General features: G+C 66.0%; 99 protein-coding genes, 1 other RNA gene, 2 pseudogenes and 1 riboswitch (1 of these 103 cut by a window edge). Of the genes and pseudogenes, 38 read left to right on the forward strand and 64 right to left on the reverse strand.

Annotated elements, in window-relative coordinates:
- Positions 1–87: 87 nt before the first annotated feature.
- The 11 genes and pseudogenes from ASD94_RS24335 to ASD94_RS19785 form a co-directional block, all read right to left on the reverse strand.
- Positions 88–357: pseudogene (locus ASD94_RS24335) on the reverse strand (electron transfer flavoprotein subunit beta/FixA family protein); the annotation flags it as partial.
- Between the two features lie 236 nt (positions 358–593).
- A pseudogene (locus ASD94_RS19740) lies at positions 594–1,047 on the reverse strand (electron transfer flavoprotein subunit beta/FixA family protein); the annotation flags it as partial.
- Between the two features lie 156 nt (positions 1,048–1,203).
- Positions 1,204–2,769, reverse strand: coding sequence for a class I adenylate-forming enzyme family protein (locus tag ASD94_RS19745; protein ID WP_056646652.1), 1,566 nt, complete (start codon positions 2,767–2,769; stop codon positions 1,204–1,206).
- A gap of 8 nt (positions 2,770–2,777) precedes the next feature.
- Complete coding sequence (locus ASD94_RS19750; protein ID WP_056646654.1) at positions 2,778–3,791, reverse strand: tripartite tricarboxylate transporter substrate binding protein; 1,014 nt, start codon at positions 3,789–3,791, stop codon at positions 2,778–2,780.
- 183 nt (positions 3,792–3,974) lie between these two features.
- Positions 3,975–4,973 (reverse strand): tripartite tricarboxylate transporter substrate binding protein, encoded by a 999-nt coding sequence (locus ASD94_RS19755; protein WP_056646657.1) that lies wholly within the window; start codon positions 4,971–4,973, stop codon positions 3,975–3,977.
- Positions 4,974–4,988: 15 nt separating this feature from the next.
- Positions 4,989–6,245, reverse strand: a complete 1,257-nt coding sequence (locus ASD94_RS19760; protein ID WP_056646660.1) for a CaiB/BaiF CoA-transferase family protein — start codon at positions 6,243–6,245, stop codon at positions 4,989–4,991.
- Positions 6,242–7,078, reverse strand: a complete 837-nt coding sequence (locus ASD94_RS19765) for an oxepin-CoA hydrolase, alternative type (RefSeq protein ID WP_056646663.1) — start codon at positions 7,076–7,078, stop codon at positions 6,242–6,244. Before ASD94_RS19765 ends, ASD94_RS19760 begins: the two co-directional genes overlap by 4 nt.
- 4 nt (positions 7,079–7,082) lie before the next feature.
- Positions 7,083–8,216, reverse strand: a complete 1,134-nt coding sequence (locus tag ASD94_RS19770; protein ID WP_056646665.1) for an acyl-CoA dehydrogenase family protein — start codon at positions 8,214–8,216, stop codon at positions 7,083–7,085.
- 10 nt (positions 8,217–8,226) lie between these two features.
- Complete coding sequence (locus tag ASD94_RS19775) at positions 8,227–9,423, reverse strand: acyl-CoA dehydrogenase family protein (protein ID WP_056646668.1); 1,197 nt, start codon at positions 9,421–9,423, stop codon at positions 8,227–8,229.
- A gap of 43 nt (positions 9,424–9,466) precedes the next feature.
- A complete protein-coding gene (locus tag ASD94_RS19780) occupies positions 9,467–10,642 on the reverse strand; it encodes an acetyl-CoA C-acyltransferase (RefSeq protein WP_056646671.1) in 1,176 nt (391 codons plus the stop codon).
- A 103-nt stretch (positions 10,643–10,745) separates the two neighbouring features.
- Entirely contained in the window at positions 10,746–12,872 is a 2,127-nt protein-coding gene (locus ASD94_RS19785; protein WP_056646672.1) for a 3-hydroxyacyl-CoA dehydrogenase NAD-binding domain-containing protein, read from the reverse strand.
- Positions 12,873–13,025: 153 nt separating this feature from the next.
- Here ASD94_RS19785 and ASD94_RS19790 point away from each other — a divergent pair, with 153 nt between their 5' ends.
- On the forward strand, positions 13,026–13,955 hold the full coding sequence (locus tag ASD94_RS19790) for a LysR family transcriptional regulator (RefSeq protein WP_056646675.1): 930 nt from the start codon (positions 13,026–13,028) through the stop codon (positions 13,953–13,955).
- 140 nt (positions 13,956–14,095) lie between these two features.
- Here the strand turns inward: ASD94_RS19790 and ASD94_RS19795 are convergent, their stop codons facing one another.
- The 8 genes from ASD94_RS19795 to ASD94_RS19830 all read right to left on the reverse strand — a co-directional run bounded on the left by ASD94_RS19795 (position 14,096) and on the right by ASD94_RS19830 (position 24,250).
- Positions 14,096–15,109: an ABC transporter ATP-binding protein gene (locus ASD94_RS19795; protein ID WP_056646678.1), complete on the reverse strand. Its 1,014-nt coding sequence runs from the start codon at positions 15,107–15,109 to the stop codon at positions 14,096–14,098.
- Positions 15,106–16,092, reverse strand: coding sequence for an ABC transporter ATP-binding protein (locus tag ASD94_RS19800; protein ID WP_056647608.1), 987 nt, complete (start codon positions 16,090–16,092; stop codon positions 15,106–15,108). Before ASD94_RS19800 ends, ASD94_RS19795 begins: the two co-directional genes overlap by 4 nt.
- A gap of 29 nt (positions 16,093–16,121) precedes the next feature.
- A complete protein-coding gene (locus tag ASD94_RS19805) occupies positions 16,122–17,033 on the reverse strand; it encodes an ABC transporter permease (protein WP_015012586.1) in 912 nt (303 codons plus the stop codon).
- Between the two features lie 122 nt (positions 17,034–17,155).
- Entirely contained in the window at positions 17,156–18,739 is a 1,584-nt protein-coding gene (locus tag ASD94_RS19810; protein ID WP_056646680.1) for an ABC transporter substrate-binding protein, read from the reverse strand.
- A gap of 111 nt (positions 18,740–18,850) precedes the next feature.
- A complete protein-coding gene (locus tag ASD94_RS19815) occupies positions 18,851–20,068 on the reverse strand; it encodes a M20 aminoacylase family protein (protein WP_056646682.1) in 1,218 nt (405 codons plus the stop codon).
- Entirely contained in the window at positions 20,068–21,048 is a 981-nt protein-coding gene (locus tag ASD94_RS19820; RefSeq protein ID WP_056647611.1) for an ABC transporter permease, read from the reverse strand. The genes ASD94_RS19815 and ASD94_RS19820 overlap by 1 nt, the downstream gene beginning before the upstream one ends.
- 137 nt (positions 21,049–21,185) lie before the next feature.
- Entirely contained in the window at positions 21,186–22,769 is a 1,584-nt protein-coding gene (locus ASD94_RS19825) for an ABC transporter substrate-binding protein (protein WP_056646684.1), read from the reverse strand.
- 434 nt (positions 22,770–23,203) lie between these two features.
- A complete protein-coding gene (locus ASD94_RS19830) occupies positions 23,204–24,250 on the reverse strand; it encodes a porin (RefSeq protein WP_056646686.1) in 1,047 nt (348 codons plus the stop codon).
- A 315-nt stretch (positions 24,251–24,565) separates the two neighbouring features.
- Here ASD94_RS19830 and coq7 point away from each other — a divergent pair, with 315 nt between their 5' ends.
- A complete protein-coding gene (gene coq7, locus ASD94_RS19835) occupies positions 24,566–25,183 on the forward strand; it encodes a 2-polyprenyl-3-methyl-6-methoxy-1,4-benzoquinone monooxygenase (RefSeq protein ID WP_056646690.1) in 618 nt (205 codons plus the stop codon).
- Between the two features lie 93 nt (positions 25,184–25,276).
- Here the strand turns inward: coq7 and ASD94_RS19840 are convergent, their stop codons facing one another.
- On the reverse strand, positions 25,277–25,726 hold the full coding sequence (locus tag ASD94_RS19840) for an OsmC family protein (RefSeq protein ID WP_056646693.1): 450 nt from the start codon (positions 25,724–25,726) through the stop codon (positions 25,277–25,279).
- 377 nt (positions 25,727–26,103) lie between these two features.
- Here ASD94_RS19840 and ilvA point away from each other — a divergent pair, with 377 nt between their 5' ends.
- The 3 genes from ilvA to ASD94_RS19855 all read left to right on the forward strand — a co-directional run bounded on the left by ilvA (position 26,104) and on the right by ASD94_RS19855 (position 29,140).
- On the forward strand, positions 26,104–27,663 hold the full coding sequence (ilvA, locus tag ASD94_RS19845) for a threonine ammonia-lyase, biosynthetic (RefSeq protein ID WP_056059153.1): 1,560 nt from the start codon (positions 26,104–26,106) through the stop codon (positions 27,661–27,663).
- An 80-nt stretch (positions 27,664–27,743) separates the two neighbouring features.
- Complete coding sequence (gene cobS, locus ASD94_RS19850; protein WP_056646697.1) at positions 27,744–28,550, forward strand: adenosylcobinamide-GDP ribazoletransferase; 807 nt, start codon at positions 27,744–27,746, stop codon at positions 28,548–28,550.
- On the forward strand, positions 28,547–29,140 hold the full coding sequence (locus ASD94_RS19855; protein WP_056646700.1) for a histidine phosphatase family protein: 594 nt from the start codon (positions 28,547–28,549) through the stop codon (positions 29,138–29,140). The genes cobS and ASD94_RS19855 overlap by 4 nt, the downstream gene beginning before the upstream one ends.
- 31 nt (positions 29,141–29,171) lie before the next feature.
- Here ASD94_RS19855 and ASD94_RS19860 read toward each other — a convergent pair whose 3' ends face one another.
- Positions 29,172–29,621 (reverse strand): type II secretion system protein N, encoded by a 450-nt coding sequence (locus ASD94_RS19860; RefSeq protein WP_056646703.1) that lies wholly within the window; start codon positions 29,619–29,621, stop codon positions 29,172–29,174.
- Positions 29,622–29,669: 48 nt separating this feature from the next.
- Between ASD94_RS19860 and gspG the strand changes: the two genes are divergently transcribed.
- From gspG to ASD94_RS19910, 10 genes are all read left to right on the forward strand, one after another.
- A complete protein-coding gene (gene gspG, locus ASD94_RS19865) occupies positions 29,670–30,134 on the forward strand; it encodes a type II secretion system major pseudopilin GspG (RefSeq protein ID WP_043565124.1) in 465 nt (154 codons plus the stop codon).
- 28 nt (positions 30,135–30,162) lie between these two features.
- A complete protein-coding gene (locus ASD94_RS19870) occupies positions 30,163–30,678 on the forward strand; it encodes a prepilin-type N-terminal cleavage/methylation domain-containing protein (RefSeq protein ID WP_056646706.1) in 516 nt (171 codons plus the stop codon).
- A complete protein-coding gene (gene gspI / locus ASD94_RS19875) occupies positions 30,675–31,049 on the forward strand; it encodes a type II secretion system minor pseudopilin GspI (protein WP_082576954.1) in 375 nt (124 codons plus the stop codon). The genes ASD94_RS19870 and gspI overlap by 4 nt, the downstream gene beginning before the upstream one ends.
- Positions 31,050–31,153: 104 nt before the next feature.
- Positions 31,154–31,810, forward strand: coding sequence for a type II secretion system protein J (locus tag ASD94_RS19880; RefSeq protein ID WP_056646709.1), 657 nt, complete (start codon positions 31,154–31,156; stop codon positions 31,808–31,810).
- A gap of 98 nt (positions 31,811–31,908) precedes the next feature.
- The gene (gspK, locus tag ASD94_RS19885; RefSeq protein WP_255357457.1) at positions 31,909–32,886 is read left to right on the forward strand and encodes a type II secretion system minor pseudopilin GspK; all 978 of its coding nucleotides are present in this window, start codon (positions 31,909–31,911) and stop codon (positions 32,884–32,886) included.
- Positions 32,887–32,981: 95 nt separating this feature from the next.
- A complete protein-coding gene (gspL, locus tag ASD94_RS19890; RefSeq protein ID WP_056646716.1) occupies positions 32,982–34,268 on the forward strand; it encodes a type II secretion system protein GspL in 1,287 nt (428 codons plus the stop codon).
- A complete protein-coding gene (gene gspM, locus ASD94_RS19895) occupies positions 34,265–34,819 on the forward strand; it encodes a type II secretion system protein GspM (protein WP_056646718.1) in 555 nt (184 codons plus the stop codon). The genes gspL and gspM overlap by 4 nt, the downstream gene beginning before the upstream one ends.
- Before the next feature lie 41 nt (positions 34,820–34,860).
- Complete coding sequence (gspN, locus tag ASD94_RS19900) at positions 34,861–35,673, forward strand: type II secretion system protein N (protein WP_056647618.1); 813 nt, start codon at positions 34,861–34,863, stop codon at positions 35,671–35,673.
- A 4-nt stretch (positions 35,674–35,677) separates the two neighbouring features.
- On the forward strand, positions 35,678–37,960 hold the full coding sequence (gene gspD / locus ASD94_RS19905; protein WP_056646721.1) for a type II secretion system secretin GspD: 2,283 nt from the start codon (positions 35,678–35,680) through the stop codon (positions 37,958–37,960).
- A 21-nt stretch (positions 37,961–37,981) separates the two neighbouring features.
- On the forward strand, positions 37,982–39,370 hold the full coding sequence (locus tag ASD94_RS19910; protein ID WP_056646724.1) for a GspE/PulE family protein: 1,389 nt from the start codon (positions 37,982–37,984) through the stop codon (positions 39,368–39,370).
- Between the two features lie 66 nt (positions 39,371–39,436).
- Here the strand turns inward: ASD94_RS19910 and ASD94_RS19915 are convergent, their stop codons facing one another.
- From ASD94_RS19915 to lpxC, 4 genes are all read right to left on the reverse strand, one after another.
- Positions 39,437–41,086 carry a methyl-accepting chemotaxis protein gene (locus ASD94_RS19915; RefSeq protein ID WP_056646726.1) on the reverse strand — a complete coding sequence of 550 codons (1,650 nt, stop codon included), beginning with the start codon at positions 41,084–41,086 and terminating at the stop codon, positions 39,437–39,439.
- A gap of 196 nt (positions 41,087–41,282) precedes the next feature.
- Complete coding sequence (gene thiC / locus ASD94_RS19920) at positions 41,283–43,187, reverse strand: phosphomethylpyrimidine synthase ThiC (RefSeq protein ID WP_235510716.1); 1,905 nt, start codon at positions 43,185–43,187, stop codon at positions 41,283–41,285.
- Between the two features lie 114 nt (positions 43,188–43,301).
- Positions 43,302–43,425, reverse strand: a riboswitch (TPP riboswitch).
- A gap of 51 nt (positions 43,426–43,476) precedes the next feature.
- A complete protein-coding gene (locus ASD94_RS23895) occupies positions 43,477–43,653 on the reverse strand; it encodes a hypothetical protein (protein ID WP_200954261.1) in 177 nt (58 codons plus the stop codon).
- A gap of 12 nt (positions 43,654–43,665) precedes the next feature.
- On the reverse strand, positions 43,666–44,589 hold the full coding sequence (gene lpxC / locus ASD94_RS19925) for a UDP-3-O-acyl-N-acetylglucosamine deacetylase (RefSeq protein WP_056646728.1): 924 nt from the start codon (positions 44,587–44,589) through the stop codon (positions 43,666–43,668).
- Between the two features lie 195 nt (positions 44,590–44,784).
- Here lpxC and ASD94_RS19930 point away from each other — a divergent pair, with 195 nt between their 5' ends.
- Complete coding sequence (locus ASD94_RS19930; RefSeq protein ID WP_056646730.1) at positions 44,785–46,566, forward strand: methyl-accepting chemotaxis protein; 1,782 nt, start codon at positions 44,785–44,787, stop codon at positions 46,564–46,566.
- Positions 46,567–46,708: 142 nt separating this feature from the next.
- On the opposite strand, the gene ftsZ is transcribed toward ASD94_RS19930, so the two are convergent.
- From ftsZ to ASD94_RS20035, 21 genes are all read right to left on the reverse strand, one after another.
- On the reverse strand, positions 46,709–47,950 hold the full coding sequence (ftsZ, locus tag ASD94_RS19935; RefSeq protein ID WP_056646732.1) for a cell division protein FtsZ: 1,242 nt from the start codon (positions 47,948–47,950) through the stop codon (positions 46,709–46,711).
- A 151-nt stretch (positions 47,951–48,101) separates the two neighbouring features.
- Positions 48,102–49,331, reverse strand: a complete 1,230-nt coding sequence (ftsA, locus tag ASD94_RS19940; RefSeq protein WP_015012559.1) for a cell division protein FtsA — start codon at positions 49,329–49,331, stop codon at positions 48,102–48,104.
- Positions 49,332–49,432: 101 nt separating this feature from the next.
- Positions 49,433–50,239: a cell division protein FtsQ/DivIB gene (locus ASD94_RS19945; protein ID WP_056646735.1), complete on the reverse strand. Its 807-nt coding sequence runs from the start codon at positions 50,237–50,239 to the stop codon at positions 49,433–49,435.
- Entirely contained in the window at positions 50,239–51,228 is a 990-nt protein-coding gene (locus ASD94_RS19950; RefSeq protein WP_056646738.1) for a D-alanine--D-alanine ligase, read from the reverse strand. Before ASD94_RS19950 ends, ASD94_RS19945 begins: the two co-directional genes overlap by 1 nt.
- On the reverse strand, positions 51,225–52,658 hold the full coding sequence (gene murC / locus ASD94_RS19955) for a UDP-N-acetylmuramate--L-alanine ligase (protein ID WP_056646741.1): 1,434 nt from the start codon (positions 52,656–52,658) through the stop codon (positions 51,225–51,227). Before murC ends, ASD94_RS19950 begins: the two co-directional genes overlap by 4 nt.
- Positions 52,655–53,725 carry an undecaprenyldiphospho-muramoylpentapeptide beta-N-acetylglucosaminyltransferase gene (gene murG / locus ASD94_RS19960; RefSeq protein ID WP_056646744.1) on the reverse strand — a complete coding sequence of 357 codons (1,071 nt, stop codon included), beginning with the start codon at positions 53,723–53,725 and terminating at the stop codon, positions 52,655–52,657. The genes murC and murG overlap by 4 nt, the downstream gene beginning before the upstream one ends.
- Positions 53,722–54,996 (reverse strand): putative lipid II flippase FtsW, encoded by a 1,275-nt coding sequence (gene ftsW, locus ASD94_RS19965; RefSeq protein WP_056646746.1) that lies wholly within the window; start codon positions 54,994–54,996, stop codon positions 53,722–53,724. The genes murG and ftsW overlap by 4 nt, the downstream gene beginning before the upstream one ends.
- The gene (gene murD / locus ASD94_RS19970) at positions 54,993–56,966 is read right to left on the reverse strand and encodes a UDP-N-acetylmuramoyl-L-alanine--D-glutamate ligase (protein WP_235510717.1); all 1,974 of its coding nucleotides are present in this window, start codon (positions 56,964–56,966) and stop codon (positions 54,993–54,995) included. The genes ftsW and murD overlap by 4 nt, the downstream gene beginning before the upstream one ends.
- Positions 56,963–58,141: a phospho-N-acetylmuramoyl-pentapeptide-transferase gene (gene mraY / locus ASD94_RS19975; RefSeq protein ID WP_056646752.1), complete on the reverse strand. Its 1,179-nt coding sequence runs from the start codon at positions 58,139–58,141 to the stop codon at positions 56,963–56,965. The genes murD and mraY overlap by 4 nt, the downstream gene beginning before the upstream one ends.
- Positions 58,142–58,180: 39 nt before the next feature.
- Complete coding sequence (gene murF / locus ASD94_RS19980) at positions 58,181–59,656, reverse strand: UDP-N-acetylmuramoyl-tripeptide--D-alanyl-D-alanine ligase (RefSeq protein WP_056646755.1); 1,476 nt, start codon at positions 59,654–59,656, stop codon at positions 58,181–58,183.
- Entirely contained in the window at positions 59,647–61,164 is a 1,518-nt protein-coding gene (locus ASD94_RS19985; RefSeq protein WP_056646758.1) for a UDP-N-acetylmuramoyl-L-alanyl-D-glutamate--2,6-diaminopimelate ligase, read from the reverse strand. Before ASD94_RS19985 ends, murF begins: the two co-directional genes overlap by 10 nt.
- Positions 61,161–62,906, reverse strand: a complete 1,746-nt coding sequence (locus tag ASD94_RS19990) for a penicillin-binding protein 2 (protein WP_056646759.1) — start codon at positions 62,904–62,906, stop codon at positions 61,161–61,163. The genes ASD94_RS19985 and ASD94_RS19990 overlap by 4 nt, the downstream gene beginning before the upstream one ends.
- On the reverse strand, positions 62,903–63,223 hold the full coding sequence (gene ftsL / locus ASD94_RS19995) for a cell division protein FtsL (protein ID WP_056646760.1): 321 nt from the start codon (positions 63,221–63,223) through the stop codon (positions 62,903–62,905). The genes ASD94_RS19990 and ftsL overlap by 4 nt, the downstream gene beginning before the upstream one ends.
- 1 nt (position 63,224) lies before the next feature.
- The gene (rsmH, locus tag ASD94_RS20000; protein ID WP_056646762.1) at positions 63,225–64,151 is read right to left on the reverse strand and encodes a 16S rRNA (cytosine(1402)-N(4))-methyltransferase RsmH; all 927 of its coding nucleotides are present in this window, start codon (positions 64,149–64,151) and stop codon (positions 63,225–63,227) included.
- An 8-nt stretch (positions 64,152–64,159) separates the two neighbouring features.
- Positions 64,160–64,588 (reverse strand): division/cell wall cluster transcriptional repressor MraZ, encoded by a 429-nt coding sequence (gene mraZ, locus ASD94_RS20005; RefSeq protein WP_015012546.1) that lies wholly within the window; start codon positions 64,586–64,588, stop codon positions 64,160–64,162.
- A 251-nt stretch (positions 64,589–64,839) separates the two neighbouring features.
- A complete protein-coding gene (gene hslU, locus ASD94_RS20010; protein ID WP_056646765.1) occupies positions 64,840–66,165 on the reverse strand; it encodes an ATP-dependent protease ATPase subunit HslU in 1,326 nt (441 codons plus the stop codon).
- Positions 66,166–66,297: 132 nt separating this feature from the next.
- The gene (gene hslV / locus ASD94_RS20015) at positions 66,298–66,864 is read right to left on the reverse strand and encodes an ATP-dependent protease subunit HslV (RefSeq protein ID WP_056646768.1); all 567 of its coding nucleotides are present in this window, start codon (positions 66,862–66,864) and stop codon (positions 66,298–66,300) included.
- 163 nt (positions 66,865–67,027) lie between these two features.
- Positions 67,028–68,767, reverse strand: coding sequence for an STAS domain-containing protein (locus tag ASD94_RS20020; RefSeq protein WP_056646770.1), 1,740 nt, complete (start codon positions 68,765–68,767; stop codon positions 67,028–67,030).
- A 47-nt stretch (positions 68,768–68,814) separates the two neighbouring features.
- The gene (gene dksA / locus ASD94_RS20025) at positions 68,815–69,615 is read right to left on the reverse strand and encodes an RNA polymerase-binding protein DksA (RefSeq protein ID WP_082576956.1); all 801 of its coding nucleotides are present in this window, start codon (positions 69,613–69,615) and stop codon (positions 68,815–68,817) included.
- A 177-nt stretch (positions 69,616–69,792) separates the two neighbouring features.
- Positions 69,793–70,854 (reverse strand): GTP-binding protein, encoded by a 1,062-nt coding sequence (locus tag ASD94_RS20030; protein ID WP_056646773.1) that lies wholly within the window; start codon positions 70,852–70,854, stop codon positions 69,793–69,795.
- Positions 70,855–70,966: 112 nt separating this feature from the next.
- The gene (locus ASD94_RS20035; RefSeq protein ID WP_056646774.1) at positions 70,967–72,202 is read right to left on the reverse strand and encodes a class I SAM-dependent rRNA methyltransferase; all 1,236 of its coding nucleotides are present in this window, start codon (positions 72,200–72,202) and stop codon (positions 70,967–70,969) included.
- 243 nt (positions 72,203–72,445) lie between these two features.
- On the opposite strand from ASD94_RS20035, the gene ASD94_RS20040 reads away from it, so the two are divergent.
- Positions 72,446–72,973, forward strand: coding sequence for a chemotaxis protein CheW (locus ASD94_RS20040; protein WP_082576957.1), 528 nt, complete (start codon positions 72,446–72,448; stop codon positions 72,971–72,973).
- A gap of 59 nt (positions 72,974–73,032) precedes the next feature.
- Entirely contained in the window at positions 73,033–73,167 is a 135-nt protein-coding gene (locus ASD94_RS24195; RefSeq protein ID WP_255357458.1) for a hypothetical protein, read from the forward strand.
- A 58-nt stretch (positions 73,168–73,225) separates the two neighbouring features.
- Here the strand turns inward: ASD94_RS24195 and lepB are convergent, their stop codons facing one another.
- From lepB to dapF, 4 genes are all read right to left on the reverse strand, one after another.
- Complete coding sequence (lepB, locus tag ASD94_RS20045) at positions 73,226–73,894, reverse strand: signal peptidase I (RefSeq protein WP_056646777.1); 669 nt, start codon at positions 73,892–73,894, stop codon at positions 73,226–73,228.
- 120 nt (positions 73,895–74,014) lie between these two features.
- Positions 74,015–74,983, reverse strand: a complete 969-nt coding sequence (locus tag ASD94_RS20050) for a tyrosine recombinase XerC (protein WP_056646780.1) — start codon at positions 74,981–74,983, stop codon at positions 74,015–74,017.
- Between the two features lie 55 nt (positions 74,984–75,038).
- The gene (locus ASD94_RS20055) at positions 75,039–75,728 is read right to left on the reverse strand and encodes a DUF484 family protein (RefSeq protein WP_056646782.1); all 690 of its coding nucleotides are present in this window, start codon (positions 75,726–75,728) and stop codon (positions 75,039–75,041) included.
- The gene (gene dapF, locus ASD94_RS20060) at positions 75,725–76,606 is read right to left on the reverse strand and encodes a diaminopimelate epimerase (protein ID WP_056646785.1); all 882 of its coding nucleotides are present in this window, start codon (positions 76,604–76,606) and stop codon (positions 75,725–75,727) included. The genes ASD94_RS20055 and dapF overlap by 4 nt, the downstream gene beginning before the upstream one ends.
- Before the next feature lie 124 nt (positions 76,607–76,730).
- Between dapF and ASD94_RS20065 the strand changes: the two genes are divergently transcribed.
- From ASD94_RS20065 to ASD94_RS20085, 5 genes are all read left to right on the forward strand, one after another.
- Positions 76,731–77,435, forward strand: coding sequence for a glutathione S-transferase N-terminal domain-containing protein (locus ASD94_RS20065; protein WP_056646787.1), 705 nt, complete (start codon positions 76,731–76,733; stop codon positions 77,433–77,435).
- A 119-nt stretch (positions 77,436–77,554) separates the two neighbouring features.
- Positions 77,555–79,252 (forward strand): MBL fold metallo-hydrolase, encoded by a 1,698-nt coding sequence (locus ASD94_RS20070; RefSeq protein ID WP_056646791.1) that lies wholly within the window; start codon positions 77,555–77,557, stop codon positions 79,250–79,252.
- Positions 79,253–79,285: 33 nt separating this feature from the next.
- Positions 79,286–80,080 carry an rRNA pseudouridine synthase gene (locus ASD94_RS20075; RefSeq protein WP_056646793.1) on the forward strand — a complete coding sequence of 265 codons (795 nt, stop codon included), beginning with the start codon at positions 79,286–79,288 and terminating at the stop codon, positions 80,078–80,080.
- 170 nt (positions 80,081–80,250) lie between these two features.
- Positions 80,251–81,516, forward strand: coding sequence for a YjgN family protein (locus ASD94_RS20080; RefSeq protein ID WP_056646795.1), 1,266 nt, complete (start codon positions 80,251–80,253; stop codon positions 81,514–81,516).
- A gap of 2 nt (positions 81,517–81,518) precedes the next feature.
- Positions 81,519–82,739: a M48 family metallopeptidase gene (locus tag ASD94_RS20085; protein WP_056646797.1), complete on the forward strand. Its 1,221-nt coding sequence runs from the start codon at positions 81,519–81,521 to the stop codon at positions 82,737–82,739.
- Between the two features lie 66 nt (positions 82,740–82,805).
- On the opposite strand, the gene rnpB is transcribed toward ASD94_RS20085, so the two are convergent.
- Positions 82,806–83,145, reverse strand: an RNA gene (gene rnpB / locus ASD94_RS21610) — RNase P RNA component class A.
- Positions 83,146–83,393: 248 nt separating this feature from the next.
- Between rnpB and cysK the strand changes: the two genes are divergently transcribed.
- The 5 genes from cysK to ASD94_RS20110 all read left to right on the forward strand — a co-directional run bounded on the left by cysK (position 83,394) and on the right by ASD94_RS20110 (position 89,501).
- A complete protein-coding gene (gene cysK, locus ASD94_RS20090; RefSeq protein ID WP_056646800.1) occupies positions 83,394–84,311 on the forward strand; it encodes a cysteine synthase A in 918 nt (305 codons plus the stop codon).
- 188 nt (positions 84,312–84,499) lie between these two features.
- A complete protein-coding gene (locus ASD94_RS20095) occupies positions 84,500–85,273 on the forward strand; it encodes an endonuclease/exonuclease/phosphatase family protein (protein WP_056646803.1) in 774 nt (257 codons plus the stop codon).
- Positions 85,270–86,508 carry a cardiolipin synthase ClsB gene (clsB, locus tag ASD94_RS20100; RefSeq protein ID WP_056646806.1) on the forward strand — a complete coding sequence of 413 codons (1,239 nt, stop codon included), beginning with the start codon at positions 85,270–85,272 and terminating at the stop codon, positions 86,506–86,508. The genes ASD94_RS20095 and clsB overlap by 4 nt, the downstream gene beginning before the upstream one ends.
- 17 nt (positions 86,509–86,525) lie before the next feature.
- Entirely contained in the window at positions 86,526–87,581 is a 1,056-nt protein-coding gene (locus ASD94_RS20105; protein ID WP_056646809.1) for a lysylphosphatidylglycerol synthase domain-containing protein, read from the forward strand.
- 201 nt (positions 87,582–87,782) lie between these two features.
- On the forward strand, positions 87,783–89,501 hold the full coding sequence (locus ASD94_RS20110) for an NAD(P)/FAD-dependent oxidoreductase (RefSeq protein WP_056646812.1): 1,719 nt from the start codon (positions 87,783–87,785) through the stop codon (positions 89,499–89,501).
- 34 nt (positions 89,502–89,535) lie between these two features.
- On the opposite strand, the gene ASD94_RS20115 is transcribed toward ASD94_RS20110, so the two are convergent.
- A complete protein-coding gene (locus tag ASD94_RS20115) occupies positions 89,536–90,879 on the reverse strand; it encodes an amidohydrolase (RefSeq protein WP_056646815.1) in 1,344 nt (447 codons plus the stop codon).
- Positions 90,880–91,002: 123 nt separating this feature from the next.
- On the opposite strand from ASD94_RS20115, the gene ASD94_RS20120 reads away from it, so the two are divergent.
- Positions 91,003–92,070: a GlxA family transcriptional regulator gene (locus tag ASD94_RS20120; protein WP_056647627.1), complete on the forward strand. Its 1,068-nt coding sequence runs from the start codon at positions 91,003–91,005 to the stop codon at positions 92,068–92,070.
- Between the two features lie 173 nt (positions 92,071–92,243).
- Positions 92,244–93,764, forward strand: a complete 1,521-nt coding sequence (locus ASD94_RS20125; RefSeq protein WP_056647630.1) for a DASS family sodium-coupled anion symporter — start codon at positions 92,244–92,246, stop codon at positions 93,762–93,764.
- 9 nt (positions 93,765–93,773) lie between these two features.
- Here the strand turns inward: ASD94_RS20125 and ASD94_RS20130 are convergent, their stop codons facing one another.
- The 6 genes from ASD94_RS20130 to ASD94_RS20155 all read right to left on the reverse strand — a co-directional run bounded on the left by ASD94_RS20130 (position 93,774) and on the right by ASD94_RS20155 (position 100,800).
- Positions 93,774–95,357, reverse strand: coding sequence for a methyl-accepting chemotaxis protein (locus tag ASD94_RS20130; protein WP_056646817.1), 1,584 nt, complete (start codon positions 95,355–95,357; stop codon positions 93,774–93,776).
- Between the two features lie 224 nt (positions 95,358–95,581).
- Positions 95,582–96,460, reverse strand: a complete 879-nt coding sequence (gene htpX / locus ASD94_RS20135; RefSeq protein WP_056646820.1) for a protease HtpX — start codon at positions 96,458–96,460, stop codon at positions 95,582–95,584.
- A 183-nt stretch (positions 96,461–96,643) separates the two neighbouring features.
- Positions 96,644–97,417, reverse strand: a complete 774-nt coding sequence (locus ASD94_RS20140; protein WP_056646823.1) for a DUF3025 domain-containing protein — start codon at positions 97,415–97,417, stop codon at positions 96,644–96,646.
- Complete coding sequence (pyrC, locus tag ASD94_RS20145; protein WP_056646826.1) at positions 97,402–98,442, reverse strand: dihydroorotase; 1,041 nt, start codon at positions 98,440–98,442, stop codon at positions 97,402–97,404. Before pyrC ends, ASD94_RS20140 begins: the two co-directional genes overlap by 16 nt.
- A 130-nt stretch (positions 98,443–98,572) precedes the next feature.
- Entirely contained in the window at positions 98,573–99,562 is a 990-nt protein-coding gene (locus ASD94_RS20150; protein WP_056646829.1) for a tripartite tricarboxylate transporter substrate binding protein, read from the reverse strand.
- A 56-nt stretch (positions 99,563–99,618) separates the two neighbouring features.
- Positions 99,619–100,800: a M20 family metallopeptidase gene (locus tag ASD94_RS20155; RefSeq protein ID WP_056646832.1), complete on the reverse strand. Its 1,182-nt coding sequence runs from the start codon at positions 100,798–100,800 to the stop codon at positions 99,619–99,621.
- A gap of 99 nt (positions 100,801–100,899) precedes the next feature.
- Here ASD94_RS20155 and ASD94_RS20160 point away from each other — a divergent pair, with 99 nt between their 5' ends.
- Positions 100,900–101,820 carry a MurR/RpiR family transcriptional regulator gene (locus ASD94_RS20160; protein ID WP_056646835.1) on the forward strand — a complete coding sequence of 307 codons (921 nt, stop codon included), beginning with the start codon at positions 100,900–100,902 and terminating at the stop codon, positions 101,818–101,820.
- Between the two features lie 107 nt (positions 101,821–101,927).
- Here the strand turns inward: ASD94_RS20160 and ASD94_RS20165 are convergent, their stop codons facing one another.
- The 6 genes from ASD94_RS20165 to ASD94_RS20190 form a co-directional block, all read right to left on the reverse strand.
- Entirely contained in the window at positions 101,928–102,665 is a 738-nt protein-coding gene (locus ASD94_RS20165) for an amino acid ABC transporter ATP-binding protein (protein WP_015012504.1), read from the reverse strand.
- Between the two features lie 40 nt (positions 102,666–102,705).
- Positions 102,706–103,371, reverse strand: coding sequence for an amino acid ABC transporter permease (locus ASD94_RS20170; RefSeq protein ID WP_056647632.1), 666 nt, complete (start codon positions 103,369–103,371; stop codon positions 102,706–102,708).
- A gap of 1 nt (position 103,372) precedes the next feature.
- Positions 103,373–104,131, reverse strand: coding sequence for an amino acid ABC transporter permease (locus ASD94_RS20175; RefSeq protein ID WP_056646838.1), 759 nt, complete (start codon positions 104,129–104,131; stop codon positions 103,373–103,375).
- Between the two features lie 108 nt (positions 104,132–104,239).
- A complete protein-coding gene (locus tag ASD94_RS20180; RefSeq protein ID WP_056646841.1) occupies positions 104,240–105,139 on the reverse strand; it encodes an amino acid ABC transporter substrate-binding protein in 900 nt (299 codons plus the stop codon).
- Between the two features lie 116 nt (positions 105,140–105,255).
- Entirely contained in the window at positions 105,256–106,152 is an 897-nt protein-coding gene (locus ASD94_RS20185; RefSeq protein WP_056646844.1) for an amino acid ABC transporter substrate-binding protein, read from the reverse strand.
- Positions 106,153–106,333: 181 nt separating this feature from the next.
- Positions 106,334–107,266: a LysR family transcriptional regulator gene (locus ASD94_RS20190; RefSeq protein WP_056646846.1), complete on the reverse strand. Its 933-nt coding sequence runs from the start codon at positions 107,264–107,266 to the stop codon at positions 106,334–106,336.
- A gap of 218 nt (positions 107,267–107,484) precedes the next feature.
- Between ASD94_RS20190 and ASD94_RS20195 the strand changes: the two genes are divergently transcribed.
- From ASD94_RS20195 to dld, 7 genes are all read left to right on the forward strand, one after another.
- Positions 107,485–108,048 (forward strand): TRAP transporter small permease, encoded by a 564-nt coding sequence (locus ASD94_RS20195; RefSeq protein ID WP_056646848.1) that lies wholly within the window; start codon positions 107,485–107,487, stop codon positions 108,046–108,048.
- Positions 108,045–109,343 carry a TRAP transporter large permease gene (locus ASD94_RS20200; protein ID WP_056646849.1) on the forward strand — a complete coding sequence of 433 codons (1,299 nt, stop codon included), beginning with the start codon at positions 108,045–108,047 and terminating at the stop codon, positions 109,341–109,343. Before ASD94_RS20195 ends, ASD94_RS20200 begins: the two co-directional genes overlap by 4 nt.
- 79 nt (positions 109,344–109,422) lie before the next feature.
- Positions 109,423–110,457: a DctP family TRAP transporter solute-binding subunit gene (locus ASD94_RS20205; RefSeq protein ID WP_056646852.1), complete on the forward strand. Its 1,035-nt coding sequence runs from the start codon at positions 109,423–109,425 to the stop codon at positions 110,455–110,457.
- A gap of 505 nt (positions 110,458–110,962) precedes the next feature.
- A complete protein-coding gene (gene lldP, locus ASD94_RS20210; RefSeq protein WP_056646855.1) occupies positions 110,963–112,654 on the forward strand; it encodes an L-lactate permease in 1,692 nt (563 codons plus the stop codon).
- Positions 112,655–112,676: 22 nt separating this feature from the next.
- On the forward strand, positions 112,677–113,456 hold the full coding sequence (gene lldR / locus ASD94_RS20215) for a transcriptional regulator LldR (protein ID WP_056646857.1): 780 nt from the start codon (positions 112,677–112,679) through the stop codon (positions 113,454–113,456).
- A complete protein-coding gene (lldD, locus tag ASD94_RS20220; RefSeq protein WP_056646860.1) occupies positions 113,453–114,592 on the forward strand; it encodes an FMN-dependent L-lactate dehydrogenase LldD in 1,140 nt (379 codons plus the stop codon). Before lldR ends, lldD begins: the two co-directional genes overlap by 4 nt.
- Positions 114,589–114,658 carry the start of a D-lactate dehydrogenase gene (dld, locus tag ASD94_RS20225; protein WP_056646863.1) on the forward strand. 1,694 nt of this gene lie beyond the right edge of the window, so 70 of the gene's 1,764 nt are visible here — the first part of the coding sequence; its start codon is at positions 114,589–114,591; its stop codon lies off the right edge, out of view. Before lldD ends, dld begins: the two co-directional genes overlap by 4 nt.

Consider the following 114,658-nt stretch of genomic DNA (forward strand, 5'->3'; position numbering starts at 1 on the left):
GCCGCAGGCCACTGCGGCCGTGACGGTGTTCAGCGTGGCGCCCTTGATGGACGCGTTGTTGTGTTCAGCAATAACGAGTACCGACATTTAGATCACCTTCGCTTCGTTCTTGAGTTTCTCGACCAGGGCGGCCACRTCSGCCACCTTGAYGCCTGCGCCGCGYTTGGCGGGTTCGGTCACCTTGAGGGTCTTCAGGCGCGGGGTCACGTCCACGCCGAGGTCTTCGGGCTTGACGGTGTCCAGCTGCTTCTTCTTGGCCTTCATGATGTTGGGCAAGGTGACGTAGCGGGGTTCGTTCAGGCGCAGGTCGGTGGTGATGACGGCGGGCAGTGTCAGGGCCAGGGTTTCCAGGCCGCCGTCGACTTCGCGGGTCACGCTGACCTTGTCGGCAGCCAGTTCGACCTTGTTGGCGAACGTGGCCTGGGGCAGGTCGGCCAGGGCCGCCAGCATCTGGCCGGTCTGGTTGGCGTCGTCGTCGATGGCTTGCTTGCCCAGGATGATGAGACCGGGCTGCTCTTTGTCCACCAGGGCCTTCAAGAGCTTGGCCACGGCCAGGGGCTGCAGTTCGGCATCGGTCTCCGGGTTTCCAGGCCGCCGTCGACTTCGCGGGTCACGCTGACCTTGTCGGCAGCCAGTTCGACCTTGTTGGCGAACGTGGCCTGGGGCAGGTCGGCCAGGGCCGCCAGCATCTGGCCGGTCTGGTTGGCGTCGTCGTCGATGGCTTGTTTGCCCAGGATCACTAGGCCCGGTTGTTCTTTGTCCACCAGGGCCTTCAAGAGCTTGGCCACAGCCAGAGGCTGCAGTTCGGCATCGGTCTCGACCAGGATGGCGCGGTCGGCGCCGATGGCCATGGCAGTGCGCAGGGTTTCCTGGCATTGGGCYACGCCGCAGGAAACAGCGATGACTTCGGTCACCAGGCCTTTTTCTTTCAGGCGCACGGCCTCTTCRACGGCGATTTCGTCAAAGGGGTTCATGCTCATCTTCACGTTGGCGATGTCCACACCCGTGTTGTCCGACTTCACGCGGACCTTCACGTTGTAGTCCACCNGATTTCGTCAAAGGGGTTCATGCTCATCTTCACGTTGGCGATGTCCACACCCGTGTTGTCCGACTTCACGCGGACCTTCACGTTGTAGTCCACCACGCGTTTCACGGGAACGAGGATCTTCATGGTTGGGTCTTTCTGAAAAAACAGGAAATCAATCAGTGCGACAGCGTGCGGTGCAGGTCGCGCAGCTCGCGCTTGAGCACCTTGCCGATGGCGCTGCGCGGCAGCTCGTCGATGAAATGCAGTGCGGCCAGCCGCTGTGTTTTGCCCGCCCGGGCGTTGTACCAACCCATGATCTGGGCGGCGTCTTCGGTGGCGCCCGGTCGGCGGCACACAAAGGCCACTGGCGTCTCGCCCCACTGTTCAGAGGGCACGCCGGTCACGGCCACGTCCTCCACGGCGGGGTGCTTGCGCAGCTCGGCTTCGAGGTCGCTGGGGTAGATGTTGAAGCCGCCGCTGATGACCATGTCCTTGCGGCGGTCCAGCAGGGTCAGAAATCCCTGCGCGTCAAACCGGCCCACGTCGCCTGTGCGGATGAAGCGCTTGCCGGTGGCGTCAAACCACTCGGCCTCGCGCGTCTTGTCGGGTTGCCGGTGGTAGCCGGTCATCATGCCGGGCGAGTGGCCCACCACCTCGCCGGTGGTACCGGGCGGCAACTCGTTTCCTTCTTCATCGATCAGGCGGATGTCACTGGTGGAGGCCGGCTGGCCCACGGTGTGCAGCTTGTCCGGGTGCTCGTGCGCCGCCAGGATGCAGGTGCCGCCCCCTTCGGTCATGCCGTAGAACTCGTACAGCGCGCCCGGCCAGCGCGCCAGGATGTCGGCCTTCAGCTCGGCGCGGAATGGCGCGCTGGTGCAGAACTTGGCGCGAAAGGACGACAGGTCGAACTCACCAAACTGCGGCAGCGCCATGATGCGCTGGTACTGCACCGGCACCAGCATCGAATGCGTGGCGCGGATCTGCTGCGCGGTCTGCAGGTAACGCAGTGCATCGAACTTTGGCATCAGCCGCACGCTGCCGCCCCAGCACAGGCCGGGGAAGAACGACACCAGCGTGGTGTTGGAATACAGCGGCGTCGCCAGCAGCGTGACGCTGTCTGGGCCGTAGCCCTGCGCCAGGCCGCGCACCAGATGCGCCCAGCGCATGCCGTGCGATTGCACGATGCCCTTGGGGTTGCCGGTGGTGCCAGAGGAATAAATGATGTTGAACGGGTGCTCGGGGCCCACGTCCACCGGCTGCGGCACCGCGCCTTCAGGGGCAAGCCACTCGATCCACGGCGTGCCCGCACCCGCGTCGTCCAGCGCCACGAGCGGCAGCGCACCGGCGCCTTCTATCACGGCAGGCGGTACCGCCGCCCTGCCCTGCGCATCGGCAAACAGCAGGCGCGCCTGCGCATCGCCCAGCATGGACGCCATGGCCTCAGGCGTGACGGACGGCGCCAGCGGTGCCACCACCACACCTGCACGCAGGGCGCCCAGGTACGCAGCGGCATAACGCACCGACGACGCGGCACACACGGCCACCACATCGCCCGACTGCAGGCCGGCCTGCTGCAACGATGCGGCCACGCGGTCCACCAGGGCATCGAGCGCGGCCCAGCCCAGCGCAGAGTCGTCATCGGCCAAGGCATTGGCCTGCGGGCGCTGCTGCGCGTTGTCACGCAGCAGATCGGAGACCCGGCGGAACGGGGGAAAAGGGGCAGAAGCAGTGGTGTTGGTCATGGCCCAACTTACTCGAACGTGATGCCCTTGTCGCGGATCACCTGGCCCCACTTGGCGTAATCGCCACGCACGCGCTTGGCCATCTGGTCCGGGCCCTGGTAGTTGGCGATGGCACCGGCGTTGAGCAGCTTGTCCTGCACTTCCTTGTCGGCCAGGATGGCCTTGACTTCGGTGCTGATGCGATCGACCACCTCCTTGGGCGTACCGGGCGGGGCCATCAGGCCGCCCCACGACACGGCATCAAAGCCCTTGAAGCCCTGCTCGGCAATGGTGGGCACATTGGGGATAACGCCCACGCGCTGCGGCGAACCCACCGCAATCGCACGCAGCTTGCCCGTCTGGATATGGGGCAGCGCCGCCACGAGGTCGGCATACATCATGGGCACCTGGCCGCCCAGCGTGTCGGTGATGGCGGGCACACCGCCCTTGTAGGGCACATGCTCCATCTCAAATTGGCCCAACTGCTTGAGCAGCTCCATGCTCAGGTGGCCAAAGCTGCCCACACCCGACGAGGTGTAGTTGAGCTGCCCCGGCCGCGCCTTGGCGTGGGTGATGAGCTTTTGCAGATCAGTCACGGTGGGCATCTGCGCCGGGTTGACCACTACCACGATGGGCAGGTCGTACACCGTGGCCACGGAGACGAAATCCTTGGTGGTGTCGTAGCCCGCCTTTCTGTACAGGTGCGGCGCCAGCAGCGTGGGCGTGGCCAGCATCATGAGCGTGTAGCCGTCGCCAGGGGTCTTGGCGATCTGCTGCGCGGCAATCGAGCCCGACGCACCCGCTCGGTTCTCCACCACCACGGGCTGCTTCAGGCGCTCGGCCAGCTTCTGGCCGACGATGCGCGAGGCCGTGTCGGTGGGGCCGCCCGCCGGGAAGGGCACCACGAGCTTGATCATCTTGTTGGGCCAGGCCTGGGCGTGTACCGGGGCAGTGCCCAGCAGGCCCATGGCCGACACTGCAGCAGCGGCGAACAGCACGGCGCGACGCGAAAACGCAGCGGGGAAAAGGGATGGTTTGTTCATGGCGAAAACGTCTTGTCTTTCAGGGGTCCTTAGCGCTGCGTAGGCCCACACCGTCCGAAACTGGCGAGGCCGAAGCGAGAGCAGCCGCGCAAGGGCCGCCCTGCCGCGCTGGCTGCGTCCCCGTGCCCGCATGGCGCAGCCGTGTGAGAGCGGGGGGAAGCCGCGCAGCGGCTCAGGGGGGTGTTAATCGAGCTTCGCGCCAGAGACCTTCACCACCCGCTCCCACACCGGTGCGTCCTTCTTGAACTGCGCGTTGAACTGCTCGGGGCTGCTACCCACGGGAATGAAGCCCATCTGCTGGATGCGCTCGCGCACCTCGGGCATCGCGATCACGGCCTGCAGCTCGGCGCCGAGCCGGGCCACCACTTCGGGCGGCGTCTTGGCAGGTGCGCTCATGCCCACCCAGCCCGTCACCTGGAAGACCTCGTCCTTGATACCCTGCTCGGCCATAGTGGCCACTTTGGGCAGTGCGTCCATGCGCTGCGCGCCGGTCACGGCCAGTGGCTTGAGACGGCCCGATTCGATGTACGGCCGGGCCGACTGCAGGCTGGCAAACGCCATCTGGAACTGCCCGCCCACAAGGTCCTGCAGCATGGGGGCCTCGCCCTTGTAGGCCACATGGTTCATGTCGGCCTTGTGCTTGTCGGACAGCCATGCACCCGCCAGGTGAGCGTACGAACCCATGCCCCACGAGCCATAGGCGATCTTGCCCTTGTTGCGGTCGATGTAGGCCATCAGTTCCGACGCGTTGTTGACCGGCAGCTGCGGGTTGACCAGCAGCACCACCGGCGCCAGCGCGATCTGCGTGATGAGGGCCTGGTCCTTTTGCGGCTGGTAAGGCAGACGGTCGTACAGGAACTGGTTGATGAGCATAGTGGTGCCCAGGGACACCAGCAGGGTGTAGCCGTCGGCCGGCGACTTGAGCGCCTGGTCGGTGCCAGTCACCCCGCCGGCTCCGCCGCGGTTGTCCACCAGCACAGGCTGGCCCAGACGGGCCGAGAGCTTCTCGCCCAGCGTGCGGGCGGTAATGTCCGTGGCGCCGCCCGCCTGGTACGGCACGATCAGCTTGATGGGCTTGGCAGGCCAAGCCTGCGCATGGGCTGCCGACATCATGCCGGGGACAGCCAAGGGGGCCAGGGCAGCCACGGTGGCCAGGATGGCGCGGCGGGAAAGGGATCGCATGGGGGGAGTCTCCTGTCAATGTTGTTGTGGGTCGGGCAGCGTGAGCACGCCCTTGTCGCGCAGGGCCTGCAGCTCGGCCTCGGGCAGTTGCAGCAGCTGCCGCAGCACCTCGCGCGTGGCGGCGCCCAGGGTGGGCGGTGCGTTGCGGATGGGCAAGCGCTGGCCGTCCAGCCGATAAGGCGGCGCGAATACATGCGTGGTGCCCGCTACGGGGTGGGGCATTTCCTGCAGCAGGCCGCCGCGGCGCGTGCGCTCGCTGGTCAGCGCCTCATGCAGGCCGGCCACGCGGCCGCAAGGGATGCCCGCAGCGGTCAGGCGTTCGAGCAGCACATCACGCGGGAAGCTGGCAATCAACGCCTTCATCTCCGGCAGCAGGGTCAGTCGATTGCGGGCACGTTCGACGTTGGTGGCAAAACGGGGGTCTTCCACGATATCCGGGCGCATCACCACCTGGCGGCAGAACTTGTCGAACTGGCTGTTGTTGCCCACGGCGATGATGAGCGGACCATCCTGCGCCTCGAACATGCCGTAGGGCACGATGGACGGGTGGGCGTTGCCGTAGCGCTGCGGGTCGTGGCCCAGCAGCATGGCGTCCAGGCCGTAGTAGCCGGTAATCATCAGGCCGCAGTCGTACAGCGCCATCTCGATGTGGCGGCCCTGGCCGGTGCGTTCCCGGCGGAACAGCGCGGCCAGCACAGCCTGCGCGGCGTACATGCCGGTCATCATGTCCACCACGGCCACGCCGAACTTCAGGGGCGGCTGGCTGGCCTCACCGTTGATGGCCATCAGCCCCGCCTCGCCCTGGATCACCAGGTCGTAGCCGGGGCGCTTGGCCTCGGGGCCGGAGCTGTCGTAGCCCGCCACCGAGCAGTAGATGAGGTCGGGTTTGATGGCCTTGAGCTGCTCGTAGCCCAGGCCCAGCTTCTCGGCGCCGCCGGTCTTGAAGTTCTGGACCACCACGTCGCACTGCGGCAGCAGGTCGCGGATGATCTTCACGCCTTCGGGCGTCTGCAAATCCACCGTGATGGACCGCTTGTTGCGGTTCATGCTGTTGTAGTAGGTGGTCTCGGTCTTGCCGATGCGCATGCCCCAGTCACGGGTGTCGTCACCCCGGCCGGGGTGTTCCACCTTGATCACGTCGGCACCAAAGTCGGCCAGCACCTGGCCGCACAGCGGCCCGGCAAACACGCGCGAAAGGTCGAGTACGCGCACGCCTTCGAGCGGGAAGTCCATGCCCTCGGGCAATGCGGGTGTGGGGGTTGTGGAGGTCATTGCGTAGTGTCTTGTGTACCCGCGCCAGCGGCATTGACCTGGCGCAGGCGGGCGAAATCGGCCGGTCGTTTTTCCAGAAACGCACCAATGCCTTCGCGGGATTCTTCGGTGGCTTGCGACTGCACCATGAGCTGTGCTTCTAGCTCCAGCTGGCCGTCCAGAGGCTGGGCATAGGCACTGCGGCACAGCGCCTTGATGCGGCCCATGGCCAGGTCCGGCCCGACGGCCACCTGCGCGGCCAATGCCAATGCCTGCGTCAGCGCCTCACCCGGTTCTGCCAGTCGGTTGACCGGGCCCAGTGCATGCAGCCGCTCGCCCGAAATGCGTTCGCCGGTGAGGCACAGCTCGGTCAGCACCTGGCGCGACACGAACTCGGCCAGGAAGGCCGTGGCGCCGCCATCGGGCGTGAGGCCCACCTTCACATAAGCCACCGAGAACACGGCATTGCGCGCAGCCACCAGCATGTCGCAGGCCAGCGCCAGCGACAGGCCCGCACCGGCCGCTGCGCCCTCCACCGCCGCAATCACCGGCTTGCGGCAAGCGCGCACGGTGCGGATCAGGTCATGCAGGCCTTCGAGCTTGGCGCGGCGCTCTTCAATGGGCAGCTCGCGGCGCTTGGCCAGCTGGCGCAAGTCACCGCCCGCACAAAAGTGCCCGCCTTCGCCGGTGAGCACGATGGCACCCACGGTGGGGTCGGCCTCGGCCTGCGCCAATGCCTCGGTCAGCGCCGCGTAGAACGCGGGCGACAGCGCATTGCGCGCCGCGGGGTTGTTGTTGGAGAGCACGAGCACCGCGCCCTCGCGGCGTTGCAGCAGAGGCAGTGGCTGCTCCATGGCTTCAGCTCCGGCCCAGCGCGATGAAGCGCGCCAGGTGGTGGTCTTCGTCGCCAAACTGGTGGTCCACCATGACGAGGCGCTTGGCGTAGTGCGACAGCGGCAGCTCCCATGTCATGCCAATGCCGCCGTGCAGTTGGATGCTTTCCTCAGCCACCAGCGCGCCGATGCGGCCCATGGTGACCTTGGCGGCCGACAGCGCGCGCTCGCGCTCGGTGCGGTCGGTGCTGTCCATCGCGGCCGCTGCGTTGATGACGGCAGAGCGCGCCTGCTCCACTTCCAGCAGCAGGTCGGCCATGCGGTGCTGCAAGGCCTGAAAGCTGCCGATGGGCACACCAAACTGCTTGCGCGTTTGCAGGTATTCCAGCGTGTGCTTCTTGGCCACATCCATGGCGCCCAGCGCCTCCGCGCACACGGCCAGAATGCCCCAGCCTACCGCGTGCTCCAGCGTCGCGTAGCCCTGCCCTTCTGCGCCCAGCAAAGCCCCTGCGCTCACCTGCACGTTCTGCAAACTGACTTCGGCCACGCGGCCACCGTCGATGCGGCCCATGCCACGGCGGCTCAGGCCTGCGGCATCAGTGGGCACCAGGAACAGCGAGATGCCGTTTTCATCGTCCACAGCGCCCGAGGTACGGGCGCTGACCAGCAGCCACTGCGCCTGGTCGCCATGCAGCACCACGGCCTTGTGGCCGGTGAGTTGCCAGCCATCGCCATGGCGCACTGCGCGGGTGGTCACGCGGTTCAGGGCGTAGTGCGCGCCGGGCTCTTCGTGCGCCAGCGCGGCGACGGTGCTGCCGTCGATGAAGCTGGCGATGTGTTCCTTTTGCGCCGCGCTGCCCGCCTGGCCCAGCGCCCGGCCCACCACCAGCGCGCTGACAAAGGGCTCCACCACCAGGCCGCCGCCCAGGGCTTCAAACACCACGGCCACATCAAAGCCTGCGCCGCCAAAGCCGCCATCGGCTTCGGGGAAGAGCGCGCCAATCGCGCCCAGCTCGGCAAAGCGAGCCCACAGCGCAGGGTCCGTGCCGGTGTCGCCGTAGGCAATGTGGTTGCGCGTTTCGATGCCGTACTGCTCGGCCACGAAGCGGGTCAGGGTGTCCGCCAGCATGCGGCGGTCTTCGGTATGTTCAAAGTTCATCGCGGCAACCTCACAGGCCGAGAATCATCTTGGAGATGATGTTCTTCTGGATTTCATTGGAGCCGCCAAAGATCGACAGCTTGCGGTAGTTGAAGTAGTTGGCCGCAGCCGTGGCCGCCTCTTTCGGCCCCACGGGTTCATCGGCATAGCCTTCGTACTGCGCTTCTTCGATGAACGGCAGCGCGTAAGGCCCCACCGCGCGGCGGATGAGCGAGAGGATCTCCTGGCGGATTTCGGTGCCACGGATCTTGAGCATGGAGCTTTCCGCCCCCGGCACGCCGCCACCGGCCACGGCAGCAATCACGCGCAGGTTGGTGGTCTTCATGTTCTCCAGGTCAATCTCGACCTGGGCCATGCGGGCGGCAAACAGCGGGTCCTGGTCCAGCGTCTGGCCGTTCTTCATCACCTTGGCGGCCACCACCTTCAGCTTGGCCAGTGCGGCAATGCAAAAGCCCACGCCTGCGATGCCGGTGCGCTCGTAGGTCAGCAGGTACTTGGCGTACGTCCAGCCCTTGTTTTCCTCGCCCACCAGGTTTTCCACGGGCACCTTCACATCGGTGAAAAACACTTCGTTGACTTCCTTGTCGCCATCGAGCGTGCGGATGGGGCGCAGTTCCACGCCGGGCGATTTCATGTCCACCAGCAAGAAGCTGATGCCCGACTGCGCCTTGGCTTCGCGGTCGGTGCGCACCAGGCAGAAGATCATGTTGGCGTGCTGGCCCTGGGTGGTCCAGGTCTTCTGGCCGTTGACGATGTAGTGGTCGCCTTGGCGTACTGCCGTGGTCTTGACCGAAGCCAGATCCGAGCCCGCACCGGGTTCGGAGTAGCCCTGGCACCACCAGTCCTCACCACTCAGGATGCGGGGCAGCCAGTATTTTTTCTGCGCCTCGTTGCCAAACTTGATGAGCACCGGGCCCAGCATGTTCACGCCAAAGGGCACGATGCGCGGGCCACCGGCCAGGGCGCACTCGGTGTCGAAGATGAACTTCTCGACCGCGCCCCAGCCTGGGCCGCCGTAGGCCTGGGGCCAGTGGTTGGCCAGCCAGCCGCGCTCGTTGAGGATGGCGTGCCACTCATCCTGGTCGGCCTTGGACAGGCGCTGCCCGGCCTTGACCTTGGTGGCGATGCGTGCGGGCAGCTTGTCTTTCAAGAAAGCCTGCACCTCGGCGCGAAAGGCTTCTTCTTGGGGGGTGAAATTCAGGTCCATATCGGGTCGCTTGCAGTTCAGAGTTCGGTGGTGTGGCGCAAGGTCAGAAAATTTCGAAGAGGCCTGCAGCGCCCATGCCACCGGCAATGCACATCGTCACCACGCCGTACTTGGCCTTGCGGCGGCGGCCTTCGAGCAGCAGGTGGCCCACCAGGCGCGCACCGGTCATGCCAAAGGGGTGGCCAATGGCAATCGCCCCGCCGTTCACGTTCAGACGCTCGGAGGGAATGCCCAGGCGGCGCTGGCAGTACAGGGCCTGCGAGGCAAAGGCCTCGTTCATCTCCCACAGGTCAATGTCTTGCACCGTGAGGCCGTGGCGTGCCAGCAGCTTGGGCACGGCAAACACGGGGCCGATGCCCATTTCGTCGGGCTCGCAACCGGCCACGGCAAAACCACGGAAGGCACCCAGGGGCTGCAGGCCACGGCGCTCGGCCTCCTTGGCTTCCATCAGCACGCAGGCGCTGGAGCCGTCGGACAGTTGCGAGGCATTGCCTGCGGTGATGAACTGGCCGGGGCCCTTCACGGGCTCCAGCTTGGCCAGGCCCTCCAGCGTGGTGTTGGCACGGTTGCAGTTGTCGTGCGTGGCGGTCACTTCGCGGTAGGTGACCTCGCCGGTCTCCTTGTTCTTTTCCATCATGCGTGCGGCGCAGGGCACGATCTCGTCGGCAAACACCCCCGCCTGCTGTGCGGCGGCGGTGCGCTGCTGGCTTTGCAGCGAGAAGGCGTCCTGGTCTTCGCGGCTAATGCCGTAGCGGTGGGCCACGATGTCGGCCGTGTCGATCATGGCCATGAAGAGGTCGGGCTTGTGCTCTTGCAGCCAGGGGTCGATGTCTGCCGGGTTGCCTGCGCGGATGGCCGAGATGCTCTCTACCCCGCCCGCCACCATGGCAGGTACGCCTTCGGCCACGATGCGGCCCGCCGCAATCGCCACGGACTGCAGGCCCGACGCGCAAAACCGGCTGGCCACCATGCCCGCCACCGACAGGGGCAGACCCGCGCGCAGCGCCGTCTGGCGGCCAATGTTCTTGCCGGTGATGCCCTCGGGGTAGCCGCAGCCCATCACCAGGTCTTCAATCAGCTCGGGGTCGATGCCCGAGCGCTCCACGGCCGCCTTGACGGAATACGCGGCCAGCTGCGGGCCGGGCGTGGCGTTGAATTCGCCCCGGTGCGACTTGGTCAGCGGGGTGCGGGCGGTGGAAACGATGACGGCTTCACGCATGATTTGCTCCTTATTTGATAGCTTTTTGCGCTTATTGATCAAGCGCCAGAGGCCAAAATGATTTGAATTCGATGGATCCTAAAAATCGCGGCGAGAGGCGAGGTCAGCTCTTTTCAGCCTGGTTCAGGCTGTCAAAGTTGCGCCCTTCCCGCACCAGCTTTTCCAGCAAGGGCGAGGGCTTCCAGAACAGCGGGTCTTCCTTGGCGAACTCGCGGATGTCGGCCAGCACCTTGGGGAGCCCCGTCATGTCGGCCCACTTCATCGGGCCGCCCCGGTGGCGCGGAAAGCCGTAGCCCGCCACAAAGGTCACGTCCACATCCAGCGGGCGCAGGGCAATGCCTTCGTGCACCACATTGGCCCCTTCGTTGGCCATGGCGGCCATGTAGCGGCGCATGATCTCGTCGGCGGTGAAGCTGCGGGGCGTCACGCCCTTCTTGGCGCGCTCGGCCTCCACAATGGCCAGCACTTCAGGGTCGGGCTGGCCCACGCGGGCGCCATCGGGGTAGAGGTAAAAACCGCGCCCCGTCTTCTGGCCAAACCAGCCGCGCTCGCAGATGCGGTCGGCAATTTCCACGTAGCGGGCCTGGGGGTCGCGCGTCGCAGCGCGGCGCTTGCGGGTGGCCCAGCCAATGTCGCCACCGGCCAGGTCCGTCACCTGGAAGGGGCCCATGGCAAAGCCAAATCCGCGCACGGCGGCGTCGATCTCATACGGGCTGGCACCGTCTTCCAGCAGGTAGTCGGCGGCCTGCTTGTACACGGCCAGAATGCGGTTGCCGATGAAGCCGTCGCACACACCGGCGCGCACAGGCACCTTTTTCAGCTTGCGGGCCAGCTCAAACGCCTTGGACACCACATCGGGCGCCACCTTGGCGGGCACCACGATCTCCAGCAGCTTCATGATGTTGGCGGGGCTGAAGAAGTGCAGGCCGATCACGTCCTGCGGGCGGCGGGTGGCAGCGGCAATGGCGTCGATGTCGAGGTACGACGTGTTGGTGGCCAGCACGGCACCGGGCTTGCACACGCCGTCCAACTCGCGGAACACGGCTTTCTTGACCTCGATGTCTTCAAACACGGCCTCGATCACGAGGTCCACCTGGGCGATGTCGGCATAGCTGGTGCTGCCGCTGTACCGCGCCATCACGGCGGCCTTCGCGGCATCGGTCATGCGGCCTTTGGCCACCAGGCCGTTGTAGACCTTCTCGACATTGGCGCGGCCCCGGGCAATGGACTCGGCGTCGCGCTCGATCATGGTCACGGGCAGGCCCGCATCCAGCGCCGCCACGGCAATGCCCGCGCCCATGGTGCCACCACCGATGACGGCAATGCTGCCCACGGGGCGTGGCTGCGCGGCCTGTGCCTCAGGCACCTTGACCACTTCGCGCTCGGCAAAAAAGGCGTGGATGAGCCCGGCGCGTTGTGGGCTGTCCAGGCATTCCATGAACAGGGCGCGCTCGCGGGCCATGCCTTCATCAAACGGCAGTTGCAGCGCAGCCTGCACGCATTCGATGATCTTGAGGGGCGAGAACAGGCCGCGCGACTTTTTGGCGGTCTCGGTCTTCTGTGCTTCCAGCCAGGCCAGCGCGGCTTGTGGCTCGGCAATGGCGAGGTCACGCGTGCGGCGCACGGGAGCGTTGGCCGCCAGCAGTTCGTGCACATAGGCCAGGCCTGCGGCCAGCGGGTCGGTGCCTTCCACCAGTTTGTCGACCAGACCTGCCTGCAGCGCGGCCTGTGCCTTGAGGGGCTGACCACTGAGCATGAGGGTAGTGGCGGCCTGCACGCCCATCAGGCGCGGGGCGCGCTGCGTACCGCCCGAGCCGGGCAACAGGCCCAGGTTTACCTCGGGCAGGCCCAGCGTGGCAGCGGGCAAGGCCAACCGGTAGTGGGCCGACAAGGCCACCTCCAGCCCACCGCCCAGGGCCGCACCGTGCAGCACGGCCACCACGGGCTTGTTCAGGTTTTCGATGGCGCGGCAGGCCTCGGGCAGGATGGGCGCAACCGGTGGCTTGCCGAATTCGCGGATGTCCGCCCCGGCAATGAAGGCCTTGCCCGCGCCCACCAGCAGCACGGCGGCCACGTTGATGTCGGCCTGCGCCTGCTGCATGGCGGCCAAAAGGCCCTGGCGCACGGCGGCGCCCAGGGCATTGACGGGCGGGTTGTCGATGGTGACGACCAGAACATCGCCATGCAGCGCGGTCGTAACAACGGAAGATGCGGCAGCGGCGGCGTGCATACGGGGAAGTCTCCTGGTCAATGGCTGTGCCTGTTGATGACGGGGTGATTGTTGATGGGTGAAGTAATCTTGACAATTACATAGCCCATTGACAGACTGTCAAAGTTCTTTTGACAAACTGCAGCAAACGAGCGTTCACGCGCCGCCCCACCTATGGAACTCACCTCCCTCACCGTGCTGGTCGATATCCTCGATGCCGGCAACCTGAGCCAGGCCGCGCGCAACCTGAAGATGACGCGGGCCAACGTGAGCTACCACCTGCACCAGTTGGAAAAATCGGTGGGCGTGCAGCTGGTGCGCCGCACCACGCGCCGGGTAGAGCCCACCGAGGTGGGGCTGCGCCTGTATGCCCATGGCCGCGCCATTCAGAACGAAATGCTGGCTGCGCGCGAGACCATTGCCACGCTGGGCCAGGGCCTGCAGGGCCGCGTGGGCCTGAGCGTGCCCAGTGGTTACGGGCAGATGGTGATGTCAGACTGGCTGATCGACTTCAAGCGGCTGTACCCTGGCATCGTGCTGGATGTACGCTTTGAAAACCGGGTGGACGACCTCATCCGTGACGAGGTGGACATCGCCATCCGCGTGATGCCCGAGCCCCCGCCCACGCTGGTGGCGCGCGACCTGGGCAGCGTGCGCTACATCGCCTGCGCATCGCGTGGATACGCCCAGGCGCATGGGCTACCCCAGGACTTCGAGGCTCTGCAGGCTGCGCCGGTGATCACCGCAGGGGTGGTGGGCAAGCAACTGCGCCTGCGCGGGTACCGGGGTGACCAGCGCCAGGAAGCCTTGCTGGAGCCCACCATCATTTCGGAGCACTTTCCGTTTCTGCGCCAGGGCATCCTGGCAGGGCTGGGCGTGGGGCTGGTACCGGATTACGTGGTGCAGGACGCCGTGTCCAGCGGGGAAGTGCTGACCACGCTCGACGACTGGCGGCTGAGCATTTTTGGCACCCAGATGTTCATGCTCTACATGCCCAACCGCCACCAGACCCGAGCGGTGCGCACCTGCATTGACTACCTGCTGGGGCGGGCTCTGCCCGCCGCCGAGCCAGGCGCGTCAGCGGCGGCCGGATCAGCGCCTTGATCGACTCCCAATGCAAAAACGGGCGCAGGTGCTAGTTAATCATGCGTCAATAGCTATATTTTTCATAGCAAATGACATCCACCTGCACCTGTGTCCCGCACAGCGGGTGACTTGGCCGCACGCCGGTGCGGCGCGGGACGTCAGATCCGCCCTTCCTCCACCGCATGGCACGCAATGCGGATGCCGCCGATGCTTTGGAGCTTGGGGCGCTCGGTGCGGCAACGGTCGTTGACATGCGGGCAGCGGGGGTTGAACGCGCAGCCGGGCGGCGGGTTCAGCGGGTTGGGCACCTCGCCCTGTACCGGTGTGCGCGCCTTGCCGGTGTCGTGCATCTTGGGGATGGCATCGAGCAGCATGCGCGTGTAGGGGTGGCGCGGCGTGTCGAACAGCGTGTGCTTGTCGGCCAGCTCCACCAGGCGGCCCAGGTACATCACGCCCACCTGGTCGCTCACGTGGCGCACCACGGCCAGGTTGTGGCTGATGAACAGGTAGGTGAGCTGCCGCTCGCGCTGCAGGTCCTTCATGATGTTGAGCACCTGCGCCTGCACCGACACGTCGAGCGCGCTGGTGGGCTCGTCGCAGACCAGGAACTCGGGCTCCGTGGCCAGGGCACGCGCAATGGAGATGCGCTGGCGCTGGCCGCCGGAGAACTGGTGCGGGTACTTGACCATGTCGAGCGGCGATAGGCCCACCGACTGCAGCAGTTCGCCCACACGCTGCTTGAGCTCTGCCTTGTCGGTGATGAGTCCATGCTCCTTGAGCGGCTCACCGATGATGTCCTCCACCAGCCAGCGAGGGTTCAGACTCGCGTACGGGTCCTGGAAGATCATCTGGATGCGGCGGCGCATGGCCTTGGCATCGTTGCCCTTGAAGGCCGCGTGCGCATCCTGGTTGTCGAACGTGAGACCGCCACGGGTGGGCTCGTACAGGCCCACCAGCAAGCGGGCCACGGTGCTCTTGCCGCAGCCGGACTCGCCCACCAGGGCCAGCGTCTTGCCCTTTTCGATCTCGAAGCTCACGCCGTCCACCGCGTGCAGCAGGGTGCGGGGCTTGCGCTCGATCACACGGTTGAGCCACGGGGCAGAGACGTCAAAGGTCTTGGCCAGGTCATGCGCCTGCACCAGGGCCTTACTTTTCGTTGCGGCGGCGCTCATGCGGTCACCTCGGCGCGGGTCGTGGCACCGGCGTGCAGCCAGCAGGCAGCGCGGGTAGCGCCGGCATCCATCAGGTCGGGGCGGTCGGTCATGCAGCGGTCAAAAGTCTTGGGGCAGCGGGGGTTGTAGGCACAGCCCTTGGGGATGGCGTTGAGTCGCGGCATGGCGCCGTCGATCTGGTTGAGGCGCTCGCGGTCCTGCTCCATGTCGGGGATGGAGGCCATCAACCCAGCGGTGTAGGGGTGGGATGGCTGGTTGATCACGTCATGCACCGGGCCGATCTCGGCCACGCGGCCGGCGTACAGCACGGCCACGCGGTCGCAGGTCTCGGCGATCACGCCCATGTCGTGGGTGATCAGCATCACGGCCGCACCACGCGATTTGCAGATGTTTTTCAGCAGCGTGATGATTTGCGCCTGGATGGACACATCGAGCGCCGTGGTGGGCTCGTCGGCCACGATGAGCTTGGGCTCGGCGGCCAGGGCCAGGGCGATCACCACGCGCTGGCGCATGCCGCCCGAGAACTGGTGGGGGTAGTGGTCGATGCGCTCTTCGGCCGCCGGGATGCCGGTGTCCTTGAGCAGCTGGATCGCACGCTGGCGTGCCTCGGCAGCGTTGACCGGCAGGTGGGCGAGGATGGTCTCGGTGAGCTGGCGGCCCACGGTGTACAGCGGGTTCAGCGAGGTCAGCGGGTCTTGAAAGATCGCACCGATGCGGCGGCCCCGGATGTGGCGCATTTCCTCGTTGCTGAGGTTGTCGATGCGCTGGCCTTCCAGCAGGATCTGGCCCGAGGCCACACGGCCTGGCGGCTCCAGCAGGCCGATGATGGCCGCGCCGGTGAGCGACTTGCCGGCGCCGGACTCTCCCACCACGCCCAGGATCTCGCCGGGTGCGATGGAAAAGGAAATGTCGTCCAGAGCGCGCAGGGTACCGCGGCGGCCTGGGAATTCGACAACGAGGTTTTTGACTTCGAGAAGGCTCATGGAAATATCGCTTTTCTTCTTGTTCTTGTTCAACGCAGGCGGGGGTTGAGCGCGTCGCGCAGCCAGTCACCCAGCAGGTTCACGGACAAAGCAATCAGCACCAGCATGGCGCCAGGGAAGACGGTGATCCACCATTCGCCCGAGAACAGGTAATCGTTGCCGATGCGGATCAGCGTGCCCAGCGAAGGCGAAGTGGGCGGTGCACCCACGCCCAGGAAGGACAGCGTAGCCTCCGTGATGATGGCCGTGGCCACCTGGATGGTGGCCAGCACCAGGACGGGCCCCATCACGTTGGGCAGCACGTGCTTGCGCATAATGCGCAGCGGCGAGACGCCCGTCACACGGGCGGCCTGCACGTATTCCTTGTTGCGCTCCACCAGCGTGGAGCCGCGCACCGTGCGGGCATATTGCACCCAGCCGGTGAGGGAGATGGACAGGATCAGCACGCCAAACGCCAGTGATTCGTGCGCATTGGGGAACAGCGCACGGCCCACGCCGGCAATCAACAGCGCGACCAGAATGGCAGGAAAAGACAGCATCACGTCGCACAAGCGCATGAGCACGGCGTCCACCCAGCCGCCTCGAAAGCCTGCCAGCAGGCCGAACGCCACACCCACCACCACGGACAGCACCACCGAGGCGATGCCCACCACGAGGGAAATGCGCGCGCCGTAGATCAGGGCAGACAGGATGTCGCGGCCCTGGTCGTCGGTGCCCAGGGGGTATTTCATGGAGCCCATTTCGCTCCATGCCGGAGGCAGCCGCGCATCGCTCAGCTCCAGCGTGGTCAGGTCAAACGGGTTGTGGGGTGCCACCCATCCGGCAAACACCGAACAGAACAGGCAAATCAGCGCAATGGCGGCGGCCAGCATGGCGACCGGCGATGTGCGGAAGCTGTAGCCAACGTCGCTGTCAAACCAGCGGGCAAGGGTAGTTTTCATTGTGGGAAACCAGTCAACAGGCAACAACACGCGCAGCGGGTAGCCGCGGGTGTTGTTGCGGGCTTGAATCAGCCAGTGGCTTTGTTGTTGTCGTCGTATCGATCAGTCGGGAACGCGCGGGCTTACTTGCTCACGGTGATCCACTTGAACGGCATGTAGTTGTCGGCCATCTGCACGAGCTTGACCTTCTTGCTCACGCCCCAGGCCAGTGCCTGCTGGTGCAACGGCAGGTGACCCACGTCGGCGGTGTGCACGTCAAAGGCTTCCTTGATCATGGCGTCGCGCTTGGGCTTGTCGGTCTCGACCAGGATCTTCTTGGTCAGCTCGTCCAGCTTGGGGTTGCAATACGCACCCAGGTTGAACTGGCCCGCGCCGGTCTTATCGTCCGGGCAGATCATCAGCGCATTGAGGGCGTTGTGCGAGTCGTACGTGGTAGGCGTCCAGCCCAGCATGTAGAAGCTGGTGTCACGACGCAGCACCTTGGGGAAGTACGTGCCCTTGGTTTCAGCCGCAAGGTTGATCTTGACGTTGATGCGCGACAGGTTGGCAGCCACCGTCTGGCAGATGCGGCCGTCGTTCACATAACGGTCGTTGGGGCAGTTCATGGTGACTTCAAAGCCGTTGGGGTAGCCGGCTTCGACCATGAGCTTCTTGGCGGCCTCGACGTCGTAAGGCAGGCGCTTGACCTCTGGCTGGAAGCCGTTGATGCCAGGGCCCACCATCAGTGCGGATGGATTGGACGCGCCACGCATCACAGTCTTCTTGATGCCTTCGATGTCGATGGCCTGGTAGAAGGCCTGGCGCACACGCTTATCCTTGAAGGGGTTCTTGCCCTTGACGTTGGAGTACAGCAACTCATCGCGCTTCTGGTCCATGCCCAGGAAGATGGTGCGCAGCTCGGGGCCGGTGATGGCGCGGGCGTTGGCGCTGTTGTTGACGCGCTCGATGTCCTGCACAGGCACGGGCTCCATCACGTCCACTTCGCCGGACAGCAGGGCCGCCACGCGCGTGGCGTCATTGCCAATCGGGGTGAACACCACCTCGGTGGCGTTGCCTTCGATCTTGCCCCAGTAGGCGCCGTTGCGCACGAACACGGAGCGTACGTTGGGCTGGCGTTCACGCAGGCGGTAGGGTCCGGTGCCGTTGGCGCGGAACGACGCAGCGTTCTCAATGCCCTTGCGGCGGTCCACGGGGGTGACAGCCTGGTTGGTCTCACACCACTTCTTGCTCATCATGTAGGAGGTGGTGATCACGTCTGGCAGGATGGGCTGGGGGGCCATGGTGTCGATCTCGACCGTGTGGTCGTCGATCTTGCGCACCTGCTTGATGTCGCTGTTGGTGGCCTTCATGTCGGAGCCGTCGCCCTTCATGCGGGTGAAGCTGAACACCACATCGTCGGCCGTGAACGGCGTGCCGTCATGGAACTGCACACCCTTGCGCAGTTCGAAGCGCCACACGGTCGGGGCAATCTGCTTCCAGCTGGTGGCCAGCGCGGGCGCCAGGCTCAGGTCCTTGTTGCGGCCCACCAGGGGTTCGTACACGTTGCTGGTCACGCTCAATTGCAGCGACTCGTTGAGCGAGTGCGGGTCCATCGACAGGGCATCGCCCTGGTTGGCGATGCGCACGGTCTGGGCCTGGGCTACCAGACTCGCGGCAGTCAACGCAGCGAAGAGAGCGGTCACAACGACTTTTTTCTGGAATTTCATGGAAATCTCCTGGTAGTGAAAGGGTGGAATGGAAGGGTACGAAGACTTCCGGTGGGTGAACAGCGTGTTTGCGCGAAGAGACAAGGGCAGCAACAAGGGCCTGGCATCCGGTCAGACTGCCGGCAAGGGCATGGCCTGCTCGATCAGGCTGGCGTGCAGCGCAGCTCCCAGCGGCAGGATGTCGTCGTTGAAATCGTAGCGGCTGTTGTGCAGCGCACTGCCACTGGACCCTGTGCCCTGGCCAATGCGCAGGTAAGCACCTGGTTTGTTCTGCAGCATGAAAGAGAAGTCTTCTGCGCCCATGCTGGGCTCCAGGTCGCGCACCACATGGTCGGCACCCAGCAGCGACTCGGCCACGTCGCCCGCAAAGATCGCTTCGCTTTCGCTGTTGATGGTGGCGGGGTAGATGCGTTCGTAGTGCACGGTGGCGGTGGCCCCGAAGCCCAGCGCAATGGCGCTGCATAGCTCCTTGAGGCGCTTCTCGACCATCTCCTGCACCTGCGGATCAAAGGTGCGCACGGTGCCGACCAGCGTGGCCGTGCCTGGCAGCACGCTGAACGCCCCCAGATCGCCTGCCTGCATCGCGCACAGGCTGACCACCGCACTGTCGATGGGCCGGACATTGCGCGACACGATGCTCTGCGCCGCAGTGATGATGTGGGCCGCGACCAGCACCACGTCCACCGTCTGGTAGGCATGCGCGCCGTGGCCGCCACGCCCGGTGATTTCAACCGTGAAGCGGTCGGCAGCGGCCATCATGGGCCCGGCATTGATGCCCACCGTGCCGGGCTTCATCGCCGGCCAGTTATGCATGGCAAAGATGGACTGCACCGGAAACCGGTCAAACAGCCCGTCTTCCATCATCACGCGGGCACCGGCAAAACCTTCTTCGCCCGGCTGGAACACCAGCACGGCGGTGCCGTCGAAGTTGCGCGTCTCCGCCATGTAGCGCGCAGCGCCAATCAGCATGGCGGTGTGGCCGTCGTGGCCGCAGCCGTGCATGAGGCCCTGCTTGCAGGATTTCCAGGCGAAGTCGTTGTGCTCGGTCAGCGGCAGGGCGTCCATGTCGGCACGCAGGCCTACCATGCTGCCGCTGGCCGTGCTGCGCCCCCGAATGACGCCCACCACACCCGTGCGCCCGATGCCGTCGTGGATCTCATCCACACCGCAGAGCTTCAACGCTTCCTTGACGCGTTTGCTGGTATAGATCTCTTCGAAGCCCAGCTCGGGATGGGCGTGCAGGTCACGCCGCAGTGCCGTCAACTCGGGGTGGTATTGAGCGATGTGCGCGAAGGCGCGACCACCAGCTTTCAAACGAGGGCCTTGCATCAGTGGCCTCCTGCCTTGCCCACGCGCAGGCGCGGATCAACCGCGAAGTACAGCAGGTCCACCACCAGGTTGATGACCACGAAGATCAGTGCGATCAGGCACAGGTAAGCAGCCATGACGGGGATGTCGGCAAACGTGACGGCCTGGATGAACAGCAGGCCCATGCCCGGCCACTGGAACACGGTCTCGGTGATGATGGCAAACGCGATCAGACCACCCAGTTGCAAGCCGGTAATGGTCAGCACGGGCACCAGCGTGTTCTTGAGGGCGTGGCCGAAATGGATGGCACGGTTGGAGAGGCCGCGTGCCCGGGCGAACTTGATGTAGTCGGTGCGCAGCACCTCCAGCATTTCAGCCCGCACCAGACGCATGATCAGCGTGAGCTGGAAGATGGCCAGCGTGATCGCAGGCAGGATGATGTGGTGCCAGCCCTTGGCCTTGAGCAAGCCGGTGCTCCACCAGCCCAGTTGCACCACTTCGCCGCGGCCGAAGCTGGGGAACCAGCCCAGGTGCACGGCAAACACCAGGATCAGCAAGATGCCGATCAGGAAAGTGGGCAGGGACACGCCCAGCAGCGAAAGGGTCATGAACAGCTGGCTGGTGAAGGTGCCGCGCTTGAGGGCGGCATACACGCCCATCGGCACCCCAATCACCAGCGCGAGCAGGGCCGCAACGAGGGCTAGCTCCAGCGTGGCCGGGAAGCGCTCGGCAATCAGGCGCGACACCTTGGCACCCTGGCGCAGGCTCAAGCCAAACTCCCCTTGCGCCGCATTCACGAGGAAGTGCCAGAACTGTACGAAGAAAGATTTGTCCAGGCCGAGGGCACTGCGCAGCTCGCGGATCTGCTCCGGAGTGGCATCCTGGCCCAGCAGGAACACCACGGGATCCCCCACGTACTGGAACAGCATGAAGGAGATGAAGGCCACCGTGACCATGACAATCACAGCCTGTATCAGGCGGCGCAATATAAAGGCAAGCATCAGAGAGTCGAGTGAGTGTTCGATGGAGGTGCCGTCGCCACTTTTGGTGACCGAGGCACGGCGGGTCAATACATCGTCAGATATACCAAAGAAAGCAAGGGCCGCATGGCCCTTGCTTTCAGTCCGTCAAGAATAAATCAGTTCACCTTGACTGTGCGCATGTCCACGCGGTTATCGGCACGGTGCACCAGTTCGATGTTCTTCTTCATGGCCCAAGGGATCACCTGGTCATGTAGAGGGATGTGGGACACAGTATCGTTGGACAATTGCAGCGCCTCGGTCAGCATGCGCGCCCGCACAGGCGCATCGGTCTCGGCCTTGATGCGGTCCACCAGATAATCCATGCGCTGGTTGCTGTAACGGCCCACGTTGTAGTTGCCGTCGCCCCCCTGGCCCACACTACGCACCAGCGATTGCAGGCTGTACAACCCGTCGAACGTAGGTACGCCCCAGCCCAGCATGTAGATGCTGGCTTCGTAGCGCTGGATCATCGGGAAGTAGTTGACCAGGGGCAGCGTGCGCAGCTTGGCCTTCACGCCCACGCGCGCCCACATGGCTGTGACGGCCTGGCAGATTGCTTCGTCATTGATGTAGCGGTTGTTGGGGCAGGCGAAGTCCACCTCAAATCCATCAGGGTAACCGGCCTCGGCGAGCAGCTTCTTGGAGGCATCCACGCTGTACGGGAAGCGCTTGCCCACCGCCTCGGTATAGCCAGCCACCTGCGGCGCCACGATGGTGCCCGTGGGCTTGCCCAGGCCACGCATGATGTTGCGCGAGATGGTCTCGGCATCAATCGCCTGGTAGAGCGCCTTGCGTACACGCACATCCTTGAGCGGGTTCTTGCCCTTGATGTTCGAGCCCGGCAGCTCTTCACGGAACTGGTCCATGCCCAGGAAAATGGTGCGGTTTTCCACACCGTCAATCACCTTCAGGTCAGAGCTGGCGCGCAGTCGGCCCAAGTCCTGGGGAGACGGGTCGAGCACCAGGTCCACTTCGCCCGACAGCAGCGCCGCGATGCGCGTGGCGGCGGACTTGATGGGGGTGTAGACGATCTCGGTCACGTTGCCGTCCATCTTGCCCCACCAGTTGGGGTTGCGCTTGAACACCATCTTCACATCGGGCTGCCACGACTCAAGGGTGTAGGGACCTGTGCCCATGGCATTGCGGTGGGCAAAGTTTTCGTCGGTGCCCTTGATGTCTTTGGGCTCGACGGACTTGTTCTTCTCCGCCCAGGCCTTGCTCATGATGCGCAGCTCAGTCATCTGACGCAGCAGCACCGGATTGGGCGACGACAGCATGACGTCGAAGTTTTGCGCATCCACTTTCACTACCTTGCTGATGCCCTGCACATAAGGCGTGAAATTGGATGTTTTGGCCATGGCCCGCTGGATGGAGTACACGGCGTCATCCGTGGTCAGGGGCGAACCATCGTGGAACTTGACGCCCTGGCGCAGCGTAAAACGCACCTGCGTGGGGCTGATTTCCTTCCAAGCCGTTGCCAGCACGGGCTCCACATCAAACGTCTTGCTGTTGTAGTACACCAGGCTCTCGTACACGTTGGCATGAAGGCCGTTTTGCAACGCATTGTTCTGGGAGTGAATGTCCCACGTCGAAATTTCCCCCTGACTGGCCCACTTGAAGGGCTTGGCCTGCAGTGATGGCGCAAACAGCAGTGCGGCAGCAGCAGCAGCCACCGACAAAAGACTGTAGTTGAGTTTCATGGAACCCTCTTGATTAAAAGTTTTACTATGCAGTAAAGGTTGCGCTATAGCCAACGGGAAATCCCTGAATCCCCGATGCGATAAAGGGCCTATAGCCCCCAAAGCCAACTCAGTAATGCAAGGATGGTGCCAAGCCTTCGATATGGCTTTGTTCCGCCTCCCTGTAACCCTCCAATCAGAGTGCTCCGTCCCGAGCGGTCGCGCCACTCTCAGCGCCCATTGATACAGGCTCTGACCGCACCACGCCTGGTGGGAAACACCCTTTTGCAGTATTCATCACCCATAACCGGACGTGAAGCCGGGGCTTGCCAGCAAAATTTGCGACAGGAGCCACCAGAAACCCACAACAACGTCAGAGCCAATAAAAAAAGCCGCCCGGAGGCGGCTTTTTTTGAGCTTGAATATCGGCAGCTGGCTGACGCCAGCCGTCAATATTAGAAGCTGTGACGGATACCGAAGTCGTAGCCGTTGGAGTTGTCGTTCACACCGGTCACAGCGCCGTTCAGAGCTTGTGCAGCGCCGTTCTTGTTGTTCACGTGAGCGTACGTTGCGTACAGAGCAGTGCGCTTGGACAGGTTGTGGACATAGCCCAGAGCCAGCTTGTTCGTACGGGGATCAGCACCAACGGTGTCGATCTTGTAGGTGGAGTAGGACAGACGAACTTCGCCAGCGCCCACGGGGATCAGACCACCGATCAGGAAGCCCTTGCCGTCGTTGCCACCGCTGATCTTGTCTTGGTTGTAGTGAGCCATGATCTTGGCCATGCCCAGATCATACTGACCACCCAGGTTCACGGCCTTGATGTTGCCGGTCAGGAACTTGGTTTCGGAGAAAGCGATAGCGGCGTTGATGGGGCCGTTAGCGTAACCAGCGCGCAGTGCCAGGCCGTTGCCGTCCTTCTTGTTGGCAGCGTTGCTGTTGTTCTCACCCATGTAGTACTGGGCTTGGCCGTAGAAACCACCCAGGTTGCCAGGCAGGAAGTAGCCGATGGAGTTCGAAGCGCGGATGGTGGTAGGGCCACCCAGGCTGGAGTTCAGGGTTTGGGTGGTGCCCACGCCGTTCGTGCCGAACGGATCGAACACGGTCAGGTTCCAGAATTGGGGGGTGTAGTCACGGCCCAGACGCACTTCACCGAAGCCGCCGTTCAGGCTAACCGTCGAACGACGGTTGAAAGTCAGGCCGCCGCCAGTGCTGGTAGCTGCTTGGTTGTTGGTGTTGGTAACGCCGCCGGTGCCGTTGTCGTTGTTCAGACCAGCTTCGAGCCAGAACGAAGCGGACATGCCGCCACCCAGGTCTTCAACGCCGCGGAAACCCAGACGGCTGCTGTTGTAGCCGGAGTTCGTCAGTTGCGACTTGTTAGAGACGCTGCCGGAACCGTAAGCGTAGGTTGCGTCAACCACGCCGAACAGGGTCACGGAAGATTGAGCCATTGCAGCGCCGGAAGCAGCCAGCACAGCCAGGGCAATCAGGGATTTTTTCATTGCGAGTTACTCCAAGGTTAAACATCGGGCTCCGGTACGGGGGGTCTATGGTGAAAACACCTGCACAGTCCCGCCGGTTTCCCGGGCCAACCTCCTGGTGGGGAAGTTGCTCTTATTGCACCAGACCCGGCCGGGTTTCGCAAAGGAATTCACCCACAATCGCCCCGAAAGGGGAAATTCGTTGCAGTGTTGCAACATTTCAGTGCGCACGGGCAGAATCACGATTGCTGCATGCAACTCCTGTGCCTTGCCTTGTGGTTTTTTGTATCCAGGTGCAATTTGTGTTTCGACGCCATTGCCATTCGAGAGCTTTCCATGGACGCTTTTTTGACTGCCGCAGACAACGCGCTGCGCACACTGTTTGCCCAACCGCGCGCTTCCGAACAGACACCGGCCCATGGCGTGCCCGAGGCATCGCTGGACCCTGCGCAGAAAAAGCTGGCGGGGGCTCTGATGCGAGTGAACCATGTGGGGGAAGTGTGCGCACAGGCGCTCTACAGCGCGCAGGCGGCCGTCACCCGCGACCCTGCCCTGCGGGACCACCTGCAGGCAGCAGCGCGCGAAGAAACCGACCACCTGGCCTGGACACAACAGCGCCTGGACGCGCTGGGCGCGCGCCCCAGTCTGCTCAACCCTCTGTGGTTCGCAGGGGCTTTTGCACTGGGGCTGGTAGCCGCCAAGGTCAGTGACCGAGCCAACCTGGGGTTTGTGGTGGAAACAGAAACCCAGGTGGCCGCGCACCTGCAGAGCCATCTCGACCGGCTTCCCGAGCAGGATCAGGCCTCAAGGGCCGTGGTCGCCCGGATGAAGCAAGACGAAGAGCGGCACGCAGACCAAGCCCGCGCCGCCGGCGCGTTGGAATTGCCCGCCCCGGTGCGCCTGGCCATGAAAGGCGCCGCCAAGGTCATGACCACCACGGCGCACTATCTTTGAACCCCCAGCTGGTTCACGCGGGCAGCAGGTGCACCAAAAACATACGCACAACTACCCGCTCAGTCTGGCAATCCAGACCATCCCACGACTTCGTCAGGCCTCCAGCACCTCGTAGCCGGTGGTGATGTCGGCCGTCTTGCCCAGCATGATGCTGGCCGAGCAGTACTTGTCATGGCTCATGGCAATCGCGCGCTCCACGGCGGCTGGAGGGATGCCCTTGCCCGTGACGGTGAAGTGCATGTGGATCTTGGTGAACACCTTGGGGTCGGTCTCTGCGCGTTCCGTCGTCAACTTGACGCTGCAGCCGCGCACGTCATGGCGGCCGCGCTTGAGGATCAGCACCACGTCATAGGCGGTGCAACCGCCCGTGCCTGCCAGCACGGTCTCCATGGGCCGGGGCGCCAGGTTCTGGCCGCCATTGGCAGGGTTGGCGGCATCGGGAGCGCCGTCCATGGTCAAAACATGGCCGCTGCCGGTTTCGGCCACAAAACCCATGCCGGAGCGGGTCCCCGTCCCGCCGGTCCAACTGACTGTGCATTCCATTTATGTTTCTCCTGTGTGACACGTGGTTTTTTTCGCACGGAAAACCGAAACGAAAAGAATTTGATGCGAATTTTGCTGCATCGCAACAAGACTCGCGCTAAACTTCGCCCATGCGCTGCCGCTTTCGAACAGAAAGGAACCGGCAGGCGGCAAGAAGCCTGGAATCCGGCACTTGCCTCGCACCGATTGTCTCCTCCATCTCCTCAAAGGATGGATTAGCCCCAGGCCTCACGGCCCGGGGCTTTTTTTTGCCCGCTCGCCCTGCGCCGCAACAGGCAGCCCGCCCAGAGGCCTCGGCCCCGCCCCAGGGCGACGCCCTATGATGTGGGCCCCCGCCCGCCGCCCTGCGCCGGTGGGGCTCTCCTCCTGCACCTGCCATGACCCAGCACCTCACCCCCGCCGACTACCTCAAGAAAATCCTGACCGCCCGCGTGTACGACGTGGCGGTGGAGTCGGCGCTGGAGCCCGCCAAGAACCTCAGCCGCCGCCTGCACAACAAAGTGCTCCTCAAACGCGAGGACCAGCAGCCCGTGTTCAGCTTCAAGCTGCGGGGCGCCTATAACAAGATGGCGCACCTCACGCCCGAGCAGCTGCAGCGCGGCGTGATCTGCGCATCGGCGGGCAACCACGCCCAGGGCGTGGCCATGAGCGCCCACCGGCTGGGCACCCGTGCCGTGATCGTGATGCCCACCACCACGCCGCAGCTCAAGATCGACGCCGTGAAGACGCTCGGTGGCGAGGTCGTGCTGTTTGGCGAGAGCTATTCCGACGCCTACGGCCATTCCGTCCAACTGGAGAAAGAACAGGGCCTGACCTTCGTGCACCCGTTCGACGACCCGGACGTGATCGCTGGCCAGGGCACCATCGCCATGGAGATCCTGCGCCAGCTGCAAAGCCTGGGCAGCAACCAGCTCGATGCCGTGTTCGTGGCCATTGGCGGCGGCGGCCTCATCTCGGGCGTGGCCAACTACATCAAGGCCGTGCGGCCCGAGATCAAAGTGATCGGCGTGCAGATGAACGATTCGGACGCCATGATCCAGTCGGTGCAGGCGCACGAGCGCGTGACGCTGGCCGACGTGGGCCTGTTCTCCGACGGCACGGCCGTGAAGCTGGTGGGCGAGGAAACCTTCCGCGTGGCACAGGGCCTGGTGGATGACTACATCACGGTCGATACCGACGCCGTCTGCGCCGCCATCAAGGACATCTTTGTGGACACGCGCAGCATCGTGGAGCCCGCTGGCGCGCTGGCGGTGGCGGCCATCAAACAATATGTCGCCAAGAACAAGACCAAGGGCGAGACCTACGCCGCCATCCTTTGCGGCGCCAACATGAACTTCGACCGGCTGCGCTTTGTGGCCGAGCGCGCCGAGGTGGGCGAGGAGCGCGAGGCGCTGCTCGCCGTCACCATCCCCGAAGAGCGCGGCAGTTTCCGCCGGTTCTGCGAGGTGGTGGGCGGCCTGCCCGGCGGCCCGCGCAACGTGACCGAGTTCAACTACCGCATCAGCGACGCCGCCCGGGCCCACGTGTTTGTGGGGCTGACCACCAACGGCAAGGGTGAATCGGAAAAGATCGCCAAGAACTTCAACCGCCACGGCTTCGAGGCGCTGGACCTGACCCACGACGAACTGGCCAAGGAACACCTGCGCCACCTGGTGGGCGGGCACTCGGCCCTGGCCCAGGACGAGCGCCTGATGCGCTTCACCTTCCCCGAGCGGCCCGGCGCGCTGCTCAAATTTTTGAGCCTGATGCAGCCGACCTGGAACATCAGCCTGTTCCACTACCGCAACCAGGGCGCGGACTACGGCCGCATCCTCGTGGGCATGCAGGTGCCGCCCGAAGACAAGGCCGCCTTCGACGCCTTCCTGGCCACGCTGGGCTACCCCTATGTGGAAGAAACACTGAATCCGGCCTACCGCCTGTTCCTGCGCTCCAAATAATGCCCAAAGTGACTGCAAGCGCTAGTTGAACATGCCCTAGCAGCTATCAAAACAGAAGCATCAAGCCCCCACTGCACACCATGCAAGCCCTGCGCCACTACCTGCTGGCCGTGCAGTTCTTCACCCGCATCCCCGTCACCGGGCGGCTGGCGAACTGGGTGGGCTACAGCCCGGCCATGCTGCGGGCCAGCGCGGCGCACTTTCCGGGCATTGGCTGGCTGGCGGCGCTGCTGTCTGCGGCCGTGTACGCCGCGCTGCACTGGGCGATGGCGCCCAACCCGCTGGCCCCGGCCGTGGCAGCGGTGTTCTGCACCATCGCCACGGTGCTGATGACGGGCGGTTTCCATGAAGACGGCCTGGCCGACGTGGCCGATGGCCTGGGCGGCAGCTACAACCGCGAACGCGCGCTGGACATCATGAAGGACTCGCGCATCGGCGCCTTCGGGGCCATGGCGCTGGTGCTGGCTTTGCTGGCCAAGCTCAGCCTGCTGGCGCTGCTGGGGGCGCACAGCCTGCTGGCCGCCCTGGCCGCGCTGGTGGGCGCGCATGTGCTGTCGCGCTTTTGGCCCCTGCTCATCGTGCGCAGCCTGCCGCATGTGGGCGACACGGCGCGCTCCAAAAGCAAGCCGCTGGCCGATCAAATCTCCGGCCAGGCACTGGTTGCGGCGCTTTTATGGTGTTTTCCGCCCCTGGCGCTCGTCGGATATGCCCAGACAGCTCTTTTTTTGGTAGCACCCATCGCTCTCAGCGCGCTCTGCGCGGCCTGGATGGCGCGCTGGTTTGCCCGGCGACTGCAAGGCTTCACCGGCGACTGCCTGGGCGCCACGCAGCAGGTTAGCGAGATCGGGTTCTACCTGGGCGCGGCCATCGCACTGCGATGGCTATGACGCCCTCTCCCGCCGCCGCCAGCAGCCGCCTGTGGCTGGTGCGCCATGCGGCCCCGCTGGTTGCCCCGGGCACCTGCTACGGCGCTTTGGACGTGCGCGCCGACACGCAGGCCACCCGCGCTGCGGCAGAGCGACTGTCAACGGCACTACCTCCCGGAGTTCGCGTGGCGCATTCCACGCTACAAAGATGTGAGCTGCTGGCGCATGATTTACAGGCGCTCAGACCCGATTTGACCTTCACCCCTGACGCCAGACTGCGCGAGATGGACTTCGGCCGCTGGGAGGGGAAAACCTGGGACGCCATCGGCAAAAGTGCCATCGATGCCTGGGTGGCCGGGTTCGCCACTCACGCACCCGGCGGGGGCGAAAGCCTGGCCCACATGCTGCACCGCGTGGCGGCCGCCCTGCAAACCGCCCGGGAGTGGCGCACCGATCAGGGAGCGAAGGATATGGTGTGGATCACCCACGCCGGGGTGGCACGCTGCGTGGCCTGGTTGCAGGAGCGTGGCGAAAGCGCACTGCCCCGCTCGGAGGACTGGCCGGTGGCGGCGCCGGGCTGGGGGGAATGGGAAATCAGGGAGCTGGCCTGACGCCACGTGCTGCAGCTCAACGAAAAGAGCGTCAGTTTTTCAGCGGCATGTCCAGCGTCACCGTGGCAGGCCCGCCCATGCTGGCCCCCAGTTGGGCCTGGCGGGGGCCCAGGGCCTGCAGCACCAGCCCCTCATCCACGGCAGCGCCCACGCGGAAGGGCTTGGCGGGCTTGCCGTCCACGGCAATCAAGGCGGCTCCGCCGCCGCTGCTGCGCCCCGACAGAACGCCGATCAGCGTGAACCGGCTTGCGGTGGGCGCCACCGGTGCTGCCACGCCAGGGGCGGCAGGTGCCGCACCCAGCAAACGCGCCAGCGCCTGCGCATCCATGGCCACGGGGGCAGGCGCTACGGCCGGCGCGGTGGATGCGGACGAAGGCGCCGACAGGCGCAGCCCCCAATAGACCACACTGGCACCGGCTGCTGCCCAGAGCACCAGAGTCCCCAGGCGGACGCCCCATTTGCTGTACGTATTGGTCACCATGCGCGGATTATGATTCACGCGATTCGACCATCCGAGAGACCGCCAGCAGTGAACACTTCTTTCTCCCTCCTCGTGCGCTCCGCCCCGCGCCGCGTTGCCAAGTCCGTGGCCCGTGGTTTCACCCTCATCGAACTGATGGTGGTTCTGGTGATCATCGGCGTGCTGGCCGCGCTGATCGTGCCCAACGTGCTCGAGCGTGCCGACGATGCCCGCGTGACGGCCGCCCGCACCGACATCACCAACATCATGCAGGCGCTCAAGCTCTACCGCCTGGACAACCAGCGCTACCCCACGGCCGAACAGGGCCTGCAAGCCCTGGTCATCAAGCCCACCGCGGGCCCCGTGCCAGGCAACTGGAAGCTGTACCTCGAAAAGCTGCCCAACGACCCCTGGGGCCGCCCTTACCAATACCTCAACCCCGGCATCAAGGGCGAGATCGACGTGATGTCGTTCGGCGCCGATGGCCAGTCGGGCGGCGAAGGCAAGGACGCCGATATTGGCAGCTGGCAGTGACCACTCATTGCCAAGGTGCCCCAGCCCCATGAACCGGGCGCGCACCCAGCGAGGGACGCCGTGGAACTGGCTTTGCCAGGCCACTGGCGTCTTCTCCCCCGGAAGAAGCCGCGCTGCAGCTCAACGGGGCTTCACCCTCCTGGAGCTGCTGGTGGTCATCAGCATCATGGCGCTGGCCACGGCGGGCGTGGGGCTGGCGATGCGCGATGGCGGGCAGACGCAGCTGGAGCGGGAGGCCGCGCGGCTGGCGGCGCTGCTTGAATCCGCACGCGCCCAGTCGCGCGCTGGGGGCATCCCAGTGCGCTGGCGTGCGCTGCCGGGCGGCTTCCGTTTTGAAGGGCTGCCGCGCAGCGCGCAGGCCGCTCTGCCCAACCAGTGGCTGGACCCCGGCACCGTGGTGCGCGGACCGGCGGTGCTGCAACTGGGCCCCGAGCCCCTGATCGGACCGCAGCAGGTGCTGATCACCCACCAGTCCTCCCCCGACCGTACCCTGCGCATTGCCACAGATGGTGTGCGCCCGTTTTCCGTGGACGCGGTGCAGTGAGGACGCGCCGCCCTTTCATCGGCCATCGGGGCTTCACGCTGGTGGAAGTGCTGGTGGCGCTGGCCATCGTGGCCATTGCCCTCATGGCGGGGCTGCAGGCCACGACGGCACTCACGCGCAACGCCCTGCGGCAGTCCGACATCGTGCTCGCGCAGCTGTGCGCGGAGAACGAACTGGTCAAGGCCCGGCTCTCGCGCCAGATGCCCAGCGTGGGAGACAGCAGCCTGACCTGCGAGCAGGCCGGGCGCCAGCTGCAGGTGGTGACCATCGTGCGGCCCACACCCAACCCGAGTTTTCGGCGCATCGATGCGCAAGTGCTGGATGGAGACAACTCCATCCTGCGCCTCTCCACCATCATTGGAAGGTATTGATGCCCCCCCTGAGTCGCTTCGCGCCTTTCCCCCGTGAGGGGGACGCACCCGGTGGCCTGGCAGAGCCAGTTCCACGGGTGCGCTGGCCTCGCGTCGCGCCAGTTTTGAAGGTCCCGCGCGGCTTCACACTCATCGAGCTGCTGGTCGCCATCAGCGTGATGGCGTTGATTGCCATCCTGAGCTGGCGTGGGCTCGATGGCATGGTGCGGGCGCAAGAGTCCACGCGCCAGCGGGCGGACGAGATGCTGGTGCTGCAGGCCGCGCTGGGCCAGTGGGGGACGGACCTGGACGCCCTGGTGTCCATCGCCAACACCACGCCGCTGGACTGGGATGGCCAGGTACTGCGCCTCACCCGCCGCAGCAGCGCCGTGCCCGACGAGGGTGCGCTGGTGGTGGCCTGGACCCGCCGCAACAACAACCAGGGCGTGGGCCAGTGGCTGCGCTGGCAGTCGCCGCCAGTGCGCACCCGTGCTGACTGGCGGCAGGCCTGGGAGCAGGCCGCCCAGTGGGCGCGCACGCCGGGCGACGCCGAGCGGCGCTACGAGGTGACGCTGCTGCCGCTGGATAACTGGCAAATCTTTTACTACCGAGGCGGCGCATGGTCCAACCCACAGTCGAGCACGGGCACCCCGACGGGCGACAGCACCTCGGCCATCCCGGACGGCATTCGTTTGCAGATCACCCTGCCCCCGGGCCAGGCGCTGACGGGCCAGCTCACGCGTGACTGGGTCAACCCCGTGCTGGGCGGAGGCAGATCGTGAGTACCCCCCTGAGCGGCTGCGCCGCATCCCCTCAGGGGGACACCACCCGTTGCCTGGCAAAGCCAGCTCCACGGTGGCACTCGCTGTGGCAGCGCCCATTGCACAGGCACAGGACGCACGGCGCCGCCCTGCTCGCCGCCATGCTCACCGTCACGCTGGTCGCCACCTTTGCGGCCGCCGCGATGTGGCAGCAGTGGCGCGCGGTGGAGGTCGAGACGGCCGAGCGCGGCCGCGTGCAGTCCGCGTGGATCTTGATCGGCGCGCTCGACTGGTCGCGGCTGATCCTGCGCGAGGATGGGCGCTCCGGCGGGGCCGACCACTTGGCCGAGCCCTGGGCCATCCCCTTGCAGGAGGCCCGCCTGTCCACCTTCCTCGCGGCCGACAAGAACGTGGCACAGGTGGACGACGCCAGCACCGACACCACCGAGGCCTTCCTCTCGGGCCAGATCACCGACCTGCAGGGCCGCCTGAACATCACCAACCTCGCAGAAGGTGGGCAGGTGCAGGCCGTGGCCCTGCGGCAGTTCACCCGGCTGTTCGAGCGCCTGGGCCTGCCCGGCCAGCAGCTGAGCACCCTCATCGACGGCCTGCGCCGCGCGCAGGCGGGTGCAGGCACCGACAGCGGCTCCGCCCCCCTGCTGCCCCCCAGCGTGACCCAGCTGGGATGGCTGGGCCTGACCCCGGCCACGGTGGCGGTGCTCGCCCCCCATGTGACGCTGCTGCCCGTGCGCACCCCGGTCAACCTGAACACCGCCGACATCAACGTGCTCATGGCCGCCATCGACGGGCTGGACAGCGCCACGGCCCAGAAGATCGTGCAGACCCGCGAGGCGCGGCACTTCCGCACCCTCAGCGACGTGCGCGACCTGGTGGGCGCCAGCATCGACATCAACGAAAGCGCCCATGCCGTGGCTTCGTCGTACTTTGAAGTGCGGGGCCGCCTGCGCCTGGGCGATGCGATGGTGGACGAGCGCTCTTTGGTGCGCAAACAGGGCATCGACGTGACCACGCTGTGGCGCGAGCGCGGGGCCTTCGACCGGGAAACCACGCAAACCCTGCCCGGAGCGCAGCGCTGAGAACCTATTCTGAGGCACAACAACCCTCAACACCGCACCACCCACACCGCCGCCGTGTCACGCCCGCCCCCTAAAATGGCCCGCAAAACCCGCCCATGAGCACCCTGATCCTTTTCCTGCCGCCGGCACGCCCGGGCCCCGCCTCCGAGTACGCCTATACGCTCACGGCAGACGGCCATTCCGCCCTCCAGCACGCCACCGCACCCGCTGCGCTGCTGCCCGAGCCCACCCGCCCCGGCGGCGAGGTCGTGGCCGTGGTGTCTGCACGGGCCCTGTCGTGGCAGCGCGTGACCATTCCGGCCGGTGTGCCGCTGGGTGCCGGCCAGCAGACGCCCCGGCTGCGCTCGGTGCTCGAAGGCCTGCTCGAAGACCGCGTGCTGGACGATGCCAGCCAACTGCACTTTGCGCTGCAGCCCGGCGCACAAACTCGCGCGCAGGCCGGCGAGCCGGTGTGGGTGGCCGTGTGCGACCGCGCCTGGCTGCGCGAACACCTGCAGGCGCTCGAAGCCGCAGGCCGCCGCGTGGCCCGCGTGGTGCCCGAATTTGCGCCCGGCCCCACAGCCACCGGCCAGCCCGAACTGTGCGCCCTGGGCACGCCCGAAGAGGCCTACGTGGTGCTCACCGGCCACGGTGCCGACCAGGGCGTGGCCGTGCTGCCGCTGACCCCCATGGCCCTGACGCTGGCGCGTACCGGCTTGCCGGCCGCCGAGGCTGGCGACGACCAGGCCCTCATGGTCCGCGCCGAGCCCGCCGTGGCTGCGCTGGCCGAACGCACCCTGGGCCAGCAAGGCCCACGCATTGCCCTGCACACCACCAGCCAGCGCGCACTCGATGCCGCCCGTGGCGACTGGGACCTGGCGCAGTTCGACCTGTCCAGCACCAGCAGCACCCGCGCGCTGCGCAAGGTGGGCATCGCGCTGAGCGCGGCGCTGCACGCCCCGCAGTGGCGTGCCGCCCGCTGGGGCGCAGGCGTGCTGGTGGTGGCGCACCTGGTGGGGCTCAACGCCTGGGCCTGGCAAGAACGGCAGGCACTGACCGCCAAGCAGGCCAGCGTGCGCAACACCCTGACCCAGACCTTTCCCAAAGTGCAGGTGGTCGTCGATGCGCCGGTGCAAATGGAGCGCGAACTCGCCCAGCTGCGGCAGGCCGCCGGTAGCGTGTCGGCGCGCGACCTGGAGCCCCTGCTGGCAGCGGCCGGTGCGGCCTTGCCCGATGGCCGCCTGCCCAGCAGCATCGAATACACGCCCGGCGAGCTGCGCCTGCGTGGCGTGACGCTGGCGCCCGATGAAGAATCTGTGGTGTCTGGCCGCCTGCAAGCCGCCGGGTACCGTGCCCGCATGGACGATGGCAGCCTGTTGCTGCGCACCGAGGTGAGCCCATGACCCAAACCTCCGCCCTCCAGGACCGCTGGAAAGCCCTGGCGCCCCGCGAGCAGAACCTGGTGCTGGCCGCCGGCACGGTGGTGGCGCTGGCCCTGCTGTGGTGGGTGGCCGTCGCCCCCGCACTCGGCACCTTGCGCGCCGCGCCCGCACGGCACGCCGCACTCGACGCCCAGCTGCAGCGCATGCAAAGCCTGCAGGCCGAGGCCCAGCAGCTGCAGGCCACACCCGCCACCAGCCCCGGCGATGCCGTGGGCGCGCTGCGCACCGCCCTCACGCAGCGCTTGGGCAACACGGCCCAGCTCAACGTGGCGGGCGACCGCGCCACGGTCACGCTCAAAGGCGCATCGGCCGACGCGCTGGCCCAGTGGCTGGCCCAGGCCCGCAGCAACGCCCACGCCACGCCGCTCGAAGCGCGCCTGACCCGCAGCGCTGCTCCTGCTGCTGCGGCGCCGGCCGGCAATGCACCCGTCACCCTGGGCAGCGCACCCGTGGCCATGCCCCGGTGGGATGGCACCGTGGTGCTGGCCCTGCCTGCCGCACCGGCCCGCTGACCCGCTGCCCCGTCACCGCCCTGAACGACACCCTCCCCACCGTGGCCCGCAACCTCCGTCCGACACGCCCTGCCCCCCGCTCCGTCCCCCGCACGGCGTGGGGCTGGGCATGGGCCGGCGTGCTGGCCGGCGTGCTGCCCGCCGTGGTGGCCTTTGCGCCAGCGCACTGGCTGGCCGGCGGCGTGGCCCGTGCCACCCAAGGGCAGTTGCTGTTGCTGCAGCCACGCGGCACGGTATGGACCGGATCGGCCCAACTGGTGTTGACCGGCGGCCAGGCCAGCAAAGACAGCGCCGCCCTGCCCGGCCGGGTGGACTGGCAGCTGCGCCCCACCTGGAGCGGGCTGCGCGCCCGGCTGCAAGCGGGCTGCTGCACGGCGGAGCCCCTGCAGGCCCAGGTGCACCTGCGCTGGGCCGGCCCCCAAATCACCCTGGCCGACGGCCAGAGCCAGTGGCCCGCCGCCTTGCTGGCGGGCCTCGGCACCCCCTGGAACACGCTGCAGCCGCAGGGCCAGCTGGCGCTGCAGACCCGCGCACTGGCCGTGCAATGGGCCGCTGGCCGCATGGTGCTGTCGGGCCAGGCCCAGCTGGATGCGAGGGCCATGTCCTCGCGCCTGTCCACCCTGCGCCCCATGGGCAGCTACCGGCTGGTGCTGCAGGGCGGCGAGGTGCCCACGCTCGCCCTCAGCACGCTCGACGGGGCCTTGCAACTGAGCGGCATCGGCCAGTGGGTGGGCAACCGCCTGCGCTTTGCGGGCGAGGCCAGTGCCGCCCCCGAGCGGGAGGCCGCACTGTCCAATCTTCTGAACATCATCGGACGGCGCAATGGCGCGCGCTCCATCATCACCGTGGGTTGAATCTATGACTTTCCTGTTTGCTCCACGCCTGCGCTTTACTCTCAAAACAATAGCTGCCAGCACAATACTTGCCTGCGCTAGCGGCCAGATTGGCGCCCAAACGGCGGTGGACACCCGCACCGGCAGCGTGCGCCCCAGCGAACCCGTCACGCTCAACTTTGCCAACGCTGAGATCGAAGCCGTGGCCCGCACCATGGCCACCATCACTGGCCGCAACGTGGTGGTGGACCCGCGCGTGAAAGGCCAGCTCAACCTGGTGACCGAGCGCGCGGTGACACCCGCCGCCGCGTTCCAGCAGTTCCTGGCCGCGCTGCGGCTGCAAGGCTTCACGGTGGTGGAGGCGGCCGGCCTGTACAAGGTGGTGCCCGAGGCCGACGCCAAGCTGCAGGGCGGCAGCGTGAGCGTGGTGCAGGGCAACGCGGGCAGCGCACCCGGCGGTGGGCAGATCGTCACGCAGATCTTCAAGCTCAACTTCGAGAACGCGGCCAATCTGGTGCCGGTGCTGCGCCCGCTGATCAGCCCCAACAACACCATCAACGTGAACCCCGGCAACAACTCGCTGGTGATCACCGACTACGCCGACAACCTGCAGCGCCTGGCGCGCATCGTGGCAGCCATGGATGTGTCCAACGCCAGCGATGTGGAAGTGATTCCGCTCAAGAACGCCATTGCCAGCGACCTGGCACCGCTGGTGTCGCGCCTGATCGACGGCGGCAGCACCAACGGGGGCGCCGCCGCTGCGGCCGCACCCGGCCAGGCCGACACCGCGTTCAAGACCACCCTGATTGCCGAGCCGCGCAGCAACTCGCTGATCCTGCGCGCCGCCAACCCGGCCCGCGTGGCCCAGGTGCGCGCCCTGGTGGCCCAGCTGGACCAGGCGCCCGCGCCCGGCAGCAGCGCCGCCAGCGGCAACATCCATGTGGTCTACCTCAAGAACGCCGACGCCACCAAGCTGGCCACCACCCTGCGTGCCGCCATGGCGGCCATGGGCGGCAGCAATGGCGGAGCGGCCAGCGGCGGTGGCGGTGCCAGCTCGCCGGCACCCAGCACGGGGCTGAGCACCGGCGGCATGCTATCCACCAATGGCAGCTCGTCCGGCAGCAGCAGTAGCACCGGAGGTCTGGGCTCCAGCACCAGCGCCATGGGCACCAGCAGCACCAACAACAACCAGCCCTCCACCGGCGGGCAGATCCAGGCCGACCCCACCACCAACTCGCTCATCATCACGGCGCCCGAGCCGCTGTACCGCCAGCTGCGCGACGTGATCGACAAGCTCGACGGCCGCCGCGCGCAGGTGCTGGTCGAGAGCCTGATCGTCGAGGTCTCTGCCAACAAGGTGGCCGAGTTCGGCATCCAGTGGCAGGGCATTCTGGGCAAGAACGGAGATGGCACTGTGGGCGTGATTGGTACCAACTCCGGCGCTGCCGGTGCCAACATCTTGAACGTGACAGCCGCCCTGGCCTCGGGCTCCACCACCTCCATCGCTTCAGCGGCCAGCTCGCTGGGCAAGGGGTTGAATCTGGCGCTCGCACCGCGCATCAACGGCCAGTACTACCTGGGCGCGCTGGCCAACTTCCTGCAGAACAGCGGCGATGCCAACGTGCTCTCCACCCCCAACCTGATGACGCTGGACAACGAAGAGGCGCGCATCATCATCGGCAACAACGTGCCCTTCGTGACCGGCTCGTACGCCAACAGCACGGGCAGCAGCACGGTGAACCCGTTCACCACGGTGGAGCGCAAGGACGTGGGCCTGATGCTCAAGGTGCGCCCGCAGATCAGCGAGAACGGCACCGTGAAGATGGCCATCTATCAGGAGGTCTCCAAGATCGACACCGCCACGCTGAGCAACGCCAACGGTCCCACCACCAGCAAGCGCTCCATCGAGTCGAACGTGGTGGTGGACGACGGCAGCATCATCGTGATCGGTGGCCTGCTGGAAGACAGCTACTCGCAAGGCCAGGACAAGGTGCCGGTGATGGGTGACATCCCGGTGCTGGGCAATCTGTTCCGCAGCGAGAACCGCACCCGCAACAAGACCAACCTGATGGTGTTCCTGCGCCCCATTGTGGTGCGTGACAACGCCACCAGCGACGCGCTCATGATGGACCGATACGAGGCCATCCGCGCGCTGCAGCAGACCACGCAGCCAGCGCCCAGCGTGGTGATGAAGTCGGTGTCCGGCGCGCCCATCCTGCCCGCGCTGCCACAGCGCGCAGAGCCCGGCGCAGCCACTGTGCCTGCGCAGCCGCTGGCCCCGCTGCCCGCCGAGACTTCGCCACGCTGAAGAAGAGAAGAGCCGCCACCCATGCGCCACCCCCTGCCCTACGCCTTTGCCCGCACCGCCCAGCTGCTGCTGGAGGACGACGGCCACCAGCTGGTGCTGTGGCACGGCCCCAGCCCCGACGCGGGCGCGCTGTCCGAAGTGCTGCGCAAGCACCCGGTGCAGCAGCTGCTGCCGCTAGATGCCCCGGCCCTGGCCCAGCGCATCAGCGCGGCCTATTCGCACAGCGAATCGAGCGCCGCCACCGTGGTGAGCGAGGTCGAAAGCGATGCCGACCTCTCGCGCATGATGCAGGAGCTGCCCGCCGTCGAGGACTTGCTGGAATCCGCCGGCGACGCGCCCATCATCCGCATGCTCAACGCCCTGCTCACGCAGGCCGCACGCGACGGCGCGAGCGACATCCACATCGAGCCCTACGAGCGGCATTCGAGCGTGCGCTTTCGGGTGGACGGCACGCTGCGCGAAGTGGTGCAGCCCAACCGCGCACTGCATGCCGCCCTGATCTCGCGCCTGAAGATCATGGCCGACCTGGACATCAGCGAAAAACGCCTGCCGCAGGACGGCCGCATCAGCCTGCGCCTGGGCACCCGCGCCATCGACGTGCGCGTGTCCACCCTGCCCAGTGCCCATGGCGAACGCGCGGTGCTGCGCCTGCTGGACAAGAGCGAAAGCAAGCTGAGCCTGGAAGCCGTGGGCATGCAGGGCGACACCTTGCACCGCTTCGAGGGCCTGATCGGCCAGCCGCACGGCATCATCCTGGTGACCGGCCCCACGGGCTCAGGCAAGACCACCACGCTGTACGCGGCGCTGGGCCGGCTCGATGCCACGCGCAACAACATCATGACGGTGGAAGACCCCATCGAGTACGAGCTGCCGGGCGTGGGCCAGACACAGGTGAACAGCAAGATCGAGCTGACCTTCGCCAAAGCCCTGCGCGCCATCCTGCGGCAGGACCCGGACATCATCATGATTGGTGAAATCCGCGACTTCGAGACCGCGCAGATCGCCATCCAGGCGTCGCTGACGGGCCATCTGGTGCTGGCCACGCTGCACACCAACGATGCCGCCAGCGCCGTGACGCGCCTGACGGACATGGGCGTGGAGCCGTTTCTGCTGTCGTCATCCCTGCTGGGGGTGCTGGCGCAGCGCCTGGTGCGCAAGTTCTGCAGCCACTGCCACGGCAGCGGCTGCGAGCACTGCGGCCAGACCGGCTACACCGGCCGCACCGGCGTGTTCGAGCTGCTGGTGACCACGGACGCGATCCGCGCGCAAATCCACGCCCAGGCGTCAGAGGCCGACATCCGCGCCGCCGCCATGGCCGATGGCATGGCACTGATGCGAGAGGATGGCGAACGCCTGATTGCCGCCGGCATCACGAGCCGCGAAGAAGTGCTGCGGGTGACGCGGGACTGATTTGCTATACATCTGATAGCTGCTAGCGCATGAAGCACTAGCGCTACCAGCCAAAAACACCTGAAATTACCGGATCTGCAACGCAGGTCGGCGCGCCACCTGGGCGACGGCGGGTGCTGCGGCAACGGGGGTGTTGAACGTGGCCGAGGGCGATGCGCCATCCTGCAGCTTGAACTGGCTGACGGCGCTGTTGAGGTGGTGGGCCTGCTCACGCAGCGACTCGGACGCTGCGGTAGATTCCTCCACCAGCGCCGCGTTCTGCTGCGTCATCTGGTCCAGCTGGGTGACCGACTGGCTGATCTGGCCGATGTTGTCGCTCTGCTCGGCCGACGAGGCGGTGATCTCCGCAATGATGTCGGACACGCGCCGCACGCTGCTCACGATCTCCGTCATGGTCTGGCCGGCCTGGCTCACCAGACGCGAGCCGTCCTCCACCCGCTCCACCGACGAACCGATCAGGCCCTTGATCTCCTTGGCGGCCTCGGCGCTGCGCTGCGCGAGGTTGCGCACCTCGCTGGCCACCACGGCAAAGCCGCGGCCCTGCTCACCGGCACGGGCGGCTTCCACTGCAGCGTTGAGCGCCAGGATGTTGGTCTGGAACGCAATCGAATCGATCACGCCCGTGATGTCGGCAATCTTGCGCGAGCTGGTGGTGATCTGGTCCATGGTGGTCACCACCTGCGACACCACGGCCCCGCCGCGTGCGGCCACCTCGGCGGCGGTCGACGCGAAGTCGCTGGCCTGGCGCGAGGACTGTGCACTTTGCTGCACGGTGCTGGTCAGCACTTCCATCGACGAGGCCGTCTCTTCCAGGTTGGCCGCCGTCTGCTCGGTGCGGTGGCTCAGGTCGTGGTTGCCGCTGGCGATCTCGGAGCTGGCGGTGGAGATGTTGCCCGCCGCGTCCTGCACCTGGCGCACCAGGTCACGCAACGCGTCCTGCATGCGGCCCATGGCGCCCACCAGCTGGCCCACTTCGTCCTGGTTCATGGCCGCCACATCGCGCGACAGGTCGCCGCTGGCAATGCGTTCGGCCAGCTCCTGCGCCTGCCCGAGGGACTTGGTGATGGAGCGCACGCTGAAGAACGTGAGCGGAATCAGCACCGCCAGCGCCAGCACCAGGCCCACACCGATCAGCGCGGCCATGGTGGAGGTGCGCGATTCAACGCCCGCACGGGCCTCGTCCATCTGTGCGCGCGCGGCGGCGGCCAGGCTGGAGAACAGCTTGTCGGTGGCCTCCATGTGGACCTTCAGGCGGTCGGCATAGGCGCCGCCGCCCGCGCCATCAAGCTGCGCCCGCTCGATCTGCTCGAAGATGGGCGAGATGCCGGTTTCGTAGGCCTTGATCTCGGCCAGCGACTTGTCGATGGACTCGACAAACGCCGCATCGCCCGACTGCACCTGGCGCACATCGGACAGGCTCTTGCGCAACGCAGCCAGTGTCTTGGCCCAGGTCTCGCGCAAGGCGGACACCTCGACCGAGTTGTTGAAGTTGATGATGATGTCTTTCTCGGTCCGGCGCAGGTCACCCAGGGTGGTGCGCAGTTCGGACATGTCGGTCAGGGTCTGCACGCGCTCCGAGAACAGCACCTGCAGCGTGCCGCGCGTGCGGTCGAGGGCCACATAACCCATGGCTCCAATGACGACCAGAAGGATCAGGGAAAAGACGGTTCCGAAATAGAGACGCGTGCGGATCGAGAAGCGGCCGAGAGCGTTCATTGCTCTTCCTTACATTTTTTAACAGACAGTCCAGCATAGCAAATTTGGTGCCACACACACCCCCTACCTTCTGGGCCGGGGGTGGGCGGGACTATATGCCGGGCCGGGCCGTCCGCCGCACAGGGTAAGCACGGCCCCGAGGCCCGGTTGCAGGGAATCCTCGGGGCCAGTAGCTGCGCTTATTGCGCCGCCGCCATCACACGGGCTTGAGCGGGATGTACAGCTCGCCCCCGCCCTGCTGGAACTCCGCCGCCTTGGTCTGCATGCCCTGGGCCAGGGCTTCGGCCTCGGCCACGCCCTTTTGCGCCGCGAAGTCGCGCACTTCCTGCGTGATCTTCATCGAGCAGAACTTGGGGCCGCACATCGAGCAGAAATGCGCCACCTTGGCCGAGTCCTTGGGCAGGGTCTCGTCGTGGTATTCCTTGGCCGTCTCGGGGTCCAGGCCCAGGTTGAACTGGTCCTGCCAGCGGAAGTCGAAGCGCGCCTGGCTCAACGCATCGTCGCGCGAGCGGGCACCCGGGTGGCCCTTGGCCACATCGGCCGCGTGGGCCGCGATCTTGTACGCAATGATCCCCTGCTTCACGTCGTCACGGTCGGGCAGGCCCAGGTGCTCCTTGGGCGTCACGTAGCACAGCATGGCCGTGCCCATCCAGCCGATCATGGCGGCGCCGATGGCGCTGGCGATGTGGTCGTACCCGGGCGCGATGTCGATGGTCAACGGCCCCAGGGTGTAGAACGGCGCTTCGTGGCAGGTCTTGAGCTGCTCGGTCATGTTGGCCTGGATCATGTGCATGGGCACATGGCCGGGGCCTTCGATCATGGTCTGCACGTCGTGCTTCCACGCCACCTGAGTCAGTTCGCCCAGCGTGTGCAGCTCGGCAAACTGCGCTTCGTCATTGGCGTCCGATGCGCAGCCGGGCCGCAGGCCATCGCCCAGGCTGAACGACACGTCGTACGCCTTCATGATGTCGCAGATGTCTTCGAAGTGCTCGTGCAGGAAGCTCTCGCGGTGGTGCGCCATGCACCACTTGGCCATGATGGAGCCGCCGCGCGAGACGATGCCGGTGCGGCGCTGCGCCGTGAGGTGGATGTAGGCCAGGCGCACGCCGGCGTGGATGGTGAAGTAGTCCACGCCCTGCTCGGCCTGCTCGATCAGCGTGTCGCGGAAGATTTCCCAGGTCAGGTCCTCGGCAATGCCGCCCACCTTTTCCAACGCTTGGTAGATCGGCACCGTGCCGATGGGCACAGGCGAGTTGCGCACTATCCAGTCGCGCGTGGTGTGGATGTTCTTGCCAGTGGACAGGTCCATCACGTTGTCGGCACCCCAGCGGATCGCCCACACCAGCTTTTCAACCTCTTCTTCAATGCTGGACGTGACGGCCGAGTTGCCGATGTTGGCGTTGATCTTGACCAGGAAGTTGCGGCCAATCGCCATCGGTTCCACCTCGGGGTGGTTGATGTTGGCCGGAATGATGGCGCGGCCCCGGGCCACTTCGTCGCGCACGAATTCGGGCGTGATGATGCGCGGGATGCTGGCGCCCATGGGGTTGCCCATCAGGCGCTGCTCACGGCCTGCATCGGCCATGTACTGGGCCATCCACTCGCGCTTGCCGTTTTCACGGATGGCCACGTACTCCATCTCGGGCGTGATGATGCCCTTCTTGGCGTAGTGCATCTGCGTGACGTTGGCACCACTTTTAGCGCGCAGGGGCTTGCGCTGCAGCGCGGCAGCTTCAGCGCGCAATTGGGCGAGGCGGGTGGCGTCTTCGCTCTTTTGCCCATCGTCCAACGCCACGGGCGCGCGGCCTTCGTAGTGCTCCACGTCGCCACGGCCGGTGATCCAGCCGCCGCGCACGCTGGCCAGGCCTTGGCGCACATCGATCACCGCGTTGGGGTCGGTGTACGGGCCCGAGGTGTCATACACGCTGACCAGCTCGCCGTTGGTGAGCGCAATATCGCGTACGGGCACGCGCAGGTCGGCGTGCAGCTGGCCGGGGATATAGGCCTTGCGCGATGCGGGAAAGGGTTCGCGGGTGCGTGCGAGCAGCTCGGCGAATTTCTCGGGGGCAGCCAGTTGGGCGTGGGGATCGGGGGCGTTCATGGGCAGGTCTCCTGGTTCCGGTGGCGGTGGGGTCTGCTCCGGAATGGACCTGTGCGCCCCCCAGGTGCTGCGGCGCCTGGGGCATGGCGTGCCCACAGGGACTGCGGGCACGGGGACAAGGAGGTCGGCTCTTCTTCCGCCGGTATGAACCGGATCAAGTTCGTCGGGTTCGCAAGCTCGCCCGAATTCCTTCAGGACCCTTGCATCTCAGCGCATCAGCACACCCCGGAGCAGGCGCGAGTATAGGGCAGAGGAAAACCGGGGCTGCAGAGCCCCTTGCATCAGCGCATCAGGCCAGGCGACCGATGAGGAGCACTGCAAAGAAGAAAACGGCGGCAATCACCGTCCACTTGAGGATGACGAGCCCCAGGCGCTTGTAGCGCGGCTGGCCGGTGCCGGCATAAAACGCAAACGACACGGCCGCTGCCAGAAGCAGCAGCATGGCCAGCCAGCGAAAGATCAACATGGCGGGCGGGCCTTACCAGGCGCGCGCGGGCTGCGCAAAGCCGGGGGGGGCGTGGCGTTCGTCTTCGAACGTGACCACTTCCCAGGCATCGCGCTGGGCCAGCAGCTCGCGCAGCAGCAAGTTGTTCATGGCATGGCCCGAGCGGAAGGCGCTGTAGGCGGCCAGCAGCGGCTTGCCGATGAGGTACAGGTCGCCCATGGCATCCAGGATCTTGTGCTTCACGAACTCGTCGTCGTAGCGCAGGCCGTCGCTGTTGAGCACCTTGTAGTCGTCCATGACGATGGCGTTGTCCAGTCCGCCGCCCAGCGCCAGGCCGTTGGAGCGCATCATTTCGACATCGCGGGTGAAGCCAAAGGTGCGCGCGCGAGCAATGTCGCGGCTGTAGTTGCCTTGCCCCAGGTCAAACTCCACGCGCTGGCCGGTGGAGTCCACGGCCGGGTGGTCAAAGTCGATTTCAAAACTGAGCTTGTAGCCGTGGTACGGCGTGAGGCGCGCCCACTTGGCGTTGGCGCCTTCGCCCTCGCGCACCTCCACGGGGCGGGTGACGCGGATGAAGCGCTTGGGCGCGTTCTGCAGCTCCACCCCGGCGCTCTGCAGCAGGAACACGAACGAGGCCGAAGACCCGTCGAGGATGGGGACCTCTTCGGCCGTGATGTCCACATAGAGGTTGTCGATACCCAGCCCCGCACAGGCCGACATCAGATGCTCCACGGTGTGCACCTTGGCATTGCCCACCGCGATGGTGGACGCCAACCGCGTATCCGTCACCGCCTCGGCACGGATGGGAATGTCCACCGGCTGCGGCAGGTCCACCCGCCGGAACACGATGCCCGTGTCCGGCTGCGCGGGCCGCAGGGTCAACTCGACCCGCTGGCCGCTGTGCAAACCCACACCTACGGCGCGGGTCAGGGTCTTGAGGGTGCGTTGCTGGAGCATCTGCGCATTTTAGTTTCTGCGGCACTGCCCCGCACACGCAGAGGTCTTGTCGCTTCTCAAAGCAATGCGTACGTAGAGCTACCGCCGCGTTTTCACCTACTGTGCAGGCCCCATGCTTCGCCGCACAATTTGCAGTCTGAGGGCCTTGAAAATACACAACATGAACTCACTACACCCGCCCCACAGGAGACTCCCATGAGCAAACTCAGTTTCAAGATGAAGGTCATGCTCATGATCGGCACCGCGCTCACGGCGCTGCTGATCATGGCCATCCTGTCCCTCCTCCAGGAGCGGCGGCTGATCACCGAGTCCCGCAAGGACTTGCTGACCACCGCCGTACAGTCCGCCCACAGCATCGTGGTCGGCTACCAGGCCAAGGCCGCCAGCGGCGCCATGTCGGTAGAAGACGCGCAGAAAGCCGCCAAGGATGCCTTGCGCATTGCCCGGTACGGCGGGCCCGAGGGCAAGACCGAATACTTCTACATCTGGACCACGGAGGGCGTGGGCGTGATGCACCCCTTCAAGACCGAGTGGGACGGGCAGGACATGCTCGGCAAGGTCAAGGACGGCTCGGGCGTGGACATCATCGGCTTGCTGGTCAACGGCATGCGCAGCAGCAAGGATGGCAAGGCCTTTGTGCCCACCATGTTTGCGCGCCCCGGTCAGCAGACGCCCGTGCCCAAGCTGCAGTACATCGTCAAGGTGGAGGGCTGGAACTGGATGGTCGGCTCCGGGCTGTATACGGATGACGTGGATGCCATGCTGCGCCAGGCCCTGTGGTCGAGCCTGGCACTGGTGCTGGCGGTATTTGTGGCGGTGGGGGTGATCGGCCTGCTGGTGTCGCGCTCGGTGTTGCGCCAGATTGGCGGCGAGCCCACCCATGCCATTTCCATCATGTCGGAGGTGGCCGAAGGCAACTTGGACGCGCAGATCCCGGCCGCCCCGCCGGGCTCCATGCTCGACGGCCTGGCCCACATGGTGACCTCGCTGCGCAAGCTGGTGACCGAAGTGCGCTCGGCCACCGACAGCATCGCCACCGCGTCCAGCGAGATCGCCCAGGGCAACAACGACCTGGCCCACCGCACCGAAGACACGGCCAGCAACCTGCAGACCACGGCCAGCAGCATGGAGGAGCTGACCAGCACCGTGAAGCAGACCTCCGACTCCGCGCAGACCGCCAACCAGATGGCCACGTCCGCCGCCGAGGTGGCCGCGCGCGGGGGCGAGGTGGTGTCGCAGGTGGTGTCCACCATGCAGGACATCAACGCCAGCAGCAAGAAGATCAGCGACATCATTGGCGTCATCGACGGCATCGCGTTCCAGACCAACATCCTCGCGCTCAACGCCGCCGTGGAAGCCGCCCGCGCTGGAGAGCAGGGCCGGGGCTTTGCCGTGGTGGCGGGCGAGGTGCGCAGCCTGGCGCAGCGCAGCGCCGAGGCCGCCAAGGAGATCAAGTCGCTGATCGGCGCGTCGGTCGAAAAGGTCGAATCCGGAACGGCCCTGGTGGGCAATGCGGGCGCCACCATGACCGAGATCGTGGCCAGTGTGCAGCGCGTGACCGACATCATTGGCGAGATCCGTGCGGCCACGTCCGAACAGAGCCAGGGCATTGCACAGGTCAACACTGCCATGAACCAGCTGGACCAGATGACGCAGCAGAACTCAGCGCTGGTGGAAGAATCCACGGCCGCCGCCGACAGCCTGCGCGAGCAGGCCATGAAGCTCACCCAGGTGGTGGCGCTGTTCCGAGTGAACGGCAGCACCTCGGCGCCCGCCCCGACCAGCCGACCCGCGCCAACCCGGCGTCCGGCTGCGGCTCCTGCGGTGCGTGCGGCAGCGCCCCGCCCTGCCCTGGCCAAAGCGCCAGCAGCCTCTCGCCCTGCTGCGCCTTCACCGGCCCCAGCGGCGGCATTGCCCCCCAAAGCCAGCAGCCCCAAGCCTGCGGCAGACAACAACGACGATTGGGAATCTTTCTGATCGCTGAGAGGCCTGGGGCCACCCAGGCATGAGCGCGCGCTGAATCACGCCAACCCAGAAAAAAAGTCCTGCCAGCTTGCGCTGGCAGGACTTTTTTCTTGCAGCCCCGGGAAGAGGCGGCGAGATCCGATCAGCCGGGCTGTCAGTCGGCCTGTTTGCGCAGGAAGGCGGGGATCTCCAGATCATCCATGCCGCCCGACGACAGGGCATCCACGCGGGCTGCCGCCTGCGTGCGGTTGGTGCGCCACACGCTGGGCACCGACATGCTGCCGTAGTCAGCCTGTGTGCTGCCTGCATGGCCACCTTGCACGCCCACCGCGCCACCCAGGGTACCAACGCCTGCAACAGGCATCTGGTAGGCCATGTTGTCCGTGCCCGTGCGCAAGCCACCCTGCACCACGGAGATGGGCTGGCGGCGTGCGTTGGCACGCGACAGGCCTGTGGCCACCACGGTCACGCGGATCTCGTCGCCCAGGCTTTCGTCGTAGGCGGCACCGAAGATCACATGCGCATCGGTCGACGCGTAGGCGTTGATGGTGTTCATGGCCTGGCGCGACTCGGACAGCTTGAGGCTGCCCTTGCTGGCCGTGACCAGCACCAGCACCCCCTTGGCGCCCGACAGGTCGATGCCTTCGAGCAGCGGGCAGGCAATGGCCTGCTCGGCAGCGATGCGCGCGCGGTCCGGGCCGCTGGCGGTGGCCGTACCCATCATGGCCTTGCCGGGCTCGCCCATCACGGTGCGCACGTCTTCAAAGTCCACGTTCACCTGGCCGTACTCGTTGATGATCTCGGCAATGCCGCCCACGGCGTTCTTAAGCACGTCGTTGGCATGGGCAAAGGCCTCGTCCTGGGTGATGTCGTCGCCCAGCACGTCCAGCAGCTTTTCGTTGAGCACCACGATCAGCGAGTCCACGTTGGCTTCCAGCTCGGCCAGGCCATCGTCGGCATTCTTCATGCGGCGACCGCCTTCCCAATCGAAGGGCTTGGTGACCACGCCCACCGTCAGGATGCCCATTTCCTTGGCCACGCGCGCGATCACGGGTGCCGCGCCAGTGCCCGTGCCGCCGCCCATGCCGGCCGTGATGAACAGCATGTGTGCGCCAGCGATGGCCTCGCGGATATCTTCCGCCGCCGCCTCTGCAGCATCGCGCGCCTTCTCTGGCTTGCCGCCTGCTCCCAGGCCGCTGTTGCCGAGCTGGATGACGCGGTGCGCCGAGCTGCGCGTGAGCGCCTGCGCATCGGTGTTGGCGCTGACAAACTCCACACCCTGCACACTGCGGGCAATCATGTGCTCGACGGCATTGCTGCCGCCGCCGCCCACACCGATCACCTTGATCTGGGTGCCCTGGTTGAATTCTTCGGCTTCGATCATTTCGATGGTCATCTTGGAGCTCCTGGTTCTAAATTCGTATGCAATTGCCAATTGAGAGATGGGATCATTTTTCTTGTAGGGCGTGGCGGTCCTGTACATCGCCATCGCTCGCGCGGTACTTGGTGAGGGCTCCCACGCGCTAGCCACAGGGGGTATTTCATGGTCAGAAATTCCCCACGATGAAATCCTTGAAGCGCCCGAATGCGGTCTTCATCGACCCGCTCTTCTGGGCCACCTTGAAGCCGCGCAGGCGCGCCAGTCGGGCCTCTTCCAGCAAGCCCATGACGGTGGCCGCACGGGGCTGGGCCACCATGTCCGCCAGCGCGCTCGAATACTTGGGGATGCCGCGCCGCACGGGCTTGAGGAAGATGTCTTCGCCCAGCTCGATCATCCCGGGCATCACCGAGCTGCCGCCCGTGAGCACGATGCCCGAGGACAGCACTTCTTCGTAGCCCGACTCGCGCACCACCTGCTGCACGAGCGAGAAGATTTCTTCGACACGCGGCTCGATCACACCGGCCAGCGCCTGCTTGCTCAGCATGCGCGGGCTGCGGTCGCCCAGGCCGGGCACTTCCACCTGCGCCTCGGGGTCCGCCAGCAGCTGCTTGGCGTAGCCGCTTTCCACCTTGATGTCTTCGGCGTCCTTCGTAGGGGTGCGCAGCGCCATCGCGATGTCGCTGGTGATGAGGTCGCCCGCAATCGGAATCACCGCTGTGTGGCGGATGGCACCGCCGGTGAAGATGGCCACGTCGGTCGTGCCTGCGCCGATGTCCACCACCACCACGCCCAGCTCGCGCTCGTCGTCGGTCAGCACCGCCTGGCTGCTGGCGAGCGGGTTCAGCATGAGCTGCTCGACCTCCAGGCCGCAGCGGCGCACGCACTTGATGATGTTCTCGGCGGCGCTTTGCGCGCCGGTCACGATATGGATCTTGGCCTCGAGGCGGATGCCGCTCATGCCGATGGGCTCCTTCACGTCCTGCCCGTCGATCACGAATTCCTGCGGCTCCACCAGCAACAGGCGCTGGTCGCTGCTGATGTTGATGGCCTTGGCCGTCTCCACCACGCGCGCCACGTCGGCCGAGGTGACTTCCTTGTCCTTCACGGCCACCATGCCGCTGGAGTTCAGCCCGCGGATATGGCTGCCCGTGATGCCGGTGTACACGCGCTGGATCTTGCAGTCCGCCATCAGCTCGGCTTCTTTCAAGGCCTGCTGAATGCTCTGGACCGTGGCGTCGATGTTGACCACCACGCCGCGCTTGAGACCGTTGCTCGGGGCCACGCCCAAGCCTGCGAGCTTGAGCTCGCCATTGGGCAGAACCTCGGCCACCACGGCCATGACCTTGGCGGTGCCAATGTCCAGCCCCACGACGACATCTTTGTATTCTCTTGCCATATCAGTCTCTGCCCTTCTCTGTTCTTGCCTGTGGCACTGCGGCCCACCCCSCCCGCCCCGTCACGCACCACACCACCACCGATTCGCTGCGGTCCATGCCATCACCTCCGGCGCACACCCGCAGCGCCGCCAGCGGCGTCCGCGCTCACCGTGGTCACGCCCCGCAAACGCAGCGCATAGCCCCCCGCGTGGCGCAAGTCCGCAGACTCCAGCGCATCCACGCGGCGGCCGTACTGCGCGGCCACCTGGGTGAGGGTGCGCACAAACCGCTGTGTGCGTTGCACCACTTCCTGTGGCGTGCCGCCCCCCAGCTCCACCACCGCCTCGCTGTCGAGGGTGACGCGCCAGCCGCCCCGCCCCGTCAGCTCCAGTTCTTCCACGTCCAGCCCCAGGGGCTTGAACACCGGCTCCAGCAGGCCATACATCTGCAGCACCTCGGCCGAACTACCTGCAGGCCCTAACAGGCGCGGCAGGCCTTCCTGCTCCACATCGCCCACATTCGCCTCGAAGACTTCACCCTGGCTGTTGACCAGCGCTGAGCCAGTGTCTGGGCCCCAATACGCCACGGCGTCGTGCTCCTGCAACTCCACGCGCAGGCTGCCGGGGTAGACCCGACGCACTTGCGCGCGGCGCACCCAGGGCACCTGCTCGAAGGCCTCGCGGGCGGCCCGCAGGTCCACCGTGAAGAAGTTGCCCACCAGGTGCGGCGCCACATTGGCCCGCAGCGTCACCGCGTTGTTGTGCACCAGCTCGCCCTGCACCACGATGCGTGCGATGGCAAAGCCCGGGTAGCGCAGTACCCACCATGCCCCCGCTGCCAGCACCGCCATGGCGCAGCCCACGAACAGGACCGACGCGGTCAGGTTCATGAGCTTGACGTCCAGGGGTGCGGGCAGCGTCTGATTCATCAGGCAGCCTTTGGCTTTGCGGGCGTGTCCAGTGCCGCATCCGCGAGGATGCGCAGGCACAGCTCTTCGTAGCTGATGCCCGAGGCCCGGGCCGACATGGGCACGAGCGAATGGCCTGTCATGCCTGGGGATGTGTTCATCTCCAGGAGGAAGGGCTTGCGGTCGCTCGCGCGGATCATCAGGTCGGCACGGCCCCAGCCACGGCAGCCCAGGGTGCGGTAGGCCTCCAGCACGATGCGCTGGATCTCGCGCTCCTCGGCCTCGGGCAGGCCGCTCGGGCACTGGTACTTCACGTCGTCGGTGAAGTACTTGTTCTGGTAGTCGTAGGCGCCATCGGGCGCCACGATGCGGATCACCGGCAGCGCACGGGCGCTGGCGCCCTGGCCCAGCACGGGGCAGGTCACCTCTTCGCCTTCGATGAACTCTTCACACAGCACGTCGGGGTCGTACTGGGCCGACAGCTGCACGGCCTCCTGCATGTCCGAATAGCCGCGCACCTTGGTCACGCCGATGGACGAGCCTTCGCGCGGCGGCTTGACGATGAGGGGCAAGCCCAGTTCATCGGGCACCGTGCGCACTACTTCACGCTGTTGACGGTCAGGGGCCAGCCACACGTAACGTGGCGTGGGCAGGCCCTCGGCCAGCCATACCCGTTTGGTCATGACCTTGTCCATGGCGATTGCGGATGCCATCACGCCGGGACCGGTATACGGAATGCGCAGCAGCTCCAGCGCGCCCTGCACCGTGCCGTCTTCGCCATGGCGGCCGTGCAGTGCGATGAAGCAGCGCGCATAGCCATCGCGCTTCAAATCGCCCAGCGCGTTCTGTGCGGGGTCAAACGCATGGGCATCCACGCCACGCGAGCGCAGCGCCTGCAGCACGCCGCTGCCCGACATCAGCGACACCTCGCGCTCGGCCGAGTCTCCGCCCATCAGGACGGCCACCTTGCCCAGCGATTTCACGTCGATATTCGATTCAGGAAGGGTCATGGTGCGCTCCCTTCGTGCGCTTTCAGCTCATTATTTTGTAGCATTTCAACCACCTTGCCGGGCACGGCGCCAATGGAGCCCGCGCCCATGCACATCACCACGTCGCCCGCGCGTGCGTTGTCGGCGATGGCCTGCGGCATGTCGGCCACGTTGTCCACAAACACCGGCTCCACCCGCCCTGCCACCCGCAGGGCACGGGCCAGCGAGCGACCGTCGGCGGCCACGACTGGCGCCTCACCAGCGGCGTACACCTCGGTGAGCAGCACCGCGTCGGCATTGCCGATGACCTTGACGAAATCCTCGAAGCAATCGCGCGTGCGGCTGTAGCGGTGCGGCTGGAAGGCCAGCACCAGGCGCCGCCCGGGGAAGGCACCGCGTGCGGCCGCCAGCGTGGCGGCCATCTCCACTGGGTGGTGGCCGTAGTCGTCGATGACGGTGAAGGTGCCGCCGTCCTTCGCGGGCAGATCGCCATAGCGCTGGAAGCGCCGGCCTACGCCCTTGAAGCCTGCCAGCGCGCGTTGCACCGCTTCGTCGGGGATGTTCAGCTCCACCGCCACGGCAATGGCCGACAACGCGTTGAGCACGTTGTGCTCGCCCGCCAGGTTGAGCACGATCTCCATGTCGGGCAGCGTGACGCCATTGCGCCGCTGCACCGTGAAGCGCATCTGGCCGGCCTCGGCACGCACGTTGATGGCACGCACCTGCGCGTCTTCCGAGAAGCCGTAGCTGGTGATGGGGCAGGTCACGCTTTGCAGGATGTCGCGCACGGCCGGGCTGTCCACGCAGAGGACGGCCGTGCCGTAGAACGGCATGCGGTGCAGAAAGTCGACAAACGCTCCCTTGAGCCGGCCGAAGTCGTGGCCGTAGGTCTCCATGTGGTCGGCATCGATGTTGGTCACCACCGCCATCACGGGCAGCAGGTTCAGGAACGACGCATCAGACTCATCGGCCTCGACCACGATGTAGTCGCCGCTGCCCAGTTTGGCATTGGCTCCCGCACTGTTGAGCTTGCCACCGATCACAAAGGTGGGGTCCAGCCCTGCCTCGGCCAGCACGCTGGTGACGAGGCTGGTGGTGGTCGTCTTGCCGTGCGTGCCTGCAATGGCAATGCCTTGCTTGAGGCGCATCAGCTCGGCCAGCATCAGCGCGCGCGGCACCACGGGGATCTTCTTTTCGCGTGCGGCCAGCACTTCGGGATTGTCAGAAGTGACCGCGGTGGACGTGACCACGGCGTCGGCGCCATCGATGTGCGCTGCCGCGTGGCCGAGGCAGGTTTTGATTCCCAGGTCTGCCAGACGGCGCAGCGTGGCGCTGTCGGCCAGGTCCGAGCCCGAGATGCGATAGCCCAGGTTGAACAGCACCTCCGCGATGCCGCTCATGCCGGCACCGCCCAGGCCTACGAAATGGATATGGCGAATCGCATGTTTCATGGTTGGGCCAACTCCTCGCAGGCAGTCACCACCTCGCGGGTGGCGTTGATTTTTTGCATGTTTTTGGCCTTGAGCGCTACATCCACAAGCGTGGATCGCTCCAATTTCAATAGCATTTCAGACAGCCCTTGCGGCGTCAGGTCGCGCTGCTGCACCAGCCAGCCGCCGCCCGCATTCACCAGGAACTGCGCGTTGGTGGTCTGGTGGTCGTCCACGGCCGACGGGAAGGGCACAAAGATGGACGCGGCGCCCACGGCCGCGATCTCGGTGACGGTGCTCGCACCCGCCCGACAGACGATGATGTCGGCCGCTGCGAACGCGCTGGCGGTGTCGTCGATGAAAGGCGTCAGCTCTGCCTTGACACCTGCAGCAGCGTAGTTGGCGCGCAGCGCATCGATCTGCGCGGCACCGCTTTGGTGGACCACGGTGGGGCGCTGGTCGGCAGGCATCAGCGCAATGGCCTGGGGCACGATCTCGTTGAGCGCACGCGCGCCCAGGCTGCCGCCCACCACCAGCAGACGCAGCGGACCACTGCGGCCCGCAAACCGTTCGGCCGGGCCGGGCTGCTGCGTGAAGGCCGTGCGCAGAGGGTTCCCCACCCACTGGCCCTTTTCAAAGACCTTGGGGAAGGCGGTGAACACCCGGTCGGCCACACCCGCCAGCACCTTGTTGGCCATGCCCGCTACCGAGTTCTGCTCGTGCAACACCAGCGGCTTGCCCGCGAGCACACCCATCATCCCGCCCGGGAAGGTGATGTAGCCACCCAGGCCCACCACCACGTCGGGCTTCACACGGCGCACGACCTGCAGCGCCTGCCAGAACGCGCGCAACAGGCGCAGCGGCAGCAGGGCCAGCGTGACGAGCCCCTTGCCGCGCACACCCGAGAAATCGATGAGTTCCAGCGCAAAGCCCTGCTGCGGCACGATGCGCGACTCCATGCTGCCGGGCGCGCCCAGCCAATGCACGCGCCAGCCACGCGTACGCAGCTCTTCGGCCACGGCCAAGCCGGGGAAGATGTGGCCACCGGTGCCACCGGCCATGATGAGTGCGGTCTTTTGCTTGCTCATACGCGGCCTCCGCGCATGAGCAGCTTGTTTTCATAGTCCACGCGCAGCACCACCGCCAACGCCACCAGGTTCATCAGGATCGCCGACCCGCCAAAACTCATCAGCGGCAGCGTGAGCCCCTTGGTCGGCAGCGCGCCCAGGTTCACGCCCATGTTGATGAAGGCCTGGAAACCGATCCAGATCGCCACGCCCTGCGCGACGAGGCCCGAGAAAACGCGGTCCAGCGCAATGGCCTGGCGACCAATGTGCATGATGCGGCGGGTCATCCACAGGAACAGGATGATGAGCGCGACCACGCCCACCAGGCCAAACTCTTCACCGATCACCGCCATCAGGAAGTCGGTGTGAGCCTCGGGCAGCCAGTGCAGCTTCTCCACACTGCCCCCCAGGCCCACGCCAAACACCTCGCCGCGTCCGATGGCGATCAGCGAGTGCGACAGCTGGTAGCCCTTGCCCAACGCGTGCTGGTCGCTGAAGGGGTCCAGGTACGCAAACACGCGCTCGCGGCGCCAGGGCGAGCTGGCAATCATCAGCGCAAAGGCCCCCACCAGCACGCCCGCGATCAGGAAGAACATGCGGGCATTCACACCGCCCAGGAACAGGATGCCCATGGCGATCACGGCGACGACCATGAAGGCGCCCATGTCGGGCTCGGCCAGCAGCAACACGCCCACGATGGCCACCGCCGCGCCCATGGGCAGCACGGCGCGGAAGAAACGTTCCTTCACCTCCATCTTGCGCACCATGTAGTCGGCAGCGTAGACAAGCACCGCAAACTTCGCCACCTCCGAGGGCTGGAAGCCCACGGGCCCGATGGACAACCAGCGGCGCGCGCCATTGACCACCTTGCCCACGCCGGGGATCAGCACTGCCACCAGCATGAGCAGCGCCACGATGAACAACCAGGGCGCCACGCGCTCCCACAGCGCCATGGGTATCTGGAACGCCAGCAGCGCCGCCACAAACCCCACCACCAGGTACATCATGTGGCGGGTCAGGAAGTGCGTGGACGCGTAGTTGGCAAACCGGGGGTTGTCCGGCATGGCAATCGACGCGGAATACACCATCACCAGCCCCCACGCCAGCAACGCCACCACCACCCAGAGCAAGGCCTGGTCAAAGCCCAGCACGCTCGCGGGCGTGCTCGACGACTGGCGGTACTCGGTGCCGCCCACGCGCACGGGCAGCACATCGGCCGCCTTGCCGGGCAGGCCACCGAACCAGCCGGTGACGCGTTGCAGCAGGGTCAGGGTGCTGGCCTTGGCGGTCATTGCATACCCTCCGTCGGCTGGCCGGCGTCGTCGGCCATGGTCCGCACCGTCTCGCAGAAGACCTGCGCGCGGTGTTCGTAGTCCTTGAACATGTCGAAGCTCGCGCAGGCGGGTGACATCAGCACCGCGTCGCCCGAATGGGCACGCTGCGCGGCCAGTGCCACGGCCTGGGGCAAGGTTTCAGCATCCAGCAGCGGCACACCCGCGTCCTGCAGTGCCGCGCGGATCAGTGGCGCATCGCGGCCGATCAACACCACCGCACGCGCATAACGCGCCACGGGCGCCGCCAGGGGCGCAAAGTCCTGCCCCTTGCCTTCTCCGCCCAGGATGACCACCAGGCGCCGCTCCGTGCCCAGCCCGACCAGCGCTGCCGCCGTAGCGCCCACGTTGGTGCCCTTGCTGTCGTCGAAATATTCCACGCCGTGGATGATGGCCACGGGCTCCACACGGTGGGGCTCACCCCGGTACTCGCGCAGGCCGTACAACATGGGAGCCAGCGGACAACCGGCCGCCGAAGCCAGCGCCAGCGCCGCCAGTGCATTGGTGGCGTTGTGACGGCCGCGGATGCGCAGCGCATCCGCCGGCATGAGCCGCTGGATGTGCAGGTCTTCCTCAACCTCGTTACGGCCGCGCTTGCGGGTTTCGTCCGCGTCCATCGCGCGCACCAGCCAGGGCATGCCGCTCACCACTTCGATGCCAAAGTCGCCCGGACGCCGCGGCATGTCGCCACCAAAGGTGAGGTGCGCACGCACCTGCGGCTTTTGCAGCTTGACTTTGACGGGGGGCGGAAGCATGGCCATCACCGCCGTGTCTTCGCGGTTCAGGATCATCAAGCCCGTCTGACCAAAGATGCGCGCCTTGGCGGCCGCATAGGCCTCGATGCTGCCGTGCCAGTCCAGGTGGTCCTGCGTGATGTTGAGCACCGTGGCGGCCGTGGGCTCGAAGCCCGTGATGCCATCCAGCTGAAAGCTCGACAGTTCCAGCACCCACACATCGGGCAAGGTGTCTGCATCCAGGTGCTCAGCCAGCGTGTCGAGCAAGGTGGGGCCGATGTTGCCGGCCACGGCCACGCGTTTGCCTGAGCGCTCCACCAGCTGGCCGGTGAGCGAGGTCACGGTGGTCTTGCCGTTGGTCCCGGTGATGGCCAGCACGGCCGGTGCATACGCGTGCGATCCATGCAAAACTGCCAGGGCCTGGGCGTACAGGCTCAATTCGCCGCCAGTGCTGATGTTATTTGCACGAGCTGCTTCCAAAACAGGAGCAATCGCTTCGGGGCTCAGCCCGGGTGAACGATAAACCGCGTGCAGGCTCTGCCCTTGCACCAGGCTGGCATCGAATGCGCCCGACACAAACCGTACCTGGGGGAGCTCCTGTTGCAGTGCGGGCAATTGCGGTGGGGCCGCGCGGGTATCGGCCACGGTGACCTGCGCGCCGCAACGCACGCACCAGCGTGCCATCGCCAAGCCCGAGGCACCCAGGCCCAGGATCAGGATGGGCTGGTTGTGCAGCAGGTTCGCAACGCCCTCACGCGCGGTGCCTGCAGGCACATCGGGAGTCACGGGCTCGTCGGCCTCCACGGCGTCGGGGGCATCCGCACTGTCAGAGGCTCCCGACTCGGGTGCGGCCACCTCGGCAAAGATCTGGGCCACAAAGTCCGCAGCCGCCTTGGCGGCGGAGACGGCAGGCACCGCCTCGGGATTCCAGGCAGCGCTGGTGCCTTTCGCTGCAGGCACGCCTGGGGCCACCTCGGTGTCCCCGGCGGCGAGCGGAGCGTCTGTTACTTCACTGCTATCCGTCGCTGGATCGACAACGTCCTGGGCCGCATTCACGTCAGGTGCCAGGGGCGCAGCGTCCTGCGTTCCGGAATTGACCTCTGGAGCGCCGTCAGCGTCCACCCCGGCCCCTGCCATCGGGGGCACGGCCTCGGGTGTGCCGAGGGGGTCGGGAAGAAGGGGCTCGTTCGGGTTCATCGCAGTTTCAGCGTGGACAGACCAATCAAGCACAGCAGCATGGTGATGATCCAGAAGCGCACGACCACCTGCGTCTCCTTCCAGCCGCTCTTTTCAAAGTGGTGATGCAGCGGCGCCATCTTCAGCAGACGGCGGCCCTCGCCGTAGCGCTTCTTGGTGTATTTGAACCAGGTCACCTGCAGCATCACCGACAGGGCCTCGACCACAAAGATGCCGCCCATGATGGCGAGCACGATCTCCTGGCGCACGATCACGGCGATGGTGCCCAAGGCGCCACCGAGGGCCAGCGCGCCCACGTCACCCATGAACACCTGCGCCGGGTGCGCGTTGAACCACAGGAAGGCCAGGCCCGCGCCCGCCATGGCCGCGCAGAAGATCAGCAGCTCGCCAGAACCCGGAATGTGCGGGAAGAACAGGTACTTGGAATACACCGAGCTGCCGGTGACATAGGCGAACACGCCCAAGGCCGAGCCCACCATCACCACGGGCATGATGGCCAGGCCGTCCAGGCCGTCGGTCAGGTTCACCGCGTTGCTCGAACCCACGATGACGAGGTAGGTCAGAACCACAAAGCCCAGCACTCCCAGCGGGTAGCTGATTTCCTTGAAGAATGGCAGCTGCAGCCCGGCCTTGGGAGGCAGGTCGAGCGAGAAGCCGGACTGCACCCACGCCACGAACAGCTCCCACACCTTGGCGTTGGAGCTTTCGGAAATGCTGAACGCCAGGTACAGCGCTGCCACCAAGCCGATGACGGACTGCCAGAAATACTTTTCGCGCGAACGCATGCCCTCGGGGTCCTTGTTGACCACCTTGCGCCAGTCGTCCGCCCAGCCAATGGCACCAAAGCCCAGCGTGACGATGAGCACGATCCACACAAAGCGGTTGGACAGGTCAAACCACAGCAGGGTGGAAATGGCGATCGACAACAGGATCAGCACGCCCCCCATGGTGGGCGTGCCGCTCTTGGAAAGGTGCGACTGCATGGCATAGCCCCGGATGGGCTGGCCAATCTTGAGCGAGGTGAGCACGCGGATCACCTTGGGGCCCGCCACCAGGCCGATGAGCAGCGCCGTCAAGGCCGCCATCACCGCACGGAAGGTGAGGTACTGGAACACCCGGAAAAAGCCGAACTCAGGCGACAACCCCTGCAGCCATTGCGACAGCATCAGCAGCATGTGGCACCTCCGGTATGGGCTGGCACCGTGCGGGCGATTTCAATGCGTTGCGCCATGGTGTCCCTCCCGTGGATTGATCGGCTTTTGTTGTTGTTCTGACGGCGGTGCGGCGGCCGCAATGGCCTCGACCACCTGTTCCATCTTCATGAATCGCGACCCTTTGACCAGCACACTGCCCACCGCGGGCAATGCGCTGCGCACGGCATCCAGCAGGGCGCCCATCTCGTTGAAATGTCGGGCCCCATCGCCATAGGCCGACGCGGCATGCACCGACTGCGCGCCCAGCGCAAACATCGTGGGGATGCCAGCCTCACGGGCCAGTGCGCCCGCCTCGGCATGGAACTGCGGGCCTTGGTCGCCCACCTCGCCCATGTCGCCCATCACCAGCAGTTGCGGGCTCGGCAGTTCGGCCAGTACCTGGATGGCAGCGTGCATGGAATCGGGGTTGGCGTTGTAGGTGTCGTCCACCACCGTGATGTCGCGCCCTGCAACGGACACACTGAACGCGCGCGAACGGCCCTTGACGGGTGTGAAGTCACGCAGCCCCTGGGCAATGGCCGCAACGGGTGCGCCGGCTGCCAGCGTGCACGCCGTGGCTGCCAGCGCATTGGTGACGTTGTGGCGGCCAGCGATGTGCAGGCGGGTCGTGATCTCGCCGCGTGGCGTGGCCAGGGTGACCGCCCAGGCGCCACGCTCCCAGGCGGCCTGCGCACAGCGCACATCGCCGCCATCGCCGCCATCGCCAAAGGTGACTGTGCGGCGGCCGGGTTGCTCCATGGCCAGCGACTGCCACAGGCCCGTGTAGGCATCCCCTGCCGGGAACACGGCCACACCGTCGGCGGGCAGGCTGGCAAACACCGAGCCGTTTTCGCGGGCTACCGCCTCGACGGTGTGCATGAACTCCAGATGCTCGCGCTGCGCGTTGTTGACCAAGGCCACCATGGGCTGGGCCATGGCGGCCAGCGCGGCGATCTCGCCAGGGTGGTTCATGCCCATCTCGATCACGGCGGCGCGGTGGCTGGCGCGCAGGCGCATCAGCATCAGCGGCACGCCGATGTCGTTGTTGAAGTTGCCCTGCGTGGCAAACGCGGCCTCGCCCTGCCAGGCGCGCAGGATGGACGCAATCATCTGCGTCACCGTGGTCTTGCCATTGCTGCCAGTCACGCCAATCAGCGGCAGGTGGAACTGCGTGCGCCAGCCGGTGGCCAGTGCGCCCAGCGCAGCCAGGCTGTTGGGCACTTCGATGCCGGGCAAGCCCGCGGCTTCCAGGCCACCGTGCGCAATAGCGGCCGCGGCGCCGCCTGCACGGGCATCGGCCAGGAAGGCGTTGGCGTCAAAACGCTCGCCCTTGAGTGCCACAAACAAATCGCCCGGCTGCAGCGTACGCGTGTCGGTGTGCACGCGCGCCAGCGGGGTGGCGCCATCGCCCACCAGACGGGCAGTGGGAATACGCGGCTGCAGCAGCGCCCAGGCTTGCTGCAGTGTCATGACGGGTGCAATGGTGTTCATGCCCATGTGTGGGCTCCTCGGGCCTGCAGCGCAGCCTGCGCATGGGCCATGTCAGAGAACGGCACGCGCACGCCTGCCGCCTCCTGAGTATCTTCGTGGCCCTTGCCGGCAATCAGCACCACATCGGCGGGCGCGGCTTCGGCAATGGCCTGGGCGATAGCGGCTGCACGGTCGGGCTCGGCGCGCACCGTGCCGCCGGCAATCGTGCCCTGCAGGATCTGGTGCAGGATGGCCGCAGGGTCTTCGCTGCGGGGGTTGTCGCTGGTCACCAGCACCTGGTCGGCCTGCTGCTGGGCCACGGCGCCCATCAGGGGGCGCTTGCCTGCGTCGCGGTCGCCGCCGCAGCCGAACACGCACCACAGCCGCCCACCACGCTCGGCAGCCAGGGGGCGCAGGGCTTGCAGGGCCTTGTCCAAAGCGTCGGGGGTGTGGGCGTAGTCCACCGCCACCAGGGGTTGGCCCGCCGCCACCAGCCGCTGCATACGGCCCGGCACGGGCTGCAGGCTGGCGCAGGCGTGCACGGCGCGGTCCAGCGGCACGCCCAGGCTGCGCAGCGTGGCCAGCACGCCCAGCAGGTTTTGCACGTTGTACTGTCCGATGACGCGGGTTTGCAGCCACTGGCGGTCAGCGCCCTCGACCACCATGAAGCGCAGGCCCTGGTCACCCAGGGCAATATCCTGTGCGGCCAGGCGCGCGGGGCCCTGGGCCGAGAAGCTCCACAGATCCAGCGCACTGCCTTCGAGTTCGCCATGCAATTGGGCGCCCGCAGGGTCGTCCACATTGACGATGGCGGACTGCAGTCCAGGCCAGTCGAAAAGCGCCCGCTTGGCCAGCCAGTAGTCGGCCATGCTGCCGTGGTAGTCCAGGTGGTCCTGCGTGAAGTTGGTGAAGATGGCTGCGTGGATGTGTGTGCCGTCCAACCGGGCCTCTGCCAGCCCAATGGACGACGCCTCGATGGCGCAGGCGCCCAGCCCCTGAGCCCCAAACTGGGCAAACGCGCGCTGCAGGCGCACCGGGTCAGGGGTGGTCATGCCGGTGGAAATCAGCGCGGGAGGTACTCCCATGCCCAAAGTGCCCACAAGCGCACATCGCTCCTGCCCTGAACGCTCCTCATTCGATAGCACATTCAGGGCACCCGCGAGCCACCAGGCCGTGCTGGTCTTGCCGTTGGTTCCCGTCACTGCCAGCACCTTGAGCTGCTGGGTCGGCTGCGCAAACCATTCGGCGGCGATGGGCCCCGTGGCGGCCTTGAGGCCCTGCAGCGCGGCCAGGTGGTCGCCCACCAAGCCGAAGGCCTCGACGCCGGTTTGCTCGACCAGGCAGGCCGTGGCACCGCGCACCATGGCATCGGCCACATGCGCGCGGCCGTCCGTGGCGGCGCCGGGCCAGGCGATGAAGCCATCGCCGGGTGTGATCTGGCGGCTGTCGGTGTGCAGGGTGCCGGTCACGCGCGAGCGCAGCCATTGCACGGCCTCACCAGCGGACTGCAGGGCGTGGAGCGGCGTGGGCGTCACAGCGACTCCTCCACCGCATTGGCCACGATCTGTGGCTTGACGGCCATGTCGGGCTGCACGCCCATCATGCGCAGCGTTTGTTGCACCACCTCGCTGAAGACGGGCGCAGCCACCAAGCCGCCATACACCTGGCCCGCGCTGGGCTCGTCGATCATCACGGCGACGATGATGCGGGGTTTGTCGATGGGGGCCATGCCGGTGAACCACGCGCGGTATTTGCCCGACGCATAGTTCTTGCCCACCTGTTTGCGCGCGGTGCCCGACTTGCCGCCCACCGAATAGCCCAGTGTCTGCGCCTTCTGGCCGGTGCCGCCGGGGCCTGCAGCCATCTGCAGCATCTTGCGCACCTGGTCGGCCGTGCGTTCGGAGAACACGGGCACGCCCACCGCAGGTTCGCTGGTCTTGAGCATGGTGGCCGGAATCACCCGCCCGCCGTTGGCAAACACGGTGTACGAGCGCGCCATCTGGAACAGGCTGGCCGAGAGGCCGTAGCCATACGACATCGTGGCCTGCTCCACCGGGCGCCAGGTCTTGTAGGGGCGAAGGCGGCCCGTCACCACACCAGGGAAATGCAGCTGTGGCTTTTGCCCGAAGCCAGCCGCCGAGAAGGTCTCCCACATCTCGCGCGCAGGCATCTGCATGGCCAGTTTGGTGGTGCCCACATTGCTGGACTTCTGGATCACACCCTCCACCGTCAGCACCCCGTAGTTGTGCGTGTCGGAGATGGTGGAGCCCGTGATGGTGATGCGCCCGGGGTTGGTGTCCACGATGGTCTCGGGGCGCACGCGGCCCGACTCCAGTGCCAGACCAATGGTGAACGGCTTCATGGTCGAGCCAGGTTCGAACACGTCGGTGAGTGCGCGGTTGCGCAGCTGCTCGCCCGTGAGGTTCTGGCGCTTGTCGGGCACGTAGCTCGGGTAGTTGGCCAGCGCGAGCAGTTCGCCGGTGTGGGCATCCAGCACCACGACACTGCCAGCCTTGGCCTTGTGCGCCGTCACCTGATCGCGCAGCTTCTGGTACGCAAAGAATTGCACCTTGCTGTCGATGGACAGTTGCATGTCCTTGCCGTCCACCGGGGGCACCGTCTCACCCACGCCCTCGACCACCCGACCCAGGCGATCCTTGATCACGCGGCGCGAACCGGGCTTGCCCGCCAGATCCTTGTCGAAGGCCAGCTCCATGCCTTCCTGGCCATGGTCTTCCACATTGGTAAACCCCACCACATGGGCTGAGGCCTCCCCTTCGGGGTACTGGCGCCGGTATTCCTTGCGCTGGTAGATGCCCTTGATATCCAGGGCGGCGATCTGCTGACCCACGTCCCAGTCCAGCTGGCGTTTGATCCAGACAAAGGTCTTGTCCTCATCCGCCAGCTTCTTCAGCAGGTCGGCCTGCGGCATGTCCAGCAATTTGGCCAACTGCTTGAGCTTGGCACGGACTTCGGGCTTGTCCTGGTCCACGTCCTCTGGGATGGCCCAGATACTGGCGGCCGGCACGCTGGACGCGAGGATCAGGCCATTGCGGTCCACGATCTTGCCGCGGTTGGCAGGCAACTCGAGCGTGCGGGCAAAACGCACCTCGCCCTGGCGCTGAAAAAACGCATTGCCAAACACCTGCACATAGGCCGCCCGCCCGGCCAGCCCCAGAAAGCCCAGCGCAATCACCGCCACGATGAACTTGCTGCGCCAGACCGGCGTCTTGCTGGCCAGCAGAGGGCTTGACGTGTAGAGCACGCTGCGGCTCATGGCTGCGCCCCTGCCGGTTGCGATGCCGCAGCGGCCGCCGCTGCTGCGACGCCCTGCGGGTCGGAAACGTACTGAGTGATGGCTGGCGTGGCGGTGCGCATGTTCAGCTGCGCACGCGCGATCTTCTCCACCCGCAGCGGCGTGGCCTGGGCACGTTTTTCGACCTGCAGGCGCTGGTGCTCTGTCTCCAGGCGACGGGCCTCGGCCACCGCGCGGTCCAGCTCGGTGAACAGGCGGCGCGATTCGTACTGGGTGTGCACCAGATAGATCGCGCTGGCCAGTACCGCCAGCAACAGGACCACGTTGAGCCGCGTCATGTCAGACGACCGCCGTGCGCTCGGCCACGCGCATGATGGCGCTGCGCGAGCGGGGGTTGGCCTCGACCTCGGCCGCACTGGGCTTGATGCGGTCGAGCGCGACGAGCTTCATCGCCTGCGGCGCGGCAAACGGCGCGCGGCGGTCATACACCTCCTTGGAGTGCTTGGCGATGAACTGCTTGACGATGCGGTCTTCGAGCGAGTGAAAGCTGATGACCGCCAACCGCCCACCCGGCTGCAGCACCGAGAGACTGGCCTCTAGCGCCTGTTGCAGCTCTTCAAGCTCGGCGTTGATGAAAATCCGAAGAGCTTGAAATGTGCGCGTTGCAGGGTTCTGGCCCGGCTCGCGGGTTTTGACCGCGCCAGCCACGAGGTCGGCCAGTTCTGCGGTGGTTGCAAGAGGACCCCGTTCTTCGCGCCGAGCAACAATCGCCTTTGCAATGGGGCCAGCAAACCGTTCTTCACCGTAGTCACGTATCACCTCCGCAATCTGACCGACTTCGGCCGTGGCCAACCAATCGGCCACGCTTTCACCGCGCGTGGTGTCCATGCGCATGTCCAGCGGGCCGTCAAAACGGAAACTGAAGCCCCGCTCGGGGCTGTCGATCTGGGGCGAGCTCACACCCAGGTCCATCAGCACGCCCGCAGCGCTGGCGGGTGGCAGGTCGGCCAAATGGCGAAAACCTTCGTGCCGAATGGAAAAACGCGCATCGGTGATGCGCGTTGCTTCGGCGATGGCTTCGGGGTCCTTGTCAAAGGCCACCAAGCGCCCCTGGGGGCCCAGCCGAAGCAGGATGAGGCGGGAGTGCCCGCCGCGTCCGAAGGTCGCATCGACCCAGGTGCCTGCGGGCTCCGGGCCTGCGCCGCCGAGAAGAGCGTCCACGGCCTCGTTGAGCAGAACGGTGGTGTGTTGCAAGGGGGATGTCACAGCGCGCCTTAGAAGGAGAAGTCCTTGAAGACATCCGGCATCTCGCCCTGCATGGCCTTGGCTTCCTGCTCGTCGTAGGTGGCCTTGTCCCAGAGTTCGAAATGGTTGCCCATGCCCAGCAGCATGGTGTCTTTGGAGATGCCGGCGGCTTCGCGCAGCTCGGGGGAAATCAGCACACGGCCGGTGGCGTCCATGTCCACATCCATGGCGTTGCCCAGAAAGATGCGCTTCCACCACTGGGCGGACATGGGCAACTGGGCAATGCGTTCGCGGAACTTTTCCCATTCGGGGCGGGGGAAGACCATGAGACAGCCGTGCGGGTGCTTGGTGATGGTGAGCTGGCCCGATGCCGTGGCCGCGAGGACGTCACGATGCCGGGTCGGCACGGACAGCCGACCCTTCGCATCGAGACTCAGCGACGAGGCACCTTGAAACACGGACAGATTCCCAGTTCGGTTTTGCGCCTCGGAGGTCCAGAACCGGACCTTCAGGGCACTTTTCACCACTTAATTGCACTTTTTTGCACTGTAGCAGGAAAAGCACACCGAACAAGGGGGTGTCCCACAAACTTTTCAATGAAATCAACGACTTAGATGCGTTTTTTCAGACGCCAAAACGCCAAAAGTCGTTGAAAAAGAAGTACTTAGAGAGGCCTGTGAAAGTGACCTCTCAAGGCTTGACCGAGTGGTCACAGGATGTAGCGCGACAGGTCCTCGTCCTGGCTCAGGGTCTGCAGGCGCGCATCGACGTAGGCGGCGTCGATGGTGATGGTCTGGCCAGACAGGCGCGTGGCGTCAAAACTCACCTCATCCAGCAGGCGCTCCATCACCGTGGACAGGCGGCGCGCGCCGATGTTCTCGGTGCGCTCGTTCACCTCGAACGCGATGCGCGCCAGGCGGGTGATGCCCTCGGGCACGAACTCCAGCGTGACGCCCTCGGTGGCCAGCAGCGCCTGGTATTGCTTGACCAGCGACGCGTGGGTCTGCGTGAGGATGGCTTCGAAGTCCTTGACCGACAGCGATTCCAGTTCCACCCGGATCGGGAAACGCCCCTGCAGCTCTGGAATCAGGTCGCTGGGCTTGGACAGGTGGAAGGCGCCCGACGCGATGAACAGGATGTGGTCCGTTTTGATCATGCCGTACTTGGTGGACACCGTGGTGCCCTCCACCAGCGGCAGCAGGTCGCGCTGCACGCCCTGGCGCGATACGTCCGCGCCACTGCTTTCCTGGCGCGCGGCCACCTTGTCGATCTCGTCGATGAAGACAATGCCGTTTTGCTCGGCGTTCTGCACCGCGCGGGTCTTGATCTCCTCTTCGTTGACCAGCTTGGCCGCCTCTTCGTCGGTGATGAGCTTCAAGGCTTCGGCAATCTTGAGCTTGCGGGTCTTGCGCTTGTCCTGCCCCAGCTGGCTGAACATACCGCGCAGCTGTTCGGTCATATCTTCCATGCCCTGCGGGCCCATGATCTCAAGCGACTGACGGGCCTCGGCCACGTCGATCTCGATCTCCTTGTCGGCCAGCGCGCCTTCGCGCAGCTTCTTGCGAAAGACCTGGCGAGCCGTGTTGTCAGCGACAGGCTCGGTGCCTGCTGCGGCGCGGGCCGGAGGGATCAGCACGTCCAAGATGCGCTCCTCGGCAGCATCTTCGGCGCGGGCGCGCACCTTTTTCATCTCGGTCTCGCGCGTCTGCTTGACGGCCATCTCGGCCAGGTCGCGGATGATGGAGTCCACGTCCTTGCCCACGTAGCCCACCTCGGTGAACTTGGTGGCCTCGACCTTGATGAAAGGCGCATCAGCCAGCTTGGCCAGGCGGCGTGCGATCTCGGTCTTGCCCACGCCGGTGGGGCCGATCATGAGGATGTTCTTGGGCGTGATCTCCTGGCGCAGGCTGCCCTCGACCTGCTGGCGGCGCCAGCGGTTACGCAGTGCAATGGCCACGGCGCGCTTGGCGCTGGCCTGGCCCACGATGTGGTGGTCCAGCTCGGAGACGATTTCCTGGGGGGTCATGGACGACATACAGGTCTTCCTGGTATCAAATGGGGCTGTAGCGCCAGTGAATCATGCGCAAGCAGCTATAAAAAACAGAGCAATCAGCCCATCAGGGGCTGACCGTGCGGCCAGCCTGGGGCCGGTTCCACCGCCGTACGCTCAGAGCGTCTCGATGGTGTGGTTCATGTTGGTGTAAATGCAGAGTTCGCCCGCGATTTCGAGCGACTTCTTCACGATCTCTTCAGCGGACAACTCGGTGTTCACCAGCAGCGCTTTGGCCGCAGAGTGCGCATAGGCGCCCCCTGAGCCAATCGCCACGATGCCCTGCTCGGGCTCCAGCACGTCGCCATTGCCGGTGATGATGAGCGACGCGCTGGCGTCGGCCACGGCCAGCATGGCCTCAAGGCGGCGCAGCACGCGGTCGGTACGCCAGTCCTTGGTGAGTTCGATGGCAGCGCGCGTCAGGTGGCCCTGGTGCTTTTCCAGCTTGGCCTCGAAACGCTCGAACAGCGTGAAGGCATCGGCCGTGGCCCCGGCAAAGCCGGCCAGCACCTTGCCGTGGTAGAGCTTGCGCACCTTGCGCGCCGTGCCCTTGACCACGATGTTGCCCAGCGTGACCTGCCCATCGCCGCCGATGGCGACCTGGATGCCGGAAGGCGTCTGGCGGCGCACACTGAGGATGGTGGTGCCGTGGAACACCGGATGGTTGTCTTGTGATGAGTCCATAGCTGCGGCAGATGGGGGTTGCCGCCCATTTTGCAAGCCAGCCGCCCCAGACGGGCGGCGCCCTGCCCCTATCGCTCTGCGTAGCGGGCAGGCCGCTTTGCCAGGAAACCCCGAGGGGTCCAAAAAGAGAGGGCCGCAGAGCGGCCCATGGCGGAAAGTCCCGCTAGTTCTTTCGGGGCACCACCCAGGCGTGCTCGTTGATGCCGATCACGTTGAAGAAGATCGCCACCAGTCGCTGCAGGTTGTGGAACTGGATCACATGACCGTGACCCTGTTGCTCGGCCGCCCAGTTGAGCACGGAGCCCGCGGCAGCAAAGTCCACCCGGATCAGTTTGTCGCAGGCGATGGTCAGTGGCACACCGGGCTTGAGGTGCACCTCGAACGGCTGCAGCAGGGGCGTGGCATCGCCATCGATATGGCCACTGAGTTGTGCGATGGGCCCGGCATCCACAGGGGGGATCGACGATTCACCCAGATCGGACGCCACAAAGTCGCTGTCGACCGCCAGGGGGGCCGAGCCAGACGACACACCCTCATTGTCCGAATATCCGCAGCGCGGCGACACCCAGGAGGGCGGAGAGACCTCGTAGGTCACGCAGTAATCCAGCGCCACCAGCTCAAACTCGTCGGGTTTGCCCATGAGGCGCATGGCTGCCATGCGCAGGCGCCACCATTCGGGGCTGTTGGAGCGGTCGCCTGACTGGGTCTTGGCATCCAGCAGGGCATGGAGCTTTTCCACCCCTGAAAACACAATCTGGACATCCCGGTCGGCCCACAGGCTGACTTGGTCGGCCAACAGGGGCACCGCAGCCTCGTCGATGGCCGTGAGGCGCGACCAAGACAGCGTCCAGGGCGATGCCGCACGGGCCAGCGAGGCCTGCAGGGCCGCCACCGAAGACACGGCCACGGTGGGCGGGGCGTTCCAGCTGAAATCGCGGCGCATGGCGGGGGCGGGTTCGGCGGCAGCCGGTGCAGCCTCCACCACAAGGCCCAGCTGCGCCGGGATGGAGAACCACAGCGGGGCCGAGCGGCCATACTGCGCGGCAAAGTCGATGGCCAGGGTGTCAAAACCGTCGTGCCGCCCGGTGGCCCGGTACAGGTCGAACAGCGTCATCCAGATTTCGAGCTGCTGGGCGGGGTCGTCCTGCTGGTGCTGGGCCAGCACTTCCAGCAGGCCGGACTCGGCCCCTGCATGGTCACCATTGGCAAACCGGATCGCGGCTTCTTCAAGGTCGGGTTCGTGCACGAATTCCTCCGGTTCGAATGCGGGCGCGGGCGCAGCCGTAGGTGCCGCAGGGCTGAAGGATGCTTCGACAGGTGGGGTGCTGCCCGGCAGCATGGTGGCGTCCGTTCCACCAAAGCGGCCAATGGCCATGCTGTCATCGGCAAACAGGGGCTGAACGGCGGGCTTGGTGTCCAGCGGGGCCGACAGGCTTCCGGGCACCGTGGGTGCATAGGCACGTGCGTGCTCTTCCGAAGAGGCTTCCGTGCTGGAATCGGGCATCACGCCGGGCTGGGTGGGGGCGTCTGCGCCCTGCTTGCTCTTCCACCACTGCTGGGACATCTGCGCTTCGATCTCATCGATCTTCTTGAGCGTGACGGCCCGTTCGTCGGGTGACGCCATGCTGCTCTGGAAGAACGAAGGACGACCGGCGGCGTCTTCCACGCGCTGCCCCTGCAGCACCTCGCGCTGGCGCAGCTTGCGCAGCTGATCGAACTCACGGCGCCGCACGAAGTCGTTGCGGCGCTTGCGCTCGATCATCTCCTTGAGCATCTGCTTGCTGTACTGGCTCTCCCGGTCGTCCTGGATGGAGTCGAGCTCCGTCCAGTTCACGGTCGGATTTTTCACGAACCGCACCACCTTCGATAGCAGGCCGCCAGGGGTGGTTTCTTCCTTGCTCATGGCTCAGGGTGCAGTGTGCGCGCGTGGATCAACAGGCCGCAGCCTGTTCAATCTCCGAACATCTTCTGCTTGAGTTCGCGGCGCTGCTGCGCTTCCAGCGACAGCGTGGCCGTGGGGCGCGCGATCAAGCGGCCGACACCGATGGGCTCACCGGTCTCGTCGCAGTAGCCATAGTCACCCGCGTCGATGCGGGCGATGGACTGCTCGATCTTCTTGAGCAGCTTGCGCTCGCGGTCGCGGGTGCGCAGCTCCAACGCGTGTTCTTCTTCGATGGTGGCGCGGTCGGCCGGGTCGGGCACGACCACCGTGTCTTCACGCAGGTGTTCGGTGGTTTCACCGGCACTGTTGTGGATGTCCTGCTTGAGCTGAACGAGCTTGAGGCGGAAGAACGCCATCTGCTTTTCGTTCATGTACTCGCTGTCGGGCATGGCCATGACTTCAGCGTCGGTCAGCTCGGCAACGGACTTGGTTTTCCAGTTGTTCGCCAGCTTGGGGTCTTTTTTGGCAGCCATGTAAGTGGGCTGCGCTTGCGCGGTCGTGGGCATGGTGTGTTGGTAACTGGCTTTGGCAGCTGTGGAGGCCACCGTCTGTGCCATGGATGGTACGGTCAATTGGGCCAATCGGGAAGAAGGCCGGGTTGTGCGCACGGGTACCTGCGAGCCCGCTTGCAGCGCGGGCGCCGCAGCAGGTGCCGCCACGGCGGCAGGGGGTGCGGTCACCTTGGGCGCCGCAGCAGTTTTGGCAGTGGCCTTCGCAGCAACTTTGGATGCCGCTGGGGCGGCGGCGCTTTTTGCCGCGGCAGGGGTTGCCTTGGTGGCCCCCTTGGGTTTGCTGGTATCGGCTTTCACTTCCTGGTCTCCTCGCAGTACGGGCGGGCCCTTGGCCGCTCTCACGGCCCGGGACTGGTGGCAAGCCTTGGGTGGTTTTACCGGGGCGCGATTGTATCGACCTGAGCTCACGCAAACGGAAACGTTGCAGATACAACACAAATCGGGGTCCATCGCCCCTCAAAACCGGCAAGCAGATCAGACCAGGCTTTGCTCCAGCCCTTGCAAAAAGATGTCCTTGGGCAGATCAATGCCAATGAACACCATCTTGCTCGTGCGCGGCTCGCCCTCGGCCCACTGGGGGCCCAGGTCACTGCCCATGAGCTGGTGCACGCCCTGGAAGATCACCTTGCGCTCAGTGCCCTTCATATTCAGTACGCCTTTGTAACGCAGCATGCGCGGGCCGTAAATGTTGACGATGGCCCCGAGGAAGTCTTCGAGCTTGGCCGGGTCGAACGGACGGTCCGAACGGTAGACAAAACTCTTCACGTCATCATCGTGGTGATGGTGGTGGCCATGCCCGTGGTCGTGCTGGTGCGAAGGGTGGCTGCAGTGCTCGCCGTGCTCGTGGTCATGGTCGTGGTGGTCGTGCCCCTCCCCTTCCTCCTTCAGGAAGTCGGGGTCAATGTCCAGCTTGGCATTGAGATTGAAGCCCCGCAGGTCCAGCACCTCCTTGAGCGGCACCTCGCCAAAATGCACGGCCTTGATGGGCGCGCGCGGGTTCATATGCTTCAGGCGATGGATCAACGCCTCGGTCTCATCCTGAGACACCAGGTCGGTCTTGGACAGGAAGATCTGGTCCGCAAAGCCCACCTGGCGGCGTGCCTCCTGGCGGTCATTGAGCTGCTGGGGCGCATGCTTGGCGTCCACCAGCGTGATGATCGAGTCGATCAGATAGGTTTCGGCGATCTCTTCGTCCATGAAGAAGGTCTGGGCCACGGGGCCGGGGTCGGCCACGCCGGTGGTCTCGATCACGATGCGATCAAAGTCGAGCAGGCCCTTGCGCTTCTTGGCGGCCAGCAACTGCAGGGTTTCGCGCAGGTCTTCGCGGATGGTGCAGCAGATGCAGCCATTGCTCATCTGCACGATCTGCTCCTTGGACTCGGTCACGAGGATATCGTTGTCGATGTTCTCTTCGCCGAATTCGTTCTCGATCACGGCGATCTTCTGGCCGTGGGCTTCGCTCAAGAGGCGCTTGAGCAAGGTGGTTTTGCCAGAGCCCAGAAAGCCGGTGAGGATGGTGACGGGGATCAGTGCCATAAATCTGTCTTTCAAGGGAATCAAATACTTGCGCTGCGCGGCGCAGTGCCCCACCCAGGGGCATCTTTTTCAGTGTACCGAGGCTGTCAAGCCCCTGCTGACGCCGGAACGTTCACCCCTTGCGCATCACCACCAGCCCCTTGAGGTACTCGCCCTCCGGAAACTCCAGCGTCATCGGGTGGTCGGGCGCGCCGCCCAGGCGCTCCAGGATGTAGCCGTCCACTCCGGCATCCGCGCCGGCCGACGCCACGATCTTGTGGAACAGGTCGGCGCTGATACCGCCCGAGCAGGAGAAGGTGAACAGCACCCCGCCAGGCGACAGCAGCTGCAGCGCCAGCCGGTTGATGTCCTTGTAGGCGCGGGCTGCCCGCTCGGCGTGGGCCGCCGTGGGCGCGAACTTGGGCGGGTCCAGGATGATGGCGTCGAAGCGCTGGCCCTCCTTGAGGAACTGGCGCAGCGAGGCGTTCACATCAGCGTCCATAAAGCTTGCGCGGTTCGGGTCGAACCCATTGAGCGCCACGTGCGCACGGGCGCGCTCCAAGGCGGGGCCGGACGAGTCAATGGACGTCACATGCCCATCGGCGGCGGCGCCCGCCGCACGCATGCCCGCCAGCGCTGCCACGCTGAAGCCGCCGGTGTAACAAAAGCAGTTGAGCACATGTTTGAAGCCCAGGCGCTGGGTGTAGTCGGCAAAGCGCTTGCGGCTGTCGCGCTGGTCCAGATAAAAGCCCGTCTTGTGGCCCTCAGCGATGTTGAGGGTCAGGCGCCACTGGTGCTCGCGGATCGTCAGCTCCAGCGGCGGCCCTTCGCCATCGCCCGCCGCGCCCGTGGGCCCGCCGCGCAGCCAGCCGGTGGCGGGCTCCAGGCCCTCCAGCGAACGCACGCTGGCGTCCGAACGCTCATACAGTTTGGTCAGGCCCGTCTCGCGCAGCAGCGCATCGGCAATCACGCCCTTCCAGCGCTCGGTGCCCGCGCTGGTGAACTGCGCCACCAGCGTATCGCCATAGCGGTCCACGATGAGCCCCGGCAGGCCGTCGGACTCGCCGTGCACCAGGCGTACACCATCGCTTTGCACATCAAAACGTGCTCTGGCGATGATGGAACGTGCGCAAGCAGCTATAAAAAATGGAGCGTCAATGCGCTGCGCCTCGTCAAAGCTCCACACCCGTGCGCGGATGCGCGAGCTGGGGCTGTAGGCCGCCCAAGCCAGAAACTGGCCTTCGTGCGACTCGACGCGCACGGTCTCTCCACTGTCGCCGCCGCCCTTGGCGATGGCCGATTCAAAGATCCAGGGATGGCGGCGCAACAGCGAGCGCTCTTTGCCCGCGCGAAGTCGAAGGGTTTTCATGCCCCGGATTGTGCGGGCTGGCGGACGCGGCAGAGCCCCCTGGCGAGGGAAAAACGCAGCCAACGAGGTACCGCCCCGTCACGACCGCGTCCGGTCGGCCCTCTTTCACAGGCTCCAACGGCCACTTCACGCTCTTCGCCCCCGAATGCACGCGACCGATCTGTCATTTCGGAATTTGATATTTGACAAATATGATTTGTGATCGATAAAATTACGTAAATTATCATTTTTATCAAACAATCAATGACCGCCTCCGCCACAGCCCCCAGCACCACCCGCCTGGCCCCCGCGCCCGGCACGGCCCAGTCCGTGATGACCGAGCTTCGCGAATTTCTGACCTTCCAGATCGGCAACGAGGAATACGGGGTGGACATCCTGCGGGTGCAGGAGATCCGGTCGTACGAAAAGCCCACCACCATCGCCAATGCCACGGGCGAGTGGCTGGGAGTGATGAACCTGCGCGGCGTGATCGTGCCCATCCTGGACCTGCGCCTGAAGCTGGGGCAGACCGCCGTGCGGTACGACCACCTCAAGGTGGTGATCGTGCTGCACATCGGCCAGCGGACGGTGGGCGTGGTGGTGGACGGCGTGTCCGACGTGCTCACGCTGGAGCGCGAGCAGCTGCGCCCCGTGCCCGCCCTGCGCGGCAACGTCAGGCCCGAGCACCTGCTGGCTATCGGCTCGGTCGGCCAGCGCATGCTGATCCTGCTCGACATCGAGAAATTCCTGGCCAAGTCAGTGGCGGGCGAGACCCCGGCCCTCTGCCACTGAGCCACCTTGCACTGCTACGACTGGAAGATTTCGACCCGGCTCCCACTGGCTTTGGCTTGATGGCGCTGCTCATTGGCATCATGGGCCCGCTGTCCATAGCGCTGGCTCACGGCGCCGATGCGGCTTTTCACTCCCTCATCGACGACCGCTTTCCCCAAGGTGTTCCACCTGCGTGGAAGCCAGGTCCGCCCTGATGAACCGTGCCGGTCAAACCACCATGAGCGAGGTCGTCGGCGCGCTGGCCGGGCCGGGCTACAGCGCCTTGCCGAAGCGCTCCAGGCGCGGCGCCCAGTGGCCCAGCACATCGGCCGACAGCAGCACGCGGTGCGCCTGCCCGATGAGCAGGTGGCGCGGCACCAGGCCGATGTAGCGGGAGTCCGCGCTGTTGTCCCGGTTGTCACCCAACACAAGGTATTCGCCCTCGGGCACTTGCACCGGATCGAAGCTGCTGCGGGCCGTCACGCCCTGCAGCCACTGCACGCGGCGCTCATGTCCCAGCAGGCGCTCCGTCCAGCGCGTGGCAGTGAGCGTGTGGCCCAGCAGCGCCGGCTCCTGCACAGAATCGGGCATCTCGTATTCGGCCGCCTGGCCGTTGATGTAGAGCACCTCGTTGCGCATTTCCACCGTGTCGCCGGGCAACGCGGCAATGCGCTTGATCAGGCGGGTGCCGTCCTGAGGCGAAGAGAAGGTGACCACATCGCCGCGCTGCGGGTCGTCGATATGCGCCAGGATCACGTCCGTGAGCGGCAGCTTCACGTCGTAGGCCAGGCGGTTGACCAGCACCACGTCCCCCTCCAGCAGCGTGGGCCGCATCGAGCCCGAAGGGATGGGGTTCCAGTCGGCCACGGCGGTGCGAAAGACGCCAAAGCACAACAGCAGCACGATGAACCATCGGTTCGATTTGATCCAGTTCAGCAGCATGACGACAACTCCAGGGCGCTCCACAGCAGGCGCCAGTGTGCTCGGAGACGCCGGGAGGCCACTTGGTTCCGCCCGGCGGGCGGGCGGTTGCTTCGCCTTCCCGGAAAGCCACCCAGCGGCTTACGGGGGCTTCTTCCGCGCACGCGGGTGGGCGGCGTCGTACACCTTGGCCAGGTGCTGAAAGTCGAGCCGCGTATAGACCTGCGTAGTGGTGATGTTGGCGTGGCCCAGCAGCTCCTGCACCGCGCGCAGGTCGCCGCTGCTTTGCAGCAGGTGGCTGGCGAACGAGTGGCGCAGCATGTGCGGATGTACCGGCGTGGTCAGCCCTGCCAGCTGGCTGCGCTGGCGCAGGCGCAGCCAGATCGACTGGGCCGTGAGCCGCTTGCCACGCTGGCCGACAAACAGGGCGGTATCGAGCCGCGCAGAGCCCTCGCCACCAAACGGTGTGGCCCGCAGCTGCAGCCATGCCTGCAGCGCGGCCGTCGCGGCGGCGCCCACCGGCACGCTGCGGCGCTTGCTGCCTTTGCCGAACACATGGGCTTCGCCCGCCTGCAGGTCCACCCAACCGCGGCCCTGGCGCTGGGTGTCGGCATTGGGGATGGCGTCGAGCCCCGCGAGTTCACCCACGCGCAGACCGCAGCCGTACAGCAGCTCCACCATGGCGGCGTCGCGCGCCTCCAGCCAGGGGTCGGCGCCGGTGTTGTCGAATTCTGCGAGCCTTACGGCGTCGTCCACGCCCAGCGCCTTGGGCAAGGGCTTGGGGGCCTTGGGGGCACGTACGTCTTGCACCGGGTTGTGCGGGATCAGCCCCTGCCGCCCCGCCCAGATGAAAAACCCGCGCCAGCCCGACAGAATGAGCGCAATGCCCCGCCCGCTGCGCCCGCCGCTGTGCATCTGCGCGACAAAGCGGCGGATGTGAGCGGTCTGCAACTGCAGCATCGGCACATTCACGCCAGCCGCAAACTGCGCCAGCTTTTCAAGGTCCAGCGTGTAGAGCGTGAGCGTGCGCGCGGCCAGCCGCTTTTCGACGCGCACATGCTCCAGGTAGCGCAGGACGTGGGGGTCCGGGGCGGGAGGCTTTTCAGACATGGTTGTTGCCTGGGCCGAGCCAACGCCGAGTTGCAGTGCGCCCCGGTGGCCGGGACTACTTCAGGCGCAGCAGGGCTGCACTGGCCAGCTCGGCCATGCGCGACAAGAAGTCGGTGCCCATGGTGGCATCAAAACGCTGCGGGTCTTGCGAGCCCAGCACCAGCAGGCCAAACGCGGGCGTGGCGCTGTCGATGGCGCCTTCGCGCAGCGGCAGCAGGGCCAGCGACTGCGCGGGCTCGCCGCCTTCCTGCGCCAGCCAGCCGGAGGGCTCAAAGCCCAGGTTGGGGCCGCAGAACGGCATGGTCAGCGACGAGGCAAACGCACGCGCGTCCTCGCTTGCGCCCTGGGTGAAATCGGCGTCGATGTAGGGTGCGGCCACCTCCCACACGCGCACCGCTGCCTGGGGCACATCGAACAGGGTGCGCACGCCATCGACCACGGCCTGGGGCAGGTCGAACGGGTCGCGCACCTGCAGCAGGCTGCTGGTCCACTGGTGCACCTTGTGGGCAATGGCGGCGTTCTCGGTGCTGTTGCGCACCATTTCCATGATGCGATGCTCCAGGCCCTTGATCTTCTCGCGCAGCATCTCGGCCTGGCGCTCCTGCAGGCTCACGGCGCGCGCACCGTGGGGGCTGGTGATCTGCACGCTGGCCAGCACCTCGGCATGGCGTTCGAAGAAACCCGGCGTGTTGGTGAGGAACTGGGCGATGTCGTCTTCGGTGATCGGTGGGATGTGGGTAGTCATACGAGCGTGTCGGGAATGTCGATCTGGCCTTCGAACACCGTGGTGGCCGGGCCGGTCATGAAAACGGAATCAGCCTCCTGGCCGCTCCAGGCAATAGTGAGGCGGCCGCCACGCGTGTCCACATGCACCTCGGGGTCGAGCAGGCCCAGCCGGATACCGCTGGCCACGGCCGCACAGGCGCCGGTTCCGCAGGCCAGCGTCTCGCCCGCGCCGCGCTCGAACACGCGCAGGCGCACATGGGAGCGGTCCACGATCTGCAGGTAGCCCGCGTTCACCCGCTGGGGAAAGCGCGCATGGCGCTCGATCAGCGGCCCGGTCTGCGCGACGGGAGCGGTGTCCACATCGTCCACCAGCTGCACCGCATGCGGATTGCCCATGGAGGCAACCGCTATCAAAACAGAAGCACTCTGGGCATATTCCTCTAGCGCCAGCGGCCACTTTTGCCCCGAACCCTGCTGCACAGGCGTGAGACCGGTGGTGTCGAACGGCACCTTGGCAGGGTCGAACTCGGGCCGGCCCATGTCCACCGTGACGCGGCCGTCGCCCGTGAGGCGGGGCGCAATCACGCCGCTTTTGGTCTGCACGCGGAGGGTGTCCTTGCCCGACAGGCCCCGGTCGTGCACAAAGCGCGCAAAGCAGCGCGCGCCGTTGCCGCACTGCTCCACCTCGCCGCCGTCGGCGTTGTGGATCACGTATTCAAAATCGATGCCGTCACCCGGCGAAGGACGCACGGTGAGGATCTGGTCGGCCCCCACGCCGAAGTGTCGGTCTGCCAGAAAGCGGTATTGGGCCGTACTCAGCCCCAGGCGGCCCTGGGTCTCGTCGAGCACCACAAAATCGTTGCCCGCGCCTTGCATTTTGGTGAAGCGAATCTGCATGGGATGGGATTATGGCCTCGGGCCTGCGCCTAACGGCCAGGCGGCGTAGGCTTGGCGCCTTTTCCACCTCTGCGCGCCTGCAACCACCACACCGGCCCCGCGCCGCAGCCACCAGGACCCCACCATGACCGATTTGTCCGCCTTCGCCATCACCCGCAAATGGCCCGCCCGGCACCCGGACCGCCTGCAGCTGTATTCGCTGCCCACACCCAATGGCGTGAAGGTGTCGATTGCGCTCGAAGAACTGGGCCTGCCGTACGAGCCGCACCTGGTGAGCTTTGAGACCAACGACCAGACCTCGCCCGAGTTCCTGTCACTCAACCCCAACAACAAGATCCCCGCCATTCTGGACCCCCAAGGCCCCGGCGGCCAGCCGCTGGCGCTGTTCGAGTCGGGAGCCATCCTGCTGTACCTGGCCGACAAGACCGGCCAGCTGATCCCCCCGGACGCTGCTGCGCGCTACGAAACCATCCAGTGGGTGATGTGGCAGATGGGCGGCGTGGGCCCCATGTTCGGCCAGCTCGGCTTCTTCCACAAATTCGCGGGCAAGGACTATGAGGACAAGCGCCCGCGCGACCGCTACGTGGCCGAGTCCAAACGCCTGCTGGGCGTGCTGAACCAGCACCTGGCAGGTCGCCAGTGGGTGATGGGCGAGCAGTACACCATCGCCGACATTGCCATCCTGCCCTGGGTGCGCAACCTGATCGGCTTTTATGGCGCGGGCGATCTGGTGGAGTTTGGCCAGTTCACAGAAGTGCAGCGCGTGCTGGATGCCTTTGTGGCGCGCCCGGCGGTGGCCCGGGGCCTCGCGATCCCGGCCCGCGGCTGAGCCGGGCGTGGTCGGCCGGAGGCCGGCCTGCAAGCCTGCGGACCCCTGGGCCCTCGGTTTTCGCAGGTTTCACGGCGATGCCGACCGCTGTACAGCCTGCCAGTGCTGATAATGGCCCGATGCCCCGCTCCAGCCAACAACTCCACCCCCACCGCGAACCCGTCGCCACCCGCCCCGCTGCCACCGTGCTGCTGCTGCGCGATGTGCCTGACGGCGGCGGGCTCGAAGTCCTCATGACCCGGCGCTCGGCCACGGCCAGTTTTGCGCCTGGCGCCTATGTGTTCCCCGGCGGGGGCATTGATGCGCTGGATGCTGCACCCGCCACCCACGCGGCCGCCGACCGGCGCGCCACGCAGAGCGACCTGCACCTCACCCAGGCGATTGCCGCCATCCGCGAGAGTTTTGAAGAACTGGGCGTGCTGCTGGCACGCCATGCCGAGGGCCCCCGCCAGGGGCAGATGGCCGACGCGCAGGACATTGCCGCCATCGACCGCCACCAGCCGTTTGCCGCGCAGTGCACCGCACGCGGACTGCGCCTGGCGGCCGATGGGGTGTACCTGCTGGCCCACTGGACGGCCGACCGCGACCTGGCCCGCCGCTTTGAGGTGCCCTTTCTGGTGGCCCGCATGCCCGAGGGCCAGGAGCCCGTGGCCGACGAGGCCGAGCAGTTCGAGCCCGTGTGGGTGCGCCCGGCCGACGCGCTGGCGCGGCACGAGGCGGGGCAGTTCTTCATGATCTTCCCCACCATCCGCACGCTGCAGCGCCTGGCCCAATTTGCCAGCACCCAGGCGGTGCTGGACGCCGTGGCGCACGAGCAGCCCCTGTGGGTGAGCTGCCCGCGCGCAGGCCTGCTGGCGGGCAAGGAAGCGCGCTACATGGAAGACGACATGCCGTTTGGCGAGCTGGCGCTGGTCTGCCCCGACGGCCAGATCGTGCACCCGCTGGACTGGCAGACCGAACGCCCAGTGCCGCTGCTGCGCAACGTGATGCGCCTGACCGCGCCCAACCCCGGTGTGATGACCGGCCCCGGCACCAACAGCTACCTGGTGGGCGACCCGGCCACGGGCTTCATCGCCATCGACCCCGGCCCGGCCGATACCGAGCACCTGGACAAGCTCTGGCGTGCAGCGGGGGGCGACATCCGCATGATTGTGTGCACCCACTCGCACGCCGACCATTCCCCCGGCGCCGCGCCGCTGCAGGCGATGTGCGTGCAGGCCGGCAAGGCGCGCCCGCCCGTCCTGGGCCTGCCGTCCGCCCCCACGGCCCGCGCGGCCAGCCAGTTCACCCCCGACCGGGCGCTACAAAATAATGAGCTGCTCGTGCTTGAAGGACTGGCACCTGAGGGCAAAATCACCCACACCCTGCAGGTGATCCACACCCCCGGCCATGCCGCCAACCACCTGTGCATGCTGCTGGTGGAAGACGCGCTGCTGTTCAGCGGCGACCACATCCTGAACGGCAGCACCACCGTGATCGACCCGCCAGACGGCAACATGGCCGACTACCTGGATTCGCTGGACCGGCTCGACGCGGCCTGCGCCGAGCACGGCGTGGAGTTCATCCTGCCCGCGCACGGCTACGTGCTGGGGGGCCCTGTCCTCGGCGCCCGCCATGCCATCGCCAAGCTCAAGGCCCACCGCCTGGCGCGCGAGGCCAAGGTGCTGGCCGCCATGCAGGCGCTGCCACAAGGCAGCATGGACGACTGGGTGCGGCAAGCCTACGACGACGTGCCGCAGCGCATGTGGCCGGTGGCCCAGCGCTCGCTGCTGGCGCATGTGGAGCGCATCCGCTCGCTGCAACCCGGCAACAACTGAGCCACAAGAACACCAAGACCGCCTTCATATTCAATGACCGACAAGAACCCCGACCCCACCCACATCCGCCTGGCCAAACGCGTGGCCGAACAACTGAACTGCTCGCGCAGCACGGCCGAGCAATTCATCGAGGGCGGCTTTGTGAGCGTGGACGGCCAGATTGAGGAAGCCCCTGGCGCCCGCGTGCGCCCCGATCAGGCCGTGGCCGTGGCGCCCGATGCCAGCTTGCTGGAGCTGACCCCGGTGACCTTGCTGCTGCACAAACCGGCAGGGTTTGAAGCCGGCCTGGGCCTGCCAGGCGCATCCACAGGGCAAGCGGCCCACGCCAGCCGCAGCCAGGGTGCGCCACAGGCGCTCACGCTGCTCAACGCCGCGTCGCACCTGCCGGAAGACGCCTCGGGCATCCGCGTGCTGCAGCGCCACTTCAAGCAGCTCGAATGCTTCACCCCCCTGCCCACCGAGGCCAGTGGGCTGGTGGTGTACACGCAGGACAAGCGCATCGCGCGCAAGCTGGCCGAAGACATCGAGTCGCTGGAGCAGGAATGCATCGTCGAGGTGAAGGGCGACATCGCGCCCAACGGCCTGCAGCGCCTGTGCCACGGCCTCACGTTCAATGGCCGCCCCCTGCCCCCCATCAAGGTGAGCTGGCAGAACGAGACCAAGCTGCGCTTTGCGCTCAAGGGCATTCGCCCGGGCCAGATCCCGGCCATGTGCGAAGCCGTGGGCCTGACCGTGGTGGGCATCAAGCGCATCCGCATTGGCCGCGTGCCGCTGGCCAAGGTGCCCGAGGGGCAATGGCGCTACCTGCAGCCGTGGGAGAAGTTCTGACGCGTCCTCCGCCACGCTGCGCCCCGCCCGTCTGACCGCGGAGCGCGGCACACATATGCTCCTAAATACATAGCTTCTAGCGCTTTAAAAACAAGCGCTTCAGGCCTTTTTGACTTGAATTTCCTGGCCCTGCGCCGCTGCTACACTGCGCAGCACTCTGGAGGGAGTTCATGCACACAAACCAATCGTCAGGCGGCGCAGCGGGGCCGATGTCCACCTTCATGCCGATGAACATCGACGCCCACCCGCTCGAATTCACCGGCAGCGGGGGCGAGTATTTCCGGGTCTGGATCGTCAACGTGCTGCTGTCCATCGTCACGCTCGGCATCTACACCCCCTGGGCGCGTCGCCGCACCGCCCAGTATTTCTATGGCCACACGCTGGTGGCTGGCAGCCCCCTCGAATTCACCGCGCAGCAGCGCAAGATGGTGATGGGCTTTGTGCTGCTGATGCTGCTGACCATTGCCTACAACCTGGCCGCCAACACCGGGCAGGACACGGCAGTGGGCCTGTTCCTGCTGGCGGGCGCAGCGCTTGCGCCTTTCATCTGGGCCAGCGCCATGCGGTTTCGCCTGGGGGCCACGCGCTGGCGCGGACTGCGGCTGCAATTTGCCGCCAGCTGGAAAGAGGTCTATCTCGCCAGCTGGCCGGTGTTTGCGCTGGCGCTACTGTGGTTTGGCGTGTTCTACGGCCTGCAGTTGCTGTCGCCCGACCTGGCGCAGGCCCTCGAAGCCATTGAAGAAGAAGGCAAGAAGCAACCCATGCCCCGCTTCACGCCCGCCATGGGCGGCCTGGTGCTGCTGGGCCTGGTGCTGTCGGTGCTCTGCGTGATCCGCACCGAGTACAACTTCAAGAGCCTCCTGGTGCTCAAGGCCCAAGTGGGCGCCGAGCGGGGCCGCTGGAAGCCGGTGTACATGGACTTCGTCAAGGTGTGGATGGCCACCGTGGCCGTGTTCATCCTGTGCGTGGTGGGTTTCTCGGCACTGATCGGCATCCTGGCAGGCAGCTCCATCGCCCTGGTGGCCAGCCAGAGCAACCGGCTGGGCCTGTGGATGTTTGTGGTGATCATCGTGTCCATCATCGCGGGCATCTTCATGCTGATCCTGGCATCGGCCCCCGCCCGCGCGTACCGCGAGGCGCGCATGTTCCAGCTGATGTGGAACAACATCGGCGTGAGCCATGTGGCGCGCTTCAAGTGCCACCTGAAAAGCGGCCAGTACGTGTGGCTGCGCATCAAGAACATGCTGCTCACCCTGCTGACGCTGGGGCTGTACCGCCCGTTTGCGCGGGTGAGCGAATACCGCATGAAGTGCGAGTCCGTCACCCTGCACGTCAAGGGCGGCGTGGAACAGGTGACCGGCGCCATGGTGCGCCAGCAGCAAGGGGGCCTGGGTGATGCGCTGGCCGACGCTGCGGGCCTGGACCTCATCGGTTGAGCATGCCCGAGCACACCGCCCTGCTCCCCGGGCGCTGGTTTGACGGCCAGAGCAGCAAGGCCCGGCCGGTGATGGTGAGCCTGCGGCCCACGCCACAAGGCCCATCGCTGGTGCTGCACCCGCTCTCGCAGCCGGGTGCCGGGCCGGTCGTGTTCGCCTGGAAGCAGGTGGGCTGGCCCGAGGCCTGGAACGAACGCAAGCCCCAGCCCCGCGTGGTCGTCGATCTGCGCGACCATGGCAGCGTGGAGATCGACGCCGTGACCGAATGGCGCGCGGCCCTGGCCGCTGCGGGCGAGCGCCCCGGCATCGCACAACGCATGCAGACCCGCTGGCCCGTGCTGCTGGGCGTGACGGTCGCCGCCGTCGTCGGCCTTACGCTGTTCTACCGCTACGGCACGCCCTGGGCGGCCACGCAGCTCACGCGGTTTGTGCCCCTCAGCTGGGAGACCAGCGTGGCCGAGAACGTGCTCCAGCAGATGGACAACGGCACCCTGAAGCCCAGCAAGCTGCCTTCGGCCCGGCAGGAGCAGCTCAAGGCGCGCTTTGACGCCCTGGTGCAGCACACACCCCCCGGACTGCAGCGCTATGCCGGCTACCGGCCGCCGCTGTCGCTGGAGTTCCGGTCCGGCATGGGCGCCAATGCCTTTGCACTGCCCGGCGGCAAGATCGTGATGACCGACGGCATCGTCAAGGCGGCCGCTGAAAAGGGCCTGGACGACAACGCCCTGGTGGGCGTGCTGGCCCACGAGGTGGGACACGTGGTGCAACGCCACACCACGCGCATGGTGGTGCAGCAGGGCGTACTCAGCATGGGCCTGGGGCTGGCGCTGGGGGATGTGTCGGGCGTCGTCTCTACCGGCGCGTCCTTGCTCACCGGCCTGGCCTACAGCCGCAGCCACGAGCGCGAGGCCGACTGCTACGCCATCGCCGTCATGCGCCACGCCGCACTGCCCACGGCGCCCATGGGCCAGCTGCTGCTGGCGATTGCGCGCGATGAGGACAACGAGGACACCGAGAAAAAGGACCCGAGCGAAGGCCCGGCCGCGGGTGCATCCACGCCGTCATCCAGCGCCCGTGCGCCCGACAGCGCAGCCCGCAAGCGCAAAACCGCCCAGGATGCCGCATCGCACCCTGTCTGGTCGCTGTTGAGCAGCCACCCGGACACGGTGGAGCGCGCGACCGAACTGGAGCGGGGACAGGCACCCCATTGCCCGAAAAGCTGAGCGCAGCGGTGCGAAGGGGCTGGTGCGCCCACCACGCAACCCTGTGCGGGCGGGGTCAGAAATAAAGTGTGAAGCGCGCCGATAAGCCGGATTCTGTGCACCACGGTTGCCCGCAGTGTGACCGCCATTAATCTGGGCCGGGTGTCGCCACCACGGCTCGGTGCTACCTACCCGCCAGCTCTGCGGAACCACATCAACGCTGGCCTACTTGGTATTGCTGCGCGTAGAGATTGCCCGTTTCACCCCCGGTGGTTTGCCTTGCGGCACTCCCCCGGGACTCGTCTCTGTTGCTCTGATCCTCACCTCACGGTGGGCAGCCGTTAGCTGCTACGCTGTCCTGTGCAGTCCGGACGTTCCTCCAGTGCCTGGTTTCCCAGATTGCACCAGCGGCGGTCTGGCGCGCTTCACAGGGTGTGATTATCGCCCACCGGCGGCCGGGCGCATGACGGTGTGCTGTGTCGGCCTGTGCGGATCAGATCACCTCAGTGCAACGCGCGATGCACATCGCGATATGGCCTGCGCCCTGCACGGTCGGGCGCGGCCTGAACCCATTCCCTGGCTATATCCATATCACCAGGGCCGTAGAACAACTGGTTCAGAATGCGCTCCACAACCTTCCCCTTTTGTCCAACCCGACACTTCACAGGAGACGCCATGAAAGTTGACAACATTCTGCAAACAATCGGCAACACACCCCACGTGCGCGTCAACCGCCTGTTCGGTCCGTCGGCCAACGTGTGGGTGAAGTCCGAACGCAGCAACCCCGGCGGCTCCATCAAGGACCGCATTGCGCTGTCGATGGTGGAAGACGCGGAGAAGTCTGGTGCGCTCAAACCCGGTGGCACCATCATCGAGCCCACCAGCGGCAACACTGGCATCGGCCTGGCGCTGGTGGCGGCCGTCAAGGGCTACAAGCTGATCCTCGTGATGCCCGACAGCATGAGCATCGAGCGCCGCCGCCTCATGCTGGCCTATGGCGCGCAGTTTGACCTGACACCGCGCGAAAAGGGCATGAAGGGCGCGATTGCCCGCGCGCAGGAGCTGCAGGCGCAGACGCCGGACTCGTGGATTCCGCAGCAGTTTGAAAACCCCGCCAACATCGACGTGCATGTGCGCACCACCGCACAGGAGATCCTGGCAGACTTCCCCGATGGGCTGGACGCGATCATCACTGGCGTCGGTACGGGCGGTCACCTCACGGGCACTGCGCGGGTGCTCAAGGCCAAATTTCCGCAGCTCAAGGTGTTTGCGGTGGAGCCCACGGCATCGCCCGTGATCTCGGGCGGCGCCCCTTCGCCCCACCCCATCCAGGGCATTGGCGCGGGCTTCATCCCCAAGAACCTCGACACCAGCGTGCTCGACGGCGTGATCCAGGTCGATGCCGAGCCGGCCCGCGAATATGCCCGCCGCTGCGCACGCGAAGAGGGCATGCTGGTGGGCATCTCGTCCGGCGCCACCCTGGCCGCCATTGCCCAGAAGCTGCCCGAGCTGCCCGCGGGCGCCAAGGTGCTGGGTTTCAACTACGACACGGGCGAGCGCTACCTGTCGGTGGAAGGCTTCCTGCCGGCCTGATGGCCGCCCCCCGCGCAGCGCGCTGTCACCAGGGCCCTTCGGGGCCCTTTTTTTTGGGCTGCGCAGCACAAGGCTACGGCCCGCCGTCCTACAGCGGCAATGCATACGGGCCAGAACAATCAGGATTCGCCCCGGCCGCACCCTTGCGGTGATTTCGCCGGAGCCCCTTCCAACGATTGCAACTGCCCATGGCCACGACCTCCGCGACAGACTCCCAGCCTATTGCGTTCAAGGTGCTCACCGTGAACGTGCACAAGGGTTTCACCACCTTCAACCGGCGCTTCATGCTGCATGAGCTGCGCGAGGCCGTGCGCGATGTGGCGGCGGATTTGGTGTTCTTGCAAGAAGTGCTGGGCACGCACCACCGGCACGCCAGCCGGCTGGCCAACTTTCCGCAGGTCCCGCACTACGAGTTTCTGGCCGACAGCATCTGGTCGCAGTACGCCTACGGGCGCAACGCGGTGTATGACAACGGCGACCACGGCAACGCGCTGCTGTCCAAGTTTCCGATCACGCATTACGAGAACCACGACATCTCGGTCAGCGGGCCCGAACGGCGCGGCATGCTGCACTCTGTGCTGCAGCCCCCCGGGCACCATCTGCCGGTGCACGCGGTGTGTGTGCACCTGGGCCTGCAAGAGTCGCACCGGCAGCACCAGCTGCGCCGTGTGTGCGATCTGGTCAACAGCTTTCCGTCGCACGAGCCGGTGGTGCTGGCGGGCGACTTCAACGACTGGCGCCACCGCGCCCACCGGGTGCTGCAGCACGAGGCAGGCTTGCAGGAGGTGTTCGTACAGGCCTTTGGTCGAGCGGTGCGCACGTTTCCAGCGTCGATGCCGCTGCTGGCGCTGGACCGCATCTACGTGCGCAACGCGGCCGTGCACTCGCCGCTGGCTTTGCCCAAAAAGCCCTGGGACAAGCTCTCGGACCATGCGCCCCTGGCGGCGGAGATCCTGCTATGAAGCGCCCCACTTTTCGTCCGCCCCGCTCGTCCCGCTGGGTTCCGGGCAACCACTTCGAGTTGCTCGAAAACGGCGAGGCATTCTTTCCGCGCGTGTTCCAGGCCATCGCCGACGCCCGGCGCGAGGTGATGCTGGAGACCTTCATCCTGTTCGAGGACAAGATCGGCCAGCAACTGCATGCCGCGCTCCTGGGGGCCGCGCGGCGCGGCGTGGACGTGCATGTGCTGGTGGACGGCTTTGGCTCGCCCGACCTGTCGGACCAGTTTGTCGGCAGCCTGGTGGAGGCGGGCGTGCACTTTCGCATCTTTGACCCGGGCCGCCGTTTACTGGGCCAGCGCCTCAACATGCTGCGCCGCATGCACCGCAAGATCGTGGTGGTGGACGGGCACCTGGGGTTCATCGGCGGCATCAACTACTCGGCCGACCATGTGGCCGACTTTGGCCCTGAGGCCAAGCAGGACTACGCCGTGCAGGTGCGCGGCCCCATCGTGGCGCAGATGCACCACTTCACCCGCGAGGCCGTGCTCAGCCGCCAGGAGCGCAAGCGCCACCAGGCCGCAGGCATCACCGGGCGCCCGCATGTGGGCACAGCCCATGCCATGTTCGTGACGCGCGACAACCAGCAGCACACCAACGACATCGAGCGCCACTACCGGGTGGCCCTGCGCTCAGCGCGCAGCCGGGTGGTGATTGCCAACGCCTACTTCTTCCCCGGCTACCGGCTCATCCGCGAGATGCGGCGCGCCGCCCAGCGCGGGGTGGATGTGCGCATCATCCTGCAAGGCCAACCGGACATGCCCATCGTGAAGACGGCGGCCAGCCTGCTTTACGACCACCTGCAGCGCGCAGGGGTGCGGGTGTACGAATACTGCGACCGCCCGCTGCACGGCAAGGTGGCACTGGTGGACGAGGACTGGTCCACCGTAGGCTCCAGCAACCTCGACCCGCTGAGCCTGTCGCTGAACCTGGAGGCCAACGTCATCATCCAGGACCGGGCCTTCAACGCCCACCTGCACCGCCGCCTGTCGCACCTGATGGAGCACAGCTGCAAGCAGGTGGAAGCCACCGCGCCAGGGCGCTGGAACGGCCTGCGCCTGCTGCGCAGCTACGCCGTGTTCCATCTGATGCGCTGGTTCCCCGCGTGGGCGGGCTGGCTGCCCCGGCACGAACCCACGATCACGCTCGCCAACCCGGGGGCGGGTGCGGCAGCGCCCGCAGGCAGCCCCGCCACCTGAGCTGGCAGGCGCACACCATGGCCACCCCCACGCTGCACGCGGACTCCCAGACGGGCGGCGCCACCGATGCCCTGCACGCGCCCTCCCGCAAGCGCAGCGACCGCTACAGCACCCGTGGCTGGCGCCACTGGCCGCAGCAGGCCTGGTGGCCCTGGCTCACGCGGGGGGTTGCCGTCGCCTTCTTTGCGGTGGTGGCCACGCTGATCTTTCGGCAGGCGCGCACGGTGGACTGGCCGGCCGTGCTGCAGGCCCTGCGCGACCTGCCCGCCACCGCACTGGCCCTGGGCGGCGCGCTGGCACTGCTGAGCCACTTCACCTACGGCAGCTTTGACTGGGTGGGGCGCCATTGCAGCGGCCACCGGCTGGCGCGCGGTACCACCCTGGCCATTGCCATGACGAGCTACCCGTTCACGCTCAACCTGGGCTCACTGATCGGGGGCGTGGGCGTGCGCTACCGGCTGTACGACCGGCGCGGCGTGGACCCCGGCACCATCGGCCAGGTGGTGGGCACCAGCATCGTGACCAACTGGGTCGGCTACCTGCTGCTGGCCGGGGTGCTGGCCTGGCTGTGGCAGCCGCCTGCGATGGCCGGGTGGACGGTAGCGCCCTGGCAGTGGCACCTGGGCGGCACGGTGCTGGGCAGCTTGCCGCTGGCGTACCTGGCACTGTGCGCGGTGCGCAGGGGCCGCGCGCTCACGCTGCGGGGCCACGCTTTTCCGCTGCCGCGCTGGCCGGTGGCGCTGTGGCAAATCGCGGCATCGGCCACCAACTGGATGCTGATGGGCGCCGCACTGTGGACGGTGCTGCAACACCAGATGCCCTACCCCGCCGCACTGGCCACCGTGCTGCTGGGGGCCGTGGCTGGGTTGGTGCTGCGCGTGCCTGCAGGCCTGGGCGTGCTGGAGGCCGTGGGTGTGGCGCTGCTGGCCACCGACGCATTGGGGCAGGAACAGGTGCTGGCGGCACTGCTCGCCTACCGGGCGCTGTACTACTTTGGGCCGCTGCTGCTGGCGGCCGTGGCACTGGGTGCGGCCGAGCTGCGATGGCGCCAGCGGCCTGCCCAGGACGCCTAAACACGTCCTGACAACAAAAATTCAGCCAAAACCGCCGGAAGCGCTAGTGCAACATGCCTTGATTGCTATCATTTTTATATAGCCAGCGCCTCCCGCACCCCAGTCGCGCAGGCCGGCGGGGTTCCGCCCGCTGCGCAGACCCCGTATCATCCCGGCCCCACGCCATTGCTTTTCGCCCGATCGACACGGGCCCGCAAGACCATGATCCGACTCTCCGAAATCCGGCTGCCGTTCACCGCTGCCGAAGCCCCCGAGGCGCCCCTGCGCGCCGCTGCCGCCCAAATTCTGGGCCTGGCCGACGCCGACATTGCGCACCTGCACGTCTTCAAGCGCAGCTTTGACGCGCGCAAGGCCGACCTGCTGGCGGTGTACATCGTGGACGTGACGCTGGCCCAGCCTGAGCGCGAAGCCGCCCTGCTGGCAAAGTTTGCGGGCAACCCGCACATCCAACCCACGCCCGACATGGCCTGGCACCCCGTGGGCCAGGCGCCTGCCGAACTGCCCCTGCGCCCCGTGGTGGTGGGCTTTGGGCCCTGCGGCATTTTTGCGGCGCTGGTGCTGGCACAAATGGGCTTCAAGCCCATCGTGCTGGAGCGCGGTAAAACCGTGCGCGAGCGCACCAAAGACACCTGGGGCCTGTGGCGCAAGCGCGAGCTGCATGCCGAAAGCAATGTGCAGTTTGGCGAAGGCGGCGCTGGCACGTTCAGCGACGGCAAGCTCTACAGCCAGATCAAGGACCCGCGCCACCTGGGCCGCAAGGTGATGAACGAGTTCGTCAAGGCCGGTGCGCCCGAAGAAATCCTGTACGTGGCCCACCCGCACATCGGCACTTTCAAACTGGTGAAGGTGGTGGAGAGCTTGCGCGAACAGATCATTGCGCTGGGCGGCGAGGTGCGCTTTGAACAGCGCGTGACGGACGTCATCGTGGAAGGCACAGGCGACGCGCGCCACCTGCGCGGCCTGAAGGTGCTGAACCAGGCCACGGGCGAGACCACCGAGCTGCGCGCCGACCATGTGGTGATGGCGCTGGGCCACAGCTCGCGCGACACCTTTGCCATGCTGTACCAGCGCGGCGTGGCCATGGAGGCCAAGCCGTTTTCCATTGGCTTTCGCATCGAGCACCCGCAGGGCGTGATCGACCGCGCGCGCTGGGGCCGCCACGCGGGCCACCCGCTGCTGGGCGCGGCCGACTACAAGCTGGTGCACCACGCCGCCAATGGCCGTGCGGTGTACAGCTTTTGCATGTGCCCCGGCGGCACCGTGGTGGCCGCCACCAGCGAGCCGAACCGCGTGGTGACCAACGGCATGAGCCAGTACTCGCGCAACGAACGCAACGCCAACGCGGGCATGGTGGTGGGCATCGATCCACGCGACTACCCCACCGACCCCGCAGCTTTTGAGATGCATCTGGGCCAGACCTACGGCGCGGAAAGCCTGCCCGCAGGGCAGTTCCACCCGCTGGCGGGCAGCGTGCTGCAGCGCCAGCTCGAATCCAACGCCTTTGTGCTGGGCGGGCGCGACTACAGCGCGCCAGGCCAGCTGGTGGGCGATTTCATCGCCGGCAAGCCCTCTACCCAGCTGGGCGATGTGGAGCCGTCGTACAAGCCCGGCGTGGCCCTGGGCGACCTGCACGCCGCCCTGCCCGGCTACGCCATCGAGGCGCTGCGCGAGGCACTGCCCGTGTTCGGCCGCAAGATCAAGGGCTTTGACATGCACGATGCGGTGCTCACGGGCGTGGAGACACGCACCTCGTCGCCGCTCAAGATTGGCCGTGGCGACAACTTGCAAAGCCTGAACACGCCCGGCCTGTACCCGGCGGGTGAAGGCGCAAGCTACGCGGGCGGCATTCTGTCGGCCGGCGTGGATGGCATCAAGGTGGGCGAGGCCGTCGCCCGCAGCCTGCTGGGCGCAGCGGGCTGACCTGCCCCCGGGCGGTGCAGGCCAGTGGCACCGCTTACTTGCGCTGCAAAAAGTCCACGGCCAGCGCCGCCAGCGAGCGCGCACCCACGGGCAGCTGGTCTTCGTCGATGTCGAACAGCGCAGAGTGGTTGGGCGGAGCCTTGGCAAATTCCTTGCCCTTGGGCGGCGCGCCCAGGAAGTAGAAGAAGCCGGGCACGACCTTCTGGAACTCCGAGAAGTCCTCCGACCCTGCGACCTTGGGGATCACCATGGTCTTGCCGCCCATGGCCAGATTCAGCGCGGGCAGCGAGGCCTGCGTGAGCGGCGCGGGGTTGGTGGTCACGGGGTAGGCCACGGGGCCAAAACGCACGCTGGCCTTGGCGCCGCTGGCAGCAGCAATCGACTCGGCCGTGGTGGTGATGCGCTTGAGCGCTTCCTGGCGCATGTCTTCGTCAAACGTGCGCAGCGTGCCCATCATTTCCACCTTGTCGGGGATGATGTTGTAGCGCGTGCCGCCCTGGATCTGGCCGATGGTGACCACGGCGGGCTCCTGGCTGATGTTGAGCTGGCGGCTCACCACGGTCTGCAGGCCCATCACCACCTGGCTGGCGGCCACGATGGGGTCGATGGTGGCCCAGGGCGACGAGCCATGGCCGCCGCGCCCTTCCACATGGATGGTGATGTTGTCCGACCCGGCCATCAGCGGGCCGCTGCGGTAGCCCACCACGCCACCAGGCAGGTTGGAGGTGATGTGCAGGCCGTAGATGGCCTGCACGTCCTTGAGCGCACCGGCTTCGATCATGGCCTTGGCGCCGAAGCTGGGCACCTTGCCATTGGCATCGGGCTCCACCGGCGCACCCTCTTCGGCGGGCTGGAAGATGAATTTCACCGTGCCGGGCAGCTGGGCCTTCATGCCCGCCAGCACCTCAGCCGCGCCCATCAGCATGGCGGTGTGGGCGTCATGGCCGCAGGCGTGCATCACGGGCACTTCCTTGCCCAGGTAGTTGGCCTTGGCCTTACTGGCAAATGGCAGGCCGGTGTTCTCCAGCACCGGCAGCGCGTCCATGTCGGCGCGCAGGGCCACCACCTTGCCAGGCAGGCCGCCCTTGAGCGTGCCCACCACGCCGGTGCCGCCCACGCCGGTCTGCACCTCCATGCCCAGCTTCTTCAGGTGCTCGGCCACGAGCTTAGCGGTGCGCACCTCCTGGCCCGAGAGTTCGGGGTGGGCATGGATGTCGCGGCGCCAGTTGACCATCTTGGGCGCCACGGCCGTCACGGCGGCGTCGATGGCCTGCAGGCCGGTGGCATCCAGGGCCTGGGCCTGGGCGGACGATGCGAACGTCAGCCCGCTGAGAAGCAGGCCGGTGGCCAGCGAGATGGCAGAGAGGGGTTTGTGCATGAGGCAGATCCGTGCAGGAAGTGAAAACAAAAAGGAACGCAGCAAAAAACCGCACGTTCATGCTACGGGCCCACCCCACGCTGTAGGCAAGTGAAAATGGCCATCCACAAAGCCAATATCGCCATGCCCCGTTCTTCTGTCCTGTCTGCGACGGCACCGGTTTTTCGCATCGACATCCCGCTGCTGCCCGAATCGGCGGTGGGCAACGCACTGCAGTTCATCGACCTCTTGCGCAGCGCCAATCTGCTGGCCGGCTTGCGGGGAGGAGCCGGCTCGCCCCGTTTGACTTGGCGGCTGCTGGATGCCCAGGGCCGGCCCCTGCAGCACCAGCCGGGCCCGCTGGCGGCCTACACGCAGCCTGCGGCGGCACTGGCCGACGGCCCCGCGCTGGCCTGGTTCATCCCTTCGTTCCACGCAGCCGACATCCCGGCCATCCGCGATGTGGCGGCGCGCCACAGGGCCCTCTCGCGCCAGATCGGCATTGCGCTGGATGCCGGGCACAAGGTGCTTACCGTGGGCAATGGTGCCTGGCTGGCGGCGCAGAGCGGGCGCCTGCAGGGCCGCCGCGGCTGCCTGCCGTGGTTCTACCTGGCCGGGTTTGAGCGGGACTTTCCCGAGGTGGTGCTGGACGCCGGCCACGACCTGAGCGATGACGGCTCCTGGCTCAGCTGCGCGCTGCCCCACAGCCTGGGTGAAATGGCCGTTGCCCTGGTGCGCCATGCACTGGGCGATGCGCTGGCCCAGACCTGCGCCAGCGTGCTGCGGCCCGACCACGAACGCGCCCAAGCTGCGCTGCAGGCCAACGCGCAGCAGCACATCCCCGCCACACGCGACAGCACCCTGGCCCGCGCCATGGCCTGGATGGAGACCCATCTGGACGAGCCCTACTCGCTGGCCCGACTGGCCGAGGCGGCGGCGGTGAGCCCGCGCACCTTGCTGCGGCACTTCCAGCAGGAGCTGTCGCAGTCGCCGCTGGACCACCTGCACAGCCTGCGCTGCGCACGCGCCAAGGTGCTGCTGGAGGTGACGCTGGAGAGCGTGCCCAGCATTGCGGTGGCCTGCGGCTATGCCGACCCGGCTGCGTTCCGCCGCATCTTTGTGCGCCACACCGGCATGGCACCGGGGGAGTACCGCAAGCGCCACGCCTTGCGCGCGCCCCGCAGGCGCTGGCGGGTGGATGTGGGGGCTTGAGACGCAGCAGCCTCTCTGCCCCGCTGCGAACGCGGCTCCACCACCGTCCCTCCTTGACCTGAATCAACACCCGCAGCGGACAGCGCGCAACACTGGAAGCCCTTGGGCCGGCCATGCATCCGCACGCGCTGCGCAAGGATTCGCGCCCAGTGCGCCCCCACCGGAGCCACCCCATGTTCACTGCCGCACCGACCACATCCCCGGCCTCCGCCCCCGCATCGGCGAGCCTCGCCAAACGGCTCGGCCTGCTCGGCGCCCTGGTGGCGCTGCTGGCGGTGCTGGCCTTGCCCACCCCGGCCGGGTTGCCGGTGGCGGGGCAGACCATGCTGGCCATCCTCGCGTTCGCGGTGATCGTCTGGATGACCGAGGCGCTCGAATACTCGGTGAGCGCGGTGGTGATCGCCGCACTGATGGTGTTCTTGCTGGCCTATGCACCCAGCGTGGCCAAACCCGATGGCGCAGACATGGGCACGGGCGCGGCGCTGAACCTCGCGCTCTCGGGCTTTGCCAACAGTGCCGTGGCGCTGGTCGCTGCCGCGTGTTTCATTGCGTCGGCCATGACCGCTACGGGGCTGGACCGGCGCATCGCGCTCACGGTGCTGTCCAAGGTCGGCGCCCAGACCCACCACATCGTGATCGGTGCCATGGTGGTGGGCTTTCTGCTGTCGTTCATCGTGCCCAGCACCACGGCGCGCGTAGCCTGCCTGATGCCGATCATGATGGGCTTCGTGCTCGCCTTCAAGGTAGACCGCAAGAGCCGCTTTGCCGCGCTGCTGGTCATCACCACGGCGCAGACAGCCAGCATCTGGAACGTGGGCGTCAAGACCGCCGCCGCGCAGAACATGGTGGCCATCGGGTTCATCGAAAAACAGCTGGGCGCCGAGATCACCTGGGGGGAATGGTTTGTAGCGGCCGCCCCGTTTGCAGCCCTGATGACGGTGGCACTGTTCTTCATCATGACGCGCATGATGAAGCCCGAGATGAAGGAAATTGCGGGCGGGCAGGAGACCATTCGGGAGCAGCTGGCCGAACTGGGCCCGATGACGCTGAACCAGTGGAAGCTGCTGGCCGTGGTGCTGGTGCTGCTGGGGTTCTGGTCCACCGAGAAGGTGCTGCACGACTTTGACACCACCTCCACCACCATTGCCGCCGTGGCGCTGATGCTGTTTCCGCGCGTGGGCGTGATGGACTGGAAGCAGTCGCAAAAGGGGTTCCCGTGGGGCACGGTGGTGCTGTTTGCGGTGGGCATCAGCGTGGGCTCTGCGCTGCTGCAGACCAAGGCAGCGGGCTGGCTGGCCCAGCTTATCGTGGGCCACCTGGGCCTGCAGATGGCGTCGGCCTTTGCCATCCTGATGCTGCTGTCAGCGTTCCTGATCGTCATTCACCTGGGCTTTGCCAGCGCCACGGCGCTGGCGTCCACCATGATTCCCATCGTCATCAGCGTGTTGTCCACCGTGCAGACGCCCGGCATCAATGTGGTGGGCATGACGATGATCCTGCAGTTCGTGGTGAGCTTTGGTTTCATCCTGCCGGTGAATGCGCCGCAGAACATGATCGCCTACGGCACCGACACCTTTGACGCGCACGACTTCGTGCGCACCGGCATCGTGATCACGCTGACCGGGGTGGTCCTGCTGGTGGTCTTTGCGCTGACCTACTGGCCTTGGCTGGGGCTGATGGTGACCCGCACCTGACCGGCAGGCTTACCGCAGCGCCTTCTGGCCCCCAGCGGCTGCAGGCAGGCGGAAGGCCTCCACCAGCTCGGCCAGTTGCTGCGCCTGCACGCGCAGGCCTTGCGCAGCGGCGGACGACTCCTCGACCAGCGCGGCATTCTGCTGCGTCATCTGGTCGAGCTGCGAGACCGCCTCGCTCACCTGGCTGAGGCCGGTGGTCTGTTCGCGGGCGGCGGTGCTGATCTCGCCAATGATGGTGGCGACCTGCTGCACGGACTGGACGATCTCGCCCATGGTGCCACCAGCGGCGTGGACCAGCTGGGCGCCCTCGTCCACCTGCCGCACGCTGTCGCTGATCAGGCCCCCGATCTCCTTGGCCGCCGTGGCCGAGCGCTGGGCCAGGCTGCGCACTTCGCTGGCCACCACCGCAAAGCCCCGTCCCTGCTCGCCCGCACGGGCCGCCTCCACGGCAGCGTTCAGCGCCAGGATATTGGTCTGGAAGGCAATGCCATCGATCACGCTGGTGATGTCCGCTATGCGGCGCGACGACAGGGCGATGCCGTCCATGGTGCCCACCACACGGTCCACCGCCTCGCGCCCGCGCTGGGCGACGCTGCTGGCACCAGCGGCCAGGGTGCTGGCCTGCGCAGCGGCGTCGGCGCTGTGGCGCACGGTGGCCAGCAGTTCTTCCATGCTGGCGGCGATCTCTTCGAGGTTGGAGGCCGTCTGCTCGGTGCGGGCCGACAGGTCGCTGTTGCCCGCTGCAATCTCGCTGCTGGCACCGGCCACCGAGGTGCTGGCCTGGCGCATGCCCACCACCAGCTCGGCCAACCTGGCCTGCATGCCGCCCAGGCGCGCCAGCAGGGCCTGCAGTTCGTCGCGGTTGCCCGCCTGCGGCGCAGGCACGGGGGAGGTGAGGTCGCCTTCGGCAATGCGGTCGGTCACTTCGGACGCATGCGCCAACGGGTGCAGGATGGAGCGCGACAGCAGCCAGGCACAGGCCAGGCTCAGCAGCAAGCCCACCACCGAGCCCGCCGCCAGCAGTGTGATACCCTGGCTTTCGCTGCGGGCCGCGGCGGCACGCGCCTCGGCCACGCGCTGGCGCTGGTAGTCGGCCAGCTTGTCCACGGCAGCGGCGTAGGCGTCGGCCGCAGGGCGCAGCTGGTTGGCAATGGCGTCGGGCGGCAAGGCCTCGCCCGCCTTGCGGCGCTTCACCAGATCGTCCCGCACCGTGCGGAAGCCGTTGCCGGCCTTGTCAATGGCGTCGAACAAGGCCTGCGATTCCGGGTCTGCGGCCAGCTCGTCCAGGCGCTTGCGCACTTCGGACGAGCGGGCCGAGGTGGTCTTGCGGTCGGCGTCGATGCGCGCCGCATAGGCGGGGTTGTTGTCGATCTCCAGCAGCGTTTCGGCACGGGCGGAGCTGAGCACCACGATGGCATGCAGCTCGCGCGCCAGCAGCGCGCGCTCGGACGATGCGCCCCCCAGGTCGTCCGCAATGTCCTGCAGCCCGGCCAGCCGCCAGATACCCACCGCCGCCGACAGGGACATGACGAGGCAGACCACACCAAAGGCCAGGGCCAGGCGGACAGCAACACGTGCGTGGGAGATGGACATGGGAGGCCCTCGTGAAGATGAAAGGGGCAACGCAATGGGGTCCGCCTCGGCAGCCGCCTGCGTGGTCTAGACAAAAGGTTACAAGTCCTTGATCCGCCCCACAAGATGCCCCCCATCGCAGGAGCGGCAAAGCAACAGCACGGACGCAAAAAACAAAGGCCGCCACAGTACAAGACTGTGGCGGCCTCCGGGCCGATCAGGCGCAGCGCCTGCAGCGGTTTGGGTTATTGCTGCTGTGCGTTTTGCAGCGCAGCAATGCGCTCTTCGATGGGTGGGTGGGTGCTGAACAGCTTGCCAATGCCACCAGCAATGCCCATGGCGGCCATGCTCTTGGGCAGCTCAGCCGGGTGCATGCCGCCCAGGCGGGCCAGGGCGTTGATCATGGGCTGGCGGCGCCCCATCAGTTGGGCGGCGCCTGCATCGGCGCGGAACTCGCGCTGGCGGCTGAACCAGGCCACGATCATGGCGGCCACAAAGCCCAGCACGATGTCGAGCACGATGGTGGTGACGTAGTAGCCGATGCCGGGGCCCGAGCTGTTCTCGTCGTTCTTGCGCAGGAAGCTGTCCACCGCGTAGCCGATGACGCGCGACAGGAACACCACGAAGGTGTTCATCACGCCCTGGATCAGCGTCATGGTCACCATGTCGCCGTTGGCGATGTGGGCCACCTCGTGGCCGATCACGGCCTCGACCTCGTCACGGGTCATGCCCTGCAGCAGGCCGGTGGACACGGCCACCAGGGCGGAGTTCTTGAACGCGCCTGTGGCAAAGGCATTCGGGTCACCTTCAAAGATGCCGACTTCGGGCATGCCGATCTGGGCCTGGTCGGCAAACTTGCGCACCGTCTCGACGATCCAGCGCTCGTCGGGCGAACCGGAGCCGTCGATCACGCGCACGCCCGAGGTCCACTTGGCCATGGGCTTGCTGATGAGCAGCGAGATGATGGCGCCGCCAAAGCCCATGATGAGCGCGAAGCCCAGCAGCGCGCCCAGGTTCAGGCCGTTGGCCGTGAGGTAGCGGTTGACGCCCAGCAGGCTGGCCACCACCCCCAGCACGACAACGACGGCCAGGTTGGTCATCACAAACAAAAGGATCCGCTTCATGGAATGGTTTCTCCGTGGGGTAAACAACAACGAGTGTTTGCTGGCTCAGATGGGGGCCGGGGGCCGCGCTTCAAGCGCCGCCACCCTGGGTGGCAAAGACACCCACCCCATGGCCGCGATTGCATCGCGCTATGGTAGGTGCAAACCCCGGCCAGGGCCTTATCACACAAGGCTTGGCGGGAATTACGGCACAGGCGCTGCGCGCAAGGGCCGGAACACCTGCGCATCGTCATAGAAGCCCGGCGCCTCGTTGGCAGGCCACCAGCCGGGCACGCCCAGCACCGGCAGCGGCGTGAAGGGCTTGGTGGACCACGCAGAGGCTTCTACCTGATCGGCCAGCCAGCCATCCACATCCGCTATTGAATTCATAGCTACCGGCGCATGAAATACGTGCGCCACCATGGGTTTTCGTGGAAAAACCAGCTTTTCCAGCAGTGCATGCCCGAACAGCACCAACCGGGCCTCGGCCCACAGCGGGCGCAGGTCGATGAACAGGCGTTGCCAGTCCCGCGCCCGGAGCGCATCCCACAGGGCATCAGGCGCCTGCAGCAGTGCGCCGTTTTCATCGAACACCGTGAGGGCATCGCGCAGTGGGCCACGCACGGCCTGCACGCCATCGGCCGCAATGGCCTGGGCCTGCAGCTGGTTCAGGCGCCGCTTGGTGTGCGGAAACTGCAGCCAGACCAGGCCGTTGAAGAAGTCGTGCAGGTTGTCGCGCGTGGGCACGCGGCGGGTGTCCCAGATGTATTGCTCGTAGGCGGTGCCTTCGGGCAGGTCGGACTGGGGCACAAAGACCACCGGGGCAGCCTGCGACGCGGCGGTCCGCAATGCCTGGTGCACCGATGGGTCATCCTGCAGCAGCTGCTGGGCCAGGGGTTGGCCCTGGGCGCGCCACGGCGCCAGCCAGGGAGCGCTCCAGTCGATGGCGTCGAAAGGCTGACTTACACCAGCCGCCACGGCAGGGCTTCACCGGCGCGCAGGGGCTTGAGTTCGGCCTCGCCAAACGCAAAGCTGTCGGGTGGCGTCCACGACTCGCGGCGCAGCGTGATGGTGCCGGTGTTGCGCGGCAGGCTGTAGAAGTCCGGGCCGTGGAAGCTGGCAAAGCCTTCGAGTTGGTCGAGCGCACCGGCGTTGTCGAATGCCTCGGCATACATCTCGATGGCGGCGTGGGCGGTGTAGCAGCCCGCGCAGCCGGTGGCATGTTCCTTGAGGTGCGCCGGGTGCGGTGCGCTGTCGGTGCCCAGAAAGAACTTGCTGCTGCCGCTGGTGGCGGCCTGCACCAGCGCCACGCGGTGCGTTTCGCGCTTGAGCACGGGCAGGCAGTAGTAGTGGGGCCGCACGCCGCCGATGAAGATGGCGTTGCGGTTGTACAGCAGATGGTGCGCGGTGATGGTGGCTGCCGTGTAGCGGTCGGCCTGCATCACGTAGTCGGCGGCGTCCTTGGTGGTGATGTGCTCGAAGACGATCTTCAGCTCGGGGAAGTCGCGGCGCAGCGGGATGAGCTGCTGCTCGATGAACACGGCCTCGCGATCGAACAGGTCGATGTCGCTGCTGGTGACCTCGCCATGCACCAGCAGCAGCATGCCGGCCTTCTGCATCGCTTCGAGCGTTATATAGGTCTTGCGGATGTCGGTCACGCCCGCGTCGCTGTTGGTGGTGGCCCCTGCAGGGTAGAGCTTGCAGGCCACCACGCCGGCGGCCTTGGCACGCGCGATTTCTTCGGGTGGCAGGTTGTCCGTCAGGTACAGCGTCATCAGCGGCTCGAAGCTCATGCCAGCGGGCACAGCGGCCAGGATGCGCTGCTTGTACGCCAGGGCCTGCTCGGCCGTGGTGACCGGTGGGCGCAGGTTGGGCATGATGATCGCGCGGCCGAACTGGGCGGCGGTGTGCGGCACGACGGTGTGCAGAGGCTCGCCGTCGCGCACATGCAGGTGCCAGTCGTCGGGGCGGGTGATGGTGAGGGTTTGGGGGGCTGCAGTCATGGGCGTGATTGTCCCATTGTGGGCACGAGGCGCCCAAACACTCTCATTTTCATAGCTTGCAAGGCATATGGCCGTAGCGCTACCGCACACAATGACTCAAAGCAGGTGCGCTACGGACAGGTGGACCGGTTTATTCGGCCGTGATGCCTGCACGTTTGACGACTGCGCCGAACTTCACCAGCCGGTCGGCCATCATCTTTTCAAACGCAGCGGGCGGCATCTCTTCCGGCACGATCACGCCGCGGTCCTTGAGGTTGGCCACCATGGCAGGCGACGTGGCCACCTGGCGTACGGCCTTGTACAGGGTCTGCACCACAGCCTCGGGCGTGCCGGCAGGGGCGGCCAGACCGGTCCAGGAGGTGAGGTTCAGCTCGGGGTAACCCACTTCGGCAAAGGTGGGCACATCGGGCAGCTGAGGCAAGCGCTGGTCGGAGGCCACGGCCAGGGCGCGCACTTTGCCGGCCTGGATGTGGGGCAACATGATGACCAGGTTGTCTAGGATGAACTGCACCTCGTTGGCCAGCACGCCGGTGATGAGCGGTGTGCCGCCCCGGTAAGGGATGTGGGTGGTGAACACGCCCGTGGAGACCTTGAGCATTTCCACGTTGAGCTGGCCCATGCTGCCCACGCCGCCGCTGCCGTAGTTGAGCTTGCCGGGGTTCTTCTTGGCGTAATCGATGAACTCCTTGAAGGTCTTGAACGGCAGGCTGCTGTGCACCACCAGCGCGTTGGGCTGGCGGCCCAGGATGGCGATGTTCTCGAAGTCTTTGACCGCGTCATAGCCCACCTTGGGCTGCGTGAGCGGGTTGGCCAGGTGGCTGCTTTGCGACGAGACCACGAGCGTGTAGCCATCGGGCCTGGCGCGCGCCACATACAGCGCACCGACCGAGCCCCCGGCGCCTGCGCGGTTTTCGACAATGATGGGCACGCCCAGAGCGCGCGACAGCGGCTCGGAATACTGGCGCGCCATGATGTCCACCGACCCGCCGGGCGGGAACGGCACGACCAGCGTGATCGGGCGCGAAGGAAACTTGTCCTGCGCCACGGCGGGCAATGCAGCAAGGCCTGCGAGGCCCAGGCCGGTGGTCAGGAGGTGGCGGCGGGAAGGTATGGCGGTCATGGCAGTCAAGGAACTCAGAAAACGGGTCAAAACAGGTCCCACAGGGGCGGAAAGAATCAGGGGTGTGCCAGCACCGCCAGTGCCACGGCTTGTGCGCGGGGCACGAAGGTGGACAGCTCGCAGTACTCGCGTTCGGTGTGCGGGTGGCCGCCCACGGGGCCGGTGGCGCACAGCGTGGGCACGCCCACCGATGCGGTGAGGCCGCTGTCAGCCGCGCCGCCGGTGAACTCGCCCTGCACCTCAAAGCCCAGCGCACGCGCGCCCTGCTGGTACAGCGCCAGCAGGTAGTCGGGCGTGGGCTTCATGGGCAGAGAGCGGCGCGTGGTGGTGATGCGGCCCTGGGTGCGGGGCACGGACTCTTCCTCGACGATGGCGCGCACGCGCTCCAGCAATGCATCGGGATTTGTATCGGCGGTGAAGCGCAGATCCACCTCGGCCTTGGCATGCGGGGCGACCATGTTGGGCACGATGCCGCCCTGCACCACACCCACGTTGCAGGTCACGCCCGTGGTCGGGTCGGTGAGCGCGTGCAGCGCCAGCGTCTTGCGCGCCAGGGCGTCAATGGCGCTGGCGCCTGCGGCGTGGTTGATGCCCGCATGTGCGGCCACGCCCTGCACCTCGAACTCCACCACCATCGAGCCCTTGCGGCTGGTGACCACGTTGCCGCTCACGCGGCCGGGCTCGGCATTGAACACCGCACGCGCGCCCCGCACGCGGGCCATGATGAGATCGCGCGTGGCGGGCGAGCCGACCTCTTCGTCGCACGAGAAGAACAGGTGCAGCGGGGCCTTCAGCCCACCGCAGCGTGCAAAGGCCTCGGCGACAAACACGTTGAGCACCAGGCCCGACTTCATGTCGGCCACGCCGGGGCCATAGGCGCGCCCCGCTTCTTCGCGGTAGGGGCGCTTGGCCACCGTGCCATCGGGAAACACCGTGTCCATGTGCCCCATGAGGATGATGGGGGCGCCGCCGGTGTCCGTACCTTCCGCAGGGTTGACCTGCGCATGCAGCAGCACGCCATAGCCGGGCACGGGCTCGAACTGCACGGGCACACCGGCCGCCTGCAGGCGCTCTGCCAAAGCACGCGCCACCGCCGTCACGCCCGCTTCATTGCGGCTGCCGCTCTCGATGTTGACCACTTTTTGCAACAGGTCTTGCATGGCCTGCTGCTGCCGGGCCAGCCAGTCCAGCACCTGCGCATGCACCGGCAGTCGGGTTTCGTTCAGGGTATTGAGCATCTTTGTCCTTGGGCAACGCCCGGGTGGGGGCAAAATTTGGGTCGCAGTGTTGCATACGACTCCGGGTCTTGCAACGTATTTTGCACGAATGAATATTTTATGAAATCATCATTGCAAGAATCCACCGCCTTGCTGACCGAGCGGCTGGCCCGCCAGGACGCCGACCTGACCGCGAGCGAACGTGCATTGGCCGAGGCGCTGGGGCGCGACTACCCCCATGCCCTGCTGGAGTCCGCCACGGCCCTCGCAGCCCGCACTGGCACCAGTGCATCGACGGTGGTGCGGCTGTTTGCCAAGCTGGGCTACGGCAGCTATGCCGAGGCGCAGCGCGAGGCGCGGGCCGAGGTCACCGCCCTGCTGCAAACGGCGGGGCAGCGCGCCCCCGTCACCATCGGCACTCGGCGCAGCCTGCAGCAGTGCGTGGACGACGCGCTGCTGCACGACCAGCACAACCTCACCACCACGCGCGACGGGCTGGACATGGCGGCCTTCGAGGCCATGGTCGCGCGCATCGCGCAGGGCAAGGGACGCATTTTTGTGCTGGCACAGATCAACAGCGCCCCGGTGGCCGCCTGGCTGGCGCTGCACCTGAACATGTGCCGCCCCGGCGTGCACGAGCTGGGGGCTGGCGCCGTGGACGCCACCGACCAGCTGCTGTGGATCCAGCCCGACGACGCCCTGCTGGTGTTCAGCATCCGCCGCTACGCGAGTGGACCGGTGAAAGTGGCGCAGCGCTTTCGTGACGCGGGCGCCCAGGTGCTGGCCATCACCGACAGCGCCGCAGCGCCCTTGGCCGCGCTGTCTCACCACCGGCTGCAGGTACGCACGTCCAACGCATCGCCGTTCGACTCGTACACCGCCGCGTTCTTCCTGTGCAATGCGCTGGTGTCGGCCGTGGCGCAGCTTCGGCACAAGGCGGTGTCCGAGGCGCTGAAACGGCGCGACGACCTGTGGACGGATTTTGAGTCCCAGCTCATTGTGGAAGGCCACACGCCAGCCGGTCGGCGAGGCAAGCGCTAACCTGCGCGCCAAGGCATTGTCGGCACTGCTGGGTCCATGAAAAAAGCGCTCCTCGGAGCGCTTTTTTCGTAATACCGCAGCTTGCGGATGCGGATGCAAGGCACCGCTCAGTGCTGCAGGATCTTGTTGAGAAAATCCTTGGTGCGGGGCTGGCGCGCATCGGGGTTGTTGAAGAACTCGTCCTTCGAGCAGTCTTCCAGGATCTTGCCGCCCACGTCCATGAAGATCACGCGGTTGCTCACCTTGCGGGCAAAGCCCATTTCGTGGGTCACGCACATCATGGTCATGCCTTCGTTGGCCAGGCCCACCATCACGTCCAGCACTTCGCCCACCATTTCGGGGTCGAGCGCCGACGTGGGTTCGTCGAACAGCATCACGATGGGGTCCATGGAGAGAGCGCGCGCAATGGCCACACGCTGCTGCTGGCCGCCCGAGAGCTGGCCCGGGAACTTGTCCTTGTGCGCAATCAGGCCCACACGCTCCAGCATCTTGAGGCCGCGCTTCTTGGCGTCGTCCGCGCTGCGGCCGAGCACCTTGATCTGCGCAATGGTCAGGTTGTCCGTCACCGACAGGTGGGGGAACAGCTCGAAGTGCTGGAACACCATGCCCACGCGGCTGCGCAGCTTGGGCAGGTTGGTGCTGGGGTCGTGCAGCTTCACGCCATCGACCGTGATCTCGCCCTTCTGGAAGGGTTCGAGCGCGTTGATGGTCTTGATGAGCGTGGACTTGCCCGAGCCCGACGGGCCGCACACCACCACCACTTCACCCTTGTTGATGGTGGCCGAGCACTCGTTGAGCACCTGCACCGGGCCATACCACTTGGATACGTTTTTGAGTTCGATCATTTCTTTTTCCTCAATCCAATCTCTTTTGCACCAGCCTCGATCAGCGGATGATCGCGATCTTCTGGTGCAGGCGCTTCACGGCCCAGGACAGCGCGTAGCACATGATGAAGTACAGAACCGCAGCAGCCAGGTACGCCTCGATGGGACGGCCAAAGTTCTTGCCCGCCACTTCAAAGCCCTTGAGCATGTCGTAGGCACCGATGGCATACACCAGCGACGTGTCCTGGAACAGGATGATGGTCTGCGTGAGCAGCACGGGCAGCATGTTGCGGAACGCCTGGGGCAGCACCACGAGCTTCATGTTCTGGCTGTACGTCATGCCCAGCGCCTGGCCGGCATACACCTGGCCGCGCGGGATGGACTGGATACCGGCGCGCATGATTTCGCTGAAGTACGCTGCTTCAAAGGCGATGAAGGTGACGACCGCCGACACTTCCGCACCGATGGGGCGGCCAATGATGGCCGGCACCAGCAGGAAGAACCACAGGATCACCATCACCAGCGGAATGGAGCGCATGCCGTTGACGTAGATGGTGGCGGGCACATCGAGCCACTTCTTGCCCGACAGGCGCATCAGCGCCAGCACGGTGCCGAACAGCACGCCCCCAATGGTGGCCACCAGCGTGAGGATCAGGCTGAAGTACAGCCCCTTGAGCACGAAGTTGGAGATCAGGTCCCAGTTGTAGAAGGAGAAATCGAGATTCATATCAATGCCCCCCTCCGGCCGCGCCACTCACGACCATGCCCGGGATGCGTGCGCGCTTTTCAATGAAGGCCATGATGCGGTTGATCGCAAACGCCGAGACGATGTACAGCGTGGTCACTGCCAGATAGACCTCGATACCGCGCGAAGTCTCTTCCTGCGCCTGCATGGCGAACATGGTGAGTTCGGCCACCGACACCGCAAACGCCACGGACGAATTCTTGAAGATGTTCATCGTCTCGCTGGTCAGCGGGGGGATGATGATGCGGAACGCCATGGGCAGCAGCACATAGCGGTAAGTCTGGAACGTGGTGAAACCCATTGCGAGGCCCGCATAACGCTGGCCGCGTGGCAGGGCCTGAATGCCCGAGCGCACTTGCTCGGCAATCCGTGCTGAGGTGAAGAAGCCCAACGCCAGCACGACCAGCGCGAAACCGGGCACGCCCCGCAGCACCGGGAACAGGCTGGGCAGCACGTGGTACCACAGGAAGATCTGCACCAGCAGCGGAATATTGCGAAACAGCTCGACCCAGGCATTGCCCAGTCGAACGATCATCGGGCGATCCTGCAAGGTGCGCAGCGTACCGATGAATGAACCCAGCACAAGCGCCAGCAGCAAGGCCAGCAGCGAAACGGACACCGTCCAGCCCCAGGCCGACAGCATCCAGTCCAGGTAGGTGATATCGCCGCCCTTGCCAAAGCAGCCCTGTACCACTTCCCGGTCCATGGTGTCCTGGCAGAACACCTGCCAATCCCAACTCATAGGAGCACCCCTTTAATTTCTGGTTATGCGTTGGGCGCCACCCTTGGCCGACCCAACAAAAAAGCCCCTTCAAACCGGTTGGCCGAAGGGGCACAAGCGTTGCAAAGATTACTTCTTGGCGTAGTCTTCCATCGGCTTGTCGTTAGGCGATGCCCACGCAGCCTTGGTAGCGTCCGACATCGGCAGGCCGATCTTGGTGTTGGTCGGTGGCACGGGCTGCATGAACCACTTGTCGTACAGCTTGGCCAGCGAACCGTCGGCGATCTGGCGCTTGATGGAGTCGTCCACGGCCTTCTTGAACGCAGCGTCGTCCTTGCGCAGCATGCAAGCGATGGGTTCCACCGACAGCACTTCGCCCACGATCTTGTAGTCGGCGGGGTTCTTGGACTTGGAGACGTTGGCAGCCAGGATGGAACCGTCCATCACGAAGGCGTCGGCACGGCCCGTTTCCAGCATCAGGAAGCTGTCAGCGTGGTCCTTGCCAAACACTTCCTTGAAGTCGATGCCGCCAGCGCGTTCGTGCTTGCGCAGGGTCTGCACCGAGGTCGTGCCGGTGGTGGTCGCCACGGTCTTGCCGTTCAGGTCCTTGATCGAGGTGATGCCCGAATTGGCCTTCACCACGGTGCGCACTTCTTCCACGTAGGTGGTCACGGCAAAAGCCACGTCCTTCTGGCGAGCGGCGTTGTTGGTGGTGGAGCCGCACTCCAGGTCCACGGTACCGTTGGTCACCAGGGGGATGCGGTTTTGCGAGGTCACGGGCTGGTACTTGATGTCCAGCTTGGACAGGCCCAGTTGCTTCTGGATGTCATGCAGGACGATCTCGCCCATTTCGGTGTGAAAACCAACGTACTTGCCGTTGCCCAGCGTGTACGAAAGACCCGAAGACTCACGCACGCCCAGCGTCACGCTGCCGGAGGCCTTGATCTTGGCCAAAGTGTCATTGGCTTGGGCAAATACGGTGCCTGCAGCCAAGGCGGTCACGGCAACCGCGAGCAGATGCTTCTTCATAGGGATCTCCTTGTGTTGAAAACGAAAAGGGGGGGATTTTAGAGACAGGAGCCTGCGGGGGGTAACCCGTCAGGACCGCACTCCAAAAAGGGGTAACACGCGACCAGGGATATTAGTCAGAACGGAACCTGGTCGGTAGGGTATTTCCAGAAGTCGCGCAACAAGTAACTGACCGGGAGGTTCAGCACGGTGTTGTTGGGCGGAATGGGCTTGTTGAACCACTTGTCGTAGATCGGGTAAATCTCGCGGCTGGTGATCAGGCGGCGCATTTCCTCGTCCACCAGCTTTTTGAACTCGGGGTCATTCTTGGACAGCATGATGGCCAGCGGCTCGGTAGTCATGAAGCGGCCCACCACCTTGAGAGCCTTGGGGTCGGGCCGCCCCGCGGCCAGGCCATACAGCAGCACGTCGTCCATGACAAACGCGTCGGCCTCGCCTTTTTCGACCATCTCGACCGCCTTGGCATGGTCGGGCGCCTCGACGATGGTGATACCCATCAGGCGCTCGCGATTGGCCTGGTCGGCCGCCTTCAGCGGCGTCGTGCCTTTGGTGGACACCAGCTTTTTGCCGTTGAGGTCTTCCACGCGGTCGATGTTGCTGGCGGATTTGACCAGCAGCCGCGCGCCGGTGATGAAATGGGGAATGGTGAAGGCCACCTTCTGGCGCCGCTCGGCATTGTTGGTGGTAGAGCCGCACTCCATGTCGGCCTTGCCCTGCTCGATCACGGCGATTCGGTTGGCCGGGGTGACAGGCACCAGCTCGACCTCCATGTCCTTCTTGCCAGTCTTCTTGCGCACCAGTTCGGCCATGCGCAGACACAGGTCCAGCGCATAGCCCACGGGCTTGCCCGACTGGCTGTCGATGTACGAGAAAGGCACCGAGGATTCACGGTAGGCGATGACCAGCTTGCCGCCACCGGCCACGCGCTCCAGCACGCTGGCCTGCGCAGACGCACCGGCCGCACAGCACAGTGCTGCGAGGCCCCAGGCCAATCCCCAATGCTGAACTTTCATACGATGCCTCTGTGAAGGAATGAACCGGGTTCGCAATCTTCGTGCCACCGTGGGGCCCTGCCAAGGCACACGCTGCTGTCCACCGATCCGGCGATGGCGCAGACTGTACGTGTCGTTACGGTGAAATTCCAATGCCGTTTGCGCGCACAACTATGCAAACTGTTTATGTCCGTATTTACCCTTAGCATGAGGCCGCTTGGGCCTGCAGGTAGCTCCACAGCGCCTGTGCCGTGCCTTTGGGGGTGTCCTTGCCGTTGGGCTTTTCGCGGTAGGCGCGCACATCCATGGTCATCTGCAGGCCCTCGGTGTCCGGGGGGGCGGCACTGACCAAGCGGCGCGAGCGCAGTTCTTTCTTCACGGCACTGTGGGGCAGGAAGGCCACACCATGCCCTTCCAGCGCCATGGCCTTGAGGCCTTCGGCCATGTCGGTCTCGTACACCCGCTCCAGGTGGATGGGCGTTTGCGATTGCTTGAGGATGAGTTCGGTCACCCGCCCCAGGTAAGCGCCGGGCGCGTAACCCAGGTAGGGCAGCGGCTGCCCCGCGCGGCCCGGCAGGCGATGCACGGGCTGGCCATCGGCGTCGGCCTTGCTGTAGGGCGACAGCACTTCCTGCCCCAGGCTGACCATTTCATAACGGTCGGCGTCGAGCTGAAAAGGCTGCGAAGGGTGGTGGTAGGCAATCAGGAGGTCGCACCCGCCCTCGACCAGCCGCATCACCGCGTCATGCACGTTCAAAGCAATCAGGCGGCTCTTGAACGGGCCGAACTTGTCGTGCAGGCTGGACACCCAGGCCGGGAAGAACGTGAACGCCAGCGTATGGGGCACGGCGAACTCGATCATGTCCCTGCCAGCGCTGGTGTGCGCGCGCAGCATGGCGCGCGTGTTCTGCAGCGACTGGAGCATCTCCAGAGCCTGGTCGTACAGCGTCTTGCCAGCAGGGGTGAGGCGCGTGGGGTAGGAGCTTCGGTCCACCAGGTCGGTGCCGGCCCAGGCCTCGAGCGCCTGGATCCGCCGCGAGAACGCAGGCTGGGTCACATGCCGCAGCTGCGCTGACCGGCTGAAGCTGCGGGTTTCCGCAAGACTGACGAAATCTTCAAGCCACTTGGTTTCCATCGGCGCATTATCCGCGCGGCGCCTGAAGCGCGCAGCGTGGTGGCATGAGGGTTTACACAGTGCTGACACAGCGCACCAATGGTGTGCATGCATAGCAACACATCGCATAATAGAAAGCAGCGCCTACAGCGCTCCGCGTCGAGGCCCCTGGTGCACAACACTGCCGGGCAGGGCGACCTGCATGCCCCCCGTGTTTGTTCTCCTCCTTCCCCTGCCCCATGTCCTCCTCCTCCCCCCAAGGGCCTGCGACCGACGCATTGCCCTGCGCTGCGAGTCCCGAGGCCGAGCCCCGCTCGCTGCGCCTTGAAGACTGGCTCACCGTCATCGTCATGGCGGCTCTCGCACTCATCACCTTTGCCAACGTGCTGGTGCGCTATTTCACCAATTCGTCCTTCGCCTGGACCGAAGAAATCTCCGTGTTCCTGATGATCGCGCTGGCGCTCATCGCAGGCTCTGCCGCCGTGGCGCGCGACCAGCACATCCGCATCGAATACTTTGCCGAGGGCGGCTCCGCCTTGCGCAGCAAGCGCTTGGCCATGCTGGGCGCGGCCACCGTGGCCCTGCTGTTCGGCGTGATTGCCGTGCTGAGCGTGCGGGTGGTGTGGGACGACTACCGCTTTGGCGAAACCTCGCCCGGCATTGGCGTGCCGCAGTGGTGGTACTCGGTCTGGCTACCCGTGTTCTCGGCCCTCATCACGGCGCGTGCCGTGGGCCTGTTCATCCGCCGCAGCCGCAGCAAGGTCGATGGCGCTGATGCTCGCTCACAGGAGCCCCAAGCATGATCGCCACGCTCCTGTTTGTGGCCTTCCTGGGCCTGATGTTTGTCGGCGTGCCAATTGGCGCCGCGCTGGGCCTGGCGGGTGCCGCAGCCATTGCGCTGGCCAATGCCGACAGCCAGTGGTTTGGCCTGCTGGCCGTGCCGCAGAACTTCTATGCCGGGCTGGGCAAATATCCGCTGCTGGCCATCCCCATGTTCGTGCTGGTCGGCTCGATCTTTGATCGATCGGGCGTGGCGCTGCGCCTGGTCAACTTTGCCGTGGCCATCGTCGGGCGCGGCCCGGGCATGCTGCCCCTGGTGGCCATTGCCGTGGCCATGTTTCTGGGCGGTATCTCGGGCTCCGGCCCCGCCAATGCGGCCGCTGTGGGCGGCGTCATGATCGCCGCCATGTCGCGTGCGGGCTATCCGCCCTCGTTCTCTGCCAGCGTGGTGGGCGCGGCTGCGGCCACCGACATCCTGATCCCACCGTCCGTCGCCTTCATCATCTATTCGGTGCTGGTGCCCGGCGCCTCGGTGCCCGCGCTGTTCGCGGCCGGCATGATCCCCGGCATCCTGGCCGGCGTGGCACTCATCGTGCCCGCCGTGTGGATGGCGCGCAAACACAAGATGGGCGCGCTCGAAGCCACCATGCCCCGCCCCCCGTTCTGGAAGAGCCTGCGCGAGGCCACCTGGGGCCTGGCCGCGCCAGTGCTCATTTTGGGCGGCATGCGTGCGGGCTGGTTCACACCCACCGAGGCCGCCGTGGTGGCCGTGTTCTACGGCCTGTTCGTGGGCATGGTGATCCACCGCACGATCAAGGTGCGCGACCTGTTCCCCATCCTGCGCGAGTCGGGCGAACTGTCAGCCGTGATCCTCATCGTGGTCTCGCTCGCGGGCATCTTTGCGTACTCGCTGTCAACACTCGGCGTGATCGACCCGGTGGCCAACGCCATCGTGAATTCGGGCCTGGGCGAATACGGTGTGCTGGCACTGCTCATCGTGCTGCTGATCACCGTGGGCATGTTCCTCGACGGCATCTCGATCTTCCTGATTTTTGTGCCGCTGCTGCTGCCCATCATGAACCACTACCACTGGGACCCGGTGTGGTTTGGCGTGATCCTGACCCTGAAGGTGGCCCTGGGCCAATTCACCCCACCGCTGGCCGTGAACCTCATGGTGTCATGCCGCATCGCCGGTGTGCGCATGGAGTCCACCGTGCGCTGGGTCGGCTGGATGCTGTTTGCCATGTTCCTAGTGATGGTGGCGGTGATTGCCTTCCCGCAACTGGCGCTGTGGCTGCCCGCCCAGATGGGCTATTGAAATATTGGTAGAAATACCCGCTAGCGCATAACCCAAAAGCGCTGGCAGCTAGATTTTTTATAGCAAGGAGACTGAAACAATGAAACTGCGCACCTTCCTCACCTCTGCCGTGGCCGCCGCCGCTGCCATGGCCTTCACGGCCCCCGCCGCCATCGCCCAGACCGCGTACAAAAGCGAATACCGCATGTCGCTGGTGCTGGGCACCGCCTTCCCCTGGGGCAAGGGCGGCGAGCTGTGGGCTAACAAAGTGCGCGAGCGCACCCAGGGCCGCATCAACATCAAGCTGTACCCCGGCGTCTCGCTGATCCAGGGCGACCAGACGCGCGAGTTCAGCGCGCTGCGCCAGGGCGTGATCGACATGGCCGTGGGCTCTACCATCAACTGGTCGCCGCAGGTCAAGGCCCTCAATCTGTTCTCGCTGCCGTTCTTGTTCCCCAACTACGCCGCGGTGGACGCCGTGACGCAGGGCGATGTGGGCAAGCAAATCTTCGCCACACTGGACAAGGCGGGCGTGATGCCCCTGGCCTGGGGCGAGAACGGTTACCGCGAAATCTCCAACTCCAAGGTTGCGATCAAGTCGCCCGCCGACCTCAAGGGCCTGAAGATCCGCGTGGTGGGCTCGCCTCTGTTCCTCGATACCTTCACCGCCCTGGGCGCCAACCCTACGCAGATGAGCTGGGCCGACGCGCAACCCGCCTTTGCCAGCGGCGCCGTGGACGGCCAGGAGAACCCCATCGCCGTGTACCAGGCCGCCAAGCTGCACACCGTGGCACAGAAGCACATCACCATGTGGGGCTACGTGAACGACCCGCTGGTGTTCGTGGTGAACAAGGACATCTGGAACAGCTGGACGCCCGCCGACCGCGAGATCGTCAAGCAAGCCGCCATCGACGCCGGCAAGGAAGAAATCGCCATCGCCCGCAAGGGCATGGTGGAGGCCGACAAGCCCCTGCTCAAGGAAATCGCCGCCAACGGCGTGTCTGTGACGCAGCTGTCAGCCGCCGAACGCGAAGCCTTTGTAAAGGCTACCCGCCCCGTCTACGACAAATGGAAGGGCCAGATCGGCGCCGACCTGGTGACCGCGGCTGAAAAGGCGATTGCGGCACGCAAGTAATAAATCACTCCTAAAACCATAGCTTCTAGCGCTTGTATATCAGGCGCTAGAAGCTTTTTTTATGCCTAAACCGAGTGCACAGCCACAGCGCTCGACATCCACAGCCCCAGCTTGGTCATCCCACCCGGGAGTCACCCGAGGCAACGTCGTTGCCCCACGCCTAACTCGAGTGCCTTCGCATCATTATTGGTACGACCAATAACCAAAATGCAAAGCAAATGGCCGCTACTAAGTATTTACCCTATAAATATCACCGCTATAGAACACTGAAAATACAACCAATTCGCACGGATTGGCTATTTTTGGTCATACCAATTTAATCCATCGTCTGCCAGTGAAGACCGAGCGGCCTCTGCCTGTCTTCATGCCCACCCAGCCCTCAGGCTCCCGACCTGCAGGGCCAATGGCCGGAGACAACGCCGCCCCCAAGGCGGCGCATCCACTGCGGTGAAGAAAGCCATGGGCCCCTAGTCCCTGGCTGCGTTTCAATGCCTCACTGACCGTTATGCAAACCCTCTGGCAACAAAACTACGACCCGGCCGGGAACATCTGGCTGTCCGCGCTCGTAGCCCTCATCCCCATCGTTTTCTTCTTTCTGGCACTGACCAAGCTGCGACTCAAGGGCTACCAGGCGGGCACCGTGACGGTGCTGCTGGCACTGGGCGTGGCGCTGCTGTTCTACAAGATGCCCGTGAGCGCCGCACTGGCCTCGGCCGTGTATGGCTTCTTCTACGGCCTGTGGCCCATCGCCTGGATCATTGTGGCGGCCGTGTTTCTGTACAAGCTGTCGGTCAAGACCGGGCAGTTTGATGTGATCCGCAGCTCCATCCTCTCGGTCACGCACGACCAGCGCCTGCAGCTCATCCTGGTGGGCTTTTGCTTCGGCGCCTTCCTGGAAGGCGCGGCCGGTTTCGGCGCCCCCGTGGCCATCACCGCTGCGCTGCTGGTGGGCCTGGGCTTCAAGCCGCTGTACGCTGCCGGCCTGTGCCTGATCGCCAACACCGCCCCCGTGGCCTTTGGCGCGATGGGCATTCCAGTCATCGTGGCCGGGCAGGTGTCGGGCATCGATCCGTTCCTGATCGGCCAGATGGCCGGGCGCCAGTTGCCCTTCATGACCATCCTGGTGCTGTTCTGGATCATGGCGATCATGGACGGCTGGCGCGGCGTGAAGGAGACCTGGCCTGCCGTGCTGGTGGGCGGCGGCTCGTTCGCCGTGATGCAGTTCCTGACCGCCAACTACATTGGCCCCGAGCTGCCCGACATCACCTCGGCCATCGTCTCGCTGATTGCCCTGACAGCCTTCCTCAAGGTGTGGCAGCCCAAGCGCATCTTCCGCTTTGAGGACAGCGACGGTGCGCCCCAAAGCCAAGCCGCCACCAAGCGTGCAACCCCTTCGATCAAAGCACAGGCACCCCTCACCGCAGGCGCCATCGTCAAGGCCTGGTCGCCCTTCATCATCCTGACCGGCATGGTCACGATCTGGAGCATCAAGCCCTTCAAGGCGCTGTTTGCCGCAGGCGGCCCCCTGGCCTCCACCATCATCAACATCCCCGTGCCCATGCTGGACAAGCTGGTTGCCAAGATGCCGCCGGTGGTCGCACAGGCCACGCCCTACGGCGCCGTGTACACCTTCAACTGGCTGGCCGCCACCGGCACCGCCATCCTGATCGCCGCCATCCTGACCATCGCCTTTGCCCGCTTCTCCCCCGCCAAGGCCGCGGTGACGCTGGGCGAGACCGTGCGCGAGCTGGTCATCCCCATCTACTCCATTGGCATGGTGCTGGCCTTTGCGTTCGTGGCCAACTACTCGGGCCTGTCGGCCACGCTGGCCCTGGCGCTGGCCCACACGGGCAAGGCCTTTACGTTCTTCTCGCCCTTCCTGGGCTGGATCGGCGTGTTCCTCACCGGCTCCGACACCTCGGCCAACGCCCTGTTTGGCGCGCTGCAGGCCACCACGGCCACTCAGTTGGGCTTGCCCCCAGTGCTCACCGTGGCGGCCAACACCACCGGCGGCGTCACCGGCAAGATGATTTCGCCCCAGTCCATCGCCATCGCCTGCGCCGCCGTGGGCCTGGCGGGCAAGGAATCGGACCTGTTCCGCTTCACCGTCAAGCACAGCCTGGTGTTCGCCGCCATCATCGGCATCCTCTGCACGCTGCAAGCCTATGTGTTTACGTGGATGATTCCGGGTCATTGAAACCCTGAATCTGAGAGCCCCCATGCGCCTGGCCGATCACGTTGTCGAAAAACTGCTTGCCCTCGTGCAAGAACGCGGACTGCAGCCCGGACAAAAGCTGCCCGCCGAACGGCAACTGGCCGAGGAGTTGGGGGTGTCGCGCACCTCGGTGCGCGAAGCCATCCAGAAGCTCACCAGCCAGGGCGTGCTCTCAGCCCGCCGCGGCGATGGCACCTACGTGCAGCAGTCCAACAAACCGGCGGAGTGGTTGCAAGAAGCCATGGTGCCGCTGGCGGGCCTGATCGAATCCGATCCCCACTACCGCTACGACGTGCTGGAGACGCGCCACGCACTGGAAACCAGCACCGCCTGGCTGGCCGCGCAGCGCGCCACCGCCCAGGACAAAGCCCACATCCAGCGCTGCTTTGAAGTGATGCTGCAGCACCAGCAAGGCGGCCACGCCGAACTGGCAGCACGCGCCGACGCGCAGTTCCACCTGGCCATTGCCGAAGCCTCGCACAACCTGGTGCTGGTGCAGGTGATGCACAGCCTGTTCACCGTGGTGCTGTCCACCGTGGAGCGCAACCGGCACGACATGTTCCGCCTGAGTGCCCCCGTCACGCTGCAGGCGCTCACGGCGCAGCACCAGGCGCTGATGCAGGCCATTTTGGACGGTGACCCGCAGCGCGCGCGCGCATGCATTGGCGAACACCTGGAGCATGTGCGCACCACCATCCAGCGCATGGACGAAGACCGCGCCAGGCGCGAACGATCCATGCGCCTGCCCCTTGATCTAGCCCCCGACATAAGAGAGCCATCGTGATCATCTCCTCCAGCGCCGACTACCGCGCAGCGGCGCAAAAGTTTCTCCCACCCTTCCTGTTCCACTACATCGACGGTGGCGCCTACGCCGAGCAGACGCTGCGCCGCAACGTTGATGACCTGGCCGCCGTCGCGCTGCGCCAGCGCGTGCTCAAGGACATGAGCCGACTCGATACCAGCATCGAGCTGTTTGGCGAGAAACTCTCGATTCCCGTGGCCCTGTCGCCCGTGGGCCTCACCGGCATGTACCGCCGCCGCGGCGAAGTGCAGGCCGCCCGCGCTGCCGATGCGCATGGCATTCCGTTCACCATGTCCAGCGTGTCGGTCTGCCCGATCGAGGAAGTGGCGCCAAAGATCAAGCGCCCGATGTGGTTCCAGCTATACGTGCTGAAAGATCGGGGCTTCATGCAGAACGCGCTGGAACGCGCGCAGGCCGCCAGCTGCACCACCCTGGTGTTCACCGTGGACATGCCCGTGCCCGGCGCCCGCTACCGCGACGCGCATTCGGGCATGAGCGGCCCCAATGCGCCGTTGCGCCGCTACTGGCAGGCCATGACGCACCCGCGCTGGGCCATGGACGTGGGCCTGCTGGGCCGCCCGCACGACCTGGGCAACATCTCGGCCTACCGGGGCAGCCCCACGGGCCTGCAGGACTACATGGGCTACCTCAGCGCCAACTTCGACCCCTCCATTTCGTGGAAAGACCTGGAGTGGATCCGCGCCTTCTGGAAGGGGCCGATGGTCATCAAGGGCATCCTCGACCCCGAGGACGCCAAGGACGCCGTGCGCTTTGGCGCGGACGGCATCATCGTCTCCAATCATGGCGGCCGGCAGCTCGACGGCGTGCTGTCGTCGGCCCGCGCCCTGCCCGCCATTGCCGACGCGGTAAAGGGCCAGATCAAGATCCTGGCCGACTCGGGCATCCGCAACGGGCTGGACGTGGTGCGCGCCATTGCGCTGGGCGCCGACTGCGCCATGATCGGCCGCGCGTACATCTATGCGCTGGCTGCCGCTGGCGAGGCAGGCGTCAAGCACCTGCTGGAGCTGCTGGAAAAGGAAATGCGCGTGGCCATGACACTGACCAGCGTGGCCAAGGTGGCCGACATCTCCGCTGACTTGCTGGTGCGCGAAGCATGAGCGCCGCCACACCCATCTCCCCTGTCTCCCGTGAGGCCCTGCTGGCGCAACTGCGCGACGCCGTGG

The sequence above is a fragment of the Acidovorax sp. Root70 genome (assembly GCF_001428225.1).
Lineage (GTDB): Bacteria > Pseudomonadota > Gammaproteobacteria > Burkholderiales > Burkholderiaceae_C > Acidovorax.

Coding starts and splice junctions, on each gene's coding strand:
- ASD94_RS20080 (WP_056646795.1), top strand. CDS start 80,251: ATGCACACAAACCAATCGTCAGGCGGCGCAGCGGGGCCGATGTCCACC.
- ASD94_RS20075 (WP_056646793.1), top strand. CDS start 79,286: ATGACCGACAAGAACCCCGACCCCACCCACATCCGCCTGGCCAAACGC.
- ilvA (WP_056059153.1), top strand. CDS start 26,104: ATGACCCAGCACCTCACCCCCGCCGACTACCTCAAGAAAATCCTGACC.
- murC (WP_056646741.1), bottom strand. CDS start 52,658: ATGAAACATGCGATTCGCCATATCCATTTCGTAGGCCTGGGCGGTGCC.
- ASD94_RS19830 (WP_056646686.1), bottom strand. CDS start 24,250: ATGAAAAAATCCCTGATTGCCCTGGCTGTGCTGGCTGCTTCCGGCGCT.
- murF (WP_056646755.1), bottom strand. CDS start 59,656: ATGGGCATGAACACCATTGCACCCGTCATGACACTGCAGCAAGCCTGG.
- ASD94_RS19930 (WP_056646730.1), top strand. CDS start 44,785: ATGAGCAAACTCAGTTTCAAGATGAAGGTCATGCTCATGATCGGCACC.
- ASD94_RS19945 (WP_056646735.1), bottom strand. CDS start 50,239: ATGAATCAGACGCTGCCCGCACCCCTGGACGTCAAGCTCATGAACCTG.
- ASD94_RS19765 (WP_056646663.1), bottom strand. CDS start 7,078: ATGGAGCAGCCACTGCCTCTGCTGCAACGCCGCGAGGGCGCGGTGCTC.
- ASD94_RS20125 (WP_056647630.1), top strand. CDS start 92,244: ATGTTCACTGCCGCACCGACCACATCCCCGGCCTCCGCCCCCGCATCG.
- ASD94_RS20150 (WP_056646829.1), bottom strand. CDS start 99,562: ATGACCGCCATACCTTCCCGCCGCCACCTCCTGACCACCGGCCTGGGC.
- ASD94_RS20115 (WP_056646815.1), bottom strand. CDS start 90,879: ATGCACAAACCCCTCTCTGCCATCTCGCTGGCCACCGGCCTGCTTCTC.
- ASD94_RS20130 (WP_056646817.1), bottom strand. CDS start 95,357: ATGTCCATCTCCCACGCACGTGTTGCTGTCCGCCTGGCCCTGGCCTTT.
- murD (WP_235510717.1), bottom strand. CDS start 56,966: ATGAACCCGAACGAGCCCCTTCTTCCCGACCCCCTCGGCACACCCGAG.
- ASD94_RS20070 (WP_056646791.1), top strand. CDS start 77,555: ATGCCCCGCTCCAGCCAACAACTCCACCCCCACCGCGAACCCGTCGCC.
- ASD94_RS19785 (WP_056646672.1), bottom strand. CDS start 12,872: ATGCACGCCGCCGCTGCCGCATCTTCCGTTGTTACGACCGCGCTGCAT.
- ASD94_RS19790 (WP_056646675.1), top strand. CDS start 13,026: ATGGAACTCACCTCCCTCACCGTGCTGGTCGATATCCTCGATGCCGGC.
- ASD94_RS19770 (WP_056646665.1), bottom strand. CDS start 8,216: ATGAACTTTGAACATACCGAAGACCGCCGCATGCTGGCGGACACCCTG.
- ASD94_RS19750 (WP_056646654.1), bottom strand. CDS start 3,791: ATGAACAAACCATCCCTTTTCCCCGCTGCGTTTTCGCGTCGCGCCGTG.
- ASD94_RS24195 (WP_255357458.1), top strand. CDS start 73,033: ATGGCGCTGCTCATTGGCATCATGGGCCCGCTGTCCATAGCGCTGGCT.
- ASD94_RS20105 (WP_056646809.1), top strand. CDS start 86,526: ATGGCCACCCCCACGCTGCACGCGGACTCCCAGACGGGCGGCGCCACC.
- ASD94_RS20085 (WP_056646797.1), top strand. CDS start 81,519: ATGCCCGAGCACACCGCCCTGCTCCCCGGGCGCTGGTTTGACGGCCAG.
- ASD94_RS20205 (WP_056646852.1), top strand. CDS start 109,423: ATGAAACTGCGCACCTTCCTCACCTCTGCCGTGGCCGCCGCCGCTGCC.
- ASD94_RS20040 (WP_082576957.1), top strand. CDS start 72,446: ATGACCGCCTCCGCCACAGCCCCCAGCACCACCCGCCTGGCCCCCGCG.
- lpxC (WP_056646728.1), bottom strand. CDS start 44,589: ATGCTCCAGCAACGCACCCTCAAGACCCTGACCCGCGCCGTAGGTGTG.
- lldR (WP_056646857.1), top strand. CDS start 112,677: ATGCGCCTGGCCGATCACGTTGTCGAAAAACTGCTTGCCCTCGTGCAA.
- ASD94_RS20170 (WP_056647632.1), bottom strand. CDS start 103,371: ATGAATCTCGATTTCTCCTTCTACAACTGGGACCTGATCTCCAACTTC.
- lepB (WP_056646777.1), bottom strand. CDS start 73,894: ATGCTGCTGAACTGGATCAAATCGAACCGATGGTTCATCGTGCTGCTG.
- ASD94_RS19795 (WP_056646678.1), bottom strand. CDS start 15,109: ATGAGCGCCGCCGCAACGAAAAGTAAGGCCCTGGTGCAGGCGCATGAC.
- ASD94_RS19950 (WP_056646738.1), bottom strand. CDS start 51,228: ATGACCCTTCCTGAATCGAATATCGACGTGAAATCGCTGGGCAAGGTG.
- ASD94_RS20185 (WP_056646844.1), bottom strand. CDS start 106,152: ATGAAAGTTCAGCATTGGGGATTGGCCTGGGGCCTCGCAGCACTGTGC.
- ASD94_RS20110 (WP_056646812.1), top strand. CDS start 87,783: ATGATCCGACTCTCCGAAATCCGGCTGCCGTTCACCGCTGCCGAAGCC.
- murG (WP_056646744.1), bottom strand. CDS start 53,725: ATGAGCAAGCAAAAGACCGCACTCATCATGGCCGGTGGCACCGGTGGC.
- ASD94_RS19800 (WP_056647608.1), bottom strand. CDS start 16,092: ATGAGCCTTCTCGAAGTCAAAAACCTCGTTGTCGAATTCCCAGGCCGC.
- ASD94_RS19860 (WP_056646703.1), bottom strand. CDS start 29,621: ATGGTGACCAATACGTACAGCAAATGGGGCGTCCGCCTGGGGACTCTG.
- ftsL (WP_056646760.1), bottom strand. CDS start 63,223: ATGACGCGGCTCAACGTGGTCCTGTTGCTGGCGGTACTGGCCAGCGCG.
- ASD94_RS19855 (WP_056646700.1), top strand. CDS start 28,547: ATGACGCCCTCTCCCGCCGCCGCCAGCAGCCGCCTGTGGCTGGTGCGC.
- ASD94_RS19915 (WP_056646726.1), bottom strand. CDS start 41,086: ATGAACGCTCTCGGCCGCTTCTCGATCCGCACGCGTCTCTATTTCGGA.
- ASD94_RS19910 (WP_056646724.1), top strand. CDS start 37,982: ATGCGCCACCCCCTGCCCTACGCCTTTGCCCGCACCGCCCAGCTGCTG.
- ASD94_RS20180 (WP_056646841.1), bottom strand. CDS start 105,139: ATGAAGAAGCATCTGCTCGCGGTTGCCGTGACCGCCTTGGCTGCAGGC.
- ASD94_RS20165 (WP_015012504.1), bottom strand. CDS start 102,665: ATGATCGAACTCAAAAACGTATCCAAGTGGTATGGCCCGGTGCAGGTG.
- ASD94_RS20035 (WP_056646774.1), bottom strand. CDS start 72,202: ATGAAAACCCTTCGACTTCGCGCGGGCAAAGAGCGCTCGCTGTTGCGC.
- thiC (WP_235510716.1), bottom strand. CDS start 43,187: ATGAACGCCCCCGATCCCCACGCCCAACTGGCTGCCCCCGAGAAATTC.
- ftsA (WP_015012559.1), bottom strand. CDS start 49,331: ATGGCAAGAGAATACAAAGATGTCGTCGTGGGGCTGGACATTGGCACC.
- ASD94_RS20155 (WP_056646832.1), bottom strand. CDS start 100,800: ATGCTCAATACCCTGAACGAAACCCGACTGCCGGTGCATGCGCAGGTG.
- ASD94_RS20200 (WP_056646849.1), top strand. CDS start 108,045: ATGATCGCCACGCTCCTGTTTGTGGCCTTCCTGGGCCTGATGTTTGTC.
- ASD94_RS19745 (WP_056646652.1), bottom strand. CDS start 2,769: ATGACCAACACCACTGCTTCTGCCCCTTTTCCCCCGTTCCGCCGGGTC.
- ASD94_RS19775 (WP_056646668.1), bottom strand. CDS start 9,423: ATGGACCTGAATTTCACCCCCCAAGAAGAAGCCTTTCGCGCCGAGGTG.
- ASD94_RS19990 (WP_056646759.1), bottom strand. CDS start 62,906: ATGAGCCGCAGCGTGCTCTACACGTCAAGCCCTCTGCTGGCCAGCAAG.
- ASD94_RS20030 (WP_056646773.1), bottom strand. CDS start 70,854: ATGGCACTGATCCCCGTCACCATCCTCACCGGCTTTCTGGGCTCTGGC.
- htpX (WP_056646820.1), bottom strand. CDS start 96,460: ATGAAGCGGATCCTTTTGTTTGTGATGACCAACCTGGCCGTCGTTGTC.
- gspD (WP_056646721.1), top strand. CDS start 35,678: ATGACTTTCCTGTTTGCTCCACGCCTGCGCTTTACTCTCAAAACAATA.
- ASD94_RS20175 (WP_056646838.1), bottom strand. CDS start 104,131: ATGAGTTGGGATTGGCAGGTGTTCTGCCAGGACACCATGGACCGGGAA.
- ftsW (WP_056646746.1), bottom strand. CDS start 54,996: ATGACCGCCAAGGCCAGCACCCTGACCCTGCTGCAACGCGTCACCGGC.
- gspL (WP_056646716.1), top strand. CDS start 32,982: ATGAGCACCCTGATCCTTTTCCTGCCGCCGGCACGCCCGGGCCCCGCC.
- ASD94_RS20120 (WP_056647627.1), top strand. CDS start 91,003: ATGCCCCGTTCTTCTGTCCTGTCTGCGACGGCACCGGTTTTTCGCATC.
- coq7 (WP_056646690.1), top strand. CDS start 24,566: ATGGACGCTTTTTTGACTGCCGCAGACAACGCGCTGCGCACACTGTTT.
- ftsZ (WP_056646732.1), bottom strand. CDS start 47,950: ATGACCATCGAAATGATCGAAGCCGAAGAATTCAACCAGGGCACCCAG.
- ASD94_RS20095 (WP_056646803.1), top strand. CDS start 84,500: ATGGCCACGACCTCCGCGACAGACTCCCAGCCTATTGCGTTCAAGGTG.
- lldP (WP_056646855.1), top strand. CDS start 110,963: ATGCAAACCCTCTGGCAACAAAACTACGACCCGGCCGGGAACATCTGG.
- cobS (WP_056646697.1), top strand. CDS start 27,744: ATGCAAGCCCTGCGCCACTACCTGCTGGCCGTGCAGTTCTTCACCCGC.
- hslU (WP_056646765.1), bottom strand. CDS start 66,165: ATGTCGTCCATGACCCCCCAGGAAATCGTCTCCGAGCTGGACCACCAC.
- mraY (WP_056646752.1), bottom strand. CDS start 58,141: ATGCTGCTGATGCTGTCGCAATGGCTGCAGGGGTTGTCGCCTGAGTTC.
- cysK (WP_056646800.1), top strand. CDS start 83,394: ATGAAAGTTGACAACATTCTGCAAACAATCGGCAACACACCCCACGTG.
- ASD94_RS19815 (WP_056646682.1), bottom strand. CDS start 20,068: ATGCAAGGCCCTCGTTTGAAAGCTGGTGGTCGCGCCTTCGCGCACATC.
- ASD94_RS19810 (WP_056646680.1), bottom strand. CDS start 18,739: ATGAAATTCCAGAAAAAAGTCGTTGTGACCGCTCTCTTCGCTGCGTTG.
- pyrC (WP_056646826.1), bottom strand. CDS start 98,442: ATGACTGCAGCCCCCCAAACCCTCACCATCACCCGCCCCGACGACTGG.
- ASD94_RS19805 (WP_015012586.1), bottom strand. CDS start 17,033: ATGAAAACTACCCTTGCCCGCTGGTTTGACAGCGACGTTGGCTACAGC.
- gspM (WP_056646718.1), top strand. CDS start 34,265: ATGACCCAAACCTCCGCCCTCCAGGACCGCTGGAAAGCCCTGGCGCCC.
- ASD94_RS23895 (WP_200954261.1), bottom strand. CDS start 43,653: ATGTTGATCTTTCGCTGGCTGGCCATGCTGCTGCTTCTGGCAGCGGCC.
- ASD94_RS19760 (WP_056646660.1), bottom strand. CDS start 6,245: ATGACCTCCACAACCCCCACACCCGCATTGCCCGAGGGCATGGACTTC.
- ASD94_RS20055 (WP_056646782.1), bottom strand. CDS start 75,728: ATGACTACCCACATCCCACCGATCACCGAAGACGACATCGCCCAGTTC.
- ASD94_RS19870 (WP_056646706.1), top strand. CDS start 30,163: ATGAACCGGGCGCGCACCCAGCGAGGGACGCCGTGGAACTGGCTTTGC.
- ASD94_RS20195 (WP_056646848.1), top strand. CDS start 107,485: ATGTCCTCCTCCTCCCCCCAAGGGCCTGCGACCGACGCATTGCCCTGC.
- ASD94_RS20020 (WP_056646770.1), bottom strand. CDS start 68,767: ATGAGCAAGGAAGAAACCACCCCTGGCGGCCTGCTATCGAAGGTGGTG.
- ASD94_RS19780 (WP_056646671.1), bottom strand. CDS start 10,642: ATGCGTGAAGCCGTCATCGTTTCCACCGCCCGCACCCCGCTGACCAAG.
- ASD94_RS20190 (WP_056646846.1), bottom strand. CDS start 107,266: ATGGAAACCAAGTGGCTTGAAGATTTCGTCAGTCTTGCGGAAACCCGC.
- ASD94_RS19820 (WP_056647611.1), bottom strand. CDS start 21,048: ATGCTTGCCTTTATATTGCGCCGCCTGATACAGGCTGTGATTGTCATG.
- ASD94_RS20065 (WP_056646787.1), top strand. CDS start 76,731: ATGACCGATTTGTCCGCCTTCGCCATCACCCGCAAATGGCCCGCCCGG.
- hslV (WP_056646768.1), bottom strand. CDS start 66,864: ATGGACTCATCACAAGACAACCATCCGGTGTTCCACGGCACCACCATC.
- ASD94_RS20160 (WP_056646835.1), top strand. CDS start 100,900: ATGAAATCATCATTGCAAGAATCCACCGCCTTGCTGACCGAGCGGCTG.
- ASD94_RS19755 (WP_056646657.1), bottom strand. CDS start 4,973: ATGCGATCCCTTTCCCGCCGCGCCATCCTGGCCACCGTGGCTGCCCTG.
- ASD94_RS19825 (WP_056646684.1), bottom strand. CDS start 22,769: ATGAAACTCAACTACAGTCTTTTGTCGGTGGCTGCTGCTGCTGCCGCA.
- ASD94_RS19840 (WP_056646693.1), bottom strand. CDS start 25,726: ATGGAATGCACAGTCAGTTGGACCGGCGGGACGGGGACCCGCTCCGGC.
- ASD94_RS20050 (WP_056646780.1), bottom strand. CDS start 74,983: ATGTCTGAAAAGCCTCCCGCCCCGGACCCCCACGTCCTGCGCTACCTG.
- dapF (WP_056646785.1), bottom strand. CDS start 76,606: ATGCAGATTCGCTTCACCAAAATGCAAGGCGCGGGCAACGATTTTGTG.
- clsB (WP_056646806.1), top strand. CDS start 85,270: ATGAAGCGCCCCACTTTTCGTCCGCCCCGCTCGTCCCGCTGGGTTCCG.